Raw genomic sequence first — 115,343 nt, forward strand, 5'->3', positions numbered from 1 at the left:
GCAAGTTCAGCTGCGCGCGTCCCGTCCTGGGCAACGATGAGTTCAAGGATCTGGTGGTGCTGGTTCAGGTCAATCGTCCGGGGCTCATCGCCGGACGGCAGCTCGAGCCCGATACGCCGGTAGCGGTCGGACTTGTCCCACAGGTCATCAAGGAGCTTGATCATCGTGGTGTTGTGGGACGCGCTGTAAACGGCGCGGTGGAAGTCGCGGTGGGCGGTGATGGCGTCCTCGCCCCAGACCCGAGTGACCGGCAGCAGCTTTTCCGCAGCTATCCGGATGGCCTCAATGTCAGCGTCGGTCCGGCGGTATGCGGCCAGTTCGGTCGCTGATGGTTCCAGCGACAGACGGACCTCCAGCAGTTCGCGAGCCTCGGCGGCGCTCATGTCAGCCACGCGGGAGTCGCGGTGGGTGTCCATGATGATAAGGCCCTCACTGGAGAGCCGGCGGATCGCTTCGCGCAGGGGGGTGATGCTCATCTGCATGTTGTCAGCGAGTTCGTACTGGGAGATGCGCGACCCCGGGGCCAGGCTCCCGGAAAGGATCAGTTGGCGAAGTTCGCTGTACGCCAGACTGCCTTTACTCGAAAAGACGTTGGTGGTGTCCATCGCTGCTCCGCTTCTCTCATGGGGAAGTGGCGTCCCACTTCCTCGCGTGCAACATCTTATAAGAAATCCGGGCTGATAGCTTGTGCTGCCCGTCACTGATCCTCTACGCTTGAGCCAAGGTCTTATAAGATATTCGCTCAGCGCCACTCCCTCCCTTTAAGAGGAACAACGTTTAGCCCTCAGTCTTATAAGAAATAAGATCCCAGTGAAGAGAGATTCAAAGATGAAAATCGTTTCCGCCCATGTAGGCACCATTCCCATCAGTTCGTCGATCCGCAATGCCTTCATCGACTTCACCAAGATGGACTGCACCATCATTGCGCTGGTCAGCGATGTTTTCGTCGACGGAAAGCCCCTGGTCGGCTATGGATTCAACTCCAACGGCCGCTACAACGCGACTGCCATCCTGGAAGAGCGCATTCTCCCCCGCCTGCTCGACGCACCGTCGGAGGACCTTCTTGATGACGACGGCGGCCTCTCGCCGGAGAAGGCGTGGGACCTGATGATGTCCAACGAAAAGCCCGGCGGCCACGGTGAACGCTCGGTAGCCGTCGGCGTTGCAGACATGGCCCTGCACGATCTCGCCGCCAAAATCGCCGGCGTGCCGCTCTACCGCTGGATTTCGGACCACTACGGCGACGGCAACCCGGACAAGGACGTCTTTGTCTACGCCGCCGGCGGTTACTACGCGCCCGGCAAGAGCCTCGAGGACCTGCAGAACGAAATGCGGGGCTTCCTGGCCAAGGGCTATGACGTTGTCAAGATGAAGATTGGCGGCGCCGACCTCGCCGAAGACCTCCGCCGCATCGAAGCTGTCCTCGAGGTCCTCGACGGCGACGGCTCCCGCCTCATGGTCGACGTCAACGGCAAGTTCGACCTGGAAACAGCCCTTGAATACGGCAAGGCGATCGACCAGTACGGGCTGTTCTGGTACGAGGAAGTCGGTGACCCGCTGGACTACGCCCTGAACGCCACCCTCTCCGAGCACTACCGGAACCCGATCGCCACCGGAGAGAACCTGTTCTCCCTCCAGGACGCCCGAAACCTGATCCGCTACGGCGGCATGCGCCCGGACCGCGACTTCATTCAGGTCGACCCAGCCCTCAGTTACGGCCTTACCGAATACCGCCGGATCCAGGACATGCTCGCCCAGCACGGCTGGTCCTCGCGCCGCTGCATCCCGCACGGCGGACACCAGTTCTCCCTGCACATTGCCGCCGCCCTCAAACTCGGCGGCAACGAGTCCTACCCCGGTGAGTTCCAGCCCACCGGCGGCTTCACCGACGACGCTGTCATCGTCAACAGCCGCGTAGCCCCCGGCGACCTTCCCGGTATCGGCCTGGAAGGCAAGGCCGAGTTCTACAAGGTCCTGCGCGGGCTGCACGAGTAAGACCAGCTGTTCGTGCCCGGTCCCGGGCAGCACCACTGCCCGGGACCGCACCTTTCTTCCCACCCCAAGTCTGACGTGCAAAGGAGCACCCTAGATGTCGTCCCACACTGTTAAGAACCCGCAGCATTCCTCCCCGCCGCGGCAGCGCTCCAGGTTCGGGCGCCTGCTGCGCGAACTCTGGTTCCAAGTCGTCCTGGGCGCCGTCCTGGGCATCGCCGTCGGCTTCCTCCTGCCCTCGGTCGGCAAGCAGCTCACACCGCTCAGCGACTGGTTCATAGCCCTCGTGAAAATGATCGTCATCCCCGTGGTGTTCTGCGTCGTTTCCCTGGGAATCGCATCCATGGACAGCCTGCGCAAGGCCGGCCGCATCGGAGTGAAGGCGCTCGGGTACTTCGTCGTCCTCTCCCTCGTATCCATGCTTATCGGCCTGGTGGTCGCCAACGTCTTCAAACCTGGCGCAGGTATGAACATCGACCCGGACAAGCTGGACGCCAGCAAGGTCCCCGCCGCCGCCGGCAAAGGCTTCAACGGCCTCGAATTCGTCAACAACATCATCCCCGAATCCCTGTTCGGCGCCCTGACCGGCCACACGATCATCGCCGCCCTCATGGTCTCCATCCTGTTCGGCGCCGCGATGAACGTCTCCGGAGAATCCGGGAAATTCCTCACCAAAGGCATCCAGGCCCTCTCCGTGGTGATCTTCAAGATCGTCGGCTGGGTCATGCGCCTTGCCCCGATCGGCACCTTCGGTGCCCTGGCCGCCGTCGTGGCAAACTACGGCACCCAAAGCCTGCAGCAACTGGGCATCCTCGTCCTGCTGTTCACCGCCACCTGCATCGTCTACGTCCTCGTCATCCTCGGCACGATCGCCCGCGCCTGCGGAATGAACATCTTCACCGTCATGCGCTACTTCAAGGCCGAGCTCCTGATCGCCCTGAGCACCTGCTCCAGCGAGGCTGTCCTGCCGCAGCTGATCAAGAAACTCGAAAACATGGGCGTGGGCAAGTCCACTGTCGGCATCGTTATCCCCTCCGGGTTCTCCTTCAACCTCGATGGATCCGCCGTCTACCTCACCATGGCCTCAGTGTTCCTGGCCCAGGCCGTCGGCATGGACCTCTCCTGGGAACAGCAACTGGTCATGGTCGGCGTCATGATGCTCACCAGCAAGGGCACCGCCGGTATCGCCGGTGGCGCGTTCATCGTCCTGGCCAGCACCCTTAGTTCCGTGGGCGGCATCCCGCTCGCTGCCCTCGCCCTCATCGTCGGCATCGACCGCCTCCTGAACGAGGGCCGGGTGTTCATCAACGTCCTCGGAAACGCGATGGCCGCCGTCGTCATCGGTAAATGGGAAAAGGACTTCGATCCCGAGCAGGCCCGGAAGGCCCTGCACGCCGCAGGAAATAAGAAGAACGAAAATCAGGTCCGCACTCCGGAACCCGTGGAAGCCGACAAAGTCGACGCCCACTAACACCCGGAAACAACCGTCAGGGCCGCTGCGCAATCCGCGGCGGCCCTGACCCGCGTGGACCACCGTCCGCAAAAACTACCCGCATCCCACCTGACGAGGAACAACACACCATGGCCCTCCGCATACTGATCACCACTGATTACCTCCACGAAGGAGATGCCGTGGACCAGTTACTGCGCGACCATGGTCTGGAACCGGTCTACTCACCCTCGCAGGGGCCACGGGCCCCGGAGGAACGACGCGCGCTGTTCGACGGCGTCTCCGGCGCCATCCTCGCCAGCGAACCGGTCACTGCCGACATGCTCGCACAGGCCGCGGCGCTCAAAGTCATCGCCCGCAGCGGGGTCGGGTACGACTCCATCGACATCCAGGCCGCGACCGCACAGGGAATCAGGGTCTGCAACGCTCCCGGGACCAACCACCACTCAGTCGCCGAACTCACCATCGGACTGATCATCATGGCGGCGCGCCGCCTCTCCGAGGTCACCACCGCCGTCCGCCAAGAGGACTGGCCCCGCGAAGCCGGCCACGAACTGCGGGGCTCCACCCTCGGCATCATCGGCTACGGCCCGAGCGGGCGCGCTACCGCAAACCTGGGTGTCGCACTGGGCATGAATGTCCTGGTCAGCACCCGCCACCCCGACCCCGACAACACCGCCATACAGTTCGCCGATCTCGACACCGTCATCCGCGGCGCTGACTACCTCTCCTTGCACACGCGGGCAGGCCAGCACACCGGCCCGCTCATCGACGCCACCCGGCTGGAAGCGATGAAGCCCACCGCCGTCCTCATCAACACGGCCCGGGGCTCACTCGTGGACGAGAGTGCCTTGGCCAAGGCACTTCGGGACGGCACCATCGCCGGGGCTGCGCTGGACGTGCTCCAAAGCGAACCCCTCCCCAGCGACAGCCCGCTTCGAGGCCTGGACAACATACTCATCACCTCCCACCTCGCCGGACAAACCATCCAGGCTCGGACCCGGGCCGGCCTGGCAGCCGCGCAGGCGGTCATAGATGTCCTCGAAAACCGCGCACCGGCACATCCGGCCGACCGCTGACCCGAAAACCGCGAACAAATAGAGAAGGATCCCTGATGTCGAAACCACACCGCATCGCAGTCATTCCGGGCGACGGAATCGGCACCGAAGTCGTGCCCGAAGGGCTGCGCGTCCTGGACGCCGCGGCCTCAGCCTTTGACCTCAACCTCGAATGCGAGCACTTCGATTACGCCTCCGCGGACTACTACACCCGGTACGGCAAAATGCTCCCCGACGGATGGTTCGACCAGCTGAACCAGTTCGACTCCATCTTTTTCGGCGCAGTCGGGTGGCCTGACGTCGTCCCCGACCACATCTCGTTGTGGGGCAGTCTCCTGCAGTTCCGCCGTCACTTTGACCAGTACGTCAGCCTCCGCCCGGTCAAACTCCTCCGCGGCGTGCCCAGCCCCCTGGCCGGCCGCGTACCGGGCGACGTCGACTTCTACGTCGTGCGCGAAAACACCGAAAGCGAATACTCCAGCATCGGCGGGAAAATCTTCGAAGGCATCGACCGCGAAACCGTGGTCCAGGAAACCGTCATGACCCGCACCGGCGTGGACCGCATCCTCAAATACGCCTTCGACCTGGCGCAAAGCCGCCCCAAGAAACACCTGACCTCAGCCACCAAGAGCAACGGCATCTCCATCACCATGCCCTACTGGGACGAACGCGTGCAGGCCATGTCCGCTGCCTACCCCGAGGTCGATGTGGACAAGTACCACATCGATATCCTCGCGGCGAACTTCGTTATGCACCCGGACTGGTTCGACGTCGTCGTGGCCAGCAACCTCTTTGGTGACATCCTCTCCGACCTCGGACCGGCTTGCACCGGAACCATCGGCATCGCGCCCAGCGGCAATATCAACCCCGAACGAAAGTTCCCCAGCCTTTTCGAACCGGTCCACGGCTCCGCCCCCGATATCGCCGGCAAAGGAATCGCCAACCCCATCGGGCAAATCTGGTGTGCCGCGATGATGCTGGATCACGTGGGAGAAGCCGAAGCAGCCGCCGCCATTACCACCGCTATGGAGCCAGTGCTCGCCCGCGGACCCGAAACCCTCACACCCGACATGGGAGGCAACGCCACCACCGAAGAACTGGGCAAAGCGGTGGCCTCGGCGCTTACCGCACCGTGATTTCGCCTGTCATCGTGGCGTATTTCGTGGCCTGGTCACGAACTTGTTGAATGTAGGCGTCGGATTGGTTGTAGGCATAGATCGCCGCGGTCCACCCTTCCGCGGTTGTGAGGTCACGGCCGCGGGCACACAGATAGGTCGCCGCGCTGAGGGCCGCATCATCAATATTAAACGGATCCGCCGTTCCATCCCCGTTCCCGTCCTGGGCTACGAGCTGCCAGGTGGAAGGAATGAACTGCATTGGCCCCACCGCACGGTCCCAGCGGGCATCCCCGTCCAGGGCACCCTCGTCCGTGTCGGCGATCGCGGCGAATCCGGCACCGTCAAGAGCCGGTCCCACCACCGGACGGCTCACCTGCCCCGCAGCGGTCAGGCTGCCTCCGCCGTATGTTCCATGTGCTGTCTCGACGAAACCGAGGGCCGCCACGGTGTTCCAACCGATCCCGCACCCCGGGGCAGCAGCATCTACTGTCTCGGCCGCGGCAACGTACGCCCGCAGCGCGCGTTCGGGGATCCCGGTTTGCCCTGCAGCGCGGACAACCCAACCGGCATCCGGATTTCTGGTGACGTTCACGGCCGTGGTCATGCCGGAGGAAAGCATTTCGAGCTCAGCGCCGGCTCGCGGTGGTGGAGACATGACATGGCGTGTGTCCGCTCCGCGCTGCCCAAGCAACCAGAACAAGGCGGCGCTAGTGACACAAACCGCAAACAGGACAAGGACCACGAGGCGTCTGAGACCGAGCACCGACTAATCAAACCATTCAAACGACCCCCACCGTTGACACCAGGTTTAGCGGGCCCCTCGCGGTTACTACCTGCGTTTTCGGATCGTGGGGCAAAGCGGGCCTTCCGTCCACGATCACTGCAGCCCGCTCCCATGGCCGGTCTTCAAGTAGGAAGGGAATTTCTTCTTCTTCCCACTCCCTGTGCAGCTCTTCCTCTTCCTGCCCGTCCCGAGCCCGGAGTCGACGTCGGGCTTCAACGTTGTCGCACTGCACCCAAATCGAAGCGTCGATAAGGTTGGAGAGCGCTCGGCGTGATGATCCGCTCCCCTCCACCCACACCACCGAACGGCCGGCTGGTACAGCTATGGCACCTGGACGTTCTCGGGCCACCCAGCCCGGCGGACGATAATGGACTGCCTCACCTCTAAGCAGGGGCTCGAGGACGCCGTCGCGGAGTTCATCGCCCCAGTCAAAAAACGAGAGATGCCACGCTACATCATCCGTGTGGACGGCAGCTGAGTCCGGAACTTGAGCCAGTAGTTGCTCAACCAGGGTGGTCTTGCCTGACCCGCTCCGTCCATCTACCGCTACAATCCAGGGCCGGTTCGGAGGGTGCCGTACTGCTGGCAGCAGCCTCCGCACCAAGCCCTCCAGCGCCTCGGCTTGCCAAGGTCCCGCATCGGGTTCGCCGGCTTCCGGTTCAATATCCATTGACTCCTCAACTCCCCCAATATCGGATCCGTCCAAGCTGCCTAGTCTCGAGTTTCGAGAATCGCCCTGCTTAGCGCAACATCTTTTCGGGACCGCGGCTCCTTTGTCAGCCGCGGCGGTATGCCTGCAGAAATAGGCCTCTTGTGGGGGTGTCTGATGGACACTGCCACCGGCCGGTCAAGCTGCGTAGCGTGATGGGCGTGGACAGAAAAGAAGACATCCGGCAGTTCCTGATCTCCCGCCGCGCAAAGATCAGCCCGGACCAGGCCGGGCTCCCCAACTACGGGGAACTGCGACGGGTTCCGGGCCTGCGCCGTGAGGAAGTGGCACAACTGGCCGGGGTGAGCACCGACTACTACACCCGGCTGGAACGCGGCAGCCTCCGCGGCGTCTCGGACTCGGTGCTCGAAGCTGTCTCTTCGGCCCTTCAGCTGGACGAGGCCGAGCGCGCACACCTGATGGACCTGGCCCGGACCGCCAACACCCCCACGCGCCGGGTGCCCCGGCGGCCGGCCCAGCAGCGGGTCCGCTCCGGAGTGCTGCGCCTGCTGGACGGCATGACCGGGGTGGCAGCCCTGGTGCAGAACGGCCGCTCGGACGTGCTCGCCGCCAACCTGCTCGGCCGGGCCCTGTACGCAGACGTTTTCAACTCCACCGTGTCCTTCGGGCCGGACCTGCCGGGCAGGCTGCCGAACCAGGCGCGCTACCTCTTCCTCGACCCGGGCGCTGGCGACCTGTACCCCGACTGGAACGCGGTGGCCGCCACCACGGTGGCCATGCTCCGCTCGGAATCAGGCCGGAACCCGCACGACCGGGCACTGAACGAACTGATCGGGGAGCTCACCACCGGCAGTGGACAGTTCGCCGCCCTCTGGGCGGGTCATGACGTCCGGATCCACACCACCGGAACCAAGCGCTTCCACCACAAGGTGGCAGGGGACCTGTCCCTGCAGTTCGAGACGCTCCACCTGCCCGGCGATGAAGGCCAGACCTTCTTCACCTTCACCGCCGAGCCCGGCTCCGCCTGCGCCTCCGCGCTGGCATTCCTCGCCAGCTGGGCGGCACCGTCCACCACTACGGACGCAGAAGACGAAGCCGCCAAAGCGCCCGCTCCCAGGCACAGCCCCTCCATCCAGGCCTTGAAAAAGGCCGAACAGGACCCTGACTAAAAAGGCCAGCGCCTTCACCGTAAGAGCTCTACAAACCCCACAAGCCAGGCAACCCGCGTTCAGCGGGCTCTGCTGACGCCTGCCCAAATCCAGCCAGAACCCCATGAAAAGAGAACAACCAATGACAGCAAAACTGACCGGAACTGTTGCCCTGGTCACCGGTGCGAGCAGCGGCATCGGTGATGCCACCGCCCGTGCCCTCGCCGAGCAGGGGGCGTCGGTCGCCGTCGTCGCCCGCCGGAAGGACCGACTGGACACGCTGGTGGCCGAGATCGAGGGTGCCGGCGGCACCGCCTACGCTGTTCCAGCTGATATCACGGACCGAAGCCAGGCCGAACAGGCCGTTGCAGAGGTGGTCAACCAGTTCGGCCGGCTGGACATCCTGATCAACAACGCCGGGCTGATGCTGCTCGGAACCGTCGTTGATCAGGAGGTCGACGAGTGGGAGCGGATGATCGCCGTCAACCAGAACGGTCTGCTCTACATGACGAAGGCGGCACTGCCGCACCTGCTGGCTGCAGCGGACGACGAACTGCGCGGCGTCGCGGACATCATCAACATCTCCTCGATCGCCGGCCGGCAGGCATGGGCGAACTTCGCCGCGTACAACATGACGAAGTTCGGCGTGAACGGATTCACCGAAGCGCTCCGCCAGGAGATCACGAAGAAGCACATCCGGGTCGGCCTACTCGAGCCCGGCGCCGTCGAAACAGAACTGATCTCACACAACAACGACACCATCAAAAGCGACCTCGCCGTCTCAGACGCGAAGAACATCCCCGAGAAGCTGCAGCCGGAGGATATCGCCGAGAGCATCGCCTACATGGTCACCCGTCACCGCCGCTCCTCCATCGCCGAACTGTGGGCCATGCCCACCTCCCAAGCCTGAGAAACTCACCGAAGGAATACCCAGTATGAAGAACGCACGCCTCCGGGACCTGGAAGTCTCCCGCATCGGCCTCGGCGCCATGACCATGGCCGGAACCTACACCAGCGAAGGCGCCCTGGATAACACCGAATCGATCCGCACCATCCACCGTGCACTCGAACTCGGTGTCACCCACATCGACACAGCGGAGATCTATGGGCCATTCCTGAGCGAGGAAATCGTGGGCCAGGCCATCAAGGGACGCCGTAACCACGTGAAGATCGCCACGAAGTTCGGCCTCGTCTCCCACTCAGGCGGAGGACCCGGCGTGATCGACAGCAGCGCGGCGAACATCCGCACCGCCGTCGAGGGGTCCCTGAAACGACTTGGCACCGACCATATCGACCTCTACTACCAGCACCGGGTCGAACGGAACACCCCCATCGAAGAGACCGCCGGGGCCGTCGCGGACCTGATCACCGAAGGCAAGGTACTGCACTTCGGCCTGTCCGAAGCGTCCCCGGACACCATCCGCCGGGCCCACGCGGTGCAACCCGTCACGGCGCTGCAAACCGAGTACTCGCTGTGGACCCGCGACGTCGAAGACGAGATCCTGCCGCTGCTGCGCGAACTGGGCATCGGCTTCGTCCCCTACTCACCCCTCGGACACGGCCTGCTCACCGGGCAGATCCGCACCGTGGAGGACTTCGCCGACGACGACTGGCGCAAAACCAACCCCCGCTTCACCGGTGACAACTTCGTCCGCAACCTGCGCATCGTCGATGAAGTCCAGAGCATCGGCGCGGAAATCGGTGCCACCCCAGCCCAGACAGCCCTGGCCTGGTTACTGACCCGCGGCGCGGACATCGCCCCGATCCCCGGCACCCGCCGCGTCTCCCGTGTGGAGGAAAATACAGCAGCCGACGGCGTCGAACTCACCGCAGACCAACTCGAACGCCTCAACGCACTCCAACCCGCAGCCGGAGCCCGACACGACGACGCCAACATGGCCTCGATTGACGCCTGACCCTTCAGACAGGACACGGTAGCCACCCGGCGGCCCCTGAACCTCGTCGACGCACACCGCCATCCCAATCTCACTCCAACACAAAAGCGTAGGCAGCCGTCACTGTTGCCTCCTACCGTCCAAAGGCCTGCAGGCGTAGCGTCTTTTGCAATGGAGTAAGGCAGCGGTCGACGGCGGGCCCCGAGTCGGAGGGCACCGCCCCTGCCTTGAACCGTCAAAAAGGAGACCGGGATGGCTGGATGGAATGCCGATACGGCTGCTGGGCCGGTGGGGGCCGGCACGGTCACTTTGGTGGAGGGGCCTTCCTTCTGCATTTCGTCCGCGAATGGAGACATCCACCCGGAGCATCCGCACGGCGTTTTCCATGAGGACACCCGCATCCTGTCGCGCTGGAACCTGGCAGTCAACGGGCAGGTCCTGGAGCCGTTGACAGCATCAACGCAGGAACCCTACCGGGCCTTGTTCATTGGCCGCGTTCCCCGTTCGGACGGTTACGCGGACAGTCCCATGATTGTGGAAAGACTGAGGGAGGTTGGTGCCGGCATCCGTGAGGAAATCACCATCCGGAACTACTCTTCGGAGGCCGCTGACTGCAGAGTCTCGCTCACTGTCGAATCGGACTTTGCGGATCTTTTTGAAGTGAAAGAGGCGCGCGTCGAACGGCACTGGGCACAATCCCGCCGCCTGGAGGGCGACTCCCTGACCATCAGGGGCGCGTGGCAGGACGTCCGGAAGGCCGTCGTCGTCAACGCTGGCGGCGCCGAGGTGACCACCGAGGGCGTGACGTACCGGGCGGTCATCCCAGCGCACGGTCAGTGGAGCACCCTTCTGACGGTGGTGCCGACCACGAACGGCGCGCGACCGGCGTCGTTCGTCCGTCCGCTGAGCGGTGAGCTATCCCCCAGCGACCGCCGCCGCCAGGAATGGGTGGCAAAGATTCCCAAACTGCATATCGGAAACCGCTCCATCGAGCGGACCCTCCGGCGCAGCTACGATGACCTGGGCGCGCTCCGCATCGAGGATCCAGCCCATCCGGAGCGGATTGTCGTGGCCGCCGGAGCGCCGTGGTTCATGACCCTTTTCGGCCGGGACGCGCTGTGGGCATCCGAAATGGCGCTGCCCGTGGACCCTTCCCTGGCACTTGGCACGCTGCAGACGCTGGCCGACCGCCAAGGCACCGTGGTGGATCCCATGAGCGAGGAGGAACCCGGGAAAATCCTGCACGAGGTGAGGCTCGGCGTGTCCGGCGGGCTGGCATTGGGTGGAAAATCCGCCTACTACGGCAGCGTCGACGCCACTCCACAATTCGTGATGGCCGTGGCCTCAGTGAGCCGTTGGGGCTTTGCCAAGGACACCATCGCCGCGCTGCTGCCCCACGCAGACCGCGCACTGGACTGGATCAGGTCATATGGCGACAAAGACGGCGACGGGTTCGTCGAATACAAGCGCCTCAACGATTCCGGCCTTATCAACCAGGGCTGGAAGGACTCCTGGGACGGCATCAACTTCGCGGACGGCCGGCTTGCCGAACCCCCCATCGCCCTCTGCGAAGCCCAGGCACTGGCCTACAGCGCTTTTTTGTCGCGGGCATGGATGGCGTTCGACGCCGGGGACGAGGCCTTGGCTGCCCAGCTCACGGGTGAAGCAGCCCAGTTGAAGAAGAGGTTCAACGAAGAGTTCTGGATGCCTGAGCGCGGCTACTTCGCCATCGCGCTCGACGGCGAAAAACGGCAGGTCGACGCGTGCGCATCGAACATGGGACAGTGCCTGTGGCACGGCATCGTGGATGAGGACAAGGTACCTCAGGTAGCGGAACGGCTGATGTCCCCCGAGATGTTCAGTGGCTGGGGCGTTCGAACCCTCGCCAGCGACATGGGGGCTTACAATCCCGCCAGCTACCACAACGGCTCGGTCTGGCCGCATGACAACGCAATCATTGCCGCCGGGCTCATGCGCTACGGCTTCGTGGAGGAGGCGCAGCGGATCGCCACGGCCCTGTTCGAGGCGGCCGACTACACCGATGGCCGCCTCCCCGAACTTTTCTGCGGGTTCAGCCGTGACCAGGTTGCCGAGCCCGTCCCCTATCCCACTGCCTGCTCGCCACAGGCCTGGGCAGCGACTACCCCGATCATGCTCGTGACGAGCCTGATGAGGTACGACGCCCATATTTCCCGCGGCGGCCTCTGGATGGATCCGGCACTTCCCGTATCATACGGCGACCTCCACATCACCAATGCGCCCATGGCCGGAGGCCGGATCACCATCGACATCAAAGGGTCCGAACCCTCCGTGCAAGGGCTGCCCGAAGGTATAGCATTCCATCGCGACCACCGCCCCTGGCTGACGGAGCTGATCAAACAGGCCGGGCTGTAAACCTCCACAAGTCGCTTTTGTATGCTGCAGACGTGCGGGTATCGAACGACGACGGCGGTCCAGTCGTCCGCGCTGACGTCACCATAGATTCACTCGCGGGGGAAGCTGGGTTATCGTGCCGCTGCTCCCTGTCCGACGGCGGGACGCCCGGTTCCGACTCCACGTAGACTCGCCTTTAAACTGGGACTTGGGGGATCAATGATTGAGAACAAGCACACGTGTGCCATGTGCGGGCGGGCTACAACTGCGCACGACAGGGACGTCCGCTTCCGGCTCCCGGACCCGGTCCTGAATAGCCCCGAACAACACCGCGCCGAGGACAGCTGGCTGAGCGACCCGGACCCCAACCAGGCGACACTTATGCAGATCCCCTACATCAGCCCGTTCGTCCGGGCTCTGCTCCCCGTCAAGCTTGAGGGCGGGCACGAACTACGCTTCGGAGTCTGGATCGCGATTCACCCCGAAGACCTCCAGAATGCTTGCAGGGTTTGGAATGCGCCCGAGTACAGCGACCTGAAGCTGACCGGCTACCTTGCGAACAAAATTGAGCCCTGGGGCCTCTACAAGGTCCCCGTGAACCTCGCCGTGCTAAACCCGGACCACACCCCCTACTGCGTCTCCAGCTCGGATCAGGAGCTGAACGACGTGCTCACCCTGGAGTGGCCGCACGACATCCTCGCTTCCCTGCCGTGAGACATCAGTTGACTTCTAAATCTATATAGCTAGATTTAAAACATGGAGAACTTAGGGCGTGTCACGCCCGCCACCGCGCTGGTCCTGGATGCCCTGCTGTCAGCCGACACTGTGTGGGGGCTGCAGATCGTGAAGGACGTCGGCAAGAAACCCGGTACTGTCTATCCGATTTTGGATCGACTCGAAGTTGCCGGGTGGATCCAGGGTGAATGGGACTCCACCCAGGATCGCAAGGGGCCGCGCCGGCGCTACTACCGGCTGCTCGCTGAAGCCCGCCCACTGGCACAGGTCTATGTGAACACGCATCGGGCCAAGGTCCGGACGACTGCGGCCAAGCCCTCGCCCGCAACGTTCGAGGGCAAGTGGCAAGGGGCATGAGGTTCACTGAGGCGGTCCTCGCTGTGCCCGTGGCCTTGACCCCGGTCCGATTCAGGGAAGTTCGCGAGGAACAGTGGCGGGCCGACCTGCGTGACGGGCCGGTCATCGGCATCTCCGCGGGTTCGCTGCTTTTCGGAGCTCTGTGCTCATCGGCAACGGCAAGGACCTCCGAGTTGCTTCATCGCGGCGGCATGCTGCTGTCGCACATCAAAAAGGGGGAAAACATGAAACGAGTACTGGGCATAGCCGGTGCGGCTGCGATCCTGGCCGGCGGCGCCGTCGTCGGCCTTCAAACTGGCTACTCCAATGAGACGCCGGTGGCTCGAACGCCTGTGGCAGATCGTCCAATAGAGGGCTACGAAGGCTGGTGGAACTCCACCCCTGTTCACGGAAGCGCAGCAGGCCTTCCGAAAGAAACGGTGACCGTGAACACCCGTACCGGCCAAATTGTTGATGCTTTCAACAGGGCGAAGAACAGCACGCTCATTTCAGATGTTGACTACAACCTCGTCCCCGACCCGGGTTGGCCAGCCAACTCCATAGTAATCATCGACACCACGACTGGCATGGTCATCGAGGACTTCCTGGTCGACGAGCGGGGCGTACCCCTTGATGAAGGCGTGCGGCCTCTCGACGCCGCAGGGTAGGGGTCTCCCGATGTGCCAGGACTGCTCTCCGTGGACGTTCGCCGATCTCCCCGGCTGACTCTCGGCCACGGGACGGACGCCTACGTCCCCTGGCATGCTTTTACCCGGGTACTCGGGGGCTTGCCAATTCAATCCTAAGCATGCTTATTATGGATGCAGTCGGATGGGGATTTGGCTGCGAGGGGAATCGAAAAGGGTGCGCTCAGCGAACGGGGCGCACCTTTTTCGTGCCCTCACGTCTTTCCACCAGCATTGGTCCCTGCTTGTGCAAATTCCGGCCCTGATGATGCGAGTTGCGTCCGGGAATCAAAGCGGCACGGTCCTAGACTTTCGGCATGCACCCCTTAGTAGCAATCGGCCTGGTGTTCCTCGCCGCGATTGCCTGGACGGTTACTATCCTGACAATGCTGATTGTTCTGGTCAAAGCCCGAAGCCGGCCGCCAGCCGAAGTCAGACGCGCAGTCCAGAGTGTGGAGGTCCAAAGCTCGGATGAAAGGGCGGCTTAGACATAACTGGATGCCATCTGGTCCAGGCCTGGTCATCATCGGCATGCCGCTTCTCGAGCAGGACCTATAGAAGATTCCGGGCGAGATCCATGAGATTTATGGAGCCCCGCGCCTCCACCGTAGGAGCCGTCATCCCTCCATGGCGTTCCCGGGCGCTGACAGGATCGCGGCGAGGGAGTGCATGCCCTGGCCTAGGGCCAAGAGGTAGTTGATACTGGTGAGGCCAACCCCACCCCGGGCTGGGAATCGAGTACTACAGTGGAGGCATGGCTCCCAGCCGTCATCCGCTCGATGATCTGCGCGAAACAATCGGACACCTGGCCGATCAGCTCAAGCTGCCCACATCGGAGCGCGTCGACGACCTGGTCGGCGATCTCATCGGCGCGCGGCCCGGGCCGGCCCGGCCGCTGTCCGAAGTGCAGGCCGAGCTCGATGCGCTGGTCGGACTGGAGACCGTGAAGGAACAGGTGCGGGCCCTCGTTGCCCTGCTCCAGGTCCAGGCCCGCCGCAAAGCGCACGGCCTGCCTGAGGTGGCCACATCACAGCATCTGGTGTTCCTCGGAAACCCGGGCACGGGCAAGACCACCGTGGCGCGGCTGCTGGCCGAGATGTACCGTGCGGTTGGTCTGCTGCAGAAAGGCCATCTGGTCGAAGTCGACCGTTCGGGCCTGGTGGGGCAGTACGTCGGAGCGACCGCCATCAAGACGGACCGGGTGATCCGGCGAGCGCTGGACGGCGTCCTGTTCATCGACGAGGCCTACGCGCTGTCCCCGGAGGACGGCCGGATGGACTTCGGCCCCGAGGCGATCGAGGTCCTGCTCAAGCGGATGGAGGACCACCGTCACCGCCTGGTCGTGATCGTGGCCGGGTACCCGCGGCTGATGGAGTCCTTCTTGCTTTCGAACCCCGGGCTGCGCTCCCGGTTCGCCCGCGAGATTACATTCCCCGACTACTCCGTCGACGCACTCCAGACGATCTTCCAGCAGATGCTGGCCCAGCACGAGTACATACTGGAGCCGGGTGCCGACCAGGTGCTGCGCCGCATCTTCACCGGTCTCCACGCAGGCGAGGACTCCGGCAACGCACGGTTCGCGCGCACGCTGTTCGAGCAGGCGCTCAACCGCCAGGCGCTGCGGCTGTCCCTCGACAAGGAACAAAGTCTCGATGCGCTCGATCGTGAGGCCGTCATGACGCTCACCGCCGACGACATTGTCGAGGCGGCGCTGGCCTTGGGCGAGGAGCCGGAACCAGAACCGACGCCGGAACCGGAACCGGAGCAGCCACGCTGGTGGCGCTGGCTGGTCTGACGGATCCGCGGAGGCTGTCAGGCGAATGGTGGCGGAGTATCTCGCCCCGCGCCTATGTCAGCGCCCGGCGTCCGGACCTCCGATCCCCTTAGTCATCAATGAAGACCTGGACCGCTACGACATGCGCCTCCACCAGCCCCTGGTCCGGGGTCGGTTTCTCCAAGAGGACTGGCTTGGCATAGTTGTGGGCCCATTCGTGCACGTCCGGCCCGAGGACGTCGTCGATCCACACCACCGCGTCCCAGTCGGCCTCCCCCGCGGCGTCCATCCGGTCCAGCCACCGTGCGACGGACCGGAGCTTCGGAGTCGGCTCATCAACGTCACTCTCCTTCATCGCCAGGGGCACGCGCAGCGGCTCCACTTCGAGCTGCAGCTGCTCCTCCAGCCCGGCCACGACATCAGTGGGTGAGGTCGACACCCACGCGATCCGGCCCTTGGTAGCGAGCCGCCGCACGAGCGCCACTTTCCCGTCCGACAGTTGCGGGCCCCGGCTGTCGCTGTCACTGGGGCGGACCTTCGGGTTCAGCACTCCGTCGATGTCGAGAAGGATGATCGGCTTCATACGAGCAAGCTACATGGTCGGCATACTGCTGACTACACACACCCGTGCCCGCCCCGCCGCTACAGTGTCAGCGTGACCAAAGCTGCACTTCTCCTGGCCGGCACCGCCGCGGCAGTCATCGTTTCTGCTGCAGCGGGCGCTTCCCTCCATATCGCACGCACTCTCATCACCCCTGCCGGTGAACGGCCCGAGCGGATCCGCATTCTGGCAGCAGACCACGCCACAGTGACCTTGCACGCAGACGAGGACACCCTCTCCCCCGGCGTTTTCAGCCTCTACTGGGGGAACCGGGCCGGCCATGCCAGGATCGGCCGCATCCTCTCCCGTCAACCGGCGGCAGGCACGGTCACCCGTGCTCTGGAGAAGGTCTACTCCGGTGTTCTGGAGCCAGGCACCTCAGGTTACTGGTCCGGGTACACGTACCCGACACCTGAGGAGGCAGGATTGCCCAGCAGTGAAGTTTGGCTACCGGGGCCGGCGCCGGCATGGCTTGTCCCTGGCGATGACTCGCGGCGATGGGTCATCCACATCCATGGTCTGGGCGGCCGACGCGCCACTGGCGTTCGGACCGCCCCGCTCTTCCACCGACTCGGATACACCCAACTGCTGATCTCCTTTGCCGGTGACGGTGATGCTCCGGCCACTACCGACGGCAAACACCACCTCGGCCACACTGAGGTCGACGACGTCCATGCAGCCATCGACTACGCCGCCAGTCACGGAGCGGACTCCATCATCCTTTCCGGCTGGTCAATGGGGGCCGCCATGGCCCTGGCCGCGGCGCACACGTCACCGCAGAAGGATCGCATCGACGGACTTGTCCTCACCGCTCCCGTCCTGGACTGGAACAGCACTCTGTCCTTCAACACGGCGGCGGCACGACTTCCCGTATTTCTGTCCGGAACGGCATTGTGGATCCTCCGCGGCCCCCTGTACTGGCTGGCCGGGCTGAACCAAGCCCTGAAACTCAATGACCTGGACTTCACCTCCATGAAGCCCGAAGTCCCGGTTCTCGTCCTGCACAGCAATGCCGACACGAGCACACCGATCAGCGTCAGCGCCAAGTACGCCGCACTCCACCCGGACAACGTGACACTCGTCCGGTTCCCTGCGGGCCGGCACACCCAGGAATGGAACACCGACCCCGGTCTGTGGGAGAGGTCAGTGGAGCACTGGCTGCAACGGTTAGACCGGCCCCGTTCAGTTGAACCGGGTTAGGTTGCCGGGAGTGCCGGCAGCAATCAATCGCAGCCCTGAAGTGTAGTCGCGATCGCGTCGTGCTCGGCTTGAGTGACCCAGAGGCTGTATTTTGCTTTGACGGCAGTTTGGCGGGCTACGTATTCGCATCGGAATGCTTTGTTCGGCGGTAGCCACGTTGCTGCATCTTTGTCACCTTTGGCCCCGTTGGTGGGGCCGTCGGCGGCCATGAGATTCAGTGGGTCGTTTGCGAGTTCCTTGCGCTGGTCAGCGTTGAGCTGTTGTGCTCCCTTTTGCCAGGCGTCGCTGAGGGGAACAATGTGGTCGATCTGGACATCGGAGCTGGTGTCCTGGCCGCGCGTGAAGGTAATCGTGGTGCCGGTGTACTTATCGGCCAGGACTCCTGTCATGACCACGCAGTTGTTGGTGCCTTGCTTGAACGTCTCGTCGGTCAGGTCTCGGGCGAGGATGTCGTTGCGGGTGTCGCAGCCGTTGCGGTCCGTGTCTGCCCAGGCTGGTCCAAACTCATCGCGGGTATAGCCGGTCTTGGGCGCGCGACCCTTAACCGGAATGCTCTCCAGCTGGACGAGGGTGTCGGCAGCAGTTGCCGGATCTACAGTGCTCGAAGCACCGATGGCTGGAGTAGGGTCGATGATCTCAAGGGCGTTGGCGGCAGCATCACAACCGACTAATGACCCAGCCAGCATCATCGCGGTAACTGCGGTCAGGATTTTGGCGGGAGAACAGATGGTCTTCATGGTCCTTCTGGTGATAGGGCGTTGTTCCACGCTAGCTTCGACCACCACCTGCCGCGGGTAACTCAGTGCGTGGTGCCTGCCACACGTCCGCGCTCCTTTAGTACTCTGCGGAAGGCTGCTTCCGGTCCCACTGGTTGCCTCAACTGTTCAAAGCTTGGCCCTCACGGGAAACGTCACGCCTACTCAACACGTCACATCGCTTCGTCCTCGGCCCTATCAACTCCGGAAAGGTGCACGCCGCCGCAGGGGTTCCGCGAAACACCCGACCGCCCGAGACTCTTGACCTGCGGAAACAGTGTGCCCGAGGTGGGACTCGAACTACCTTCCAGGCCTTGCAAACACTGGGAACCCGCGAAAAAATGCAGAATCCGAAGCAGTCCAACCGATCTGCACCCTGCTCCGACGGCGAAAGTGTGGACATTGTCCATACCCTCTGTTGCCCCTGAAATGGATCCCACAAGCCAGGCTGGCATGCCCGCCCCGGTATGCCTGGGCGGGGTTAACCGGCTGCTGCCACAACGTCCTCCAGCACTGACCTGTCGAAAAACGGATCTCGCCCGTTGCCTCGAAGAACACAGGAACTACTGATGTGCTCAGGTCTTTTGGACGTTTCGTACATTTCAGCCGCACTCCCGTGCTTCCTGGCAATTGATCCAGATTGAAGGTCTGCTCCGCAGATAGCGGTTGTAGCTACTCGGAAAGCACAGGCGCCGGCCACATGTCAGCTAAAGTACACGCCAACCTGACAATCAAGGCCCGTATCGCCCTCTACTCTGTGGGCGTTTCAAAGACTTCAGAACGGGTCCGCGAACACATCTGGGAGATTTATCCTGCCGTAATGCGCACCGGAAGGGACTCGAACCCGCGCAGCACGTTGTGCAGGATGGGCGCCGGTGCGCCGTCCGGTTCGATGGTGGATACGCGCTTGAGCAGTTGCTGGAGCACAATTTCCATTTCGAGCCGGGCGATGGGCTGGCCCACGCACTGGTGCAGGCCCATGCCGAAGGCCACGTGGCCGGAGGCGTTGCGGTCCAAGTCGAACTCGTCGGCGTTGTCTCCCCACTTGCGCGGATCCCGGTTGGCAGCGCCGAGGAACACCAGCACCTTTGCACCGGCTGGCAGATGCACGCCGCCCAGGACGGTATCCACGGAAACGGTCCGGTGGAACTTCTGGAACGGGGACTCCAGCCGGAGCGCCTCGTCTACGGCAAACTTTGCCATTTTGGGATTCTCCCGCAGCCGGGCCCAGGCTTCCGGGTACCGCGCTAACACCGAAATGGTGTTGCCGATGCCGAAAATTGTGGTGTCCACGCCGGCGGACAGCAGTGCCCGGACCAGCAGCGTCGCCTGTTGTTCTGTGATGAGGCCGTCTTCCACACGCTTCCAGATCTGGGCGCCGAAACCGGTGGCGTCCAGGTTTTCGCGCTGGCAGTTGCGCATCACTGCGGCGGCGTGCTCGTCGCCCTGCGCGAAGGCCTGCTTAAAGATGTAGTTTTCCGGGCCAAAGGCATTGAACACCATATTGCCGTAAGGCAGCAAGTGTTCACGGCCTACGTCGGGAATCCCCACCGCGTCCGGGAAGACACGCAATGGGTACTTTTCGGCGAGGTCAGTGATGGCGTCGAACCGCTTGCGTTCCGCAAGCTGCTCGGTCAACTCCTCGGCAGGCGGTGTAAACGGTTCGCGGAGGGCCCGGACGGTGCCGGGGTTGATGACGCCTGTCAGGGCCCGGCGCATCACGGTGTGGATGGGCGGGTCCGATTCGAGGATGCTGGGCGGCCGCCAGCCCGAGTCCTTCCGGATGTCACGCGGCCCAAGGCCCCCGGAGGAGACGTACGTTTCGAAGTCCGTGAGGACCTCGTAGACCTCCTGGTAGCCGGCTACCGCGTAGCTTCCCGTGCTCTCGAGGTAGGAGACGGCGCCTGCATCGCGGAGCCGGCCGAGGAAGGGGTAGGGGTCGAGGAGGTTTGCGGTTTCAAAGGGGTCCTCGCCCAGGACATTTGCTTCGTGGGTTGAAACGGTCATCTGGGACACTCCTGGTGGCGAACTTGATGGGGGCGGGCCGACGAGCGGCCGGATTAAGGCGGGCTGGAAGCGGGCGTAACGGACTGCGGTTCAGAGATCCAGGACCAGCCGGGGACAACCGGCAGCGGCACGGGAAACACAAACCAGCATGATCTCACCGGCTTCACGGTCCTCCTCAGACAGGACTGCGTCGCGGTGCTCGGGCTCGCCGGAGATGATCTGGGTTTCGCAGGTGCCGCACAGCCCGTGGCGGCAGGAGGACAGGACGCGCACTCCCACCTCTTCCACCGCTTCGAGGATGGTTTTGTCGTTCGTTACCGTCACGGTGGTTCCGGTCCTCGCCAGCTCCACCTCGAAGGGTGCGTTGGCGGCAGCGGCACCCAGGGTGGAGGCGACGAACCGTTCGGTGTGCAGGGCGCCGGGCGGCCAGCCCATGCATCGTTCTTCAATGGCACCGAGCAGTCCGCCGGGGCCGCAGGCATACACCAGCATGTGGGCCCGGGGCATGCCCAGGACCTGGTCCAGGTCCAGCCGGCCCACCTCGTCCTCGGCGACGATGCGGATACGGTCAAGACCGTAGCGGTCCTCCAATTGCTGGGCGAAGGCCATGGTTTTGCGGCTTCGGCCGCCGTAGACCAGCGTCCATTCCTTGCCGGCAGCGTCGGCTGCTTCGAGCATGGGAATGATCGGGGTGATGCCAATTCCGCCGGCAAGGAAAAGGTAGCGGCGGGACTCGCGCAGGGGAAAGTTATTGCGGGGCGCCGAGATGGCCAGCGGTGTTCCCGGCAGCAGCGCGTGCACGGCCTTTGACCCGCCACGGGAATCGGGCACATGCAGCACCCCGATCCGAAGGTGGTCCAGCTCTTCAGGTGAGGAACACAGCGAATACTGTCGCACCAGGCCGTCGCCAACGTGGACGTCAATATGCGCGCCGGGCTGCCAGGAATCGAACGGCAGGCCGTCGGCCCGCCGCAGCACCAGGGAGACCACCTGGTCCGCCACAATGTCCGCCCGGTCGACGACGACGTCGATGGTGGCTCCTGCAGATGCAGTCATTAGGTCTTCACTTTCTTTGGAAAGGCCCGACTGGACGACGGTCCCTTGGCCGGCATCCGGCCTTAATTACGGCTTACTTGAGGTTAGGTGTTCCACAACACAACCGCGGCGCCGCTTTCCATCCAACGGAAAGACTGGGCAGAAAAGAACGGGAACTCGAGCGCCCCTATTGCGGCAGATGCTCCACGCCCAGCCTCCGGGCAATGCCGCGGGCCGCAATGTTGAGCACAGGAACCACGCTGCCGACCGAGGCGGGACGGCTCCGGGTGACAATGCCCAGCGCCGCCACCAGCTGTTTGTTGGGCAGGAACACCGGGACGGCCAGGCCGTAGTTGTCCGGGCCCGCCTCCTCCTCTGTGGTGGCATAGCCGAGGGCCTGGACCCGCTCGATTTCGGTAGCGAGCGTGGCGGGGCTGGTGATGGTGCGAGGGGTGTGTGGCTCCAGCCGCTGCGAAACGGCGGTAAACAATTCCTTGGCCCCATAGGCCAGCATGATTTTTCCCGCGGCACTTGCGTGGAGCGGCAGGCGTGCGCCGACACGCCGGAACGGCTGGCCCGCTCCCGTACCGGACATGCGTTCCACCAGCAGGACCTCCTGCCCGTCCAGGATGAACAGGTTCACCACATTGTGCGTCACGAAGAGGACGTCCTGCATGAAGGGGGCGGCCACCTCGGCGATGTTTTGCTGCGCAGGGGCCAGCAGGCCGAGGCGCCAGATCCGCTGCCCCACACGGTACCCGTCATTGGCCTTCTCCAGTCCTCCCCACGCCACCAGTTCGCCGGCCAGCCGGTGCGCGGTGGTCACGGGAAGGCCCGCACGGCGGGCCATGGCACTGAGGCTTTGCACGCAGTGCTCAGCGTCAAAGGTGCCCAAAAGGGCCAGTGCCCTTGAGGTTACGCTTGCTGCCTGTTGGGCGGAAGCACTGCCGCCCGCGGCTTTGGAGATCTTAGGCCGAGCTGTTGAAGCGGAACGAGCGGTCCGGCCTGCTGGCGCAGCGTTAGCCATGGATCACCCTTCTGAGCGCTGGAAGCAGCGGCGCATCATTGACGCAACGCTGTACCGCCATTTTAAGCCCGCCGCCAGTCCCTTGCTGCATGGGCAAGGAGGGTCTGGCGTCGTTGGTCCTCAGTTGGCGGCGGTGGCGAGGGTTGAACCGCGGTAAGCGCCGAGGCCGCCGTCAACGCGGATGTCGGAGCCGTTTACCCACCCCGATTCGGGGCGGAGCAGGAAGTCGATAACGGAGGCGACGTCTTCGGGCTCGCCGAAGCGGCCCAGCAGGGCACCTGCACCCTCCACCTTGTCCCGCCCGTGGTCCTTTTTAAAGTCCTCGAGGATGGGCGTGGCTACTGGCCCGGGGCTCACGCTGTTGACCCGGATGCGCTGCGGCAGCAGTTCGGCGGCCAAGTGCTCGGTAAGGAAGCGAACGCACTGCTTGGAGAAAAGGTAGGACTCCTCTGTGATGTCCCCGTCACCGGCAACCGAATCCAGCGCGCCGGCCTGATCCGTGGCCAATGCGAACGCGGCACACTTGGCTTTCACCTCGCGCCACTGGACGGCAACGCTGGAAGCGAGGTTCACGACGGCGGTTCCCTCACTGAGGAGCGGGGCAAGTGCCCGGACCAGCCCGCGGACGCCGAAGACGTTGACGGACAGCACTGTGCGCCAGGGCGCCGTGCCGGGGACTCCTGCGATGTTGGCGAGACCGGCGATGCCATGCGGTGCGGCGGCGGAGACTGCGGCGGCGGCGGCGTCGACGCCCGCCTGGCTGGAAAGGTCAGCCTGCACGAAGGTGCCGCTGAAGCCGGTGGGCGCGTTGCGGTCGATGCCGATCAGCGGCACCCCGCGGGCGGACAGAATCTGCGCCGTCCTGGCGCCGATGCCGGAGGAAACCCCCGTAAGGACGATGGGCAGCTGTTCTTGGGACATGGGGACTCCTTATTAGTGCGTGACGTGCTTCACTCCATACTGGCAAGCCGGATCGATCCCTCGCCCCGGCCTTTCCGTTGGACGGAAAGGTCGCGGCGGATTGTGGCGGGTGCCGTGAAACTTGGATAAGAATCCATCCCCGCCGAAAGGACAGGCCATGACGGCAGACCACTACCAGGTCCTGGACCCGGCCACGCTTGAGCTCGTAGGACACGCCCCGGAAAACACCGGGGACGACGTTGAGCAGGCCGTTGCGGCCGCCCGCCTGGCCGCACCGCGCTGGGGAGCCGACCGCGAGGCCCGCCGCGCCGCCCTACGTGCCGGAGCCGCCCTAATCCGCCGTGACCTGGATTCCCTGGCCACCCTGCTTTCCCGCGAGCAGGGCAAGCCCAAGGCGGAGGCTGCGGGTGAGTTCACCGTGGCGGCAGGACTTTTTGAGTACTATGCGGAGCTGGGATGGGACGAAACCGAGCCTCTCGCCCCACGGGCCGACAGGACCCTTGAGGTCCAGTACCGGCCGGTGGGCATCGTTGGCACCATCACGCCGTGGAACTTTCCCATCTCCCTGCTCTGCGTGAAACTTGCCCCTGCACTGGTTGCCGGCTGCACCGTGATCGCGAAGCCCTCCCCGTCCACGCCCCTGTCCACCATCGCACTGGTCAACCTGCTCAATGACGTCCTGCCCACGGGAGTGCTACAGGTGCGGACCAGTTCACGGCGGACGGTCAATGTTGCCTTGAGCACCTCTCCCGGCATCCGCAAGATCTCTTTCACCGGCTCCACCGAAGTGGGCATTTCCATGGCCCAACAGGCAGCCCCTACCGTCAAGCGCGTCACCATGGAGCTCGGCGGAAACGATCCTGCCATCGTGCTCGATGACGCCGACCTAGCCGTTACCGCCCGCGGAATTGTGGGCAGTGCCTTCCGCAACGCCGGCCAGGTGTGCATGGCGGTCAAACGCGTGTATGTTCCCCGCAGCCGCAGCAGGGAACTGGCTGAGGCCATCGCCGCTGAGGCTTCCCGCCACGTGCTGGGCCACGGCATCGCGGACGGAACCACCATGGGGCCCATGCACAACGAGTCCCAGCTCAAACTCGTCCGCGGCCTCGTTGACTCCGCCGTGGGCGCAGGAGCCCGCATCATCACCGGCGGCAGCCCCGGCTGCGACCTGCCCGGCTACTTCCTCTCCCCCACAGTAGTGATCGACGCCGAGCCGGGCATGGACCTGGTGGAACAGGAACAGTTCGGGGCAGCCCTGCCGATCGTCGCCTATGACAATCTCGAAGAGACCATCACCGCGCTCAACGCCGGACAGTTCGGCCTCGGCGCCTCCGTCTGGAGCCCGGACCAGGAACGTGCGTACGCCACCGCATCACAGATCGAAGCAGGAACAGTCTGGATCAACCAACACACCCTGGTTGAACCCGACGCCCCCTTCGGAGGGTGGAAGGCGTCCGGCATCGGCCGCGAACGCGGCCGATGGGGCCTGGAGGAATACCTGGAAACCCGCGTCATCAATGCCCGCCCCCACTCCTGAGCCCGCACCAACCCTCCAGAAGGACTTCTTGTGAGCGTCGAACTGATTACCCTTGGCACCGCCGCCGGCCCAGCAATCCGCGGACCGGAAAACGGTATCTCCAGCGCACTGGTAGTGGGAGACGCCTTCTACATGGTGGATTTTGGCCTGGGTTGCTCGCGGGCAGCCCATGAGGCCGGGCTGCGCGGCAAGGATTTGGTGGCGGGTTTTGTCACCCACCTGCACTCGGACCATGTGGTGGAGCTTCCTGGCTTTCTGCTGTGGAACTGGGGCAACCCGGTAGAGGGTTTCACCGGCCCTGTTTCGATTGTGGGCCCCGGCAAGGACGCCACCCGCACAGGTGGCGCCGGGCTTTCCGGCACCGGCGAACTGGTATCCCATTCCCTGCAGGCCTTCTCCTACGACATCGACATTCGCGTCCACGATGAAGCCCGCCCGAACCTGGCATCCCTTGTGCGCACCGTGGACCTTAACACCCCCGCACATGGAAGCCCGGACGCGGCCCGCCCCTTTGACGTCTACGAGGATGACAGGGTCAAGGTCACCGGCATCCTCGTCCAACACCCACCGGTGCGCCCCGCACTGGCATTCCGCTTCGACACCGACGCAGGCTCAGTGGTGTTCTCCGGTGACACCGCCGAATGTGAGACGATGGCTGTACTCGCCAGCGGCGCAGAGGTCCTGGTGCACGAGGCAGTAAACCTGGACTTCTACGCCGGCAAGGGTTTCGCACCGGAATTCCTCAACCACCAGCGGCTCGCACACACCCCGCCCGAGGGAGCAGGCCGCGTGGCTGCCGCAGCCGGAGTGGGCCGCCTGGTCCTCTCCCACCTGGCCGGCCGCGCCGAGCCAGAATGGTGGCGCGGCAGGGCCGCGTCAACTTTCGACGGCCCTGTGGACGTCGCCGTCAGCGGCCAGCGTTTCCGCATCGACACACCGGTGCTGGCACCCGCCTAAGGAACCTGAGAAGAAGGATTTCCGCCCCCACCCTGCAGCAAGGACAACTCTTGGAACTGCCGTCGCCCGCAACAGCAATGGATGAGAAAAGGACGACGGCGGACGGAGCCTGGCTTGCCGTCCTCGCCGCGGGCATCGCGGCAGCCATGCATATCTGGAAGCTGCCTGCCGCCTTGGCAGGGATCCAGACGGATCTGGGCACCACCTTGGTTCAGGCCGGGCTGCTGCTCGGCATCATCCAGTTGGCCAGCGTGGTGGGTGGCCTGGCCACGGCCGTTGGCGGCGAACTGGCAGGCCTCCGCCGGCTCCTGATCACCGGACTTGTCCTGCTGAGCGCAGCATCCCTGCTCGGCGCCGCCGCGCCCACCACTGAGTTGCTGATGGCATCACGGACGCTGGAGGGCGTCGGATTCCTGCTGGCCGTCGTCGTTGCCCCTGCACTTATTCGCAAGGTGACCCCGGCTCAGCGGTTGAATGTGGCTCTGGCAAGCTGGGGCGCGTTTCAGGGCATGGCGACGATGATCGGCCTTGCCGTGGGCGCCCTGTTCCTGCAGGCCGCCGGCTGGCGCGAGTGGTGGCTGGTGATGGCTGTCCTCACGCTGTTGCCGGTGCCGCTGCTGCTGCGCCGGGTACCTCGGGACGTGCCTCCGGCCGACGCCGGGCTCAGGTCCGCGCTCCGGCGCGTCGGCCGCACCCTGGCCATCCGCCAACCCTGGATCACCGGCATGGTCTTCGCCTGTTACACCGCTCAGTGGATGGCAGTGCTCGGATTCCTGCCGTCCATTTACCGCTCGGCCGGCCTGGAAGGGCCGCTTCCCGGCATCCTCAGCGCTGCGGTGGGCGGGGTCAACGCGATCGGGGCACTGAGCGCCGGGCCGCTCATCCAGCGCGGCCTCTCCGAACGGAAAATCATCTTTTGGACCTTCCTTGCCATGTCCGCGGCGTCCCTGGCGACTTTCGCCGTCAGCTGGGAAAACATCGGTAACGGCACCCTCTTACAATTCATCCTGATCGCCGTATTCTCCGCCGTCGGCGGCCTCATTCCTGCCGCGGTGACGAGGTACTCCGTTCGTATTGCCCCCGAGGACGGCTCTGTCACTGCCGTGCTGGGGCTGACGCAGCAGATCTTCAACGTCGGGAACTTCCTGGGGCCCATGCTGTTCGCCCTGCTCGCCACCACCACCGGCGGCTGGGGTACGACCTGGTGGCTGACATGCGGATTGAGCATTCTGGGGATCGCCCTGCTGGCGCTCCTGGGTGGCACCGGCGGCGGGACCGCCAAGAGCGCGCGGCGCCCCGGAAAGTCGCTTTCCACCCAACGGAAAGCTCAAATGTAAGGCCCATCACACCAGCCTAGAGTCAAGAAAAAGCCGCTCCAAACCGGCAAAGACTTCCCCCTTCAACGATTGGGCATACCGTGTCTGAAACTCCCCTTAAGGGCCTCACGCCGGGCGCCGCGGCCTCCCGCGATCCCCGAACCTGGTCCCAGGCCAAGCGCAACCGCTATGGCTGGTTTATGACGTTCAGCCTCCTCTTCCTGATGATGCTCAGCTGGGCCGACAAAGCAGTCCTCGGCATCGCCGCCGTGCCTATCATGAAAGAACTGGGCATCACACCGGAGCAGTTCGGCCTGGTGGGCAGCGCCATGTTCCTCACCTTCGGTGTGGCCCAGATCGTCGCCGCACCCATCGCCAACAAGGTATCGAGCAAGTGGATCCTGCTGGTCCTGTGCCTGCTGTGGTCCGTGGCCCAAGTTCCAATCCTGCTGTTCGCCTCCCTGCCCGCCCTCTGGGCCAGCCGCCTGCTCCTGGGGGCCGGCGAGGGTCCCCTGGCACCGGTGCTGATGCACGGCATTTACAAGTGGTTCCCGGAGAAGAAGGGCGCCACCCCGGCCGCTCTTGCCTCATCCGGCGTGACCTTGGGCATTGTGGCCTTCGCGCCGGTCCTTGCCTGGGTCATCGGTCAGTTCGGCTGGCAGACGGCCTTTGCAGTGCTGGCCATCGTGGGACTGTTGTGGTCCGTTTTCTGGGTCATCGTGGGCAAGGAAGGCCCCTACACCAGCCGGAAGGCCGAACAGGAAATCGATGGCATTCCAGCCGAAGAAACTCCCGTCGCAGCAGAGACCAAAATCCGCTACTGGCGCACCATCCTCTCCCCCAGCTGGATCTTCGCGGTCCTGGCGTCCTTCTTCGGCTACTGGACCTTCACGCTGGCCATGTCCTGGGGGCCGGCATACTTCCAGAACGTCCTGGGCTTCAGCGGACAGCAATCCGGTGCCATGATCGCCCTGCCCGCTGCCTGGGGAGCTATCGCCACAGTGGGCCTCAGCGCCCTGACCCAGCGCCTGCACCTAAAAGGAGTTCCCACCCGGAAGGCCCGCGGTTGGGTACTCAGCATCTCCGCGGTCTTCGCAGGAGCCTGCCTTGTGGCCGCAACCCTGACCACGTCACCCGTCCTGTCTGTCATCCTCATGGTTTTTGGCTTCGGAACGGCACCTGCACTCTTCGCGATCACCTACCTGGTCGTCGCTGAGCTGACCACCATCGCCCAGCGCGGCGCAAACCTCTCCATCGCAAACGCGGTGCTAACCACCGGCGGCGTATTCGCACCGGCGGTGTCGGGATTCTTGATCGGCGGTGCGGCCACCCCGGCTGAAGGTTACCGGGCGGCCTTTGCCCTGGCCGGCGGCCTCCTGCTGGCCTTCGGAGTCCTGGCGCTGCTTTTCATCAATCAGCAGCGTGACCGACGCAGACTCGGCCTGGAGGTAGCCGGTGAGGCAGTTCCGGCAGCGGCCACTCTTGCTGCTTCCACTACGGCCACTGGCCTGGAAGTCACCCCTGCGCAAGCAAGCACCAAGGCGTAGACCCGAATCGCCTCGGAGGGTAGGCCGGGACCGGAACAGTTGATCGTCCGGTCCCGGCCTCAATCTGAAGCTCGCGTTCCAGCCGCTAACCCTCAATGAATCCGGTTCTAGCCCGGCGAATTCCGGACCGTCCTCGGTCGCACCGTTCAGCCAACAACCATTCAACGGAATAGCTGTAACTCCTGTAAACCCATCCGGAGCAGAGTTGATGACAGCGTAACAACTCAGGCGCCGCGACTGCGGAGCCCCGCAACGAAGCGAGACCCTCCATGACAGCACGCAAGATCATCACCACGCAGGTGGCCATCATGGGCGCCGGCCCTGCCGGGCTGATGCTGTCCCACCTCCTGGCCAAGGCCGGCATCGAGTCCACGGTCATTGAAATCCGCAGCCACAAGGAAATTTCCGAAACCGTCCGCGCCGGCATCCTGGAGCACGGGACCGTCAACCTGCTGGTGGACAGCGGGGTATCGGACCGCGTGCTGCGCCACGGCGACCGGCACGACGGCATCGAGCTGCGCTTTAACGGCGAGAGCCACCGCGTCGATTTCAAGGACCTGGTGGGGGAGTCCGTGTGGCTGTATCCGCAGACGGACGTCTTCCTGGACCTCGCCGCACGCAGGAAGGACGACGGCGGCGGCGACGTCCGCTACAGCGTCACTGACACTTCCGTCCATGATCTTGAGGGTAAGCCGAAGGTCTGGTTCACCGACGCCGACGGTGTGGAGCATGAGATCCAGGCGGACTTCCTGGTGGGTGCTGACGGCTCCCGCAGCCACTGCCGGTTCCAGATCCCCGAGGCGCACCGCAAGTGGTACTTCCACGAGTACCCCTTCGCCTGGTTCGGCATCCTGGCCGAAGCCCCCCGGAGTTCGGATGAGCTGATCTACGCCAACTCGGACAACGGCTTCGCACTGATCAGCCAGCGCACCGAGATGGTGCAGCGGATGTACTTCCAGTGTGATCCGAAGGAAAACGTTGCGGAGTGGGACGATGACCGGATTTGGGCCGAGTTCCGCAGCCGGGTCAACGGCAACGGCTTCGAGCTGAAGGAAGGCCCGGTCCTCGAGAAGATGGTGCTGCCGTTCCGCAGCTTTGTCCACACCCCCATGCGGTACGGCAACCTGTTCCTTGCCGGCGACGCCGCGCACACTGTGCCGCCCACGGGAGCCAAGGGCCTGAACCTGGCCATCAATGACGTCAAGGTGCTCTTCGAAGGGCTGGACAGCCACTACAACTCCGGTTCGGACCGCCTGCTGGAGAGTTACAGCGACCGCGCCCTGGAGCGGGTGTGGAAGGCGCAGCAGTTCTCCTACTGGATGACCACAATGCTGCATACTCCCGCCGACGCCGATGACTTCTCCCGCGCCCGCCAGCTCGGCGAACTCAACTCTGTGGTCTCTTCCCGGCACGGCATGGCCTACCTCGCCGAGGCCTACACCGGCTGGCCGGGCGCCTTGTAAAGCTGCCTGTACTACAAAACCCAAGGACCGAAATGGAACCTGCTGCCCACGTAAGCGCTCCACCGCAGCACATGCAAGCGGTCAAGAGAGGACGACCCGCATGAAGCCCGTCGCCTCCCGCCCGACTACCACGCCGAGCCTCGAGGCAGCAGCGGCAAGAACTTCATTGCAATTGGCTGCCGACATCGACGACGTTGTTGCCTCGCCTTGGATTGGACTGCACTACAAGCACGAGTTGCTGCTGCATTACAAGCACGAATCGCTAGAACTGACAATCAGTACGGCAGACAGGCGGAGGCAAGCTCCGACACACCTAACTCCTCCAGCAGCAATTGTGGATCCCGATCGGCGGTGGACTGACCGTGTCCAGTGACCTCACGAAGGGGGCCTCTCCCGTTCCGCCCTCTCGCGGAAGGATCGCCGAGCGGCTGCTCCCCGACGGAACCGAGCCGGACCCCCGCTTCACGCTCGCTAACGAGCGCACTTTTCTCGCCTGGATCCGCACCTCGCTTGCCCTCCTAGCCGGCGGTATTGCTATTGAGGCGTTCACGGCGGACCTGTTCCTTGAGCCTGTCCGCAAGGGACTGGCGGTCCTTCTGCTTCTGCTGGGCATGATGTTGAGCGCGGGGTCGGCTGCGCGGTGGCTGCGGGTGGAGCGCAGCATGCGCAGTAAGGCGCCGCTTCCGCTTCCTCTGATTGTTCCGCTGCTGGCCGCAGCCGGCGCTCTGGCCGCTGCCGTCGTACTGGTCGTCATCCTTTGGCGCTGAACGCATGACGCTCAACCGGCCGCTCGAACGCCTGCATGCGGATGCTGGTCTGCAACCGGAACGTACATCTCTGGCCTGGGGCAGGACAATGATGGCCCTGGTGACTGTCAGCGCCATCTTCCTCCGCTGGCTTCCTCATCACGGATTGCCCATTCTGGCATTGTTCACAGTGGCTGTAACTGCAGCAGCTACCATTTACCTCACACAGCGCCGCCGTTACAGCACCAGCTCCTGTGGCATCTTGCAGGAGAAGGTCAACGCCGAAATAGTCGCAGTATTGTGGACAGCCTTCGCCGGAGTTGTGCTCGGAATACTTGGAATCGCAGTCGTCCTCGCCAGCTAGGTCTGGAGTGCCGGATCCTTCTACGACAGCGTCAACGGTAGGGGTGGTACTCGAACTATTTGCACCTTTTAATAACGCTGGAAGGCCGGGCCTGCTCAGAGTCGGCGAGGTCGAACACGGCCACTTCTGTAGCTGGCATCGATAAGTTCGAAGACCTGGCTCACAGCCCGGACTTCGTCCAGTTCGGCTACACCCCAGCCTGACGTTAACGACCCACCCCTATCCCGTGACAATAGAGTCCATTTCCTTCTTTCCTGACAAGGTCACGAGCGTGATTGGGCCCCCGTTAGCAGTCCAGCGTCTATGCGATTGCTAATTGGTTTTCTTGCGTCCAGTTTTCCCAGTAGCGGTGCGGTGTCATGCCGTTCAGGGATCCGTGGGGGCGAAGACCTTTCTTCCCTTGGGGGCCCGGTCGTCCTAAAGGCTTTCGAGGTCGATGCAGGCGTGTGGAAGAACTGGCCGAGGCCCAGGGCTGATGGAGTTCAGGACCATCTGAAGACTGGAGACCGGCGGTGAGATGGCTTGGCCCGCTAACCTGGATCGCCGCATCGAGGTCCCGCGCTCGGTGCTCGAACGCCGCCTACGGCTAGCCCGAGCAGCAGCTCGGTGGGACCGGGCTGGCGCTGCTTCCGCGCGCATGTTTGGCGGTAGGCCGGCCACCGCTCGAAGTCCTTCACGCATACATATTTAAAGACATAGACCCGGGGGTTTATGTGAGGGGTATGTTTTTCGCTTTTAAACGAGGAGACAAGATTCCTGCTAAATCAGCCCTATCTCACTGCGATCACCACATGTTCACTAACTGTCGAGTTCCGACAGCACACGCCGGCAAAACTCGCCGTCGAGGGTGGAGGAAAGAGTTAGTGGTGCATCCGCGCAAGTTCCCGGAACTGGAGGCTCGTCCCCGGTTCGCCGCCGCTCGGATTCGGTGGTGGTCACAAGAGGCTCACGGGCGGAGCGCTCCGATGCCGATGCCGATGCCGATGCCTGCGGTTTTCCACATAGACCAAGACGCTTCTACCGGCGGCCGTTCGCCGTTGCTGCACTGGAGGCATGCTCAGCTATGTAGACATCATCCTGCTCGGAGAGGAACGGGTTCTCGTCATTCAGGAGCACGAGGATGGCCGCTGCTGCTGCGGCCGGACCTGGCGTTAACCGCCCGGTAGAGGCTGCGGCAAAGCGGTGCGACGCCGGCCGATTTTGCCCACGTGCAAGAATGAAACCATGTGGACTGAAACGAGCGGCGTCATCGGTGTTGGTTACGAAGGGAAGGACATTGCGTCGTTCCTTGAGGAACTGACGGCCTGGAAAATCGGGACGGTCGTGGACGTTCGGTTGAACCCGATCTCAAGGAAAAAAGGCTTCTCAAAGAGGGCGCTGAGCGAAGCACTAGCCGAGGCCGGTGTTGGCTACAGGCACATGCCGGCGTTAGGGAATCCCAAAGACAACCGTGAAGGTTTCTGGGCTCCGGGCACTGCGGCTGCAAAGGTTGCGGGCGAGCGTTTCGAGTCTCTGCTTGACAGCGAAGTAGCTGCTGAAATGATTATTGAGCTCACCGACCTTGCCGCGGGGCAGCGTGTGGCCGTGCTGTGCTTTGAGGCCAGCGAGCTGTGCTGCCATCGCAAATACGTTCTCGCTCGCGTAAAAGAACGCCTGGCGGCTCTGGTCGGCAGCTAACGGGCCCCTGCTGCGTAAACGCCCAAGACACCGAACGCCTGAGGTCTTTTCAGCTGGTTGCCCAAGAAGAACGCCGGACCGCGGGCCGGAGCGCACAGCTGATCAAGGAATCTCTTTTGGATTGCCGCTTTGGCGGCTGCGTCGGTGTCACCCGTGTGCCGCCGCTGAAGTTCAGTGAACTCCCAATCCAGCAGACCTTGCCGGTGTCCTTTGCAAGTCCTGCCAGTGCAGCGGTAGCAATAATGACCTTCAAATCGCGGCGGGGACAGGATCGATTTGTCCGTCTTGGGTCCAAAGAGTGTGTCTTGGTGCAGATGCGCTTCCATCTTGGCTTGTTGTTCCGAGGTCCACCCGTCGAAAAGTCGTAATTCCAGCTTGTCGATGTCCGCGGGCACTACTGCCGCCAGGGATGGGCCGGCCGATCCATTCAAGGCGCGGGCGTTGAGTTCGCAGGTGTTGAACGCACCGATGAGCGGATCAACGTGTGGGTGCCGTGGCTTCCACGGCTCAAGGTGGGAGTCGATGGTCAAAGAGTCAAGGATCGGGGTGTAGCTCTCGGATCGTCGATCTTTGGACGCTGGTGTGACCTTTAGTTTCACGATGTCGTACTTCTTGAATTTCGCATCGGCCTCGAGATAGCGGAAGGGGATCGGGTAAAGACGAATCCATTCCGGGCCACCTTCCGCAAGTCTGAGACCTGCCACGCAAACAGTGTCACCGTGGTTAGCCGAGGGCTGTGGAGCGGCCTTGACCGTGATCAGCACTTTCGCCTCAGAGATACCCGCTCCGAGTTCCTTTTCGTACTCAGGCCGACCGTTGGCGAACAGCCCTTCCCCGAACATCATTTCAACTGCCCCCAAAAAATAACCCTCAGTCATGCGACTATCGGGACTATACCCCCGCTCCCCGCGGTCCGTGCTACTGTGCCTTGGCGTTGCATGGGCCAAGGGTTCACTCGTAGTGATCATATACAGGATCCGACGGCCGACCTTGAAGATGGCTCCTGATGATCTGTGCCAGAATGTGGTCTCTGCCATCGAACCCCGGCTCCACAGCCATCGATTCAGCTGAATTTTCCCAAGGGAAGCCCGCCAGCACCTTTCTCGGTGAACCGGCGCCCTAGACCACGACGCTTACCGCCCCGATGCTGCAAGTGTTATGGCTGCATCGGCATCGGCAGGCAGCCTTTTACAGACGAATTTCCCTGCATGGTTCTGAATTGATCGCTCTTCCCCCGGCAGATTCGCGTATATCTCGAGCGCGGCGTTGTCGTGGGCCCTGAACCGGGAGCGATCGGAGTCAGTCTGAATCAGATACGTAACCCCACATTCGCATTCCCTTAGGAATGCGTAGAAACTTCCCCTCATCGCTTCCCTGAGCAAGGCTGCCGGATAGGAGATGACGTGTTTCTTACACATCGCGGGGACCTTAACCTGGTCCTCCACGAGAATGCTCTGCGCCACATCAACCGCTGGACGCCATGGATGTAACTCCAAAGGTTCGACCGTAGATCTGATCATCTTCCCGTCGGCGAAACTGAGGAACGATTCTTCAGTGCAGGGTTGTCCGCCCGGCCATTGCAGCGCCGCGCTGCTTGGCCAAAGTTGCGGCATCTGCAGCTCGGTCGTCACATCCACTTCCAAAGCCGGCGACGTGAACCGAAGCCCCTGAATGACAAGCTGACCGAGCACGATTGTGAGAGCATACCCTTGCGGTACATCTGGTTCCGGGCTCCACGGCACACGCATGACCAGCGGTGTCACCCGCACGCCGGAAAAACCATCTGTCCCTGCGTACTTGCCGACCCAAATCCGGCTGGCATCAAGGGGCTGCATCCGTTCCCGCTGTTTGTACAAAGCGGTGTACTCGGATGGCGCCAGGCCATATCCCTCATCGCGCCGCTTCTCACTGGATAGGAGCATCGCCGTGAGGGCGGTCTTCTGCGCCCACATGGCTATCACTGCCTGGTCTTCGACCGCAATCGTTCCAGGCTTACCGAGGATAAATGGAGTGAGGACACGCTGGGCGGCCTTTTCTAGCTGGCTCATCCACCCGTTGTTGCAGGGTGCACAGAAGTTCTTCACCTGCAGCCGATAAGGAGGCTGCACCCCCATGTCCCGGGGCAAGCCATTCAACGCACCCGCGTGGTGCCTGGCGGGGCTGAGGTCTAGACCGATCTTGCTCACCCACTGGCCAAAAACATGCTCACGGGTCAGCGGCTGCGTGGAGCCGCAGAAGGCACAGGAAATCGACATGGGACGATTATGCAGGTGCCAGGGCCAGAGGACGGAATCGGCTCAAGACTTCAGTCCGGGAGGTCACCGGCTGTCACGCTGAATCTGGCCGACCTGGAATGGATCCTCGCACCGCCTCCCCCGGCCTGGCCGAGCCCTGCCGGGCCCGGCGACGTCGTCATGTCGGTCTCCAGGACCGCCTGGACGTCCTGCAAGTGCGGCTCCCGGAAGGTCCGCAGCATCGTCAGGGCCTGGGGCGGAGGCTGCTTTTTGCATATTAGTCTCGCTGTGAGCGCGGGCTACTCGACATCGGAGGGGTGCTTGGCCAGCGGAGTAACCTTGATGTCCATGTACGGGAACAGGGGCAGGCCGGAGAGCAAGGCGTGGAGTTCATCGTTGTCAGCCACATCAAAGACGGAGTAGTTGGAGTACTCCCCCACCACACGCCAGATGTGTGTCCAGCGGCCGTCACGCTGGAGCGTTTGCGAGTATTCACGTTCTTCCGCCTTGATGGCGTCCGACTGCTCCAAAGGCATGTCCAGAGGGATGTTGACGTCCATGCGAACCAGGTACAGCATCGGTATTTCCAATCTTTCAGGGCAGGCGACGGCCTTGGCCGGTCAGTCCTGCCGGTATTTTTTCAATTTGTCCGCATCAATTTTTGCCCCGACGCCAGGCATTTCCCGGACGCGGATGGCGCCCTCCTTGATCTCCAGAGGCTCGGCGAGCAGGTCGTCCGTCATGTCCAAGAAATTCGATAGTTCCCCCGCGCGCCTGGAGCTGGCTTCAAAGGCCGCTCCGAATGTCACCGTGGCGAGGCTGCCCACTTGGGTGTCGATCTGGTTGCCCATCGTGACGTCCACGCCGAGGCCTTCGCAGAGACCGAGGATCTGTTGGGCTTCGGTGAAACCGCTGCGCGCGGTCTTGATGCAGATCGCGTTGCTGCCGCCGGAGAGCAATTCCCGGGAGACGTCGCCGAGGGTGGGGACGCTTTCGTCGCCCACGATTGGGATGCTGCAGTTCTGCACCAGCCGGCGCCGGCCCAACGCTTCGCCTGCATCGCACGGCTCCTCCAGCATGGACAGGCCAAGGCCTTCGGTCCGGCGGAGAACCTCTATGGCCTCGTTCGCCGTCCATCCGCGGTTGGCGTCGAGATAGATCTCCGTGTCCTCACCGAGGCCCTCACGCAGCACATGGCAGGCCTCGACGTCGAGGGAAAGCGGACGCCGCCCGGTCTTGAGCTTGAAGGTGTCGATGCCGTACGTTTCGCGGAACCGCAAGGCTTCTTCCAGGAGCTCGGCGGCGGGTTTGAAGCCCAGCATGTGCGAGACCCGCATGCTGTCGGTGAACCCGCCCAGCAGTTTGTGCACCGGGGTGCCCAGCGAGATCCCTAGGACATCCCAGAGCGCGATGTCCAAGGCCCCCTTGGCCGTGGGGTTGTTGACCGTGCGGTGGAGCAGCTGCTGGACCTTTGAGCGGTCCAGCGGGTCCAGCCCGATGAGCTGCGGAGCAAAGACCTTGGTCACCACCGACACGATCGAATCCTGCGTTTCGCCGTAGGTGTAGGGCCGCGGAGGGGTGTCCGCGATACCGCAGATGCCGGTGTCCGTGTAGATCCGGACCAGCACGTGGTCCGCCGAGGCCACCTCGCCGCTGGCGAACTTCAGCGGCCGCGCGTAGGGGATCGAATAGGGGATGGCCTCAATGCGTTCGATTTTCACGGGGTGGTTCCTTCATGGCGGCTGTGGGCTGGAAAGTGGGCAGTGAACAGGGTCAGGAAGCTGCGCATCGGCGGCGACTCGTCATTCCCCTTCTACGCGACGGCGTGTTCAACAGGCGGAGGATTCCGAGGCCGGCGAAACGATAGCTTGGACAGAAGACACTCCGGATCATGGGCAAAAAGGGCGACGCCCATCCCTCCGGCCACCGGCGAGAGCAGGGTAGATGTCTTTGGCCTCCTGCAGCTTGCGGTCCGGAAACTCGAAGACCAGAACCGCGGACTACCGAAGGAGACCCTGACCCTGCGGTTCATGTACTGGCACCAACTGCTAATTTCACTCTTCGCACGGGGACCAAGGACGACCGATCCACCTTCGGGTTCAGGCCGAGACCGGGGTCGAAATGGCTCGACGTCAGCCGGCAGGGACCCGGAAGTCCTGGTGCGGCGATATTTCTGGGCGGACCCCGGCGGTCCGGCGGGGTCCGCTCAGAGACGGTAGCCTCCCGTGGTGGTAGCTCCCGCTGAGTGAATCGCAGAACCAGGGCTGCCCTTCAGGAGGACCGGCGTGATCCCGGGTGCAGCTGCAGACTAACTTGCGTGGCTACGGGGGGACTTAGTGCGTTGCGACTTCTTCGTTCTGATCTTCGAAGTCCGCCGTGTCTTCAATTTCCTTCAGAGCTGCTGTGCCCTCGATGAAGTCGGTTCCCGATCCCTCCGGGAGGATCGTCCGTCGAAAGATCACGTACAGCAACGGGGTGAGCACGAGGGTGACGAGGAAACCCAAGGGGAAGATGCCTGTGGCGGTCAAGAGATAAGAGGTTCCCGATCCGACAACCAGGGCGATGAGTCCCGACCAGTTAAATCGCTCGACGAGCGCAGTCTGGACGGGCTGGCGCTTTCGTACGATGTAGAAGTCTGCGATTACGAGTGCGGCCAGCGAGAACGTCAGGATTCCAAGGAGGCCGAGGAACTGTAGAAGCACGCCGAGGATGTTGGCCCAGACCGAAATAAGCGCAATCACGTTGGCCAGGACAACCATAAGAATGCGGTTGGGCTTCCTCCGCAGAACGGCATCAAAGAGGTTGGACAGCGCGAGGGATCCGGAATAGGTGTTAATGACCTGGGCCTTGATCTGTGCGGTGTACATGACTAGGAACCCTACGATCCCACCGAGGATGATGAAGTAAGCGCCCGGATTTGAGTGGGCCAGGTATTGGACCTTTTCAACGATTGAACCGCCCAGCTGGGCTGCGGCAACGTCGGAATTCGCCGGGTCCGTCAGGAACCGGGCAACCACCGTGTCGCCAGCCTGGTAGAGCAGTGCGCCCAGTGAAACCACACCGAAGTTGACAATGATGTTGCCGCCGATGGACATAATCCGGACGTCCTTCGGCGATTTGGCGTAGCGGGCAAAGTCGGCACCCACAAGGGCCAGCGCACCGGCCATACCAATCATGCTGCTCAGGACTCCCATAATCTGGACAGGGCCGATTGCGGACGGCTCGGCGCTAAGCACGCTCGTCACGGAAAGGTCCGACTGCTGAAAAGCGAGGAATCCAACCCACAGCATGAGGGCACCGGCGATAATCGTCAGGAAGAGCGACGTCTTCTGCACGACTTTCATGCCAAACATCGTCAGTAGGATCCAGAGCAGAGTCAGGGCGCCGTAAATCAGGACTGCATTGCCAGGGTTTGGTGACCAGCCCAGCATGAAGAGCGTGCCGTAGTAGAGAAGTACATTCTCCAAGGCAAGGAACCCAAGAATCATGAAGGCAAAAATCAGCGATGCGAGGGCGGACCCAGTAGCCCCCAATCCGTGAAAGCGCATCGTTACGGTCGATGACATACCGGTGCTTTGGCTGACCCGCGCGGTGAACGTACCGACGAGGGCACCAAAGATGGCCGATACAGCAGCCATCGCGATAGTCCACTGCACGCCAACGATATAGCTGGCGGTCCCACCGATAATCAGCATGGCGAGGGTCGTTCCGACCCCGGCAGTGTTGGAAAGAAGAGACCATCCACCTACGCGAAGGTTCTCTGCGACAGGGTTCAGGACATTGTCCTCCATCTTCTGCCTGAGGCTCGGTGAAGGGGCCTTCGGGGATAATTCAGAAGTCATTGTTTTTCTCCTTTGAATACAATTTCTTGACTGATTAGTGCTGGTGTCCGGGCACTGGCCGGTCGTCCGAATCCCCCAGGGAAGCCAGCAGATCGGACCTGGATCCCTGCTGGATGACACGGGTTGCTGGAGGGGGCGCGGGCAGGCAGGCGCGATCGCCTGCCCGCGCTTTGTCGACAGCCGGGTTGTGGAGCTGGTTCGGCCTACGTCGGGTGTGGCCCCGTAGCTGGGGGTGGGGCGCCAGACATGTCGGGTCGGGGCTGGTTTTTGACTATATGGTGATCCCCCGAAGTAGGCTCAGGCGAGACTCAAACGTGCCTTGAGGGTTTCCTTCTGGTCCGTGAGGTACATGACGAAGGAGCCGTTGCGGTCTACCACCGCGTTGTACTCATCCAGAACGACAATGGTTGTGGTCCCCAGCTCGATGATGGCCGGACCTTCCACTTCCTCTCCCGGTCCCATGGCTGCGCCTTGATGCACGTCCGCTTCGACCATGCGGCGCTGCAGGGGGGACCAGATATCGCGGCGCGTCTTCTTCGGACGGTCGTCGCCAGCAGCCATGGTGCCGGTTAGTGTGACCCGGTCGTTGGGAGTACGGCCGATGGCTGAGAGCCGGATGTTCAGGAGATCAATCGGCATTTCCAGATTGTTGTAGCCGAACAGCACCTCGTGTTCGCGGTGGAAGGCTTCGGCGAAGTCATCGAGGTTCGGTGCTTCGAGGTTGACGGCGTCCACCTCAATGTTCAGTTCGTACCACTGACCTTTGTACCTCAGATCCAGAGCCGGGATGAAGGAGATATCGGCTTCAGCCACCCCTTCCGTCAGCAGCGTGTTACGGCCCTGGTCTGCCATCTCTTTCCAAATGCTGACCAAGCTATCGGCGCTGAGGCTGTGCAGCCTCTGGTTGGCGCTTTGGACATAGTCGTGTTTGAAGTCGCAGACCAGCATCCCTGCTGCGCAGAAGATGGATGAGTCCCGTGGGGTGATGAGTACTGGGATGTCAAGTTCACGGGCAATTGCAGCCGCGTGGACCGGACCGGCGCCGCCGGCAACGACGATCGGGAAGTCACGGGGGTCCAGACCGCGGCGGACGGTGATGTCCCGTACCCCCGTCGCCATGGTGACGTTGACGATTTCGTAAATTCCTGCGGCTGCTTCCACGACGCTGATGCCCAGGGGATCCGCCACGTCAGTCTTAATCGCCTGGTAGGAGGCTTCGCGATCCAGGCCGATCTGACCGTGCAGAAAGGTGTCCGGGTCGATGTACCCCAGCACGACGTCAGCGTCGGTCGTGGTGGCGTGCACCCCTCCCCGGCGATAACAGGCCGGGCCAGGTACGGCTCCGGCGCTCTGCGGGCCAACCCGCAGCAGTCCGCCTTCATCGACGGATGCGATAGACCCGCCGCCGGCGCCAATTGTGTGGATGTCCACGGCCGGCAACGCGAGGGACCAGCGGTCGATCTCACCATCGGTCATGACCAGGGGCTTGTTGTTTTTCACCACGGCGGCATCAAAGCTGGTGCCGCCCATGTCCACGGTGATGCATGAATCCCAGCCGTGCGTCGCGGTCACCAGCAAACCCGCGGTGGGCCCCGAAGCGGGGCCCGAAAGCAGCGACAGCGCTGCCCGCTTGGCCAGTTGTTCGGGAGTGGCGACGCCGCCGTTGGACTGCATCATCAGCAGAACGCCGTCGAATTCGACTTCGGAGAGCAGCTGCAGAAGCTTGGTTAGATAACCGCTGATGATGGGCCCCGCGTAAGAATTCAACACTGCCGTGCTGGTCCGCTCGTAGTAGCGAGCCTGACCCAGCAGCTCCGAAGACTTGGTGATGTAAGCCGCAGGCATGAGCTCGGCCACGATCTCTGCGGCCCGGTTCTCATGTTCTGCCGAGGCGTGTGAGTGCATGAACGAAATGGCGACGGACTTCACGTCCTGTTCCTGCATGATGCCCACAGCATCCCTCACGTCCTGCTCGGACAGTGGCGTGACTTCGTCCCCTTTGTAGTCGAAACGGCCACGTACAGGCAGTCGCAGATGACGGGGTACCAGGGATTCCGGCTGTTCCAGGCGGTTGTCGTACGGTTCTTCACGGGTTCCGTTACGCATAGGCAATACATCCCGGAAACCTTCCGTTCCCAGCAGGGCCATCTTCGGGCCCCGGCGGGTGAGCAAGGCGTTCGTGGTCACGGTAGTGCCGTGGACGATGAGTTCTACGCCGGTCAGGAAATCCTTAAGGGACTTGTCGTCCAGCGCGGCGATCTCTTGCAGCCCGTTGTACACCGCCAGCGGCGGATCGGAGGGAACGGAGCTTGTCTTGTGTATGCGCCGCTGGCCGTCCGGGTATATGACGAGGAAGTCGGTGAATGTGCCGCCGACGTCGATACCGATTCTGATGCTCATGGTAGTTGTCCTTTTGACTAAAAAAGCTTAGGCGCGGAGCGCTGCGGTCTGGGCGGTGTCGACGGCGCTCGCGTCGGCAGTGAGGACTACTCCGTAGTCCGAGCGTGCTTTCTCAACGGACAGGATGCCGTCACGGACTTCGGCCAGGACCTTTTCGGCGGGCCGGTTGAAGGGATCGCCGTATCCGGCGCCCCCGCCCAGCAGGGACTCGATTCGCGAACCGGGCGGCAAGGCGATGATCTCCTTGGAGCCCCACAGGTGGGTTGTCCCGTCCGGGAAGGTCACGGTCATGTCATTCAGGCCCGAATCCTTGCCCCCGAAAAGTCCCCTTGCCGGTACTGCACCCTCGGAGCGGACGTTGTCACCCAGTGTGACGCCGTGCTGGTTCTCCCCGTAGCTGACCCATGCAGAGCGGGTGCCCATGCCGCCGCGGAATTCGCCGGCTCCGGCGGAATCGGGCAGGTACTCGTGGTACTCCAGGAAATGCGGGGACGTCAGTTCGAACATTTCCGGATCAGGTGCCCGCATCTGCCCGGCGGTGCCGGTGAAACCCAAGGCGTCCCAACCGTCGGTGCCCAGCATTCCGCCCGGCCCGGTGCGCTGGAACACCGTCAGAGTGCCAAATTCTTCATGAGTGCGCGGATCCACCCCGTTGGTGGACGTACACATGTACTTGTTCCAACCCGCCGATACACGGTCAGGCAAGATTCCAGACAACGCTGTCATGATGCACTCGACCACTTCATCGGACATTTGGTTACCGAAGACCGTAGCCGCCGGGAATCGGGGGTTAAGCACTGATCCTTCCCGGAACACCGTCGTGATGGGTTCAAAGAGTCCTTGGTTGGTGGGGATATTGATATCGCCGCTGGCCAGAATCATCAGGAACGCGATTCGCACCGCACCCTTGGCGGAGGCCGGAGGCATATTGGTGATGCCAGGGGCCTGGTCATCGCTGGACGAAAAATCGAAGGTGATCTCATCGCCCTTGATCTCGATCTCGCAAGCGATTTTGTATCGCTTGGTGGTATCGAAGCCATCGGAGACCATCCAGCTTTCGCCGTAATAGGTGCCGTCTGCCCAGCGGTTGACTTCGGCCCGCACCTGCCGCGCGGAGCTCTCCAGAATGTAGTTCATGTGCCGTTCGTAGACGGGCAAGGTGTAGCGGGCGATCATCTCAACCAGCCGGCGACCACCAATGGTGCAGCACCCGATCATGGACTTTACGTCCTCCATGACGAAGTCAAAACGGATATTCGCTGAAATGAAATCCCACACGTCCTTGCGGAAAACGCCCTTCTCCACGACCTTTACCGGCGGAATGCGGAGCGCTTCCTGCCAGATATCACGTGCGTTCGGATCATAGCCGCCGGCGGTCATCCCCCCGATGTCTGCCATATGGCCCTTGGCCGCGGTCCAGCCGACCAGCTTCCCGTCAGAGAACACCGGCATAAAGATTCCCGTATCGGCGTTCTGGTTGCCGCCGTGGTACACATCGTTGTGGATGATGACATCGCCTTCGTGAATGTCATCCCCGTAGTACTTGATGATGTACTCGAGAGCAGGGTGGGCTCCAAAGGCGATAATGGCCGCGAACTCTGCCTGGGCCAGGGTGTTGCCGTCCTTGTCAAAAACTACGGTCACCAGGTCGCCGATTTCGTTGAAGATCGGTGAACGGGAAGACCGCATCAACATGGTCGCCATTTCCTTGGCAATCGCGTCGACCCGGCGCTGGAGAACGGACGCAGTGATCGCGTCGATGGTGTTCTCAGTATTCGTTGACATTTGCTTCACCTTTCGAAATTCGGTACAGACCTGTCGGGTGCTCGGATAATTTGCGGCTGCCTGACTCCTCAATGACAAAGGAATCGGCCATGTAGCCGGTAACCTGCGCAGAAACGTCCCGCACCATCGGGTGCACTGCCAACAGATAGCCCGCCTGCAGCATTGTGTCCTCGGACTGCCTGCCGTCCTCGACGACATCCAGTCCGATCCAAGGATGTTCCAGTACATCCAGCCCCAGTGCATGCCCGGACCAATAAGAGGAGGTCGCCCCTTCGGATTCGATAGCCTCCAATACTGCCCGCTGGACTTTCGAGGGCGAGACGCCCGGACACATTTCCCTGGCCGCGGCGGCCAGGCCCTTGGTAACAGCACGGGCCATACGCTCCGTATCTTCCGTAGGCGGGGCAAATGTGACCATCCGGGACAGTTCGGTCCAGTAACCCTTCGGGCCGACGATTTCGAATGAAAAGGTGTGAACGTCGTGGGCGGTCAGAACGCGGTCCCGTGGCGGACCAAACGTTGCATTGGTCTGGTCGCTGTCTGTCTCGGTGTACATGGTCAGGAACAGCGGGTCTTCACCACCAAGCCGGTGCCCCACTTTGTACATCTCAGCGCCTATCTCCCGTTCAGTTGTTCCGGGCCGGGCGATTTCCAACAAACGGCTGAAACACTGGTCCAGGATGTACGCGGATTCCTGAGCCCCCTGGATTTCAGCAGCGCTCTTGACGGCGCGGATCAATTCGAACTGTGCGGAGTAGTCGATAAACTCCACCTGCGGGTACGCGGCGGTCAGAGCCAGATACTCATCGACCTTCATGATCTGGCCCAGTCCGACGATGCCAACCCTGGAAAACTTCTTCCTACGCTTGAGGGTATCCACGAGCCCCGCGGCAATAGTTCCCGGGCATCTGTAGTCACTGATCCACCCTGAGTCAGGTTTGCGCGCTCCGGACAGGTTCCCGGACAGGACCACGACCGGCTCCTCATCCTTGAACATAACGGCGTTGCCGGATCGGTGCAGCAGGTTGTAGTCGGCAACGTACCGCAGCGCCCCTTTATGGCCGCGGTAGTCATTGGCCGCAAAAATGAGGGCGTCAACTTCATTCTCCTGCATGGATTTGTTGAGAAGATCCCATCGGCGGTTTCGCTCTGATAGAGAGTTGGGCACTTGTCCACCTTCCGCATTCGACGATGAATGCCTTTTGATCACGTGCTGAGGACAGCAGAACAGAGCTGTTGTATGGACGTGAAAGCGACTGGCCGGGCTTCCAGGCCGACTGTGCCGGCCCTGGGCGAGACCCGGGAGGCCGAAGCCTGAGTTGTGATGCCAATCACTGACATCCGATGGAAAAACTTTACAAGCGCGTTTCCCATGCGACAACATTTTCTGCCATTATTTCTCTATGCGAAATGACGAACAGGCTCCCCCGCTCGATACAGTCCACCGGGCCTTGCAGTTGATCAAGGCCTTATCTGCAGGAAAGTCTTTGGCGGTGAAGGATGCCGCCGAATTGCTGGACGTGGTCCCCTCAACTGCGTACCGCCTCTTGGCGGCGCTGTGCTACGACGGCTTCGCCAGCCAGGACGGGGACCGTCGCTATCGCGCGGGTCCGGAAATCGCGGGCCGCCACCAAGGCACACTTTCGCCGGGTCAGCTTCGAATCGTTCTCCGGCCCGCCATTGAAGAGCTCAACAAGGCACTCAACGAGACAATCCAGGTGTGGGTTCTGAACGGTCCACGCGTCAGCTACGTCGACGGGCTGGAAAGCACACAGCCGCTAAGTGTTCGCACCGGCGTCTGGGACCTGGTCCCGGCCTACTCGTCAGCAGGCGGCAAGGCACTGCTTGCCGAGCTGGGACGCACGGAACTCGACGCCATCCATGCCGATGGCCTCATCCCGTGGCGCTCAGCCAGAATCACAACTCTCCAGGCCCTCAAGCGGCACCTCGTCACCGTCCGCCAGGAGGGCTACGCATTGAACCAGGAGGAGGCTGCCCAAGGCATTGCCGGGATCGCCGCCTGCGTCAAGGACCCCGCGGGCTACCCGGTTGCCGCTATCTCGGTGGCTATTCCAAGCATCCGCTTCAACCGGAAAAGAATCCCGGAATACGCAGAGGCGCTGCGCGCGGCCGTGGTTCTCGCCGAAGCGGAGATAGCCAAACCCCATGAGATGTTCACCGGGGCTCAGTAGCCCACAACGCCGCATGGGAAACGTTTTGCATCAAATATTTCCCTGAGAGAAATAACGAACCAGATTGTAGACGGACGCAAATCGCGAGCCCTACGCTCGGTGGAACCCATCTGCAACCAGACATCTGGTTCACATTGAGGAGATATTCTGATGGTTGTTTCCCCCGAGATTTCCGCCTACAAAAGTGAGGCAACACGCGACGGAGCGTGGGACGCCTACGTCCAAGTAGACCGTGTCCACCGCACCCTATATACCGATGAGCAGGTTTTCAACGAAGAAATGGTCAAGGTTTTTGGCCATACCTGGGTGTACCTGGCCCACGAGTCGCAGCTACCAGAGCCCAACTCTTTTGTCTCAACCAAACTGGGGCTGCGGCCGATCGTCGTAACCCGCGACCGCCGCGGTGACTTACACGCGGTCTTCAACCGCTGCGCACACCGCGCTGCAACGATATGCCGCGAGGAATCCGGCGTAGCCAAGAGTTTTCAGTGCCCCTATCATGGCTGGACCTTCAAGAACACCGGGGAGCTTGTCGGTGCGCCCTGGCCCCAGGGCTACGGCGCCGAATTTGATAAGTCCAAACTCGGGCTCGGCAAGGTCACGCGGGTTCAGTCCTACCGCGGGTTTATCTTCGGCACCCTGAGCGAGTCGGCGCCCTCGCTGCCTGACTACCTTGGAGAAGCAAAGCCGTGGCTTGACTACTGGATTGACCGCGCACCGGACGGCGAGGTGATCGTCCGAAGTGCCGCTCATCGCATGGGCTACCGCGGCAATTGGAAGCTTGCCTTCGACAATGCAGGGGACGGCTACCATCCCTCGTTTTCCCACCGTTCGTTACTGGAGATGGCGTCGCGGATGGGCGATAGCAAGGACATGTCCTACTTCGGCAAGACGCCCGACGACGGCCCCATGAAGGTCTACTCGCTTGGCAACGGCCACAGCGTCATCGACCAGCGGCCAAACTTTGACGGTCCGGGTAGTATCTGGGCAAATCAGCGTCCCCAGCCCGGCCGGGAAAAGTTCGAGGAACTGATCCGCAGCAAGTATCCGGAGGACGCCGACCGGCTTTTGGATGTCAGCGCAGGTGCCCAGATCAATCTGAGCATCTTCCCGAACCTTCTTCTCATAGGCAACCAGATCCAGGTGATCGAGCCGCTGGGTGTGGAACGGACGCAGTTGACATGGAATGCAACATCGATCGGCGGCGTCCCCGAAGAAGTCAACACGATGCGCATGCGCACCCAGGAAGATTTCCCGGCCTTCGGCGAACCCGATGACCAGGCCAATTTCGAAGAGGTCCAGCGGGGACTTGCGGTTTCTGAAGAGGAATGGATCCTTATGAACCGCGGTCTGAACGTGGACGGCTGGCAGACCATGGACGAGAACGGTGTCATCGTCACCGCCGTGACCGACGAAATCCATATGCGGGGTTACTACGAAGAATGGTTGCGTCTGATGAACGGAGATGCCAAATGAGCCAGAAAATCCAGGACTACTCCGACACGTCGAGCTGGTCCTATCACGTCGACGAATCGTTCTATGCGGATCTGGACGACTTCAGGGACGTTCTCAACTCCGACTGGCCCGTCGCCGCCGGCGAAATTGCCCGCCGGGGCGAAGGGTTCCTGGCCCAAGAGGCACGCCTCATCGACGAGGGCCGCTTTAACGACTGGCTCGAACTTTTCAGCGCCGATTGCCTCTACTGGGTGCCTATCACTCCCGGCGGAGGGAACCCCCGTTTGGAAGTCTCCCACGCCTTTGATGACTGCCGCCGACTCACCGACCGGGTTTATTGGCTTCGAACCGGGCTGGCCTTTAGCCAGATACCGCAGTCACGGACCCGCAGGGTCATCAGCAACGTAGAAGTTCTGGACGAACCCTCAAAGGGGCTGCGTTACATCAGGTCCAACTTTATCGTCAACGAGTTCCGCGCCGGGGTCCACAAGACCTACAGCGGATGGTATGGGCACGTGCTCACCGCCGGGGACGAGGGCTGGCGCATCCGGCTCAAGCAGGCCAACCTGCTGGACTCAGAACACATCCACGAGAACCTCACGCTGGTTTTCTAGGGCAGGCGAAGAAATGACTGAGCAAAGCCAACAATCCACTGAATTGGAGTCACTCCGACGGGAAATCGGCATCTTGCAGGAGAAGGTACGGCGGCTGGAGCGCGAGGCCGCAAGCATGCAGCCCGTTGTAGCCGAGGTCAAAAGGTTGAAAATCTGGGATTTCACTCCATATGGAGTAACACCGGACGATTCCTGGCTGGCCCTTGACCGGGCTAGCGCCACAGAACTCATGCGCGCCCTGGCCGGAACTGACCACTGGCGGCCTTGGCAATCCCGGATAGAACCACGGCCCCAGCCATGAGCGCGATCGGCCGGGAAGTACTGGTGATCACTCACTTCGACGGCGCAGACCTGTCCTGGTTAGATGTCCTCATCCGGGAGCAGGGGATGGAACCGGTGCTGGTCCGGCCCTTCGCCGGCGAACTGCTTCCGGAACCGGAAAACGCGGCAGCAGTGATCTGCCTCGGCGGCCCGCAGAACGCCTATGAGGACCCCAAGCACCCGTTCCTCATCGACGAACAGAAATTTCTGCGGCGGGCAGTTCACGAGCACGTTCCTGTGTTGGGAATCTGTCTGGGATCCCAAATCCTGGCCACCGCCCTGGGGGGCCAAGCGATCCGAGGCAGCCGCGGACTGGAATGCGGATTCATCGATGTCCTGCCCGAACCGAACGGCCCTGGGAGTGAAGCGGCCGCGCTTCACGGCCGGTTCTTTTCCTTCCACACCGACAGCTTCATTCCACCTCCGGAAGCCGAACTGCTCGCCACGTCAAACCAGTACCCCCAAGCGTGGCGCCTCGGATCCGCGCTGGCCATCCAGTTCCATCCGGAAATCTCCCCGGCGGGAGTACGGCAACTACTCTCCATCGAAGAAACAAAACTGCGGGACCACGGCGTCGACGTTGACGGTCTCCTGACAGAGGCAGAGTCAGCACACAACACCTCCTGGGCTGAAGCCCAACGGGTCGTCGGCGGCTGGCTCGCCAACCCCTCGAAGTTCTAGAAACACCCTCCACTCCTGCAGCGCAACAGCGCTTAAATCGCTGTGCCTACTTTTAAGGAAGCGTCATGACCAGTAGCAGTAAGTTCATCCAGAAACACGGCCTCTACAGCGGGGAGCAGAAGGAAGCGGCAGAACTCAGCCGACAGGAACTGGATGCCCAAGGCATCGAGATCGTCCGGCTCGTCTTTCCAGATCAGCACGGGCTGCTCCGTGGCAAGTCCTTGACCAAGAACGCCTATCTGGCCGCGCTGGAATCCGGAATCGATATCACCATGGCACCGTTCTTCTTTGATACCGCCAACGCGATCGTCATGAATCCGTTCTCAGCTGACGGCGGATTCGCGATTGAAGGTCTGGGTGGAAGCCCAAATGTAAAAATGGTCCCTGACCCCGCCACCTTTAAAGTCCTGCCATGGGTCGAAGAAACCGCCGTCGTCATCTGCGACCTGTACATGTCTAACGGCGAACTCTTCCCCTTCGCCCCTCGCTCAATCCTGAAAAAGACGCTTCAAAAGATGGCTGACAACGGTTACGGCCTCATCGCAGGCATCGAAATGGAATGGTACCTGACCAGGGTTGTCGACGACATGCTCCAAAACGGATCCCTTGGCGCACCGGGGTCACCGGCGGACCCGCCCAAGGTGGCACCCGTCGCCCGCGGGTATAGCTACCTGCTCACCGATCATCTGGACGAGATCGATGACGTCCTACGGCCCATCCGGAAGGCGCTCGTATCCATGGGGCTGCCACTCCGTACGCTTGACGACGAGTGGGCACCCAGCCAGGTGGAGACGACATTCGACATCCTAGACGCCCTTGCAGCAGCCGACGCCGCGGTGCTGTTCCGGATGACCGTCAAACAGGTTGCCAAGCGCCAGGGACACCTCGCATCATTCATGTGCACTCCAGCCATCGACGGGTTCTATGCCAGCGGGTGGCACCTCCACACGTCCGTCGTCGACGCGGAGACGGGGGAAAACCTGATGGTGCCGCTTCTGGACGAGCCGTTGTCCGGCCTCGGCCAAAACTATGTCGGCGGCACCCTGGAACACGGCATTGCCGCTTCCGTCTTCACCACGCCCTCCATCAACGGCTACCGTCGCCGTCGGCCGTATTCACTTGCACCCGATCGGCTGACCTGGGGCCAGGACAACCGCGCGGCCATGATGCGCGTGATCTCTGCCCCCGGTGACCCCTCATCGCATGTTGAGAACCGCGTGGGCGATTCCGCCGCCAACCCGTACCTGTACATGGCCGCCCAGGCGGCCGCCGGATTGGACGGAATCCTGAACAAAACCGAACCGGGCCCGCTCAGCGAAGACCCCTACAGCCAGGACGTCGCGCAACTGCCGACAACACTGGCGGACGCAATCGACGCCCTGGAAGCCGACACCTTCTACCGGGAAGCGTTCGGCGACGCGTTCATTGACTACCTCGTCACCATCAAACGAAGCGAAGTGTCCCGTCACGCCAGCTGGGTCGCCGAGAACCCCGACGCCGAAACATACATCAATGGTGTGACGGACTGGGAGCACCGCGAATACTTCGAGTTGTTCTGATCCGTTCCCACCCGTGCTGGAGCGTGCTGGCGCCCCGCGTTGCCGGGAGGTGCCGGAACGCTCCAGACAGACAAGTAGGACTAAGCCCATGCCAAAAATCATTCTCCGCTCCCCAGACGGAAGCGAACACACCCTCGATGCCCGTCTCGGAGCATCCGTGATGGAAACTGCCGTAAAACATGGAGTGCCGGGCATCGTCGCCGAGTGCGGCGGGGCTCTCTCCTGTGCCACCTGCCACGTCTACATCGCCGAATCATGCATCGGCATGACCGGCCAGGCCGACGATTTTGAAGACGAAATGCTGGACGATGCAGCCGCCGAACGTAAACCCAACAGCCGGCTTTCCTGCCAGATCCGCATGACCGACGAACTCGACGGCCTCGAAATCGACATCGCTCCAGAACAGTGAGAAATCCATGACCAACGAGCACCCCGGCGGCACTGCCGGCACCCTCATCATCGGTGCCGGCGAAGCCGGACTGCAGCTTGCAGTCTCCCTCCGCCAAAAGGGATACACCGATCCAGTGACCCTTATCGGCGCCGAGGACCAGTCGCCGTACCAGCGCCCCCCACTCTCCAAAGCCTTCCTAGGCGGTGATATGGACGAGGAAAACCTTGCCCTCCGCACCGAGGAGTTCTACTCGAAACACGAGATCGATGTCCTGCCCGGCACCCGCGTCACCGATATCGTCCTTGACGAGGAGGGGCACGGCGGCCTGGCGACAACCTCCCGCGACGGGGCCATATCGTTCTCGAAGCTTGCCCTCACCACCGGATCCCGGCCCCGCAAACTGAACTTGCCGGGCAAGGATCTCGACGGTATCTGCTACCTCCGTGGCATCCCTGATGCCCGGAGCCTGCGCACCAGACTGGCCAAAGCCAGCCGCGTCGTGGTCATCGGTGGCGGATTCATCGGGCTCGAAGCCGCCGCGGCTGCCCGCCAACGAGGACTGGCCGTCACTGTCGTTGAGACATTTGACCGGCTCCTTCAGCGGGTGGCTGCCCCTCCCATCTCTGACTTCTACAAGAAGGCCCACGAGAAGCGCGGCATCGACATCATCCTCGGATCAGGTGTCACTTCGCTGCATGGGAGCGATAAGAAGGTCTCCGGCGTGGAGCTGTCCGACGGGACAGTCATCCCGGCAGACCTCGTCATCGTCGGTATCGGCGTCGAACCCCGCACCGAACTGGCTGAAAAACTCGGACTGGCATGCGACCGCGGAATCATCGTGGACAGCGGCGCACGCACCAGCAACCCGGACATCGTCGCTGCCGGTGACTGCACCATCCAGCCCCACCCCCGCTACCCCGCTGAAAGCATCCGCGTGGAATCGGTCCAAAATGCCGTGGACCAGGCCAAGATAGCAGCCTCGTCACTTCTAGGTCACCCGAGTCCGGCACCCGCAGTTCCCTGGTTCTGGTCCGACCAGGGAGACCTGAAACTGCAGATCGCAGGGCTGTCCAACGGATACGACGATTTCCTTATCCGGGGAGAGCCTGACACCGAACATTTCACCGTCCTTTATTACCGAGACGGACACTTCATCGCCGCAGACGCGGTGAACAGTCCCCACGACTTCATGGCCGCTAAACGTGCTCTGACTCTGGGGTCGACCATCGACCGCTCCAGGGCCACAGAGACAGGCCTTCCGCTCAAAGCCCTCATCGGGGAACCATCAACAGAAAGCTTGAGGAATTAGCAATGTCACACGCAGTCACCGAATTTGATGCCACCGCCGCCGGGTCCGGGGAGAAGGCAACTGAACGCTTTCTTGAGGCCCAAGGCAGCACACTGGAGACACCCAAGGAAAGGGTCAGTCAGCTGGCGACGGAGGTGCTGACTGCTGTCCACGACGTGATCCGCCGGAACAGGCTCACCTACGACGAATATCAGGCCGTGAAGGGATGGCTGATCCAGGTGGGCGAGGACGGCGAATGGCCGTTGTTCATGGACGTCTGGGTCGAACACGTCGTGGAAGAGGTGGCGACTGACCACCGTGAAGGATCCAAGGGATCCATCGAGGGGCCCTACTACGTACCCGGCTCCCCGAAACTGGCGGCAGCATGCACCCTGCCGATGCGCGAAGATGAGCCCGGAACTCCGCTGCTCTTCCGCGGACAAGTCACCGATGTCGGCGGCCATGCCCTGCCCGGCGCGACGATTGAACTCTGGCATGCAGATGACTTCGGATACTACTCGCAATTTGCACCCGGGCTGCCGGAATGGAACCTGCGGGGAACGATCATCACCGATGGCAACGGCCATTTCGCGATCAACACCGTTCAGCCCGCACCCTACCAAATCCCGACTGACGGTTCCTGCGGCAGACTGATCGAGGCCGCCGGCTGGCACGCCTGGCGTCCAGCCCACATCCACCTCAAAGTCTCTGCACCCGGGCACGAACTGCTCACCGCCCAACTCTATTTCCAGGGTGACGAACACCTCGAGGATGACATCGCCACGGCCGTGAAGGCTGAGCTGATCATCGACCCCAGGCCTAACGCGGACGGGACAGGAAACGAAGTGTCCTACAACTTCACATTGGATCCTCTGGGCATCTGACGCAGGGTGCACCAACCGGCCGAAACCCAACTGCGTGGCGGCGACCAATGGAAATCCGGCACCTAAGGTACTTTCTTGTCCTGGCGGAAGAACTGCACTTCAACCGCGCTGCCGAGCGCCTCCATATTGCGCAGCCGGCACTCAGCCAGCAAGTCCGCCAGCTCGAAAAAGAACTCGATGTAGAACTCTTCATCAGAACCACCAGGAAGGTGGAACTGACGCTCGCCGGGGCTTCACTCAAAAAGCATGCCCTGGAGATTCTGTCGAACGTGGAGTCCGTGAAGGATCTCGTGGCACGAGTGGCCACGGGCGAGACGGGAAGACTCACGCTGGGGTTCACGGGTTCGGCGACGTACGATCTTCTTCCACGGATCGCGCGCGCCGTCACGGAAAAAATGAGCGGGGTTTCGTTGGTGCTGCGCGGCGAGATGGCCACAGCCAGTCAGATCGAAGCGCTACGGTCAAATGCCATAGACATTGGATTCCTGCGGCCCCCTATTTCCGGAGAGTTTCATCAAAGGGTTGTGCGGACCGATTACCTTTCGCTCCTCATGCCTGCCTCCCACCCGCTGGCAGGCGAGGAGTCGATCGACCTGGCACAGATGGCCGATGAGTCGTTCATCCAATACAGCGCCAGCGCCGACCCTGCCACTTTCACCATCGTTTCGAGCGCCTACCAGCAGGCTGGCTTTGAGGCGATTGTTCACCAGGAAGTCGATGCGACCTCAGTTATGGTCAGTCTGGTCGCAGCAGGTCTGGGAATGGCTCTGGTGCCAAATTCCGTGAGCCACGTACGGGTCGACGGCGCCGTGATCCGGCCCCTGTCGAGTCCGATTATCCCGATGAACCTGGTCGCCGCCTGGAAGGTCGAAAACGACCTGCCGGCCATTTCACGCTTTATTCAAATATTGGATTTAGAATTTCCCCGTTAATCGATTGGATTTCACAGATTGATAAGTTACATCTATCAATCATCGGCTAACCGATACCTATAAGCCCTTGATGAGGCATCGATTCTACTGATCTAATTTCATCATCCAATGCGGTGCAATTGCAGCATAGACCGCATCCGAAGCACTCACATTGTCTTCGACGAATTCAGTGTCGAATCGCTGCGGAAATGCCGTTCTCCATTAGTCCTCGTGTGGATCATAAAGGCTAAAGGCGTTTCCGAAATCAAGATAATACTCATTAAGGACGGACAATATGTTCCGCAAAAAAAATTACCTAGCCGTAGCCGCTCTCGCCGCGGCACTGTCCCTGAACTTGTCGGGCTGCGGTGGAACCTCGAACGCCGGCACCACATCCGGAGAGCATGTCTTCACAGTGGGGATGACTCTGCCGACGGCGCAGAACTCGACCATCCAAGGCATTGCCGATGGCCTGAGGGCCGAAATCGAACAGCACGGCGGCAAACTCATCACAGCTGACAGCCAGTTGAGCATCGACAAGCAGATCGGTGATATTGACCAGTTCGTGACGCAGAAGGTGGACGCCATTATGGTGTTTCCTTTGGATCTTCCCACACTGAAGAGTGTGCTTGGCCGGGCTGACAAGGCTGGGATTCCGTTGTTCGCCCATGACGCGCAGATGGAGGACGAGGGCGCCGCGGCGCTTGCCCCAATTCGAGCGGAGGTAGTCACCGGGCGGAAGCAGCAGGCTCAGGAGGCAGCCAAGTTCATCGCGGAAAAGGCGCTTGGCGCCGGTGAAGTCGGCGCGATCGGCATTGCGGCTCCAGTGACCACAAACATCTACCTTCTGGACCAGTTCAAGGAGCAACTGAAAGCGCAGAACGGGCTGACTTTCGCCGATCAAAAGGGCAACCCGACTGACGACGCCGCTGGAGCGCGGCCGTTGGCCGAAGCCTTCCTGACTCAGTACTCTGACCTGTCCGCGATCTATACGTACAACGACCCGAGCGCCATCGGCGCTGCAGCCGCGGTCAAAGCTGCAGCCAAGTCCAAGAAGATCATCGTGACCGGCTTCAACGCCAGTCAGGACGGACTCGATGCCGTGAAGAACGGAACCATCGACGCCACCTGGGACTACAAGCCGGTAGAGGTGGGCCAAACCTTGGGCCGCCTGATCCACACCTCGGTGGTGGAAAAGAAACCCATCGGGCACTTCTACCAGATGGACGTAAAAGCGGTCACACCGGAGAATGTTGCTTCTTTCGTACCGTGGTCTGAACGTGTGAAACAGATCACCGAAGGAAAATACCTTGGCCTTCCCATCGATTAATGTCCGCCCTTTCAGCGAACCGGAAGGACAAAGATGCTCGAGATCAATAGCTTGGTAAAGAAATACCCGGGAACGACGGCATTGAACGGCGTAAGCCTTTCGATTTCCTCCGGCGAAGTAGTCGCCATTGCGGGCGAAAACGGTTCCGGAAAATCCACGCTCATGAAGATTATCGCAGGGCATTTGACGAGCGATTCAGGCCAAATCCAGGTTGACGGGAAAGCGGTGAAGTTCACCAGTCCCAGCGACGCGGTCGCGGCGGGAATCGGACTTGTCGAACAGGAGCTGGCCGTGGCTCATCACTTGACTGTTGCCGAAAACATCCTGTTGGGGGCCCTTCCCCGGCGGCGCGGAATCGGGTTGGGAGTCGACTGGGCACAAGTCCGGAAAAGTGCCTTGGAGATTATGGATGTCCTGGGGATCGATGTCGATCCAAAAGCCATCGTCGGGCAACTGCCGATCAATCTCCAGCAACTGGTGGCGATCGGCAGTGTCCTTTCGCGCCGTCCCCGCCTGATGCTGTTGGACGAGGCAACCAGCTCCCTGTCCGAAGATGAGACCGATCGGCTGATGGGCACCTTGAGGCGGCTCAAGGACAACGGAATGGGAATTGTCTTCATCTCCCACCGTATGCGTGAAATGCGTGAAATCGCCGATCGAATCGTCGTCCTTCGTGATGGATCAGTCAGTGGTGCGGCCCCCATGCAGGATGTCTCAGATGGGGACGTCGTCAAGATGCTGGTCGGACGCGTTTTGGATAACGTCTTCACGTCCGAACGGACAGTCAGTGAACGAATCGTCCTCCAGACTGGGGCTTTGTGCGCTGCCGACTTTATCGAAGACATCACCATGACGGTGCACGCAGGCGAAGTGGTTGGCTTGGCCGGGCTGATGGGTTCCGGCCGCTCCACTCTGTCCCAGACCATTTTCGGCGCCGTCCCGCCGACCTCCGGGACCGTAAGGATTGACGGGCGGGAGGTCAGATTTACGCACCCTGCCCAGGCCCTGGATGCCGGCGTCGGGTTCGTCGGAGAAAACCGGAAAGCTCAGGGAATCTTTCCCGGACGATCGGTAAGGGAAAACTTGTGTGCCGCCAATTTGGCCAAGAACTCTCAGGCCGGAGTTATGTCAGCGACACGCGAGAAAAGCTTGACCCGACAAGCGATTTCTAAATTTGGCGTCAAGTGTACGGACATTGAGGGCCGCATTGAGGCGCTTTCCGGCGGCAATCAGCAAAAGGTGCTGCTGGCTCGTTCCATCGTTCGTGAACCAAAGCTCCTGATCCTCGATGAACCAACGCGCGGCGTTGATGTCGGAGCTAAGGGGGAAATTTACGAACAGATCGCCCAGGCCGCTGCCAAGGGTATGGGTTTTTTGGTGGCCTCATCCGAGCTCACAGAACTGATTGGCCTTTGTGACACCATCTACGTCCTCTCACAGGGACGAATCGTGGGACAGCTCGACCGGGAATCAGCAACGGAAGAGCGCATTGCGTCTTTGGCGTTTCATTCAGAACAAGCTAAGGAAGTGGCCTGATCATGGCAATCTCAACACCGCAGACCACGAATCCTGCCGAGAAAACTGCAGCAACTCAGAAGCCGGCAGCAAGGGTCGTTTCCTTCAGCCCTAAAGTTACGCTCTCCGTTGTCCTTGTTCTGCTGATCATCTTCTTTGCCTCATCCCAGCCCAATTTCCTGACTGTGGAAAACTTTGTGAACATCCTGCGTTTGCAAACGGTTCCCCTGATATTGGCCGTGGGAATGACGATGGTCGTTCTGACTGGTGGCGCTGATTTGTCAATCGGATCCTCCTTGGCACTCTCGGGAATCCTCGCGGGAACGATGTATCTCGCCGGCGTCCCCGCGGTGGCCGTCATCGCCATCACCTTAGTCGCTGGCATGGTCTTAGGCCTTCTTAACGGCGTGCTGGTAGGCGTCCTGGGCATGTCCTTCTTTGTAGTGACCTTGGGAACACTGTCCGGATATCGGAGCCTTGCCCTGGTTGCCTCGGAGGGCAAATCCATCCAGCTTGGGGAGGCGCCCTTGTTCCTCGAAATTGGTGACGGAAGCCTCGGGCCTGTGCCCATTCCGGTGCTGATCGCCGCCATCGTGGTGGCCCTTGGCTACTTTGTTCTCGCTCATACGAGCTGGGGCCGCAAGATCTATGCAGTCGGCTCCAGCAGGGAGGCGGCACGGTTGGCCGGCATCCGGGTCCAACGTGTTCTGCTCTCCGTTTATGTGACTTCTGGCGTGCTGGCTGCGCTGGCCTCGATTATTCAGATGGGCAGACTCACATCAGCCTCTCCCGTCGTGGGCACTGGAATCGAACTGCAGGTTATTGCCGCAGTACTGCTCGGCGGGACCATCATGTCCGGCGGTTCCGGCGGGCTGGGAGGTACGGTCATGGCCGTCCTCATGATGGGTGTGCTCCAGAACGGGCTGACACTCTCCGGGGTCCCGGATTTCTGGCAGGGGGCCATCACCGGGACCATCCTCATCGTGGCCGTCTATATGGACCACGTACAGCGACGCCGTCGTGGCCTGGGCGCCGTGTAACTACTTTCCGGAGTTAGCCGCCGCCCTAACAAGAATTACTGAAAATCCTGACGTTTACCTATGAGGAGCTCGAAAAATGGTTACATCAAGTTTACTGACTTCGGCCTTTAGCCCGCTGAAGGAAAAGATTCGGGACGGTCGGATCGAGGCCCTGTGGGCCGAGATGAAGTCTGAAGGCCTGAGTGCACTGATCGTGGCAGGGCGGGGACTCATCACCCAGTACGGGTATCTCGAATATGTGACCGGCTACTGCCCGCAGGTTCGTCTCGCGTACGCAGTGGTCATCCCCGGCGAGGAACCGATCATGGTCCTGCCCACAACCTCCGATGCCTGGTTCGCCAAACAGGCCACACAACTGACAGACGTCAGGGCAGCCGGCCAAGGTGATGTCATCTCTGACCAGGACAGCCTCCCCCAGGTGATCGCTGCCGTCGTCACTGAACACCACGCTGATGGCGGGAAGATCGGGATCGTCGGCCTGCGGCACATCGTTCCCGTTGGAGACTACGAGATGCTGCGGGCCGCCATGCCAAATGCGCAACTGACTGACGCAACCGCACTGGTGGGCCGGATCAAGGCCGTGAAGGTCCAGGAGGAGATCGATGAAGTCCTGCGGTCCGCAGCCATTGCCGATGCAGGCCTGCAAGTCTTCCACGAACGCGCGGCCGTCGGAGTTTCCGGCTGGGAGTTGTGGGGGGACATGCAGCGCGAGGTCCGCCGGCGGGGAGCGCGGGAGGTCCTGATCATGGTGGGGACCAAACCGTACTTCAACGACGTTCCAACGGCTGATCCGCTCATTGAAGGCGATCTCGCCAGCGTCTATGTGGAAATCAAGGGGCCCAACGGATTCTGGGTAGAGAAGGCAAGCCTGTTCGCCTTCGGCCAGATCAGCAGCGAGAAGCGCCGTATGGCCGAGACCACACTGGCCGCCCACGAGGCCGCGCAAACCCAAATGCGGGTAGGCAAGACTGCAGCTGACGTAGCAACCGCAATTGAAAAGATCGCGGCACCCGAAGGCGTCGATTTCGGGATCTGGCACGGTCACGGCGTTGGTATCGACCATGACACGCCCGTCCTGACCGAGAGCGACAACACGATGCTGCTCGAGGGCATGGTCCTGGCCTTGCACCCGAACTTCGTGAATTCACAACTCACTGAAGGGGCGAGCGTTGCAGACACCCTCATCATCCGGCAGGGAGCTCCCCTGCGGGCCTCCAGCATCGCTCAAGAAATATTCCAGATCGGAAAGGGAAACTAATGTCCTATCAAGTTGGTGTCGACGTCGGCGGAACGTTTACAGATTTCCTTCTGGTGAACCAGGCCACAGGCGCTAAGCGCCAGCACAAGACCTCGACGACTCCCGCAGACCCCTCCAATGGGATCCTGAACGGGCTCTCGGAATTGGCGGTTCTCGAGGAGCTCTCCGAACAGGATTTCTTTTCGCAGATCGAGCTCATCGTGCATGGCACTACCGTAGCCACAAATGCGGTTTTGACCGGGCGAGGCGCCAAGACCGGGTTGATCACGACAGAGGGGTTCCGGGACATCCTGGAGATGCGTCGCGGCATCCGGAGCCGAAAGCACCTTTACGACAACAAGTACGTGGCGCCGGCACCTCTTGTTCCCAGGGACCTGCGTAAGACTGTTTCCGAGCGCGTTGATGTAGAAGGCACAGTAATAACACCCCTGGAGGTGGAATCACTTCGTCAAGCAACAGCGGAACTGGTCGCCGAGGGCGTTGAGGCAATCGCCGTCTGTTTCGTCCACTCCTATCAGAACGCCGCACATGAGCAGGAAGCCCGGAAGGTCATCGAAGAGTGTGCACCGGGAGTCTTCCTGTCCATCTCCTCGGAAGTGCTGCCGCAGATCCGGCTCTACCCACGGATCAGTACCACGGCGATGAATGCCTACCTTGGCCCTGTGGTTCAGCGGTACATGAAGAAGATTGTTGGGCGGTTGGCCGAACGTGGCGCCCACGGGACGCTGATGGTGATGCAGTCCAACGGCGGAATCACATTGCCCGCAACAGTTGCTCACCTGCCAGCCTCAATAACGATGTCCGGGCCCGCGGCCGGTCCGGTGGCCGCACTGGCCTATGTGGCACAGCGGGGCTGGGCCGACTGCACGGTGGTCGATATGGGAGGCACAAGCTTTGACGCCTCCTTGGTCAAAGACGGCCAAGTCCAGATCACCCGAGAAGGCGAGATCAACCGGCACGTGATCTCCCTGCCGACTACGCACGTAAACACCATCGGCGCTGGCGGCGGATCCATCGCCTGGATCGACGACGGCGGTATGTTGCGTGTGGGCCCGCAGAGCGCCGGCGCAGATCCCGGGCCCGTCGCCTATGGCAAGGGCGGTGAGGAACCAACAGTTACGGACGCCGGCGTCGTTCTCGGTTATATAGACCCCGACTATTTCCTGGGCGGCCGGGTAAAGCTGCGGAGCGACCTGGCGGCCGCGGCCATTGCGAGCAAGGTCGCAGGTCCGCTGGGCCTCTCAGTCGAAGAGGCCGCTGCCGGTATCTACGAGATGGTCAACCTGGAGATGGCGGCGGGAACCAAAAACATCTCGGTAGAACGAGGCTATGACCCCCGGGAATTCCCGATGGTAGTGGCCGGTGGCGCCGGACCCGTCCACGCCGGCATGATTGCCCACGAGCTGGAGATACCTGTCGTGGTCATACCGCGACTGTCCTCGGTGCTGTGCGCCGCGGGGATGTTGATGGCGGACCTGCGACACGATTTTGTCCGTGCTTTCAGTACCAGGTTCTCGCATATCGACCTGAACCGTGCCCATGCGCTGATCACCGAAATGTCCCACGAGGGCGACGCACTGCTGGACCTCGAAGGGGTTGCCGCTGATGATCGCGCCGTCATCGTGTCTGCGGACATGCGATACATCGGACAGCACCACGAGGTTATAGTCAGCTTCGACGCCGAGGATTTGGATCCAGCGGATCCGGCCGGGCCGGGCAGGGTCGCCGAGCTTTTCCACTCGCGGCATGAACAGCTGTACGGCTTTTCAGCCGCCGGTGCCGATCTGGAGATGCTTAGCCTCCGGGTGGCTGTGGTCGGCCGCAGGCCGGCGCTAGACCTCACTGAGACTGCTGCCGGATGCGAGTCTGAAGCTCCTCCAAAGGGGCGCCGCGACGTCTACCTCAAGTCGCTGGGCCGGAAGGAGTCGGTGCCGGTTTACGACGGGCAGTCACTTCCTGTCGGACAGCAGATTATGGGCCCGGCCATCGTGGAGGAACCAACCACGACGGTGTTTGTCCCGGAATTCTTTGACCTTGAGCTCGACGGCTCGGGTAGCTACGTCATGACCCGCAAAAACTTTGACGCCTCGTCTCTGCTCACGGAAGGACAAAATTAGACATGTCACAGGTACAAGCACAGGCAAGGAAGGCTCTTAGCCCGATTCTTACCTCAGTCATAGCAAGCCGGATCAAGGCCATTGGCGAACGTATGGGCGTGGTGGTTGAACGCAGCACGAGATCCCCCCTGCTGGTGGAGGGCCGCGACTTCTCTCTGGGCATCTATGACCAGGATGGGCGGCTCATCGAGCAGACGGAATACATTCCGATCCTTGGCTATGCCGCTGCGCCGGCGATGCGCCATATCGCCGAAAAATTCAAAGGCAGAGTCAAGCAGGGAGACGTGATTCTCCACAATGATCCGTACACCGGCGGCAATCAGGCCTCCGACTGGAAGGTCACCAAGCCGGTCTTCCATGAGGGGGAACACATTGCCTGGGTTGTCATTACAGCCCACCAGGCAGACGTCGGCGGCGCGGTTCCGGGGTCATACAACCCCAACGCCACGGATCTCTGGCAGGAAGCGCTCAGGTTGACTGCAGTCAAGGTCTACGACGGCGGTGTCCTGCGCGATGACGTATGGGACCTGATCTTCGGCAATGTCCGCCTTGGCGTCGTTGAAGAGGACATTCGCGCAATGATCGGCGCCTGCACAGTTGGCGAACGCGAACTACAGGTACTGGTGGGTCGCTACTCAATTGAGACCTTTAAAGCCGTGGTCGACAGCATGCTCGACTCTGCCGAGGCTATGGCCCGTCAAATCATCAGCAGGATGCCGGATGGTGTCTACAAGTCACAGTGGCAGGTCAATTATGACGGCATCACCCCTGACAGCACCATGCAGATCAGGGTTGAGATTACCGTCAAGGGCGACAAGCTAGTGTTCGATTTTGCCGGAACGGATCCTCAGACACCCGGATACGTCAACGCCCCCTTGGCTGTGACCCTCTCCTCCGTCATGATTTCCTTCTTTATGTTGGCGGATACGGAAATTCCGCACAACGACGGAATTATGCGGTGCATCGAGGTCAAAGTACCCGAGGGCAGCATCCTGAATTGCCAATATCCGGCGGCGTCAGGATTCGGTAACCACCTTTCAGACCAGATATGCTCGGCCATCATGCTGGCCTTCTCCGAGGCTCTCCCGGAACGAGTAACCGCTGGCTGGAACCCGCTGCTGTGCTCCATTCTGAACGGCCAGGAGGATCGGAACGATTCACCCTTCGTGGACATACTCATCAACGCCTGCAAGGGCGGCGGAGGCGGGACCAAGGGTGCAGACGGTTACGACCATGTGGGGCTCATCGCTTCCGGCGGCGCGCTCGGGGCGCAGGACCCAGAGATGTTCGAACTAATGATGCCGATCTTCATCCGGAAATTTGAATACCTGCAGGACTCCGGCGGGGCAGGAGAATGGCGCGGAGGGCTGGGTGTTGAGTCGATCTTCGAGTTCAAAGCCCCCAGTATCCAGGCCAGTATCTTCGGGGACGGCGATACCGAAGAGTCGGCCGCGCCGGGTCTCAATGATGGGATGCCTGGATCGGTTAACCTGATTGAATTCACCTATCCGGACGGTGACGTGGTCATCCCGAAGTCCAAGGACCTGATCACAGGGCTGCCGGCCGGGACGCTGTATCGTCAGCTCGCCGGCGGTGGCGGCGGATTCGGAAATCCCCGGATGCGCCCGGCCGAACGGGTAGCTGAAGAAGTCCGATTTGGATATGTGTCCGTTGCCTCTGCCCGAGAACATTATGGGGTTGCGGTCGATGCCGCAGGGGTCATCGACCAAGAATCCACTGACGTACTTCGCAGCGTCGCATAGCTGAATCACCCTAGACCTAAGCGCTGGCCCGGGCCTCACAAGGAGGTCCGGGCCAACATGTTCTGGAACTTAAAGGTTGATGACGTTGACGTCGTCCTGCTCAAGTACCCGTTGCGCTTCCTTAAGCACGCTGCCCTTGCCACTGCCGTAGTGACCTGTGAGAGCAATGTTGCGTGGCCCTTCGGAACCCGACTTAGCGAGTTCCGACTCCAGGATATTGACGAGTTGGACTCCGCTATCAGGAGGAGTCAGAAAAGGGTCAAAATATTCAACCCCGGGCCTCGTCAGCAGCACAGTGCCGCATCCGGGAGCGTGGGAAATCGCCCCCTGCTCATCTGCTGGAGCTGCATTTTTGGCAGGACTTGCGGACGAGGCCACGGCGGGCCGGCAACACCGCGATGCCAAAATGTCAAGGTTTGTCAACAGCATAAAAACAAAAAGCCTTTGACCTGCGGAAACACTGTGCCCGAGGTGGGACTCGAACTGAATTCCCGGCCTTGCAAAAACTCGGGACTCCTGAAAACATGCGGATCCAGAGCAGTCCGACGGATCTAAAGCCCGATCCAACGCTGAGAGCGTGGACATTGTCCACAGGCCTATTCAGTTCAGTTCAGGGCACTTCGAACGGTGGTGGCCACGTGTCCGGCAGTGTCCACATTTGGGAGGCTTCGCGGACTGTGTTGATGAATCTGTTTCCCGTCCTGCGGAAACGTTTGTTTGCGCCACGGTCGCCACCGCTACTGCTGCCGGGGATCTACCCCCAACCGCTCTCAATTTCCCGCCGTGGATACCCTGAACTGACCCCAGCCATGGACGGATCAGAGTCGCCACCAGCCCAGGGCCACGTGATGAGTTGTGTGGTGTGCTTCTCAAGTTTGCGCAAGGCCGCACGATTCCGGGTAAGAGATACGCTTTAGTGCAGGACTAGGCTGTGGCTTTCACTCCTTCTGAGGACGGCCGGCCGTCGCCGAACCAGCGTGGGAAGGTTACGTCGAAGAGTTGCTCGCGGGCCAGTTCAGCTCCGCCCCGCAAAGGTTCTCGTTCGTCATTGGACGACTGGAGAACGATGAGGTCGCGCGTGGCCAGCGGAAGAGATAGTTCGTAGATCCTCTGGCGGACTTCAGAAAGGAAGACCTCCCCAGCTGACGCCATCACGCCGCCTATGACGATGACACCCGGGTTGAACATATTAACCAAGCCCGATAAGGCTTCTCCTGCCACCCGTGCCGATTGTCGAATGAGGGTAATTGCCAGCGGGTCCCCTTCTGCCGCGGCCAAAGTAATGTCCTCAGGGATCAACGGAGCTTTTCCGGCCCTGCTGGCCAGTGGCCCCTTTGCTCCCTGCCCGATCGCCAACTCTGCGTCGCGAACCACCGCCCATCCACCAGCTACTGCTTCCAGGCAGCCGATCTTCCCGCAACGGCATTGGGCCTGAGATCCTGTAACTCTGACATGCCCGATGTCGCCCGCGGCACCGTTTGCCCCGCGATGTATTCGTCCCTGGGACAACAGTCCGACGCCCATACCCAACCCGATTTTGCAATAGATCAGGTCCGTGGGCACGTCTCGGCGGCGGGCGCGTTCTCCGAGCGCCAGGAGATTCACGTCATTGTCCACCCAAACGGGCGCACCGTATCGCTCCTCGAAGGGTGTGCGGACGTCGAAATCGTTCCATCCTGGCATGATGGCCGGTGCCGCAGGCCGTCCGGTGAAGAAGTCCACGGGTCCGGGAAGCCCCACCACCACGCTCCAGACGGGTTGTTTGTTCCCCTTCTCCAATAGCTCTTCCACCATCGAGACCACCATGTCAATGGTTTCCCCGGGCCCGCGGGAAATGTCCCAGTTACGGTGCATGTGCTCCAAGATGTCGCCGTCCAGTTCGGCAATGCCCACTCTGATGTGCAGGGCCCCCAGAGCACAAACAACGATCAATCCCTGTTCAGCGCAAAATCGAAGCTTCCGAGGTTGGCGGCCCCCGGACGAGGCTCCGAATTCACCGTCAGCCAAAAGGCCCATCTCGACTGCCTGATCCACACGCTGCGAAACCACGCCGCGGCCAAGGCCCGTCAGTTTACCGAGTTCCGGGCGGGTAATCGCCTCACCGGTTCGGACCAGGTTGACGATCCGCAGCAGGCTCGTTCCTTCATCCGTATGGGCTCCAAAGCGGAGGGTGGACTCTGTGGTCATGCTTGATCACTCCTCCACAGCTAGAAGGCACGGTAAGTGAAGTTCGTGAACCGCACTTCCCCTGTCCCGACTGCGAACAGGGCCGGGCGCAGGCTGAGGAGTTCGTCGGCCGTATTTGTGTTGTAACCCTCCACGTTGAAACGCAATCCATGCCTGGTCCAGTCCTCCCCGTTCATGCTGTAGTACTGGGTGACGATGTGGTTGTCGTTCACTATTCGCAGGTGCATGGTCCGGGCCGCTGGTGCAGGTTCACGCCAGTACGGAATTGCCTTGCCGGCGCGGTAGCTGGTCATGCTGCTGCCGTCGTGGCCCATGCCGCAGAACAGGCGGTCGCTGTAGTACAGCAGCAGCCCGCCTTGGGCGCCGTCGCGGAGTTCCACCTGGACCGTGATCTCGTATCGCCGGTCGCCGACGATACATGTCAACGCCGAGCTGTTTGACGGGCCTGATCCGCGGGCTTGCAGAACCAGGCCGGCATCAAGAGATGTCCGAAGATACTCGTCCTTGGATGGGGCGTGGAACGACCATTGGGTTCCAAAGCGCCCGGTGGAAAAATCATCGGACAAGGGCAAGCCGTGCGTCTGATCGGCTGTTAGAGACAGGGCGGGCAGCGGTGCCGGCAGTGCCGCCGAAAGATCTCCCCCACCGGCTCGGGGCCATCCGTCCTCGTCCCATTCGATGGGTTCCAGCAGCGTTTGCCGGCCGAGGGTGGCGAACCCGTTCTCGTAGCCGTGGTAAATGCTCCACCATTGGCCGTTGGGGCCCTCGAACAAGGTGGCATGGCCCTTGCTCCACCAGGGCTCGTTCGCATCCCATGTCCTGATGATGGGATTGCGGGGACAGTCCTCCCACGGGCCATTGATGGAGCGGGAGCGGGCAACAGTGACCATATGGCCCGTGGGCGGACCTGACGTGCCGCCCACCGCCGTCGTCAGGTAGAACCATTCGCCGCGGCGGGTCAGCTTGGGCCCTTCCAGTGCGTACGCTTCAACAACCCAGTCGTCGGGATAGCGCCAGCCGTCGTAGACGTGCTCCACTGGTCCGTTCGTGGCCAGTCCGTCGTCGGTGAGCCGGACACGGCTGACTCCGCTGAGGAACAGATAGCGGCTGCCATCCTCTCCCACCACGTGCCCCGGATCGATATGCCCTTCGATGCCCAGGTTGATCGGCTCGCTCCAAGGTCCTGCCATGCTCTCGGCATGGATGACATACGTCAGCACAGGCGCGTTTGGGTCCGGGGAAACGGCCGTGGGAATGATCGGTATATAGATGAAGTACCGGTCGTCCACTTTGCACATGTCCACGGCAAACACGCAACCGATGGGTGTCGGTAGAGCCGGCCCGAGCGGCTGCCAGTTCAGCAGGTCCCGTGAGTGCCAGATGATGAGTCCGGGCGTGGACTCGAAGGAGGAGAAGGTCACGTAGTAGTCATCGCCGTCGCGGAGGATGGCCGGGTCCGGGTGGTCCCCGGCGAACACCGGGTTCAGGTAAGTTCCATCACCGAGGTCGGCCCGGCGTTGGCCTTCCACGCTCACGGCGGGCGGCGTTGTTTGGTATGTCATTCATCGAGTCTTTTCAGTAGTGGAAATTACGGGTGGTGCTTGTAGACCAAGCTCAACGGGCCCAGTAGGCCTGCCGGCAGGATTTCGGCTTCATGGTTGAACACGGTCGTCATTGGTGGGTAGAGCGTCCCGGTGTTGCTGCGGGCTTCAGCAATCAGCCGGTTGCGCCACGGATTTGTGATGCTGATTTCGATCCGGTTCGTCCCGGGCGTCAGCGCGTTGGTGGGCACCCTGTAGGGAGCAGTCCAGAGAATCCCTGCCTCTTCTGCATTGATTTTGATGTGGGCTACATCAGCAACATCGGCGAACTGGACTGCGTGCGGGAGGTGGGGGCCGTCGAGCTGGAACTCCACCACGTAAGTGGCCGTGCCGGAGAAGTGCTTCGCCCCGAGTCCGGGGTCGGTCCAATAGGTGGCGTGCGTTAGCTGTATCGGGTCGGAGCCGGGGATGGTGAGGGTCCATTCTCCCGCGGCCTCGGTAACCCACTCCTTTTCGGGGCGTGGATCCGCTTCGCCTCTGAGAATAAACAGGGAACCGTAAGGGGGCAGCCGTACATCGTAGCCGTTTCCTCCATCGGTGCCCTTGAGGGCCCATTGACCTAGTGTTACCGGGTCCCAGGCGACCAACCTGCCATCCATGTTTGGCATCGTCACGGTGGTGCACAGCTCTTCGTTGACAGGGTTGGCGATGAAAAGCAGAGGTTGATCGCCGTCCACCCAGCGAGCGATCCGCCGCACCCTGGAGTCACCCACCATCATGCGTGGTGGGAAATGTTCCCTAAGCACGGAAGCCAGATCTGTGGTGGCGAAAACCTTGCCGCTGTTCGAGCTGTCCCAAATGAGGTTGCACAAACGCTCGTGCTCCGAGTCCTCGTCCGACAGGGAGCGCTTAGCCCCCGGGCGTTCGCCAACGACTGTCGCGCCCTGCTCCACCAATCGCAGGATCGCTTCGAGGGCTGTTGTGCTCATCCTGTTGCTGGCACCGCCGAGGTAAAGAAGCCTGTAGCGGGATGTACCTGCCTGCAGCTCGCCCGCCTGGACATTCAAGACGGTACGGAGTGCATCCGGTCCGATGTAGTCGTAGTCGTAGTCAGCCGGAACGTCGTGGTTGCAAGTATTCCCGAAAAGGGCGGTGACGGGCGCTTCCTCGCCGATGAAGTAGGCGATATCCACGGCTGGCCGGCCAAGAGAAAGTAGGTGTGAGCACCGGGCCAAATAGTCCACCCAGGGCTTGGCAGTGGACGCCCACGTTTCATTGCGGGTAAAGGATTGCCCGAGCGAGGGCGCCAGGGCAATGCCGGGTGGTGGTACCTGGGTGGGTTGGTGCGGGGACGTATGGATGCAGAAGCGGGTCACACCGAGTGCCAGTTGGAGGTCAGCCACATGCTTCAAAGACTTCGGCGAATCACTCCACGGGTTCCGTCCTGAGGTGAAAGCTTCAGCGCCGGTGTGGCTGCGTCCGTAGACGTGTGCCACCGATGAGGCGCCTTTGAGATCCGCGACGTAGGTAGGCGCGGGGCCCGCTTCAGAGCTGAAGGTCCACATGGCCCCCATGGGGACATCTGCGTGCGAGCGCATGGCCAGATCGTCGCCGAGCTGTGGCCTGCGGTCTTCCAGGGCTTCCGCGTAGTAGATCGCGCCGCGCTTATGTGCTTCTTCGGACAGTGTGCCGTAGTAGGACTCTGCGAAGACTTCAGCGATCGTCCGCCGGAAGTCGGCGAGGAAGAGGTCGCTGGAATAAGCGTCCTCCACCAGGAACCCGGCTGTGGTGAGCATCCAGGGGATCATGTCGTAGCCGCGAAGACGGCGGAAGCCGGCATCGAGGTGATCCGTGATGTTCTGCAGTCCGGCCTCAATGCTGTCGCTGAGCAGGCCGTCGATCGGTGCGTCGCCGAACTGCGCCAGGTGGGTTGAGATGTAGCGCCGGACTCTTTCGCTATCAAGTTTGTCCACTTCGAGTCCTGTGGCTTCCGGCAGTGCCGGGCCGTTGGTTTGCCCGGTAAGGGAGGCTCCGAAGCGAACGATTCTCCAGGTCCCGTCAGGAAGCGGGCTCGTGAGCCTTCCCTGTGAGAGGTGTCCGCTGACGTTCAAGATTTCGGCCAGCGGAACCACCGCGAATGCCGCCTTCGGGTCTGTATCAAGGCGGTCGTAGTCGGGTGCGGTGGCGAAACCACTCTTCGCCTCCCGGTGGGCGGGCATGCCGGACTCGTAAAGGGCGAATCTTTTGACGGTGAACTCGCTGAGCGGCCGAAAAACCGGCGGGGGCACCACCCCTTTCTCGAACGCCGCCAGAACCGTCGATATCCCGTCGGCCTGCAGCCGCAACCGGAAATGCGTCCCGGTAACGGCGGGGAAAGACATGGTCCTCGAGGGGCATTGCGTCGCCGGCAACGCGCAGACGGTGACGTAACCGCCGTCGTCATTCTGGACCTGCAGAGTGGCGGCGGCGGGCGGAGCCGCACCGAAGCCGTGCGGGCCGGGGAGCTCGATGACACAGGAACGCACGGTCACGGGGGTCGCAAAGGACTGTTCGATCCAGGCCACCGAGTGGTCGTCCGGGTCGCGGGCAAGCCGGAAACCTTCGACGGCGGTGGCCAGGTTAGCGGCGACCGCTTCAGCAAGCGAGTCGGAAGTCCGGACGAACGCAGGCGCCAAGGCATCGTGGGTGTTGTGGAACGGGATGGCCAAGGCAAAGAGGTCTTTGGCATCTCCCGAGCCTTCATGTGGCTCAACTCCCCACCTGGGGATGTCCTGGTACGGCCCTGCGACATCCGGGAGTCTGTTGAGTTGAATCAGCTCGCCGCCTTCCACCACGGTCTGCGACCACACCAGCTTGCGCATGGCATCGGCCTTATCAACCCACGGGGCTCCAGCGGCGCTCCACCCGGCAGAAGTGGCAACGGTGAAGTCCAGGCCGAGGCCGTGGGCCGTCGACGCGGCAACGGCGATAGCTTCGCGCCACTGCTCGCTGCCGGGAATCACAGCCTTTTCCACCACAAGTGGGTTACCCAGCGCCCCATCGAAGGATTGAACGCCGCGGACACCCACGGAATGGAGCCAGCGAAGGTCCGCGCGAATGCCTTCGAGGTCCACATTGCCGTCCATCCAGTGCCACCACGCGCGAGGTCGCGCCGAATCCGGGGGGTCAACGAACTCACTCCAGAGAACTTCGCTCGATAGTTGTTTTCCGGTCATCCCGTTCACGTAAGCATCCCGGACTCGCTCCGGGAAGTTGACGGCACGCTGAGGCCGGCGCCGTACGGGTAGAGCGGATTCAGGGTGTCGTTGGGGACGTCAGGATGTGAAGCTTCGACGGCGGCCATGGAGCGAGGCAGCTCGATCGGCAACCGGCCCTTGGGTGGAATCGCAGCAGTCAAAGCATCCAGCAGTGCAGCATCGGATGCGCCAAAGTTTGCGGTGATGGCAGTGGCAATGGTGTCGAAGGGGGTCAGGATTGCTGCCCGTTCGAGGTAGACGTCCAGGATCACGGGGAGTTCTTCTGCAAGTGCCCGTACCCGTGCGATCTCTTCGTCAGGGAAGTCGAGGCTGCCCTGATGCGTCATGGCGTCCAGGAAGTACTCGTTGCGTGGTTCGTAGGGCGCTGCCAGGCGTACCAGCGCTACATCAGCCTCCACCACATCCGAAACGAGGATCACCTGATCGGTAACAACGGCCGGGTCCACACCTTCGACATATATACGGGTACCGGGTGCAAGGGGCAGCAACCCATCGTTCTTGAGGACGGTGACAGCTTCTGCCTGGGCGCGGTGTCCGGCGTTGCGGAACGGCTCGGATCCCACCACCTCGTTGACAGCCTCCGCGTCAACGTAAGGATTGTCGAAGAGCCCCAGCTCGAATTTAACCCGGAGGATTCTCAGCACCGATGCCTCCACCCTCTCCGGGGACAACTTGCCGTTGGCCAGCAGCTCAAGCACCAACTCCGTGCAGGATTCGCCACCCAACTGGTCCACGCCGGCGTCGAAAAGCTTCTCCACCCGGTCAAGTGGACTCAGGTGCTCAACACCCCACGCCTTGGCGGGGAAGGGCAAACCAAAGACCTCAAGGTCAGTGACAAGCTGCCAGTCGGTCAGGACAACACCTTCGAAGCCGAGCTGTTCGCGAAGAAGTGACGTGATGAGGTACTTGTTGTAGGAAAAGCCCACCTCCTCCACGTCGACACCATCAATAACGAGGTCTTTCGCCAGTGAGTAGTAGGGCATGATCGCGCTTGTGCCGGCGTCAATCGCTGCGCGGAACGGCGCCAGGTGCCCATCGAAATTCCCGCCGGGGTAGATCTGGGCTTTGCCCTGCGGGAAGTGTGGATCCTCTCCGTCTTCCTGGGCGCCTCCGCCCGGGAAGTGCTTGGCGGTACAGGCGACACTCGAGGATGACAGCTTTCCACCCTGCAGACCTGCGATGAGCAACGCAACGTACTCTGACGTCACCGCTGAGTTTGAACTGAAGCTCTGCAGTTGACGCGCCCAGCGCGGTTCAGATGCCAGGTCAATCTGTGGGTGAAGGGCTGCACGAAGCCCGACGGCGACATATTCTCTTCTTGCCGTCTCCGCGAACTCGCTGATTACAGCAGGATCACCGAGGGCGGCCAAGCCCATCGGTTCGGGCCACTGTGAAAACGAACCGGCGGCGAAAGCCATTCCGTCATTTTGTGCAAAGCCATGGCGGGGATCGGTGGCAAAGGTGATGGGGATCCCGTGCGGTGTAAGCTCTGCGAGTTCCTGCATGGCGTTCTGCCAGCGGGCCATGTGCTGGGCTGATGGGAAGCGGCCAATATTGAAATGGTTGATGGACTTGCCAACCACAAAGTCACGCGGAGACTCCGGCCCGAAGGGACTGGCCGTATCATGATCAGCCACCTCACCCACAACCATCACCGTGTTGAACAGCAGCCCGACTTTCTCTTCCACCGACAAACGCGTCAGGAGATCCGTGGCGCGGGTGGCTGCATCCAGCCGTGGATCTTCGTACGGATCCAGCACTCCGTTTCCGTTCAGGTCGCGGTACTGGACACCGTCTTCAGTGGTCTTAACAGATCGCCGCATGCGGCCTCCTTGTGTGATGGGTTTCAAAAAGTTTATCCGCTTACCGGAAAAAGTTATAGACTTGGACTCGGTCAGCGCAAGCTAAAGTTGCGGATGGTGGCCCAAAAATGCGGATCGTCGGGCAAAGACGAAAGTGTCATGGGGTTGTCTTTAGGGGCCACGTCAAAGGTGCTGAAGGCGCTTGGAGGGAAAAACAATGGCCATAGAGCGGTACACCGGACTGGCGTCGGTGCTGGAGACAGTCCGTTGGCAGGACGGCATCACGCAGGCAACCCTGACCGACCAGGTAGGCCTGGGCCGCAGTGTTGTTGCCGAGCGGGTTGCGGAACTCGAACAGATCGGGCTCATCCACTCCCCCGGCCGCGCCCCCTCTACAGGAGGGCGAACAGCCAAGCTGTTATCCCTCAACGCCCAGGCCGGCTACGTCGTAGGCGTGGACATCGCCTCGAATGAAATGGTCGTCAGCGCTTCCGATCTTGCCGGCGCCCTGCTGGGCACCCGCCACAGGGAACTATGCGACGTCGGCGAAGGGCCCGCGCAGATCCTGGACCAGGTCAATGCCATCATCGAGGAAGTTATCCGGGAGCAAAGCAGCAACAATCTGCTCGGGATCGGCGTGGGCCTCTCCGGTCCGGTCAATTTCGACACCGGCACTCCCGTCGGCGTACCAGTCCTGCCCGGCTGGGGTGACTACCCGGTGCGGGAACAGTTTGCGGCGCGGTGGCCGGTTCCGGTCTGGGTAGACAACCGCGTAAATCTCCTGGCTTTGGCTGAAATCGAAAGCAATCCGCGGGCCGCCAAAGCAAAGCACCTGCTCTACTTCGGAGCCGGTGCCGGGGTTGGGGCCGCCCTCATCACCCACGGCCGTCTCTACCGGGGCTCCCACGGCCTGGCCGGCTCCATTGGCCACGCGGCCGTTCCCGAGGCGGGAGTGGTCGCCTGCAGGTGCGGACGCACGGGCTGCCTGGAGGCAGTGACCAGCGGGTGGGCGATCGAGCGGGACGGCCTGATGCTCGCCGAAACCGGACGCAGCGCTTATCTCGCGCAAGTCCTTAAAGAGACCGGGCGTGTTCGCGCCTATGACGTCACGCTTGCCGCTGAACACGGGGATGCCGCGGCAACTGAGCTACTGAGCCGCACAGCGGCGCTCCTGGGAAGCAGCCTCGCAACCCTGGTCAGTTTCTTCGCTCCACACATGTTGGTTGTTGGCGGCGGCATCGCACGTGCCAAAGACATCGTACTGAAGCCCATACAGCAGGCAGTCCTGGAGCGGCTGCCTTCAACAGGTGCGCCGGACCTGCTCGTAGAGCTATCGGCCATTGACGAACAAGTGGGCGGCGTTGTGGGTGCAGCCCAACTTGTCCTGGGGGAACTCTTCTCCAAGGAAAACCTTCCCCGGCTACTCGAGCGGTTGACCCAAACCCTCAAACAGGACACCGAAGGGCTCTCGGCCTAATCTTCCGGGCTCCGGAAGAAGTGGTTGACTTATTCCGGTCACCGGATTATCTTTGTAACAGGCGCCACAAAGCGTTCGACAGCAACACTGACCTCGACGGCGAGGGAGACCAAATGGAGCACACCCTCTGCACCCTTGGCCCTGCGCCGGAACGCTTACAAGGAATCCGCGGGATTCCCTGTAAAACAAGGCGCCTTTCCACGGCATTTCAGCCACCATTCACCGCAATACCTATCGATCTCCGTAGCGTTGTCGCCGGAGAACAGTCGGATCACTCGAAGCTGAGCTTTCGACGCCATGTCTAGGAGAAACATGCGCAAACTAGTCGGCATTGCCGCCGTCACAGCCGTCATGGCGCTTACCGCCTGTACCGGCTCCTCCCCTGGTGGTTCCCCCGCCCCAACTGAGTTGGACATCGCAGCCATTGCGCCGCCCGAGTCCTTCTCTCCGGGCAACTTCGGCACTGGCCCCACCACCCAGTTCCTTCAACCGGTCTACGACTCCCTCTTCCGGAACACCAATGAGGGAGAACCTGCCGAGAACATCGTGACCAAGTGGTCTTACGATGACGCCCGGACCAAGCTCTCCCTCACTATCAGGGAGGGCGTCAAATTCACCGATGGGACGGCATTGGATGCCGCCGCAGTGAAGGCCAACCTTGATTCCGCCCGCAAGGGTACCGGTGAAGCAGGTGGGCAACTGCGCTTCATCCAGGATGTCACCGTCACCGACGCCACCAACCTCATGGTCACGCTTTCCGCTCCGGACCCGTCGCTCGTGCCGAACCTGGGCGGAACCGCCGGTGTCCTTGCCAGCCCGAAGGCCTTGGGAACACCGGAGCTGGACACCACTCCCATAGGTTCCGGCCCTTACATCCTGGACGCAGCAAAGTCCCAGACCGGCATCAAGTACGTCTACACGCGAAACGCTGACTACTGGAACGCCAAAGACTTCCCGTTCGACACCGTCGAAGTCACGGTCTTCAACGACAACAATGCAATCCTCAACGCACTGCGGGCCGGTGAAGCAGACTTCGCAGTAGTGACCGACAAGGATTCGAACAGCCTCAAGTCCGCCGGCCTGAATATCCAGACCAGCCCCGCCTACACCACCAGCGGCCTTTACTTGTTCGACCGCAAGGGCTCCCTGGTTCCTGCGCTCGCCGAGCCGAAGGTCCGCCAGGCAATCAACATGGCCTTGGACCGCGACGCCATCCACGCGAAAGTCTTTGGCGGTAAGGGCAAGGCCACCAGCCAGGTCTTCAGTTCCACCAGCGACGCTTTCATCCCGGACCTGGACAAGAAGTACCCCTTTGATGTGGACGCCGCGAAGAAGCTTCTCGCCGACGCCGGTTATGCAAACGGCTTCACCCTGCCCATGCCGGATGTGTCACCCGTATATCCCGACCAGCAAGCGGCTGTGACTGAAGCGCTGACGGCTATCGGCGTCACACCGCAGTACCAGCCTGTGAACGGCCAGACGTTCATCTCGGATCTGTTGGCAGGAAAGTACCCCGCAGCGATTTTCGGGCTCAACAGCCCGCGCCCGTGGGATTTCGCCCAGATTGCGCTCACTCCCGAATCACTCTGGAACCCGTTCCACGTCTCCGATCCCACTGTGGTTGAGCTGATCAACAAGGCTCAGAGCGAAACCGGTGATGCCCAGACCGAAACGTTCCGTCAACTGAGCACCTACCTGGTGGACCAGGCCTGGTTTGCGCCCTACATCCAGTCTGACAACGTCTTTGCAAGCACTACTGAAATCACTGTCACGCCGCAGCGCTATTCCACTCTGCCGCCGCTCTGGGGCTTCACAGCCTCGAAGAAGTAGGTGGGTGGCCGGCCCGTCCCAAGGCCGGCCTCCCCCCGCCAATCCCCTCATCTTCCGAAGCCCAAGGAGCTGCCGTGCTGATGTTTATCCTTCGCCGCCTGGCCTCAGGACTGGTGCTCATGTTCGTCATATCCACAGCGACGTTCTTCCTCTTGAACCTCACGGGGCAAGACCCTGTCCGTCAGGTTCTGGGACCTGTGGCTTCGGCCGAGCAAGTGGAGGCCAAGCGCCAACAGCTGGGCCTCGATGAACCTTTGATCACCCAGTACTTCCAATGGCTCGGATCGGCCGTGCGCGGAGATTTGGGCCGGTCATGGTTCACCAACCAGCCTGTAGGAGAATTGCTCTCCCAGACGCTCCCGCCCACCTTGTCCATGGTGATCGGATCACTGATCCTCGCCGCCTGCTTCGGAACGTTGATCGGGGTCACTGCGGCGTTGCGCCGGGGCCGCCTGGATCGCGGTCTCCAGGTGGCGTCCACCCTGGTCCAGGCAATTCCAGGCTTCCTGGTAGCCCTGGTCCTGGCATTGGTTTTCGCTGTTCAACTTCGCCTGCTGCCGGCCACGGGGTTCACAGCCTTCAGCGATTCCCCCGGCAAGTGGCTTGCCTCCATCACGCTGCCGGTCATTGCGCTGGCGTTGGGTTCCCTGGCTTCCATTGCCCTGCAGGTCCGGGGGTCAATGATCGATGTCATGCAGCAGGACTTTGTCCGGACACTGCGCAGCCGTGGCCTCCCCGAGCGAAGTGTCGTGGTGAAGCACGCCTTGCGCAGCGCCGCCGGTCCGAGCCTCACCACGGTGTCCCTGATGTTCATCGTGGCCATCTCCAGTTCGGTGATCATTGAGAAAGTCTTCAATATCCCCGGAATCGGCACCCAGGCCAACAACTCTGCCGGCCGCGGCGACCTTCCCGTTGTACTCGGGATCGTCTTGGTCACCGTGGTGCTGGTGGTCGTCGTCAACCTCCTCGTCGATCTGGCGCAAGGCTGGATCAATCCGAAAGTTCGTGTCTCATGACCGATAACCTAGTCACCGGCACCCGCAAGTCGCTTGAAGTAGTCGGCTCCGCGCCACAAGGCGACAAACTGATCAAGAAGTTTCTTCGTGAACCTGCAGCGGTCATTTCCCTGGTGTTCCTGGCCTTGCTCGGGGTGGTGGCGATCCTCGCACCGTTGATCTCCTCCTACGACCCCACCGCCACACGCCTCGCTGATGTCCTCGCGCCCCCTTTCACTCCCGAGCACCCACTGGGCGCTGACGGCGTGGGCCGCGACGTCCTGGCGAACCTTGTCCACGGCGCCCAAACCAGCCTTTCCAGTGCCGCGATCGTCATCGCCGTGAGCCTGCTGATCGGCGTACCCACCGGGCTCCTGGCGGGTTACCGCCAAGGGTGGATCGACGGCGTAAGCATGTGGATCAGTGGCGCGCTCCTCTCCCTGCCGGCCATCGTGGTGCTCCTTGTAGTACTGGCCCGTGTGGGACGCAGTACCTCACTTGCTCTGGTGGTGTTCGGCATACTGATCGCCCCATCGGTGTTCCTTCTGATCCGCGGCTCGGTCCGGGCCGTACGGGAAGAGCTGTACGTGGACGCAGCCCGGGTCTCCGGTTTGAGCGACATGCGCATCATGGTCCGCCACATCCTTCCGGTGGTTATCACGCCCACCATCATCCAGGCGGCCCTGTTGGCAGGTGCCGGCATCGGAATCGAAGCAGGCATTGCCTTCCTTGGCCTTGGCTCCTCTGACAAAGCCAGCTGGGGCCTGATGCTCAATGACGCATCGCAAAATATCTTCAACGCTCCCTGGTTGCTGCTCTGGCCAAGTGTTGCACTGGTGTTGACCGTCATGGCCTGCACCCTGGTGGGCAACGGCTTCCGCGACGCCCTGGCGAACTACGGATTCTCGGCCGGCCGCACCAAGACGGTAAAGGCAGCCAAAGGCACCGGTTCCACTCCGGAACCGGCACGGCCGCTGGAAAAGGCGCTTGTGGATCCGGGAGACACGCTCCTGGTCATCAACGACCTCCGGGTTTCCTATCCTCGCCCCAACGGTGAGAAGTCCGACGTCGTCAAGGGCGTTTCCTTGAGGGTGGAGCGCGGCCAGATCCTTGGCCTGGTGGGAGAGTCCGGTTCGGGCAAATCGCAAACTGCCTTCTCGGTCCTGGGACTGTTGCCCGGGCAAGCCGAAATGACTGCCGGAACCTTGAGTTTCGCCGGAGCGGACCTGTTGCGGATGACTCCGAAGGAGCGCAACCGCCTGCGCGGCGCCCGGATCGGCTACATTCCCCAGGAACCGATGAGCAACCTCGACCCCGCCTTCCGCATAGGGTCCCAACTGACCGAGCCAATGCAGCACCACCTGGGCATATCGGCGAAGGATGCCAAAGACGAAGCCCTCAAACTCCTCGCCCGCGTAGGCATTCCCGATCCTGAGCGCGTCTTCAAGTCCTACCCGCATCAAGTCTCAGGCGGAATGGCGCAGCGCGTGCTCATCGCAGGAGCCGTTTCATGCAACCCGGAGCTCCTCATCGCTGACGAACCCACCACCGCACTGGATGTCACTGTCCAGGCGGACGTGCTGGACCTCATCCGCAGCCTTCAGGCAGAACGCGGCATGGGCGTGGTCCTGGTGACGCACAACTTCGGAGTGGTTGCCGATCTCTGCGACCAAGTGGCCGTGATGCGCAACGGAGAAATCGTGGAGGTAGCCGCGGTCAATGACCTGTTCGCGAACCCCCGGGAAGAGTACACGCGCCTCCTCCTGGACTCTGCGCTCGATTCAACGTCGAACACTGCAGGCGACCACCCCATCGACCCAGACTTGACCACCGAGACAGAAGGTGCACGATGACTTCCGTCAATCAGACCCCCTCGCTTGAGGCAGAGCCCCTCCTGCGGATCACTGACCTGACCGTGGACTACAAGGTGGGTGGGTTCGGCCGTAAGCGGACTTTCCGTGCCTTGCACGGGGTAAGCCTGGACATCAAGCCCGGGGAAACCCTGGGGCTGGTGGGCGAGTCGGGCTCGGGCAAATCAACAATCGGGCGTGCCGTGCTGGGCCTGGCTCCCGTGACCGGTGGCGATATCCGTTTCGATGGCAGGTCGATCACCAAGCTCGGCAAGAAGGAACGCCGGGCTCTGAGCAGCGATATCCAGGTGGTGTTCCAGGATCCCTACACCTCCCTGAATCCTTCAATGACCATCAGCGACATCTTGTCGGAGCCCATGCAGGTATCGGGCACCTCCCGCGCTGATGCCCAACAAAGGGTTCGCGAACTCCTCGATGTAGTGAATTTGCCCTCCAACGCGAGTACCCGCTATCCGCGCGAGTTCTCCGGTGGCCAGAGGCAACGCATTGCAATCGCCCGCTCCTTGTGCCGAAAGCCCAAGCTCATCGTGTGCGATGAGCCCGTCAGCGCACTGGACCTGTCCACCCAGGCACGGGTTCTCCAACTTTTCGCCGAGATACAAGAGCAGACCGGGGTTTCGCTCCTGTTTGTCACCCACGATCTGGACGTGGTGCGGCATATCAGCGAGCGCGTGGCAGTGATGCGACACGGAGAAATTGTGGAAACCGGCATCACGGAACAGGTTATTGCCAATCCGCACCATGCCTACACGAAGGCGCTCCTCCTGGCCTCCCCTATCGCCAACCCGGCCCGGCAGGCCGTGCGGCGCCGGGAACGACGACTTTTTCTTGACGCTCAACCCGCACTGTCCACAGCGGCCCGCTGAGCAAACCACCAGGGCGTGAAGCCCTCCTTCTACAGACTCCTGGAGAACAGCATGACCACCACAGCAGTACCTTCAGCGCGCCCTTATCCGGCCGGCGTCGACGTCGCAATCATCGGCAGTGGCCCTGCCGGCGCCACTTATGCACGGATTCTTTCCGAGCTCAGCCCCCAAGCGAGCATTGCCATCTTTGAGGCCGGACCCACCATCAGTGATCCGCCCGGATCCCACGTGAAAAACATCGCAAGTGTTCAGGACCGCGAAGTTGCCCAGCGCCGCTCGGAGGGAAAAGTGGGCGCCCTGCCAACCGGCGGGAACCTCGCAGAGTATGCACGCGACGTCGCACGCCCGGTGCGGCCCGGCACCTTCCTGCTTGATGGCGGTTGGCAGCAGCCCGGCGAGGCTGGACTGCCGGGTCTTGCATTCTCCAGCAATGTTGGCGGGATGGCGGCCCACTGGACCGGGGCATGCCCGCGTCCAGGTGGAAGCGAGCGCATCGCGTTCCTTCCGAACATGGATGAGCTTCTGAGCGAGGCCGAACGCCTCCTCTCGGTCAGCTCGGAGGCACTGGCCGATGCTCCCCTTGCTGATCTTGTCCGCTCACGTCTGGCAAAGGCGCTCGACGGCGGCCGCGCACCTGACCGTCGCGTGCAGCCCATGCCGCTGGCAGTCCGCCGCACGGACGACGGCCGCTTCATTTGGTCTGGAGCTGACGTGGTGTTCGGTGACGAGACGCGGAACAACCCCCGGGCCCGGCTGTTCGACGAAAGCGTGGTTGTGCGGGTGCTGACCGACGGAGATCAGGTCAGCGGTGTGCGGGTTCGCGACGACAAGACGGGAGACGAGCATGAGATTGCTGCCCGGTACGTCGTAGTTGCCGCCGATGCCCTCCGCGGTCCGCAGCTGCTCTTCGCGTCTGGTATCCGCCCCGAAGCACTCGGCCGGTACCTGAACGACCAGCCTCAGATTGTCCACGCCGTCCGGTTGACCGGCGTCGTGGATGAAGTTCCCGCTGCCTCGTTACACGACACCACCATCACCGCCCAAAGCGGTGTGAGCTGGGTGCCCTTCACTGATGAGCAGCCCTTTCATGGGCAGGTCATGCAACTCGACGCGTCGCCGGTGCCCATTTCAGGGGACGTCATCCCTGGTTCGATCGTGGGGCTGGGGTGGTTCTGCGCCAAGGACCTTCAAGCGTCGGACCGCGTTGTCTTCTCCGAAGACACCACGGATGCCTATGGGCTGCCGGCAATGAACATCCACTACACCTTCACCGAACGTGACGAGCAGACACTGTCCGCAGCACGCCAATCGGTGGTTGCCGCTGCCCGGTCCTTGGGAGAACCGCTGGGCGATGAACCGCTCACCTTTCCTGCCGGAGCCTCCCTCCACTACCAAGGCACCCTGCGGATGGGGACATCCAACGACGGCACCGCTGTGTGCGATCCCACCGGACAGGTGTGGGACGTCAGAGGGTTGTTCGTTGCCGGCAACGGTGTCATCCCCACCCCCACAGCCTGCAACCCCACCTTGACCGGGGTGGCCCTGGCCGTCGCCGGTGCACGCCACATCGCCGAATCAATCAACTCCACGTCCACAGAGAAGTGAGGAAAACATGGTCCTCGAACGAGAACTGATCCAAAGCCGGGGCTTTCGCAACGTCCAGGAGGGTACTGACACGGTCGGCTTCGAAATAGCCCTTCGCATGCCCAACTACCGGGGCCTGTGGGGAAGCCTCATTGATGGGGCTGCTGTCACTGTTGATGGCCGGGAGTGGAGCCGGGAAGAACCGCGCTGGACACTCCAGGGACGCACTTTCAGCATCGAGGAGCTGCGCCGGTCCACCGACGTGCGTTGGCAGCTCGACGAACTGGCCACCATCACGGTGCCCCTCGAAGGCGGCCTGGCCGTAGGTGTCCATGATGTGCGGGTCGATATCGCCTTGTACGCGCCCTACATCCCCGCACAATTCCAACCGTCAATTTTCACGTCCCAGCGAAAGGTCACGGTCCTCGCATGAGCAACCTCAAGTACGGTGTCTCCCTTTACAGCTACACCGGTGACATCAACACCGTCCTCACCCTCGAAGATGCCATGGCACAGATCGCCGACATCGGGGCGACAGGGATCGAGATCCTCGGCGAAGGCCACATACCCAACTACCCGGAGCCGTCCACGGCATGGATCGACCAATGGTACGGGCTGCTCGAAAAGTACCAGCTTGAACCCACCAACTACGGGTCTTGGATCGATTCCAGCTTGTGGCGTCACCGCGACCTCACGGCCGATGAGGGTGCTGTGATGCTTGCCCGCGATCTCCGGCTGGCCCATCGCCTCGGCTTCACCTCAGTCCGGCCGAAGATCGGGGTAGTGTCCATGGATTTGCGCCCCCACCCGATCTGGGAGGAAGTGATTGAGCGCAACCTCGATCTCGCGGCGGAGCTGAACCTCATTATTTGCCCTGAAATTCATGCGCCCACTCCCATCAAGCACCCCGTGGTGGACGAGTACATCGAGTTCATCGAACGGACCGGATCGAAGAACTTCCGCCTGCTGATCGACACCGGAATCTTCCAAAGGGCAATCACCACCGCAAAGCATGACGGCCTCAGCGAAGAAGCCCAGGAAGAAGGCTGGCGTAAACCCCTGGCCGTTCCCATGTCGGACTTGGTGGATGTTCTCCCCTACGTGTCCTTCATTCAGGCCAAGTTCTTCGACATCGGCGATGACCTTGTTGACGGCCAAATACCTTGGCGCGAGATCCTTCAGACCCTGAAGGAGAACGAATGGTCGGGTTACCTGTCCAGCGAATACGAAGGCGATCGGTTGCCTTACCGATCCATTGAACAGGTCCGGCGGCAGCACGCGCTTCTGCACAGCCTGGAGGCCGAGATCGACGGGACGCCGTGACCGAAGTCCACAACAGCAACCAAAGCACCCACCAGATCTCTGCCACACGCCTGCGGCTCCTCATGGCAGCGCTCCTGGCGGTGTCATTCCTTGGGGCCCTGGATCACACCATCGTTTCAACGTCATTGGCCACAGTGGCCGGCGAGCTTGGCGCCCTCCAGCACATGAGCTGGGTGGTGGTCGGCTACACGCTGGCCAGTACCGTCCTGCTCCCGGTCCTCGGTGGGCTGGGTGACCGGGTCGGCCCACGGATGGTCTTCCTGGTTGCGCTGGCCGGCTTTGTTGTGGCGTCGTTCGCTTGTGGCTTCGCGCATGACATGACGCAGCTGGTCGTCGCCCGGGTCTTCCAAGGCATGAGCGCCGCGGGACTCCAGCTGATGTCGCAGACAATCGTCGCCGAGGTGGCAACACCAAGGCAACGCCCGCAATACCTGTCACTGATCGGGGCCGCCTTTCCGGTGGCAATTTTGATCGGGCCGCTCCTCGGAGGCCTGATCACGGACCACTGGGGGTGGCCTTGGGTTTTTTGGATCAATGTCCCGGTGGGGCTGGCCGCGCTTCTCCTGGCGGTCATCGCCGTTCCGCACATTGAGCCGGCAGGCAGCAAAAAACGGTTCGACGGCGTTGGTGCACTTTTGCTCACAGCTGTCCTTGTGGCGGTGGTGCTGGCCGTTGCATGGTTCAGTTCAGCAAACTCCTCGGCGTGGATCGCCGTGGGTGCCGGCGCAGCGGCGCTGGCGGGCCTGATCGCCGTCGAGCGTGGCCAACGCAACCCGATCATCCCGGTCCGCCTGTTCCGCAACCGTACGTTCAGTGCCGGCGTGGGTTTGTCCGCAGTCATGGGTGCCGGGCTCATCTCGGCTACGGCGTACCTGCCAACGTATTTCCAGATGGCCTACGGCGTCAGTGCCACCGTCTCAGGGCTGGTTCCCATCGCCACGGTACTCGGGATGTTGGTGGGCAACCTCGTGACGGGTTGGGCCGCTTCGCGGACGGGCCGCTACCGCGTCTTTCCGCTGGTCGGGACAATAATGGGAGCCCTCGGGCTCGGGGCCATGTCCTTGCTCCCGGCGGGCGTCCCGCTGTGGGTCCCGGCGTCGATCATGGCGTTCGTAGGCCTCGGCACCGGAGCGTTCATGAGCCTTGCCATTGCAATCGTGCAGAATGCTGCACCACGCAGTGAACTCGGTACCGCCACGGCGACTGCCGGGCTGAGCGGCCAGATCGGGTCCACCATCGGATCAGCAGTCGTGGGTGGAGTGGTGGGGTTCGGGGTCGCAGCGCTCCTGCCAACCGGGCTCGATTCCGGTACCCTCACCCCGGCCCTGGTCCACGCCGCAGACCCCGCCCTGCAGGCCGAGATCGCGTCGATTTACCACGACGTGTTTTCTCCCGTTTTCCTTGCACTGGCCGGCATCTACATCCTGGGTTTCATTGCAGCGTTACTGCTGCCTGACGGACACCTTTCGGACGAAGCCACCGCACCCGCAGACAACCCTGCCAACCTGGACGACTCAGCCGATCTGGACGACCCTGCAAACCTGGACGGCCCTGCCGATCTGGCAATGCAAGCAAAGGAATGACGTGCCCAACAACAACACCGTGAGATGGGGCCTCGCCGGCACGGGAACCATTGCCGGTGAATTCGCGCAGGCCCTTGCTGAAGTTCCCTCTGCCTTCCTGGCTGCTGCAGCGTCCCGGACCGCCGCGGCCTCAGGGAAGTTCTGTTCCGAATTCGGCATCCCGAAACAGCACCTGTCCTTCCAGGACCTTGCCCAGGACCCCACCATTGACGCGGTGTACGTTTCCACGCCTGCAGGATTGCATCACGAGCATGCCAGGCAATTCCTGGAGGCGGGCAAACACGTCCTGGTGGAAAAACCCTTTACCTCCACCCACGACGAAGCCCTCGATCTGTCCGAAACCGCCAAGCGAACCGGGACAGTGCTGATGGAGGCCATGTGGTCCCGGTTCCTGCCTGCCTGCCTTGAGCTGAAGCGGCTGGTGGACGACGGTGCAATCGGAAAGGTCCGGAAGGTTGAAGCGTCCTTCGGTTTCCCGATTCCGGAGGCTGGGCCGCGGGCGCGGCCACAGTTGTACGATCCCGCCCTGGGCGGCGGAAGCCTGCTGGAGATGGGCGTTTATCCTGTTCAGCTCTCGCACTGGCTCCTGGGCGATGAACCGGCCGTCGCCGCGTTCGGCCGCAGCAGCACCAGCGGGGTGGACCTGGACGCGACAGCGCTTTTGTCCTTCAGTGACGGTGCAACCGGATACATCAGCTCATCAATGTCCACAGTGCTGCCGAATAACGCACGGATACTGGGGACCGAAGGCATCATCGAACTGCCGGCCCCGCACCATTGTCCCAACGAGCTGACGGTTTCACACTACAACCCCTCAGGGCCGGGACTTCAGCAGTCCCACACCGTTCACGCGCCCATTGTTGGCGGCGGACTCAGGTACGAAATTCTCGAGTTCCATGGACTAATCGAAGCGGGGAAACCCGAGAGCTCCGTGATGCCCCTAAGCGACTCCTTGGCCATCATGCGCACACTGGACCTCATAAGGCACCAGATCCACCAACCGTCCCAGGAGGATCCTCACCGTGAAAGTTAGAGTTCAGCCGGAACAAATCCTGGCATCAATGACCTATGCAGAGAAGCTCGCGCAGCTCCAGATCGTCTGGAGGCCTGGCTCTGCAGAAGCCGGGGACCTTGCACGAAGCGGTGCCGGTGCGCTTTTCTGGCCCCCCTCGGCGAAGGCCACCAACGACCTCCAGCGGATCGCCGTTGAGGAGAGCCGGCACGGCATCCCGCTGCTGATCGGCCTGGACGTTGTCCACGGACAGTTCACCATCTTCCCAACCCCTCTGGCGCAGGCGGCCAGCTTCGATCCCGAAGTTGCCGCGGCAGATGCCAGGCTCTCTGCCAAAGAAGCCCGGTCCAGCGGGGTCAACTGGACCTTTTCACCCATGATTGATGTGTCCCGGGACCCGCGGTGGGGACGCGTGGTGGAAGGGTTTGGCGAAGACCCCTTCCTCAATGCCGTCTTCGGGGAGGCCAAGATCCGGGGGTACCAAGGTGACGACCTTTCGGCGAATACCTCCATAGCCGCCTGCGCCAAACACTTTGTTGGCTACAGCGCGGCAGAAGGAGGCCGCGACTACAACACCACGGACATCTCTGTTCAACGGCTCCGCAACGTGTATCTTGAGCCATTCAGGATCGCGGCCAAGGCGGGAGTGGCCAGTGTCATGGCGAGCTTCAATGCAGTTTCAGGGGTGCCGATGCACGCCAACCGGGAGATGCTCACCACTGTCTTGAAGGACGAGTGGGGACACGCCGGCATCGTCGTTGCTGACGCCGGTGGCGTCGGCGAACTGGTTGAGCATGGCGTCGCCGCCAACGCGTCCGACGCCGGGCGGCTGGCACTTTCCGCCGGGCTCGATGTGGAGATGGGCGGCTCTTTGCTGAGCGGGGGTAAGCCGCTGATCCATGAGGGCATGGTGGATCCCGCGCGCCTGGATGACGCCGTACTCCGTGTGCTGCGGCTCAAGGAAGCGCTGGGGCTGTTCGATAACCCTTATGTGGACGAGTGCTCGGCCGCAACCGGTCCTGATGAAGCCTCGCTGGCGGCCGCCAGGGCCACTGCCGCGCGTTGCACCGTCCTGCTGAAGAACGACTCCGACGTCCTGCCGTTGAAGCCCCGGGGACAACGCGTCCTAGTTGTGGGTCCTTACGCTGAAAGCAAGGACCACCTCGGCGCGTGGGTGCAGTACTTCGCCTCGCCCACCACCACCTCAATTGCCGAATCGCTCGGCGCGGCCTTGCCGGAGTCCGTAGTGACCACCTTGCCCGGTGCCACCTTCTTTGACTCCGATCCCGGCCTTCAGGTTGAAGCAGCTGCTGCCGCCGCTGAGGCGGACCTGGTGATCGTCGCCGTCGGGGAACCCAGTGACCTTTCCGGGGAGGCGAGCTCGCGGAGTTCATTGGACCTGCCCGGAGACCAGGAGAAATTGATCCAGGCCATTGCCGGCTCAGGCACCCCCTTTGCCGTGGTCCTGATGACGGGCCGTCCGTTGGTGGTCAGCGGATGGATTGACCAATGTCCTGCCCTTCTCCTGGCATGGCACCTGGGCACAGAGGCCGGAAAAGCGATCTCGGATGTCCTCACCGGCACGGTCAATCCCGGCGGCAAACTTCCCATGTCTTTCCCGCGATCAGTGGGTCAAGTGCCCGTCTATTACAACCACGAACCAACCGGCAGGCCCGCTCTCACAGGAGGCTCCCTTGCCCACCAACGGCCGGACGTGGGACTGACCGGTCCCAACAACACCGATGACTACTTCAAGTCCAAATACCTGGACTTGGAGTTGGGCCCGCAATTCGGCTTCGGATACGGCCTTGGCTACACCACTTTTGAGCTGGAGTCATCCCCGGACCAGGCACTATCACTGACCCTGGACGAGCTCAAAGCCGGAGCACGGCTCTCCTTCACAACGATCCTACGCAACACCGGAACAAGGGACGGCGAAGAGGTGGTCCAGCTGTATGTCTCCGACCTCCTGGCAAGTGTGACCCAGCCGGTCAGGCGTTTGCGCGGCTTCAAACGCGTGTTCGTACCGGCTGGAGAAGAACGGCGGGTGTCACTGTCCGTGGGCTTCGATGACCTGGGGTTCTGGACCAACGATCCCGGGACCGGATACATCGTGGAGCCAGGTTCCTTCCGGATAGGAATTGGAGACGGTATTGCCACCCAGCAGTTCAACCTTATGGTCACTTCGCCTTCCCTGACAGACACCACTACCCGGCCCTCAAGCATCAAGGACTGATCACCATGCCACACCAGAACCTCCCGCGCCTCGAGCGCACAGGCAGCCACACACGCCTCATTGTGGACGGGAAGCCGTTCCTCTGCATCGGAGGCGAACTGCACAATTCCAGTGCATCAAACCGGGATTACATGTCGCCCATCTGGGACAAACTGGCAAAGGCCGGAATCAATACCGTGATCGCTCCTGTGTCCTGGGAACAGGTGGAACCAGTGGAGGGAGAACTCGACTTTTCGATCGTGGACAGCCTGGTGGAGGACGCACGGTCCACCGGCGTCCGCCTGGTCATGATCTGGTTTGGGGCCTTCAAGAACGCTTTCTCCACCTATGCCCCCGGCTGGGTTCGGGCAGATCGTGAACGTTTTCCCCGCGCGGACAGGGGCGCCAAACCCCTGAAGACACCCTTCTCCTACCCCGGTTCCATGCCGCGGCCCAGCTTGTCCGTCTTCTCCCGGGACCTTTTCGAAGCGGACCGGGCTGCCTACGTTGCCCTGTTGAAGCATGTGGCCACGATCGATCCGGACCATACAGTCATCATGGTCCAGGTTGAGAACGAAGTTGGCCTGCTGGGTGCGGGAAGGGACCACAGTCCGCTGGCCGAGGCCGCGTGGAACGCACCGCTGCCCGAGCAACTGATCACTGCGGTTTCCCATGCTTCGGAGTCCTTTGACCCTGACCTGGTGCAGTCCCTCCGCGCAAATCCGGACGGCGACAGGAGCTGGGCGGACTGCTTCGGCGATGACAACCCAGTTGCTGAGGAAACCTTCATGGCGTGGGGATTCGCTTCCTTCGTAGGAGGTTTGGCGGCTGCTGGAAAGGAAGTGCTGCCCCTTCCCGCGTACGCAAACGCCTGGATCGGCCCGCAACGTGGCCAGGACCTGCCCGGCCAGTACCCAAGCGGCGGACCGACGGCCCGCATGGTCCCGGTGTGGCGGGCCGCGGCGCCGGCCATCGACTTCCTGGCACCGGATATCTACGTTCCCAACGCAGAGGAGGTCATGCGTCAATATGCCTCCGCTTCCAATCCCTTGTTCATCCCGGAAGCACGTTTCCGCGCCGGAGATGCGTTTCTGGCCATTGGCGGCTTCGGAGGCCTGGGCTACAACGTCTTCGGCGTGGAAGAAGGCAGGGAAGGCAACCAGTTCAGCACAGCCTGCTCCATCATCACTTCCCTGACTCCAGAGATTGTGGACGCCCAGCGCGACGGCCGGATTTTTGGTTTCGCCCTTGGCCCGGACGAGGAATCCCTCAGCACCAGCGTGGCGGGTACCGACATTACTGTCCGCAATTCAAGGAAGCTCCTCGAAGGCATGCTCCTGGACGCGGGTGTGCGGGTCCCCCCGGCGCCGGAGCTCCTGGAAGAAACCGTGGCCGCCACCCACGGCCCCACCCCGGGGGACGCCCGTCCCTTCGGGATGGTCCTTGCCATTAATCCCACTGAATTCATCGTGGTGGGCCAGGGGGCACAGGTGGACTTCCACAAAGCCGGTTGCGACGTTGAGCTTGACTCAGTGAGGGAGTTGATGGTTACCGGCTCCGGGCTGAAGGAAGGACGCTTCCTCAACGGGGACGAACGCCTTGAGATCCTCTCCGACAAGCACATCACCGCCGTGAGGGTCCGTATCCTCGTCAACGCCGAGAGCCAGCAGTAAACACCAGGAAAGGAACTCCATGCCGTTTCACCCTGACATCGCCAATCGGCTTCCCTTGCTGGACGGGATCCCGTCATTGGAAGCCGGGCTCAGCGATCCGTCCATGAGGGCGCAGATGGAGGCCTTTGATGCCTACCCCGATGCGCCTCCCCCACCGACCGCCACCACCCGGATGGTTTCCGTGCCCGGCCCCCATGGGCCGGTTCCCGCCGCATTTACACCCCTGTAGAACAGTCCCCGGACACCCATTCAGGACACGCACTGGTGTGGATGCATGGCGGTGCCTTCCAGTTCGGGGACCTGGACACCAAGGAGGCCGACTGGACTGCCCGGCAATTGGTCCAGCGGGCATCGGCAACGATCGTCAGCGTGGACTATCGGCTGGCCGGTATCGGCGTAAAGTACCCGATCCCCCTTGACGACGTCATCGCCGCCATTCGGTGGGTACAGGCAAACATGACGGAGCTGGGCGTTACGTCACTTCGGTGGGTGGAGCCAGTGCAGGTGCCAATCTGGCCGCTGCCGCTGCTCTGCGACTCCGGGACGAGGACATGTGGGTGCCGGACCAGCTTGTGTTGGTGTATCCCATGATGCACTTGACCTCCCCCAACCTTCTGAGTCGCTTCGGCACGCCTTGATGGACCTGCCAAGTGCCATGAAACTTACCCCAGATATGGCGCGTTCCGTGAAGGAAAACTACTTGGGAACCGCAGAAGACGTGGCAGTCCCGGGCTATGCAATGCCAGCCGGCGCAGAACTCGATGGGCTCGGACCAACCCTGGTCCTGAACGCCGAATATGACGAACTGAGAGCCTCAGGAGAATTTTTCAGCGCCCTACTTGCAGGCAACGGTGTCGACGTTGAACAAGTAAAAGTCCAAGGAATGCTCCACGGCTTCCTGAACTTGCCCGCGACAATTGCTCCAGTAGGCGACGCACTGGAGCGAATCGCGGTCCGGCTGAGGCAAGGGTTTGCTATGTGAATCGTGAGCGGCAGTGCTTCCAGCATGTGGACGGCTGATCGGATCGGCCCACGAGTCTGACACTCGTGATCGCAAGATTCCCCTCGGCCATTCCCACCACGGGCACACCTATAAAACAGACATAAGTGTGGACAGTGTCCATACCCTCATTCGCAGGACAAAGGGGGTCGCGTCTTACTCCCCCACCGGACGAGGACGAACGTCCAAAAAGATTTTCCCACCAACATCGGCGAAGTCAGGTAGTTGCCGGGACCCTGGCCCATGAATAGGTGTAGGCCATCCCGGCCCACCCGACAGAACCGGAAAGAGGAAGCGCTCAACCCCACGACAGCAGGCGGAAGGCTCACCAGCCAGGACCCTGATCCCGTCTCCCCACACACCTGAATAGGCTCAGCGGCAGCCAGGCCACAGCCCGCAAACCTAGCGTCAGAGGGACGCCACCACAAGCCATGTCAACACGCTAAAGCAAAAACCCCTCTCACAAGGGAATATGCTGTGCCCGAGGTGGGACTCGACCTGACTTCCGGGCCTTGCCAACGCTGGGAACTTCCGGAAACATGCGGAATTGGAAGCATTCCGCGGGCAGTATTACCCGATCCGAAGCCAAGAATGTGGACAATGTCCGCACCCTCATTTGCCGCTGAAATGGGTCCCACAGGCCAAGCCGGTATGCCTAGGCGGGTTAAGTGGCTGGTGCTACAACGTCCTCCAGCACTGACCTGTCGAAAAAGCGGATCTCGCCCGTTGCCTCGAAGAACACGGGAACTACTGATGTGCTCAGGTCTTTGGACGTTTCATAGATTTCAGCCGCACCCCCGCGCTTCCTCGCAATCGTTCCAACCAGCTCGGTACCGCGAACTCGAACAGTTCGATATTTGTAGCTCATCCTGGCCCCTTCGTCGGCTACGGCACACGCTACCCCTTCGGAGTGCCTCTCCGGGGGGAGTTCGCTCCTATGGCGCCAAAACCAGAGGTAGCGGCCGGCTTCGGATCACTCTCCATCAACGCAGCGGAAGCATGGAACTGCACTCGAGTCGTTACCAACACTGGGAATCCGCAAAAACGTGATCCGGGCCGATACGAGACCAATAGGAGCCAAAGCAAGGCTAAAAGCCTCGACAGCGACCGCACTTTCCGACGCAGGGGCCCTGCCGTCGTGGCGCTGAGCCGTGAACGGTCATCACCGCAATCGAAACCGCCGCGCAAACACTGAATTCTGCCGCTGTCGCAGCAGAAATATCATTTTCAAGGAACGGCCCCAGTCACCGCGGGCACCGCCACCGCCCAGCCAATAGGGATGAAACAGCCCTCGGGCTGAAACACGTCCGAACTCTGTGGCCGGCCGGGGGCGACCTGGCATGGGGGGAACAACGAAAGAGGCGCCCTGCGAACGAAATCACTGCTGATGCCGAAGTCATGCCGCTTCGTTCCTTCGCTTCGATAGACAGGCAGAAGATCCATCACTGCTTGTCATTCTGATATCGCCCATGATCGCTGGGCGGGCCCTCCGCGCAACCAGGGCGCTACCGCGCCGACCCCGGAACCGAAAACTTCTCCGTAGACATCGTGGAAGCAGTCCCCGCGGATGAAGTTTTCGGTCCCGGCGCCCGTTCCCCAAGTTGCACTCCGGCCCCTGAACCCAGCGGATGGTCCCCTACCAGAACGACGCCCACAACCAACAACCGCAAAAAGAAACAGCAACACAAGGGTGAAGGGAAACACGGGATCATGGAAAAGCTCACGATCACAACACCATCAGATGTCCTCAGCTTCATCGGCCACACCCTCGGCTTCTGGCCACAGGAAAGCCTGGTCTGCATCACCCTAAATGAGAACAGCATCGGCGCGACCCTCCGCATCGACCTCCCCCGCCAACCCGGGCAGGAACTCCCCTACGCACGCACCGTCGCCCACTACCTCACCAGCGACACCACCGCCACATCCATCCTCTTCGCCGTCTACACCAGCGAAACAGCGCAGCACGGACAGGCACGGCCGTATGCCGGCACCATGGCCGCGCTCACCGGCGTCCTCGCCGAACAAGGCATCACCATAAGGGACGGACTCTTCGTCGGCGACCACACCTTCTCCCCCTACGACGGCGAACCCGGCACCAGCCTCGCCCTGCCCGTCAACTCCACCCAGACCAGCGCAATCAACGCCGAATTCATCTACCGCGGCAGCTACATCCAACCCACCGACCGCATCACCCTCCCCACCACCAGCCAGGAAGCAGCCAAAGCGACCGCCGTCGAACACCACATCGATACAATCGCATCCCAACCAACGGACACCGCGCTCCAGCAAGGCCGAAAACTCTGGGCAGACATGCTCGACTCCACAACCTTCCCCAGCGATGATGACTGCCACGCACTCGTTGCCCACCTGCAGTTCCCGGCAATCCGTGACCGGCTCATCGCCGACATCCCAGGGGTGGACGAACCCATGCAACAGATCCTGTTCGCCCAAACCGACCATGCCCCAAAATGGTCTCGCATCGAGTGGGCACAACAACTGCTCCTGCACGCCTACACCCGTACCAGCGCAGAGCACGCTGCCCCAGTCCTGACAGCCATCGGGTACATCAACTGGTGGGAAGGCAGAGGCAGCAAAGCCCATCAATTCCTCCAACTCGCCCTCGACACCGACCCCGCCTACCGACTCGCCCGACTCAGCGACCAGATGATCGGTTCAGGCCTCGTCGCCGGCTGGAACATGAATAAGGACACCGCCTACAAATCACTGCCCTACGACCTCCCGTAAGCCACTTCGGACTGGCCGCGTTGGCGCAGGTTGACAGAAGGTTTACTATCGGCTCTTTAAAATGCTTGGGGGAGTACTTCTAAGAGCGGCTTTTTCCGGGCTGGTTTTAGTCGTCGAAGCGCCGGCATTTTTCGGCGGTTACGCCAAGCTCACTGATATTGGCGGCGTCCCCGTCACGCCGACGGCGCCACCCTTCGCGAGGATGGCGCCGTTGTACTTTTTGGATTAACTCACGGTCCTGAGGCCATGCTTCTCCGTGCCGCGGGCCTCAGAGGAGGAAGACCGTAACCTAGCCCTTTACGCCGGACATGGCTACGCCCTTGATGACGTGCCGTTGGAAGAGGATGTAGACGAGCAGCGGCGGGATCATCGCGATGAGCATGGCGGCGAAACGTACTCGGGGGTCGACGTAGAAGTTCGGGTTGAACATATTGGCAATCGCGACGCTGAGCGCTTGCACTTCTTGGCCCGTGACCAACGAGGGCCACAGGAATGCACCCCAGACGCTGAGGGCAAGCAGTACCGTGGCTGTGATCAGGCCGTTTCGCAGCATGGGGACGACGATGAGGAAGAAGATGCGGAAGTGGCCGGCGCCGTCGACCTGTGCCGCTTCGATGAAGGATCGCGGCAGGTCTTCCATGAACTGCATGAGGATGAAGACCGACAGCGGGGACACCATGAGGGGCAGCGCTACACCGAGGTATGAGTCGGCCAGCCCCATGTTGAATACCTGCCGGTACAGGGGCACAACGTACAGGACGAGCGGAAGCATCATTGAGCCCATGAGGACGGCGAACAGGAACTTTTTGCCTGGGAACTCAAAGAAGGTGAACTCGTACGCTGCCAGGGAGCTGGTGAGGGCCATTCCGGCGATCGCGATCAGCGTGAAGATCAGTGTGTCCCGCAGAGTGGTGCCCAGATCGAGTGCGGTGAAGGCTTCGACGACCTTCGACCACCCGTTCGCGAGGTCATCGGGTACGAGCGCGGTGCTCATGTTCGTTGAGTCTGCGGAGAAAGTGGCGCTGATGATCATCCACAGCGGGTAGAGACTGGCCAGCAGCCAGATGAGTGCAAGTACTGCCATCAGGATGATGCCTGTACGCGATCTTTTCTTTCCAACGACGCGTGATCGCATCATCACACCTTCTTCCGGCGCAGCTTGAACATTATGAAGGTCACGGCGATGATGATCACCATCAGGATCACGCCTTCGGCGGCTGCCCGGCCCAGGGCGGCTTCGCCGCCTATCCGGACGTTGCGGACCATTTCCATGACGGGAAACAGCATGACCTGGTTGGGACCACCGACCGAATTGGGATCGGAACCGCTGGTGAGAATCTGGGGGATGTCGTACACCTGCAGGGCGCTGATGAGTGAGTAGGTGATAACGAAGAAAATGATGGGCTCCATCATCGGGATGGTGATGCGCATCATTTTTTGGAACACGTTCGCGCCGTCCAGGTCAGCAGCCTCGTAAAGGTCCTCAGAGATTTCCTGCATGCCGGTGCTGAAGATGACGAAGTTGAATCCGACTGAGTGCCAGATGTCGATAAAAATGATCAGGGCGATGGCCCAGCCGGCTGTGTTGACCCAGTTGACGTCCACGCCGATTCCGAGCTTGGCGAGGCTGGAGGCGACGAGTCCGTTGTCCGAGTCCATTAGCCACAGCCAGATGCCCACGCACAGGAACAGGGGAATCGCGGTGGGGACGAAGAAGCCGCTGCGCAGAAATGACTGGAACCGCCGGGGCAGGTTGTGCACGATGAGTGCCAGGCCCAGGGAGACGCCGAGGCCGATGGCGACGGTGATGGGCACGTAGATGGCCAGGTTGAGGAGGGATTTGAGGAATCGGGTTGATCCGAGTCCCTCACCGCTCAAAATGTAGAGGTAGTTTTCAAGTCCCACGAAATGAAGGGTGCTGCGGCTCGAGACGGACCAGTCGGTGAAGCTCATGGCCAGGCCGTAGACCATGGGCGCCCCGACGAAGACGATGAGCAGGATGAAGAACGGGGCGAGGCCGATGTAGATCGGGAGGCTCCGGGCAAGGCGGGTTTTCAAGGGAAGGCGACGAATAGGTGCCGGCGCGTTGCGACTCCTTCGCGATGCCCGATCTGTGATCGGTTTTAGGTCCGTACTCACGGGAGTACCTTTCTTTTCTTGCGGTCGTGGTACCTGTGCCCAGAGACAACTCTCTGGGCACAGGTCCTGGTGTGGTTACTCGCCGGCCTCGGCGTAGAGGCTGTTAATTCCCTTGATGAATTCCTCGGCGGTCTGCTTGGGCGCAAGTGCACCGGCGCCCAGCTGTGCCACCGGGTCGGTCATCGCGGTGGGCCAGAACACGCCTGACTTCATGAAGTCCATCTGCGGCATGCCGCCTTTGAGGCCCTCGGAGGACACTTTGGCCATGGCGGAGGAGCCGATGACGGCCGGATCGTCCATGACATCCTGACGGAGCGTGGGGCGACCGGTTTGGAGAGTCCATTCCTTCTGCACGTCGTACGATCCGAGCTTCTTCATCAGCTCGGCAACCAGTTGATTGCGGGCTTCGTCCTTGCTCTCGACGCCGTAGAAGAAGTCCCAGCCCTGGAGCCCACCGGTCCTGCCGCCCTTCTCGTAGGGCGGTGTGAGAACGAAGTCGTACTCGACACCGCTCTGCTTGATGGCCGGCTCAGACCATGGGCCACCGATCATGTACCCGAGCTTGTTGGACTTGAACGCTTCCATGGTGCTGTCGGCCTTGTAGATCATCGACTGGTTGCCGAATTTGTCGATTTCCTTGACGGTCTGGAAGGTGCGCTCCAGCTCTTCGGGCTTGATGGTCGTTTTTCCGTCCTTGACGCCCTCGGTGATCTTGTCGGCGTCGGCGGCCATGATTGCCCCCGGCCCGAAGTAGTCGTCCTTGGTCCAGGAGTGCGTAGGTGTGGCTCCTGATGCCTGCACCTTTGCAAGCTGATCGAGGAATGCCTGCTGGGTGGGGGTTCCCTCAGCAGGGTCGATGCCGGCGTTCTTGAGCACAGTGAGGTTGCGGTAGATGACGGGTGTGTAGCTGATGAAAGGGACTGCCCAGATGCCGTCGTCCTGGGAGACGGTCTCCAGTGCCTTCGGGTAGAAACCCTTTGCGTAGTCCTCATCGAAGACCGGCTTGAGATCGAGAAGTCCAACGGCGTCGCGGTACTTCTTACCATCGCGGGCGCTGGCGCTGAACGCATCGGGAAGTCCCACCCCGGACATCAGCCCCGAAAGGAGGTCCGCGTCGTTCTTCGGTACCAAGGTAACCGAACCGACGTTGGCGTGTTCCTGCTTGAAATCATCAACGACTTTGTTCATGACAGCTCCAGCTTCACCCTGCGTGAAGTCCGAGTACACCCAAAGAGTGAGATCTTGTTTCTTATTTGGATCGGATGACTCGCTAGAGCTGCATCCTGTGAGAAGTCCAGCTGCGACAGCTAACGCCGCCACCGCGCCGAGTGCTTTCTTCATCAAAGCTCCTTGCTAACTGAACTGCTGTTCCAGTTCATGGCTTTTGGATTGACCGGAAGACATCTATGTCGAAAGCGCTCAGAGTGAGGGCCGTCACTGCCTGTCGGTGTTAGTTAACCAGATAACCTTACTAATGCGATTCGGTCAACCCTCGATACAGGACCGAGAGGTATGTGCCATGCAATCGCACTGAGAATGGGGGCGGAATATCCTGCAGCGGACGACGCATTTGCCTGCGGCCGAGCACGAGAAGGTCCCGTTCCCTGACTGATCGATCTGAAGGGGTTCCTATTTGCGCGTGGTCCCATCAACCTGAAAGCCGTTCACCCCCAAGGGCTGGGGCGTAACGATGGACGGGTCAAAAAACAGCGCCCGCATGAGCATGCACGGCTCACTGATGCTCTCCAGCGCGGGCTAATTGCTGGTTGGGTGGCGTCGGTACGCTCTAAACTGACGTGAGTCCCCGCACGTTGCGTGATCGGTCCGCGTCAGGAACGGGGGCCGCAGGGGCCCGGTTGGCAAAAATGACGGTCGTCCGGTCGTCCAGGCGCCGCTTGTACCTCGATCCCAAGAGTCCCGAGAGGGCATGGTCCAGGGTGAGCGCGACTGCGCCTTCGACCGTCGCGTCCTCCCCCAATGAGCCGCCGGTCACCTGCACCTCAGGCTTGACGGTTTGGACCACTGCCCGGACACCTTCCAGGAGGTGCGGATTCTGCCCGACCCCGCCGCCAAGGAGGATCAGTGCTGGATCGAGCACGGCCGCAAGGGAGAGCGCTAATTGCCCGATATCACGCGAATGCTGGTCAAGCGCTTCTACTGCCTTGGGAATACCCGCGCCGGCGAAGTCAAAGAGCTCGGCGACTGTAGTGGGTACGGGACCTTGCCGGATGTCCCACGTCGAGGTCCAGCGTTCAAGGAACTGGTTTGCGCCGAGGTAGTCCTCAAGTGCGAATCGATCAGAGCTTTCGGCTTTCGCAGGCCAGCCGGTCGGAAGGGATGAAACTTCTCCCGCTCCCCCGCGCGCCCCGCGAACAACCCGCCGGTCCGCGACAATTCCCGAACCTATTCCAACGCCTACTTGAAGAAAGACGAAGTCATTGACATCCTGCGCGCCCCCCAGCTCCATTTCGGCAAGGGCTGCGCAGTTCACGTTGTTCTCAAGCAGCACCGGGACGCCCTCATCCAGATCGAGGGCGGCAAGGATCTCGGCCAGCGCAGGCCTTCCGATCGTCCGGCTGGACGATTCGTCGTTGAGATATTGAGAAATGACCCTTGGCACAGCGACGCCCACCGCGCGCAAGGGGCCGGCCACGGGAGCCAACTCGTCAATCATCCGGCCGACCAGGCTACTAACCAGCTCCAGGATTTGCTCATTACGGCTACCAGGACCGCTGAGACTCTCACTGACGCTCTTCAGCTCACGGCCATCCAAGGCTCGCGAAAGGACTTTGACACGGGTAGAGCCGATGTCAAGGCCGAGAAGCCATCCCGCGGTTGCGGCGATCGCATAGACAGTTGCCGAACGACCAAGTGACCCTTGCCGGGCGCGGACCGGCGCTATCAGGCCAGCATTCTCCAATGCACTTACCGCAAGGCTCACGGTGGGTTTGGAGACGTCCAGAGAAGCACTGATGTCAGGGCGCGTGCACTCCCCTTTGGCATAGACGACCGAAAGCACACTGCGTTCGGTCTCGGTGAGCTCAATCGTGATGGGAGAAGCCGCCATCAGACCTCCTAGGTTCCTTTATTAACTTACCTTCCAAATTACTCGCCCAGGGTTGACCGGCGTGCATTAGTAAGGTTATCTGGTTAACTAATGCTCGCACTGAAGAAGGAAGATCGCATGACAACCACCACCCGACCATGGCTCCAGTTCGACGAGGGCATCGCGGCGCAGTCTGCCGGGCTAACCGAGTCAGTGCAAAAAGTCCGCGACTGGCTGGCCACAGGCGCAGCCGAACCCGCCAAGGGAAAAAGCCTCCTGTTCGCCGGGATCGGGGCCAGCTACGCAGCCGCCGCAACCCCCGTTTACTTCCTGCGCCAAGCAGGTATCGCCGCCTTCCGCTCATCATGCGCTGACGTCCCCGACGAGGGCGCTGCCCTCGCTGACGTATACGTCGGAATTTCGCAGGGTGGCCGCAGCCGGGAAACCATCCAGGCCCTGCTGACGGTGCCGCGGGAACGCCGCATGGCTGTCGTCAACAACTCGGATTCACCCCTTGCTACTGAAGCAGGGGTTGTCCTCAGCGTTGGTGACCTGCTGGACAGCCGCATGTCCTCCATTGGATTTACGGCAACCGTCGCGGCCCTCGGCCTGCTGGCCGAGTGGATCACAACCGGAACAACGGACGCCGGATGGGACAACATCGGGCCACTGACCGAAAAGGTCATGGCCGAAAATGACGAAGCCCTCCGGCTCTTTGCCGCCGAAATTGCCGAACGCGGAACCGTCGATGTCGTCGCCGCAGCTCCGAACCTGACATCTGCAGAACAAGGAGCCCTGCTGTTCCGTGAGGGACCCTTCGTACCCTCGATGGCCATGGACACCAGGTCCTACCTGCACGGTCCTATGGACTGCGCCGGACCCTCCACCGCTCACGTGTTGTTCGGCCGCGAAAGAGAAGGACTGCTCGCCGACCAGCTCTCAGAAAAGAAGGTCCCGATCCTCCTCATCACCGATGAGGACGTAACAGCCTCCGCGACCATCATCCGCATTCCCCAGCTCACCGCCGTGCAACGCTCCGTCCTGGAAGTAGCCCTGATGCAGCGCCTCGTCCAGCACACCGCCGACGCCTTCGGCCGGAACATCGAAGACCGCGCCTTCACGCGATACGACACCAAGGTGGACAGCGTGCGGCAGGTTATCGACGGAACATTGTGACCGCAACAGTTGTAGGAATCGACGTCGGCGGCTCAAAAACCGCGGTTAGGGCCGCCGACGCCGCTTCCGGAACCCTCTCAACCGATATAACGGTCCCCACGCAGTCATGGAGAGGCGAAAGCTTCCCCACAAAAGCGCGCGTTCTACTGGACCTGGTGGACCGTCACGTCGGGAGTGATATCGCTGCCCTCGCTGTTGGCGCCCATGGATGCGACACCCAGGACCAATGCGATGCCCTCCAAAGGGCCCTCGCCGAGACGGCGTCCTTCCCGGTACGGGTTGTCAACGATGCACACCTGCTTTCCTACGCAGCCGGCCACCCGGAAGCCATCGGCGTCATCTCAGGAACGGGATCCATAGCCGTAGGTACCACCCCCGAGGGGCGAAGGATCTCGGTCGGCGGCTGGGGCTGGTTGGTAGGCGACGATGGCGGCGCGACCGGTCTCGTCCGGGAAGCAGTGCGAGCGGCTCTTATCGCCTCAGACTCCGGCCACCGCGACCACGTCCTGGAATCCAGCCTGACGGCAGCAGCAGGAGTTCGCCGGATCGGAGAAGTGAGCATGCAACTCATGCTCGAGCGACCCGAACAGTGGGCCCTTCTGGCACCAGCGGTATTCGCAGCCACTGCCGCAGGTTCCCCCGTAGCTAAATGGGTAATCAACGCAGCCGCGCGCTCCCTATGCGATCTTGTAGACTCCGTCGTCGAACAAGGCGCAGTCGGCGACACGATCGTCCTCGGAGGTTCCGTGATCGCTTCCCAAGCGGACTACGCCTCTACAGTCCGCTCGCTGCTTGCGGTCTCGCAGCCAAACGCAACAACAGTCGTGCTGAACCAACCTCCAGTAGCTGGGGCGCTGGTGCTCGCCACTACGCTTCACGTCGGCGCTGACGACCGAAAAGTCGCTTCAGCGAAACCAATTAGCAGGCAGGCATAACTCAAAAGCCCGTCCTGCCAGACTGGTGCTGGCGCGCCCGCCCTTGCAAACAAAGGCAGCTGGGTGGTCACTCGAACGTGGATCAGCGGCGCTGCGGGAACCATCGAGGTAAGTCTTTCTGCCTGCCCCGGCCTAGTGGGCCCTCTCTCGCCAATGCCGATAGAAGGGCCCACTAGCTCCGGCCGTTTAGTGACCAGGATGGTGCAGAGGGGCCCCGACTTACGTCTTCGATGGATGCGTAGCCTTACAGAATCTTTATTATCGGCCTTTGAGTGGGACGAGTAGAAGCTGACTTTGAAGCGTATTACCCACGACAGGGAACGGATGCGCATGATGGCCTGAAGCGACCGCCAGGCCTGCCGATCGCGTCACTGCGCGTCGTAACAGCGTAATCTCCCATTAAGTGAGAGATCCTCGCGTAGAGCTCCCCCATGTTTCGGATCTACGTTTATGGGCGGCTGAACCACAGGAAGCAGAATCAGCTGCGAGGAATCGGATCCGGTGTGGGAAGAGGGAGGACAGCAGTGTTTGCTACTGGCCTCCCTCCCATGAATGATTTGTGGTGGCTTAGCGGAGAAGGTTCTTGGGTTCACGCACCACTGGCATGATGCCGTGCTTGCGGAAGTCTTCAGGCCTGTATGAGCTCCACATGTTCCACCAATTTTCGTCCTGGCCCCAGATGATGGGATCGCGATTGTCGTCGTAGATCTGCTCCAGGTCCGTGTAGAGCTCCACGACGGCGCCGGACGTTTCCACATAGTAGGCGGCAACGTTGTGGCCTGCTCCGTGCCGTACCGGACCCCAGATGAGTTCGCGCCCTGCCTTATGTAGCCTGTCACCTAGTTTGCCGAGGTCCGCAATGGATTGAGTTTCCCAAGCATGGTGGTGAAGAGTTCCCTGGCCTTTGACCAGGGCGATCCCGTGATGGTCGGGGTTGCAGCGCATGAAGTACGCGAAGTCGTCTCCGATGACGTCGGAGAGTCGGAAATCTAGCACCCTGTGCAGGAACTTCATCATCCCAGTGACGTCCTTGGGATGGAAGTTCAGGTGCCCGTATCGATCAGGACCAAAGGATTTGAAAGATGCTTGGTTCTGCTGCATGCCAATATAGATTTCGAAGACGAAATTTTCCGGACCTACGAAAGTAAATCCGTCCTCGATGCCAAGTCCGCGTGGGCGTTCGCTGATGATTTGGAATCCCTCATCCTCGACGCGGCGGCGGATCGCACGAAGCGCGTAACCATCGCGGGCGACGAGCCCGAAGGTGTCGACGCCGTCAACGTCCGATTCGACGTAGACCAGTTCGTGGTGCACGTCGCTAGCCGACAGGTACACAGTCCCGTCTGCACGGTTGGTTTCGCGAAGGCCCAGCAGCTGAGTGGCGTCCCAAACCGAGGCCTCAATATTGGTCGTTTGAATCCCGATGTAACCCATCTCACTTATCAAGCCCCAGGACATGTGGTTCTCCTCTTGAGTCGTATTGGTCTGCGATTGCGCAGGCGGTGTTGTTGATGTTTGTTGTTAAAGTCGGCAGTCCAGCAGGACTTTGCCGATGTGTTCCTTGGAGCCGAAGTGGGCGTGAGCGTTGGCCACATCAGAGAGCGGGAACGTTCGGTCGACACGTGTCCGTATCGCCCCGGATTCAAGCAACGGCCAAACGCTTGATTGTGTTTGGCGCATGATTTCGGCCTTCTGCTGTGCGGGTCGGTCGCGTAGTAATGTGCCGCTGACAGTGGCTTTTTTCTTCATCAGGGATGCAAAGTCGAGGGTTCCCTCGGCCCCTCCTTGCCTGCCGATGGTGACTATCCGACCGAAGGTTGTGAGAGCCCGGATGTTGCTCGGCAGATAGGGTCCGGCTACGGTGTCCAGGATTATGTCGGCACCTCCGGCAGCTTCCATAACTGCGGCAAAGTCGTCTTTTCGGTAGTTGATCAGGATGTCGGCGCCGAGATCTTTAGCGTGCTGGAGTTTTTTCGATGTGGATGCAGTGACCGCGACACGCGCTCCCAAGGCCTTGAGGAACTGGATTCCGAATGTTCCGATGCCGCCGGAGGCTCCGTGGATCAAAACGGTTTCTCCGGATTTGTATCCGGCCAGCATGCATACGTTGGATACCAACGTGGCGGCGACTTCTGGTATGCCGGCGCCAGTCATGAGGTCCACGTTCTGTGGCAGGGGAAGGACTTGGCCCGCTGGCGCGGCCACTTTGGTGGCGTAGCCGCCGGAGTCTAGTAGGGCCACGACTTTGTCGCCTACGGCGATACCGCTTGTTGAGACACCTACCTCAATGACCGTGCCCGAGACCTCCATGCCGAAGATGTTGCTGGCTCCAAGTGGCAGGTTAGCCCTGCCGAGGCGTTGAAGAATGTCGGCGCTGTTTAGTCCGGCAGCGGTGACTTCGATGAGCACATCGCCAGGGCCTGGAACAGGGTCGGGAAGTTCTTCCACGACCAGTGTCTCCGGGCCGCCGGCCTCACGGAATGGCACAGCAAACATGTTCACGCTGCTTTCGAGTTGGCGGTCAAACGCGACCCGAGGTTTGGTAACAGAGTGGACAGCGCCGAAAGCGCCTCTTTCTCGTTTTGCCTATTTGTTGCTGCGGCTACGTATCGGTCGGGACGGACAATCAACGTGGTTCCTGCCGGAATGCCCTCGAACACACCGTCGATGTCTATGACGGTTTCCTGAGGTGCTTCGGACGCCTTTGGGGATCCGAACGGAGTGATCTGGATCTGATTGTTCCCGTTGAATCGCACGAGTGCCCATCCTTGTCCCAACAGGTCGTCCATGGGAAGTTCTTTCCCTTGGGTCCTGCGAAGTCGTGGTTGTGGCAGTGACCGTCCCACGAGGGTTGATGCTGCAGCGGCAAGCCCCGGAGATGGAGGCACGACACATCCTTTGGTGAAGTGCGGTTGCTTGAGGAATTTCATCCCTGCAAGCCAGTTTTTCGCGGCTGGAACTATTCCCAACGCGGTGATCGTCGAGTCACGCATCCGGGTTACGGTGGGGTTGCGACTCATCACTACCTTGCCGATCCGTTCGGAGAGTCGGACCATGTCTACTGCATGTGGGCGCCGCTCAGATGCATAGGTGTCAAGAAGCGCCTCGGTGGCGGCACCACGGACATTCGCTGCAATCTTCCATGCCACGTTCGCTACGTCCCGAATGCCGGCATTCAGTGCCTGGCCCGCAAATGGAGGCATCATATGCGCGGCGTCTCCAGCCAGAAGCACATGCCCGATGCGGTAGTTCAGGGCAACCCGCTGATGTGCTACGTAAACGGCGGCACGGCGGATGTGCGCGGGCGTGATCTCTTGAAAAGGCGCAATCATCGCTGCTACTGCTTCAGGCTGTACCACCGAGGTGGCGTCCTCCCCCGGCAAGAGCATGAATTCGTACCGACGGCGGCCTTTCACTCCAGGAACGACGACTGCAGGGCGGGTGCCGTTGCAGTGAAATTCCGCAAACTTGGCGGGATCACCGGGCGTATTGAGGATATCCACGACGATCCATTTTTCGGTTTGTGTGGAACCCTCCATGGGGATGCCCAACTGGGCGCGGACCGGGCTCCGGCCGCCGTCGCAGGCCACGATCCACTTGGAGCGGACCGTCTTCTTACCCTGGTCATCGATGATCACTGTGTCGACGTGCTCGGGGCTGTCTGTGATACGGAATGCCTCTGTATCAAAACGGATATCAATGAGTGCCCTGCTCCGAGCTGCCTCCAGCAGAAGAGTTTCCATCACTGGTTGGTCAAACTGGGACTTGCCGGGCTGGCCCAGACGAGGGCTGGCCGGTCGTACCTCGGCCAGCAGTTGGCCTTTACGGCCGTAATACCGGGCGCCCGTATCCATGAGCATCTCCGGGCCCAGTTGGTCCATGATCCCAATTTCAGCCATCACCCGAAGGGTCTCATCCGTCACGCTGATGGCGCGTGGTTCATCACTTGTGGTCTCACGGCGCTCCACAATCATCACGCGCATGCCTTGGTCGGCCAGTAAGTTCGCAGCGGTGAGACCAACTGGGCCGGCTCCAATGACCAGCACATCGGTTTCTTGGGTACTTTCCATCCTGATGTCCTTTCCTCGTCCCTGCCTCAGCTGGCGTTCTAGGAACCGAGTTGCACGGTATTGCGCAGCACTCCAAGCCCGGTGATTTCCACTTCCACGATGTCGCCATCGGAGAGCAAGCCGGAGGGAGTCATGAACCTGCCCACGCCGCCCGGGGTGCCAGTGACGATCACGTCGCCGGCGGAAAGCTTGGTGAAGCCTGTGACATAGCTGATCAGCTGCGGGACGTTGAAGTACAGATCGGCGACCATTGCCTTCTGGCGGATTTCGCCGTTGACCCTTGTTTCCAGCGATAGTTTGTCGATATCCCCCAGGTCCGCTGCTGGTACAAGGTACGGCCCGAATGCGCCCGTTCCGGGGAAGTTCTTCCCCGGCGTCCACTGAGTGGTGGCGAGCTGCCAGTCGCGTACGCTGAAGTCGTTGTACGCGCCGTAGCCTGCAACGTAATCGAAGGCTTCATCCTCAGAGACGTGGAAGGCATCACGACTGATGACCAGAGCCATTTCGCCCTCGTAGTCAAATTCCGACGAAGGTACCGGCATCTGCGCGGGCTGCAGGTGGCCCATCTGAGAATCTGCGAAGCGGATGAACACGGTTGGCGCCTTTTGCTCTGCTTGGTGCGCGGCGCGGCCAGTCTCTTGCTGGTGGCTGCGGTAGTTCACACCGATGCAGATGATTTTGCCTGGGTTTGTTACGGCGGGGAGAAACTTGATATCCGCCACCGGGCGGCCGGGAGCGGTCCGGAACTCCTTAGGGATGTTTCCGAAGATCCCCTGCTCAATTGCAGCCCGGAGCGTGGGGGCGAGGTTCGCTCCAGTGGGACCGAGGTCGTATGCCGTACCTTCCTCAACGATGCCCCAAGTGGGCGAGCCGTCGTGTGCGACAAAACTAGCGTAGTTCATGGTGTCCTTTCGAATGGCTGCAGCCATTGATGAGTGTTTCTGCGGCGTCGAGGTACGACGGCTAGAGGAGGTCTTTGCGGAAGGATTCCCGGGTGGCCAGGACGGCGAGGCCGCTTACGACGGCCAAGGCACCAACGAAGATTGCAACGAGCGTGGCGTTGGGTCCACCGACGGTGAGGAGATTTGCCGCAATAAGTGGCGCAAAGCCAGCGCCGAGCGTTGCCCCAAGCTGGTAGCCGAGGGAAGCCCCGGTGTACCGGGACGTGGTTGAGAACTGTTCGCTGATGAAGGAACTCAAGGTTCCCATGAGTGCGGCAACAACCAATCCGTAGCCGAGAAAATAGCCGGTGAAGACCATCGCGGTGTTGCCGCTGCCGATCATGCTGAAAATCGGGTAGGCCAGCACTGCAGCGGTGATAAGGCCGCCTGCCAGCACGGGGCGACGTCCCAGCCTGTCTGACAGTGCCCCGAACAGTGGCAGCGTGACCATGTTGACGACCGAGGCGATTGCCGCTGCGAACAATGCGACGGACCTGTCCGTACCGCCCAAGATGGCGAAGGTCAGGGCAAACGTGGCCATCAAGGACTGGATGGCAAGAGGGGCGATACCGGCGAGTCCGGACAGAAGAACACCTTTCGGGTGGCGCAGGACTTCGATGAGGGGAACGGGTTTCTTCGTTGGAGCCTCGAGCTTTGCCGCTTCCTGTGCTTGTTGGAAAATCGGCGACTCATGCACACCCAGCCGGACCCATAGTGCGACAGCGACGAGAACGGCACTGATCAGGAAGGGAATGCGCCATCCCCACGACAGGAACTGATCCTGGGGTAGCAGGGAGAAGACCCCCATGATGCCCGCGGCAAGTACGGCGCCAGTCGGTGCACCAGCGTTCACGATGGCGACGGAAAGCCCACGCCGGCGTGATGTCGAGTGCTCCAATGCCATGAGAGTCGCGCCGCCCCATTCCCCCCCGAGTGCGATGCCTTGGATTATGCGCAGCAGAATGAGGATCACGGGGGCGGCGCCGATTTGCTGCTGGCTCGGCAGGAGCCCGATGAGCGTGCTGGAGACGCCCATAAGCATCATCGTCAGGATGAGCATCTGCTTGCGTCCAAGCCGGTCGCCAAAGTGTCCAAAAATCACTCCGCCCAGCGGACGCGCAGCATATCCCGCTGCCAAAGTGCCGAAAGAAGCGATGGTGCCAACCAGAGGGTCTAGATCTGCGAAGAATATCTGTCCAAAGACGAGGCTGGCGGCCGTCCCATAGACAAGGAAGTCATAAAACTCGACGGTGCTGCCGATGTAGCTGGACCACAGCACACGTCGCATCTGGCGACGCTGGTCAGGCGTCTGCTGCAAGCCAGAAGAGTCGGCTGCGGATGTGACGGCCTTGGGGATCTGAGTCATGTCCATGCTCCATTGAATGGGTCCGGCAAGGGTAGGTAGCTGGGCAATCGCGGCCCAAGCCCTGTGGGGCTGGTCACAACAGTAATCTCCAAATAAACTATAAGTCAACGGAAAAACTACTATCTTCGCTTAGTAGACTGGAGCAGTACCATACATTAAGGAGGACCTATGGCCAAGGCGGGACCCAGAGTCGTTGATCAGATACGGGAACGGATCCTTTTGGGCGAATGGGGTCCCGGGGAAAAGATCCAACCGGTGACGTTGACTGAGCTTTTCGGCACAAGCAGCACGGTGGTCCGCGAGGCGTTGGCTCGTCTGGCGGGCGATGGTTTGCTGACCACCAAAGTAAACCGTGGCTTTTTCGTGCGTGAGCTTGATCTGCGGGAGCTCCGCGATCTTACCGAGTTGCGTTGCGTCACTGAGGAACTTGCCACAGGCCTGGCCTTGGCCCGCGGAGATGTTGCTTGGGAAGCAGAGCTGACCGCTGCCCACCACCGATTGGCTCGAACTCCCCGACGCAGTAAGGAAGACCCTGCGCACGTGGATGTGGAATGGCAAAAGGCTCACAAGGCGTTTCACCTGAAGCTCATTGAGGCGTGTGCCTGTCCTCCGATGGTAAAGCTTGCCTCTGATCTTGCTGACTCGACCGAAATATATCGATCATGGTCAGCTCCTTTCGTCAAACCTGACTTGCGGGACGTCGAAGGTGAACATCGGGAGATTCTCGAAGTCGCCTTGGCACGGGACCCTGCGCGGCTTGCCAGGTTGTTACGGTCGCACTACGAAGCGACCGTTAGGGTTGTGCTGCAGTCCGGAATGGTGGAGGCACTGACCGCGGCGGAAAAAGCTTCGTAGTATTGCTGGGCTACCGTGACCGTTCGCTAATGATCGGGCAGCGGCGAACAGGTCGTTCCTCCAGCAGTGGGCCTGGGTCTACTGGTTACCGGAATGCCGCTATTCCGGTGAGCTTTCGGCCGACAACAAGCGTATGGACTTCATCGGTGCCTTCGTACGTGCGTACAGATTCCAGGTTGTTGGAATGGCGGAGAGGCGAATAGTCAAGGGTGACGCCGTTGCCGCCGAGAATCGTGCGGGCCTCGCGAGCGATGTTGATGGCCTCGCGACAATTGTTTAGCTTTCCCAGCGAAATTTCGACGGCCTGTAGCGTGCCTGCGTCTTTCCTGCGGCCCAGGTGGAGCGCGAGCAGAAATCCTTTGTTGATCTCCAGCGCCATATCGACCAGCTTCTGTTGGGTCAACTGGTAGCCCGCCAGTGGTTTGTCGAACTGGAGGCGGTGCCTTGAATAGTCCAAGGCGGCCTCAAACGCGTCGCGTGCTGCGCCCATGGCTCCCCAGATGATCCCGTATCTGGCCTCATTAAGGCAGGAGAAAGGAGCATTGAGCCCGACGGCATTCGGCAACGCAGCCGAGTTCGGCAGCCGCACGTCAGACAGCTCCATGTCGCATTGAATGGAAGCGCGCATGGAGAGCTTCGGTTCGATGGGCGTTGCGGTGAACCCAGACGTCGAGGTCGGTGTAACGAACCCTCGGATGCCTTCTTCGGTTTGTGCCCAAATGACAGCCACTTTCGCAACTGATGCCAGGCCGATCCAGCGCTTTGAACCGTTTAGCACCCAGTCCTCGCCATCGCGGCGCGCGAAAGTCTTCATGCCGCTCGGATCAGAGCCGGCGGTGGGTTCAGTCAGAGCGAAGCATCCGATTGCCTTGCCGTTGGCCATCGCGGGAAGCCACTCCCGCTTCTGGTCCTCTGAACCGTGTTTGTAAATGGCAGTCATGGCCAACGAACCCTGGACCGATACAGACGTTCTCAGCCCAGAGTCGCCAGCCTCAAGTTCTGCCCCCGCAAGGCCGTATTCGACGGCGGACCTCCCGGCACAGCCGTAGCCCTTCAGGTGCATGCCCAGAAGACCAAGCTGAGCGAGTTCCGGGACGAGCTCCAGAGGGAAGGTCGCCGATTCGAACCACTTCGCGATATTGGGTTTGATCTCTGCGTCGACGAAGGACCGGACAGTGTCACGGAAAGTGCGCTCTTCCTGTGTGAGCAGGGAATCGAAGTCGATCAGATCGCTGACGGAAGCCAATGCGTGTGCCTTTCAGGGAGAACCGAGGTGCGGAACGTGAAGATTATGAGTGCTTGCTGGTTCTATTGGTTCTCTGCTTCGGGGAGAGCAGGAACCATCTGCCTGCCGGAGCCCACATCCGCGGTCGGGGGCGCCGGCGGCCTGGGCGGGTCTTCTCTTGCATTCCCGGCCAGGCAGTCGGTGTTTGCCGGACGCTTATCTGCCTAGGTCGACTCTTAGTCCGATTCCCCGGCTCATTGCGGCGTCGAAAAGGAGCCGCCCAATGGCAAGGTCTTGCATGCCGATACCCACCGAGTTGAAGAGCGTAATATCGGCTGCGTCCCGGCGTCCAGTGTGGGCGCCTGTGACGACGTCGCCCAATTCGGCCCGGACGTCCTGGATCGCGATGCTCCCGTCTGCTACAGCCATCAAAAGGTCCCCCGACTTCTTAAGGGCTGTGTCCATGGAATCAACAAAGATTCCTGCACGAGCCATGCCGGCCGAGTCGATTTCCCGATGTTCTGGCCGGGGTCGAGCGCCTATGGCATTGACGTGAAGGCCAGCCCTGAACCATTCCCCTTTAACGAGCGGTTCAACGGATGGGGTTACGGTGCAGAGGACGTCCGCCGCTTCTACGGCTTCCCTCGCACTCGTGGCCTTCACGACCTTGGGCCCCAAGTGCGAAATGCGGTGGCAAAAGGCATCAACCGTGGTGCTGCTTCTGGACCACACTACGACTGTGTCAATCGGGAGGACTTCAAGCATCGCCTGAACATGGGTTATTGCCAGCGCTCCAGCGCCTATCACCCCCAACGTTGAACTCTCAGGGCGGGCCAGGTGCTTGGACGCGACGGCACTGGCGGCGGCGGTTCTGACGCGTGTTGGTACGCGCCCGTCTAATAGCGCCTGCGGCTCGCCAGTCTCGCGGTTGGAAAGCAGTATGGCTGAGCGTTGGGTGGGGAGCCCGCGCTCGGAATTGGAAGGGATGTCCGCAAGGAGCTTCACTGCGGCGAGATTCTGGTGGTCTCCCAGTCCGCCCAGGAGCACGAAGTTGGAGTCGGAAGACTTTTCCAAAGACATGGAAACCGGTGGCGGCTGATTTGCCAGCCCTAGGGAAATATCCCGAAAGGCGTGTTCGACAGCGTCAATGGTGGCTGGCAGATCGGCTACTTGTTCCATTTCGGATGCTGTTAGCACAAGGACCATGCAATACCTCGATTCAGGTCGTCAACGTTGTTAAGGAGTGAGGACTTGGGTGGGCACCCAAGTCTTGAGAAAGCCGAGGGTTCTTTCCCATGCCAAATCCTTTGCCTGTGTATCGAAAGAGTTGCGCCCGTATGTTGCGAAGGCGTGGCCCGTGCCGCGATATAGGTGGAATTCGGCAGTTTGGTCCTCGGAGAACGCCGAGATGATCAAGTCCCGGGCGTCTGCGGGACAGTAGTGATCATTCTCAGCGAAATGGAAGAGGATCGGGCATCCGATACGCGGAACCACTGCGATGCGCTCCTGGACGCCAACGCCGTAATAGCTGACAGCGCAGTCGAGATCCAGTTCGGCTGATGCGAGAAAGGCCAGGCCGCCACCCAGGCAGTATCCCAACGAAGCGACGGCACCTGTCCCGAGGCTCGTTTGCCGACCCCAGGTCAGGGTTGCGGAAATGTCGGCAAGCACGGCGGCAAAGTCCAAGCCGTCGCGTAATTCAATGGCGTGGTCGAAGTCCTTACCGGTGTATGCGAGTTCGACGTCCTTCTCTTGTCGAGCGAAGAGATCGGGCACCACTGCGACATACCCGGCGGCGGCGAATTCGTGGGCCATGGTGCGCATGTAGTCATTGATGCCAAAGATTTCGTGAAGGAGTATCAGGACCGGAACTCGCTCCCCCGTCTCGGGAGAAGCGACGAAGGCCCGGAATTCGTGCCCATCTGCGGCTGTGATTGTCGAGTATTCTGCGGCGCTCATAGTGCCCTGCTTTCCCAGTAACCGTGGTGTACCTCGCGGGCGGCTGTGCCTATGTCCACGTGGCGGATTGTTGGCGGGTCGTCGCCTGACGCCAGCGCATCGGCCAACCTCAGTGGCACCATACGAACGGGGCACGCAGGGCCGCATATGGAGGCGAGTTCGTCGGACTCCAAGGCGTAAACCACGGTCCCTATTCCGGAGAGATAGATGGCGCCGGCGCACATGAGGCATGGTTCGGCACTTGAGTACATGGTGCAGGTGCGCAGGTACGCGGAACTGTAGTTTCCGGCCACGGCCCGCAGGGCATTTGTCTCAGAATGTCCGGTGACGTCGCCGGTGGTTACGGCGTTGTTTCGAGCGCCGACGATTATCTCGCCGGACGGTCCTGCTATCAGGGTTCCGAATGGACGGTTGCCGGATTCCCTGGCGTGCCAGGCGAGCTGGACTGCCTCCTGCAGGAGCATCTCATCCTGCAATTTGGATTTTTCGGTAGTCCAGGCGGTCGGATCGTTCATGATGGTCAGCCTGTCTGTTGAAGGTCGAGCTTTGGTCCCCCAGTCTCAGCGACCGTGGGACCGCCGCGCGACTGCTAGAGAGTGGTTACTGCCGTGGCGTAGTTAAGTCTTGGGAGACGCTCGTCACGCCACGCGTTCGGTGCAGGATGGCCCACGTTCACCACAAGGATGCTTCGTCGGCTTTGATCGGGGAAGAATTCGTCGTCCAGCCCGGTGGCGTCAAAACCACCCATCGGACCAGCCGCGAGCCCCAGCGATCGCACAGCCATGATGAAGTAGCCTGCCTGGAGAAACGCGTTATTGTTTCCGGCAGCCGACCGTGCTGCCTCATTGGCGGTGAATCGGTCTCGCACATGGGGTGCGTGCGGGAAGAGTTCCGGCAGCTTGTCGTGCCAGTTGGTGTCAAAGGCAAGGATCGCTGTCAGTGGGGCGTCCAAGGTCTTTTGTCGATTAGGTTCCGTCAGGAAAGGCACAACTCGCGACCGAGCTTCAGCTGAGCGGAGGTAGGTAATGCGCAGCGGCTGGTTGTTGAATGCCGTTGGGCCGAGCCTCGTGAGGTCGTAGATCGCGCGGGCTTCGGCCTCGGTAACGAGTTCGTCCGAAAATGCGTTCGGCGTCCGGGCATTTTCGAAGAGAGCCGCGACTACGCGTTGATGCTGTGCGACTTCGAAAGCATTATCAGTCTTAGTCATGGCCCGGCTCTGCCTCCTGACCGGCCGCAGGCCGACGGATCAGCTTGAGGATGTGAGCCCGAAGTTCGGCAAATTCACGTGTTGACTTGGTGCTGACTTGATCACGCGGATAGGCCAAATTGACGGGGACTATCTCCGTCACGCTGGTGGGTGTGCCGGAGAGGACGATCACGCGGTCGGCGAGATAGACGGACTCCTCAATGTCATGGGTGACCAGCAGGATCGTCATGCCGTACTTTGCCTTGATCGTGTGGGTGAGGTCTTCCAGATCCGAGCGCGTTTGGGCGTCGACCGAGGCGAATGGTTCATCCATTAGCAGGACATCGGGTTCGTAGGCCAAGGCCCTGGCAATGGCTACGCGCTGTTGCATGCCACCCGATAGTTGCCACGGGTACTGGGTGCCGGCGTTGGACAGGCCGACGCTCTCCAGGGCTGCTTGCACTTTTGTTGCCCGGTTCGTCTTTGAGAGGCCTGGGCGGCCCCGTAAAGGAAGGCTTACGTTCTCGGCCACGGTGAGCCATGGCATGAGTGATCGGCTGTAGTCCTGGAAGACGACTGCAAGACGTTGCGGCGGTGCCACTACCTCGTCTTTTCCAAGGTACACGGCTCCAGCGGTGGGAGGCATGAGCCCGGCCAGACAGCGCAGCAGGGTAGTTTTGCCGGCACCGGAGGGGCCGACGATGCAAACAGTTTCTTGGCTCTGCACCTCGAAAGTAACGTTTCCGAGGATTTCCCGAGCCGCGGCGCCGGTGCCGTAGGTCTTGGAGATCCCAACGGCAGACAGCGATGATGCGTGAACAGGGGTCGTTTTGACAGTGGTCACAGTTATGCTCCTTGGGAGGTGCCGCGTACGCCGCGATGCCAGCGCAGCAGGCCGTGTTCTACGAGTCGAAAAAGGGCGTTGGCAACGTAGCCGAGCACCCCGAGAAGCAGCAGTGCCGCCCACATCACATCCATCTGGAACAAACGGGCGGACTGCAGCTGGATATAGCCGATGCCCTCCGTGGAGGCGATGTATTCGCTAGCCACGATGAGGATGATCCCCAAAGAGACGCTGATCCGGACACCCGCGATGATCTGAGGGGATGCGGCCGGAAGCAGAATCCGGAATATGTAGTCGACCGGGCGGATCTTGTAACTGCGCGAGACTTCTTTGACGAGGCCGTCAACTCCGCGGATTCCGTCAATGGTATTCAAAAGGACTGGCCAAAACGCTCCAAAGACGATGATGGCCACTTTCATGTCCGAACCGATTCCAAAGATAAACAAAGCCACGGGAAGGATGGCTACACCCGGAATGGCCCGCATGAACTCCAGGACTGGCTTGAGGGCCTCATGAACAGGCGGAAGAGCGCCCAATGCCAGACCGAGTGTGATTCCGGCCAAAATGGCGATCCCCAGACCCAGACCGAAGTTTTGAAGGCTGGGCAAGATATCTGAAGCGAAGCGCGTGGAGAGAATCTCTCCGAGCTTTGCGACTATCCGGGGAAGTGGAGGGAAGTACAGCGACGTACTGCCGGCAGTGGCGAACCACCAAAGGACAAACAGCCCTATAGGCAGCCATATTTCGACGGCAATGGTTTTTGACTGTGTGAGGACTTTGTTCATGATGCTTCCTCCCTCACGGAGGGGTGCCAGAAGAGCACGGACCTGGAAATCTTGTTGAGCCCAAAATCAACACAGACACCGAGCAATCCGATGAAGACGACATAGGCATATGTCAGGGTCAACGCGCCACCGGTCTGTGCCAGGGCCAGATCGAGACCGATGCCGGGGGCCGATCCAAGAATTTCACTGGAAATAGCTAAGAGAAGACCGACGACTGCAGAAATTCTCATACCGGTGACGAGGTAGGGAAGTGCTGAAGGCGCAAGCACGAACCGAGCTGTCCGCAGCCCTGTTAACCCGTATGATCGGGCGGTGTCCATCAGCACCCGGTCTGTATCCCGAACTCCGTAAGCGGTCTGCAGCATGATCGGCCAAAATGCGCCGTAGACGACCAAGATCACCTTCATCTCCATGGTTGCCCCAAACAGCAGAGTGATGAGCGGGATCACGGCTACGGCCGGGATGGTCCGCAAGAAGTCAATCAACAACCTCGAAGAGTTATAGAGAAACGTCACCCGACCGAGAACCATGCCGACTGGAACTCCTCCGACGGCAGCGATCACAATTCCTATGAGCCAGCTGGCAATGGTCTGCGCGAAGGAGCTCCAGAACGCAGGATCTTGGAAAAGCTCGACCAAGGCTCCAAACGTGCTCGTCATTCTGGGGAAGATGGAGTCCGGAAGCAATCCTGACAGGGACGCCAACTCCCAGGCCACCAAAGACCCCGCCACCACCAGGGCGCCAATAATTCGGCGCCCTGCGATATTGCGAAGTGCTGCCATTACTTAGCCTCCCGGTACTACAAGTGCGTCGAGGCTGATTTCATTCTTGACGAACCCATACTTGAACATGAGGTCAGACCAAATGCGGATACGGTCCCTGTTCAGGTCCGCCTTGAATACGGGAAGCTGCATTTTGGCCGCCACGTCCTTCGGCGTCTTGCTGTAAGTCGGCAATGTGTCGCGCACTGCCTGGGGGTTTTCCGCTGCGTAGGTGGTGCCTTCGTTGAGACCTTCAATGAAAGCTTTGGCAGCCTTGGAATTGTTCTGCAGGTAGCTCTCCGTGGTGATCACGGTTGTTTGTGCGGCTCCGGCCGTGGCGATTGCACCCGGGGACATCAGATACTTCGCTCCCCCGGCTTCAGCTGCTCCCGTAAACGGTGAAATGGAACTGATGGCATCAACCTGCCCTGTCTTAACCGCGTTCAGCATGCTGTCGAGCGGGACTTCGAGGAACTTAACCTGCTTGTCATCCGCACCGGCTTTCTCCAAGGCGGCGCGAAGCGATAGCTCTCCTCCACCACCCAGGGAACCAACGCCCACGGTCTTCCCGTTTAAGTCCGAAGGTTTCGTGATGGAACTCCCGGGAGCCACGTAGACCTTACCGGTGTCCTGTACCGGGTCAGACGTCGTGATAGTAGTTGTGGTCACAGCCCTCAGTGGCACACCGGCAGAGACACCCTGGAGCATGTCGGCGGTTCCTATGAGGCCGAACTGGGAAGCCCCGGAAACAAGGGACGGGATTCGGGCGCCCGGCGTCGGAGCAACGGATACCTTGACCTCAAGGCCGCGCTTTGAGAAGAAACCCTTATCGATGCCGAGGTAGAGGGGAGCTGCGTCAACCAGTGGCGACACGACCACGGTAATGGTCGACGTACCGCCTTCGGCACTTGCCGCCGATGGGTTCTGGGCAGGGGAACAAGCTGACGCTGTCAAGGCAAGGGCCGCGATGCCCGCCGCCGCAACGAACTTTGTTGCTTTCATTCTGAATTTCCTATTCTGGTCCGCCTCAAACCGGACGGCGACCTGTAGCAATAGTGCGCCGTTTCGTGTTCACATGAGGGCCGATGGGTGTAACGATCTGACTTTTAGATAGCTGTTCCGGAATCACCGAGCGAGTAGCCCTAGGCCGGATACTGCCCTCCGATTTCATTGGTTAGGCGAGCCGCTGCTGCACACAGGGACTTGATCTGTTGGCGGATCGAATCAACTGGATGCTCCGCAAGTCCCCTCATTGTTATGGTGAGAACCACGGATCCGGTCCGGTCGAATACCGGCGCGGAGATGCTGTGCACCGGTCGTCCCGTCGCCAAGGGATCGGTTAGCGTTCCAGAGCCTGCGGCGACTTCGGACAGCACGTCCTGGAGCTGACGCTGATTTGATGGAAGTTGACCGTCCGAGGCCATATGGCCGACCAAGGACTCCACATCGCCGAACTTCGGGTGGGCTGCCGTGGACGCCCACCCGCGGACACGGATTTGTTCCAGGCCATCCAGGATGGCTTCTTTTACGCTTGGCTCGGCCGTGGCGACTGAGCGGCCAAGCCAAGCATCAATGGCAGCGGTACCAGCCCACGCCACGAAAAGGGAACCCATGGGCGGAAGGAACGGAAGCCGCAGCCCGACTTTGTTGTGTCCTCCGCCCGATCCTCCGGCATTTGCATAGACCAACTGGATAATGCTTTGTCCAACTGGAGCAGTCGCCAGGCACTCAACATCAAAACGTTGTGACAACTGCTCCAGGTAAGGCCTGGCCCTGTCCGCGAGACTTAATTGTGCGGAGATATCGTCCTCGGAGCCTGCGAGGAGAGAAAGCGTTGAGAACTTTCCGTACCCCCCCTGAAAGAAGAGCAACGGGGGCAGGGATTGTTCAGACGCACGGAGGTCCTGGACAGCTCCGACCACTATGTCGTGGTCACCAGCTTCGAAGATTGCCGACACCTCGCAGTCAATCCAGGCTATGGCACCTTTCAGGATGGGGGCACCTGAGCTGGAGGGAATCCACTCCACATCAGCGAACTTGTTCTCGCCTCGACGGGCGAAAAGCCGGCAAAGCTCGTCCTGGTCAGATCCCAGGACATTAACGCAGAATCTGCCGATATGCCGTATCCGCTCGTAGGTGCCGGACTCGCGAATGGGTAGGAATGCCACCAGTGCAGGATCCAAGGACACCGATGTGAACGACCCGACGGTCATTCCTATCGGCCCTATCTCGGGATCGATGGCAGTGATAACACAAACGCCTGTGGGGTAGTTCCCCAGAACCCCCCGAAACTGTTGGGGGTCAATGCGCGCCGCCGTGACTGACATGGAATTCTCCTAGCC

General features: G+C 61.4%; 95 protein-coding genes and 1 pseudogene (1 of these 96 running past the window's edge). 56 read left to right on the forward strand and 40 right to left on the reverse strand.

The features are described from left to right. Positions 1–605: the 5' portion of a GntR family transcriptional regulator gene (locus FNL14_RS14045; RefSeq protein WP_142060998.1), read on the reverse strand. 97 nt of this gene lie to the left of the window's left edge; the window shows 605 of its 702 coding nt (coding positions 1–605); its start codon is at positions 603–605; the stop codon falls past the left edge of the window. Between the two features lie 223 nt (positions 606–828). Between FNL14_RS14045 and FNL14_RS14050 the strand changes: the two genes are divergently transcribed. The 4 genes from FNL14_RS14050 (at position 829) to FNL14_RS14065 (ending at position 5,636) form a co-directional block, all read left to right on the forward strand. Further along, entirely contained in the window at positions 829–1,995 is a 1,167-nt protein-coding gene (locus FNL14_RS14050) for a mandelate racemase/muconate lactonizing enzyme family protein (protein WP_050055404.1), read from the forward strand. A gap of 94 nt (positions 1,996–2,089) precedes the next feature. Next, complete coding sequence (locus FNL14_RS14055; protein WP_220126176.1) at positions 2,090–3,463, forward strand: cation:dicarboxylate symporter family transporter; 1,374 nt, start codon at positions 2,090–2,092, stop codon at positions 3,461–3,463. Positions 3,464–3,573: 110 nt separating this feature from the next. Continuing rightward, on the forward strand, positions 3,574–4,521 hold the full coding sequence (locus tag FNL14_RS14060) for a phosphoglycerate dehydrogenase (protein WP_142061000.1): 948 nt from the start codon (positions 3,574–3,576) through the stop codon (positions 4,519–4,521). A 35-nt stretch (positions 4,522–4,556) separates the two neighbouring features. After that, positions 4,557–5,636 carry a tartrate dehydrogenase gene (locus tag FNL14_RS14065; protein WP_142061002.1) on the forward strand — a complete coding sequence of 360 codons (1,080 nt, stop codon included), beginning with the start codon at positions 4,557–4,559 and terminating at the stop codon, positions 5,634–5,636. Here the strand turns inward: FNL14_RS14065 and FNL14_RS14070 are convergent. Beyond that, positions 5,623–6,381, reverse strand: coding sequence for a lytic transglycosylase domain-containing protein (locus FNL14_RS14070; protein WP_181762635.1), 759 nt, complete (start codon positions 6,379–6,381; stop codon positions 5,623–5,625). The genes FNL14_RS14065 and FNL14_RS14070 overlap by 14 nt on opposite strands. 891 nt (positions 6,382–7,272) lie before the next feature. Here FNL14_RS14070 and FNL14_RS14080 point away from each other — a divergent pair. From FNL14_RS14080 to FNL14_RS14115, 8 genes are all read left to right on the forward strand, one after another. After that, positions 7,273–8,241 (forward strand): helix-turn-helix transcriptional regulator, encoded by a 969-nt coding sequence (locus FNL14_RS14080; protein ID WP_370455860.1) that lies wholly within the window; start codon positions 7,273–7,275, stop codon positions 8,239–8,241. A 121-nt stretch (positions 8,242–8,362) separates the two neighbouring features. After that, positions 8,363–9,130, forward strand: coding sequence for an SDR family NAD(P)-dependent oxidoreductase (locus tag FNL14_RS14085; RefSeq protein ID WP_142061004.1), 768 nt, complete (start codon positions 8,363–8,365; stop codon positions 9,128–9,130). A gap of 25 nt (positions 9,131–9,155) precedes the next feature. Beyond that, complete coding sequence (locus tag FNL14_RS14090) at positions 9,156–10,136, forward strand: aldo/keto reductase (protein WP_142061006.1); 981 nt, start codon at positions 9,156–9,158, stop codon at positions 10,134–10,136. Between the two features lie 231 nt (positions 10,137–10,367). Beyond that, positions 10,368–12,509 carry a glycogen debranching N-terminal domain-containing protein gene (locus FNL14_RS14095; protein ID WP_142061008.1) on the forward strand — a complete coding sequence of 714 codons (2,142 nt, stop codon included), beginning with the start codon at positions 10,368–10,370 and terminating at the stop codon, positions 12,507–12,509. A 198-nt stretch (positions 12,510–12,707) separates the two neighbouring features. After that, positions 12,708–13,202, forward strand: coding sequence for a DUF2199 domain-containing protein (locus tag FNL14_RS14100; protein ID WP_142061011.1), 495 nt, complete (start codon positions 12,708–12,710; stop codon positions 13,200–13,202). Positions 13,203–13,244: 42 nt separating this feature from the next. Continuing rightward, the gene (locus FNL14_RS14105) at positions 13,245–13,580 is read left to right on the forward strand and encodes a PadR family transcriptional regulator (RefSeq protein WP_142061013.1); all 336 of its coding nucleotides are present in this window, start codon (positions 13,245–13,247) and stop codon (positions 13,578–13,580) included. Beyond that, the gene (locus FNL14_RS14110; RefSeq protein WP_142061015.1) at positions 13,577–14,227 is read left to right on the forward strand and encodes a hypothetical protein; all 651 of its coding nucleotides are present in this window, start codon (positions 13,577–13,579) and stop codon (positions 14,225–14,227) included. The genes FNL14_RS14105 and FNL14_RS14110 overlap by 4 nt, the downstream gene beginning before the upstream one ends. 772 nt (positions 14,228–14,999) lie before the next feature. Next, positions 15,000–16,040 carry an AAA family ATPase gene (locus tag FNL14_RS14115; RefSeq protein WP_142061017.1) on the forward strand — a complete coding sequence of 347 codons (1,041 nt, stop codon included), beginning with the start codon at positions 15,000–15,002 and terminating at the stop codon, positions 16,038–16,040. Between the two features lie 88 nt (positions 16,041–16,128). Here FNL14_RS14115 and FNL14_RS14120 read toward each other — a convergent pair whose 3' ends face one another. Next, the gene (locus FNL14_RS14120; protein ID WP_181762636.1) at positions 16,129–16,602 is read right to left on the reverse strand and encodes an HAD domain-containing protein; all 474 of its coding nucleotides are present in this window, start codon (positions 16,600–16,602) and stop codon (positions 16,129–16,131) included. A 72-nt stretch (positions 16,603–16,674) separates the two neighbouring features. Here FNL14_RS14120 and FNL14_RS14125 point away from each other — a divergent pair, with 72 nt between their 5' ends. Then, the gene (locus FNL14_RS14125; RefSeq protein ID WP_181762637.1) at positions 16,675–17,820 is read left to right on the forward strand and encodes a S9 family peptidase; all 1,146 of its coding nucleotides are present in this window, start codon (positions 16,675–16,677) and stop codon (positions 17,818–17,820) included. A gap of 23 nt (positions 17,821–17,843) precedes the next feature. Here FNL14_RS14125 and FNL14_RS14130 read toward each other — a convergent pair whose 3' ends face one another. From FNL14_RS14130 to FNL14_RS14155, 5 genes are all read right to left on the reverse strand, one after another. Continuing rightward, positions 17,844–18,557 (reverse strand): HNH endonuclease family protein, encoded by a 714-nt coding sequence (locus FNL14_RS14130; RefSeq protein WP_255470843.1) that lies wholly within the window; start codon positions 18,555–18,557, stop codon positions 17,844–17,846. Between the two features lie 825 nt (positions 18,558–19,382). Continuing rightward, positions 19,383–20,582 carry a cytochrome P450 gene (locus FNL14_RS14140; protein ID WP_142061023.1) on the reverse strand — a complete coding sequence of 400 codons (1,200 nt, stop codon included), beginning with the start codon at positions 20,580–20,582 and terminating at the stop codon, positions 19,383–19,385. Between the two features lie 90 nt (positions 20,583–20,672). Continuing rightward, a complete protein-coding gene (locus FNL14_RS14145; RefSeq protein ID WP_142061025.1) occupies positions 20,673–21,638 on the reverse strand; it encodes a PDR/VanB family oxidoreductase in 966 nt (321 codons plus the stop codon). A gap of 166 nt (positions 21,639–21,804) precedes the next feature. Then, positions 21,805–22,644, reverse strand: coding sequence for an IclR family transcriptional regulator (locus FNL14_RS14150; protein ID WP_142061027.1), 840 nt, complete (start codon positions 22,642–22,644; stop codon positions 21,805–21,807). 120 nt (positions 22,645–22,764) lie between these two features. Continuing rightward, the gene (locus FNL14_RS14155; RefSeq protein WP_142061029.1) at positions 22,765–23,565 is read right to left on the reverse strand and encodes an SDR family oxidoreductase; all 801 of its coding nucleotides are present in this window, start codon (positions 23,563–23,565) and stop codon (positions 22,765–22,767) included. A gap of 157 nt (positions 23,566–23,722) precedes the next feature. Here FNL14_RS14155 and FNL14_RS14160 point away from each other — a divergent pair, with 157 nt between their 5' ends. The 8 genes from FNL14_RS14160 (at position 23,723) to FNL14_RS14195 (ending at position 33,172) form a co-directional block, all read left to right on the forward strand. Further along, entirely contained in the window at positions 23,723–25,102 is a 1,380-nt protein-coding gene (locus FNL14_RS14160) for an aldehyde dehydrogenase family protein (protein ID WP_142061031.1), read from the forward strand. Positions 25,103–25,132: 30 nt separating this feature from the next. After that, complete coding sequence (locus tag FNL14_RS14165; RefSeq protein WP_142061033.1) at positions 25,133–26,059, forward strand: MBL fold metallo-hydrolase; 927 nt, start codon at positions 25,133–25,135, stop codon at positions 26,057–26,059. A gap of 50 nt (positions 26,060–26,109) precedes the next feature. Further along, a complete protein-coding gene (locus FNL14_RS14170) occupies positions 26,110–27,396 on the forward strand; it encodes a CynX/NimT family MFS transporter (RefSeq protein WP_255470844.1) in 1,287 nt (428 codons plus the stop codon). Between the two features lie 80 nt (positions 27,397–27,476). Continuing rightward, the gene (locus FNL14_RS14175) at positions 27,477–28,922 is read left to right on the forward strand and encodes an MFS transporter (RefSeq protein WP_255470845.1); all 1,446 of its coding nucleotides are present in this window, start codon (positions 27,477–27,479) and stop codon (positions 28,920–28,922) included. A 269-nt stretch (positions 28,923–29,191) separates the two neighbouring features. Further along, the gene (locus tag FNL14_RS14180) at positions 29,192–30,385 is read left to right on the forward strand and encodes a 4-hydroxybenzoate 3-monooxygenase (RefSeq protein ID WP_142061035.1); all 1,194 of its coding nucleotides are present in this window, start codon (positions 29,192–29,194) and stop codon (positions 30,383–30,385) included. A gap of 362 nt (positions 30,386–30,747) precedes the next feature. Further along, positions 30,748–31,152 carry a YidH family protein gene (locus FNL14_RS14185; protein ID WP_142061037.1) on the forward strand — a complete coding sequence of 135 codons (405 nt, stop codon included), beginning with the start codon at positions 30,748–30,750 and terminating at the stop codon, positions 31,150–31,152. A gap of 4 nt (positions 31,153–31,156) precedes the next feature. After that, the gene (locus FNL14_RS14190; protein WP_142061039.1) at positions 31,157–31,495 is read left to right on the forward strand and encodes a DUF202 domain-containing protein; all 339 of its coding nucleotides are present in this window, start codon (positions 31,157–31,159) and stop codon (positions 31,493–31,495) included. A gap of 1,224 nt (positions 31,496–32,719) precedes the next feature. After that, positions 32,720–33,172, forward strand: coding sequence for a DUF488 family protein (locus FNL14_RS14195; protein ID WP_142061041.1), 453 nt, complete (start codon positions 32,720–32,722; stop codon positions 33,170–33,172). Here FNL14_RS14195 and FNL14_RS14200 read toward each other — a convergent pair. The 8 genes from FNL14_RS14200 to FNL14_RS14235 all read right to left on the reverse strand — a co-directional run bounded on the left by FNL14_RS14200 (position 33,169) and on the right by FNL14_RS14235 (position 44,601). Beyond that, positions 33,169–34,050, reverse strand: a complete 882-nt coding sequence (locus FNL14_RS14200; protein WP_142061043.1) for a hypothetical protein — start codon at positions 34,048–34,050, stop codon at positions 33,169–33,171. The genes FNL14_RS14195 and FNL14_RS14200 overlap by 4 nt on opposite strands. 255 nt (positions 34,051–34,305) lie before the next feature. Beyond that, positions 34,306–35,427, reverse strand: a complete 1,122-nt coding sequence (locus FNL14_RS14205) for a hypothetical protein (RefSeq protein WP_181762638.1) — start codon at positions 35,425–35,427, stop codon at positions 34,306–34,308. Positions 35,428–35,705: 278 nt separating this feature from the next. Beyond that, positions 35,706–35,984 carry a muconolactone Delta-isomerase gene (gene catC, locus FNL14_RS14210; RefSeq protein ID WP_142061045.1) on the reverse strand — a complete coding sequence of 93 codons (279 nt, stop codon included), beginning with the start codon at positions 35,982–35,984 and terminating at the stop codon, positions 35,706–35,708. Positions 35,985–36,026: 42 nt separating this feature from the next. After that, positions 36,027–37,127: a mandelate racemase/muconate lactonizing enzyme family protein gene (locus tag FNL14_RS14215; protein WP_142061047.1), complete on the reverse strand. Its 1,101-nt coding sequence runs from the start codon at positions 37,125–37,127 to the stop codon at positions 36,027–36,029. 612 nt (positions 37,128–37,739) lie between these two features. Then, positions 37,740–39,197 carry a cytosine permease gene (locus FNL14_RS14220; RefSeq protein ID WP_220126178.1) on the reverse strand — a complete coding sequence of 486 codons (1,458 nt, stop codon included), beginning with the start codon at positions 39,195–39,197 and terminating at the stop codon, positions 37,740–37,742. Between the two features lie 348 nt (positions 39,198–39,545). Then, the gene (locus FNL14_RS14225; RefSeq protein ID WP_142061051.1) at positions 39,546–41,648 is read right to left on the reverse strand and encodes a hydantoinase/oxoprolinase family protein; all 2,103 of its coding nucleotides are present in this window, start codon (positions 41,646–41,648) and stop codon (positions 39,546–39,548) included. A 27-nt stretch (positions 41,649–41,675) separates the two neighbouring features. Further along, positions 41,676–43,433 carry a hydantoinase B/oxoprolinase family protein gene (locus FNL14_RS14230; protein WP_181762639.1) on the reverse strand — a complete coding sequence of 586 codons (1,758 nt, stop codon included), beginning with the start codon at positions 43,431–43,433 and terminating at the stop codon, positions 41,676–41,678. Continuing rightward, positions 43,417–44,601 (reverse strand): M24 family metallopeptidase, encoded by a 1,185-nt coding sequence (locus FNL14_RS14235; RefSeq protein WP_181762640.1) that lies wholly within the window; start codon positions 44,599–44,601, stop codon positions 43,417–43,419. Before FNL14_RS14235 ends, FNL14_RS14230 begins: the two co-directional genes overlap by 17 nt. A gap of 235 nt (positions 44,602–44,836) precedes the next feature. On the opposite strand from FNL14_RS14235, the gene FNL14_RS14240 reads away from it, so the two are divergent. The 15 genes from FNL14_RS14240 to FNL14_RS14315 all read left to right on the forward strand — a co-directional run bounded on the left by FNL14_RS14240 (position 44,837) and on the right by FNL14_RS14315 (position 62,752). Further along, positions 44,837–45,625 carry an IclR family transcriptional regulator gene (locus tag FNL14_RS14240; RefSeq protein ID WP_142061057.1) on the forward strand — a complete coding sequence of 263 codons (789 nt, stop codon included), beginning with the start codon at positions 44,837–44,839 and terminating at the stop codon, positions 45,623–45,625. 150 nt (positions 45,626–45,775) lie between these two features. Then, positions 45,776–47,101 (forward strand): Rieske 2Fe-2S domain-containing protein, encoded by a 1,326-nt coding sequence (locus tag FNL14_RS14245; protein ID WP_142061060.1) that lies wholly within the window; start codon positions 45,776–45,778, stop codon positions 47,099–47,101. Next, complete coding sequence (locus FNL14_RS14250) at positions 47,098–47,694, forward strand: aromatic-ring-hydroxylating dioxygenase subunit beta (RefSeq protein WP_142061062.1); 597 nt, start codon at positions 47,098–47,100, stop codon at positions 47,692–47,694. Before FNL14_RS14245 ends, FNL14_RS14250 begins: the two co-directional genes overlap by 4 nt. Positions 47,695–47,991: 297 nt before the next feature. Then, positions 47,992–48,696, forward strand: coding sequence for a type 1 glutamine amidotransferase (locus FNL14_RS14260; protein ID WP_142061066.1), 705 nt, complete (start codon positions 47,992–47,994; stop codon positions 48,694–48,696). 65 nt (positions 48,697–48,761) lie between these two features. Beyond that, positions 48,762–50,255, forward strand: a complete 1,494-nt coding sequence (locus FNL14_RS14265; protein ID WP_142061068.1) for a glutamine synthetase family protein — start codon at positions 48,762–48,764, stop codon at positions 50,253–50,255. Between the two features lie 88 nt (positions 50,256–50,343). Continuing rightward, complete coding sequence (locus tag FNL14_RS14270) at positions 50,344–50,664, forward strand: 2Fe-2S iron-sulfur cluster-binding protein (protein WP_142061070.1); 321 nt, start codon at positions 50,344–50,346, stop codon at positions 50,662–50,664. Between the two features lie 7 nt (positions 50,665–50,671). Next, the gene (locus FNL14_RS14275; RefSeq protein WP_142061072.1) at positions 50,672–51,955 is read left to right on the forward strand and encodes an NAD(P)/FAD-dependent oxidoreductase; all 1,284 of its coding nucleotides are present in this window, start codon (positions 50,672–50,674) and stop codon (positions 51,953–51,955) included. 2 nt (positions 51,956–51,957) lie between these two features. Beyond that, the gene (gene catA / locus FNL14_RS14280; RefSeq protein WP_142061074.1) at positions 51,958–52,818 is read left to right on the forward strand and encodes a catechol 1,2-dioxygenase; all 861 of its coding nucleotides are present in this window, start codon (positions 51,958–51,960) and stop codon (positions 52,816–52,818) included. Positions 52,819–52,865: 47 nt separating this feature from the next. Continuing rightward, positions 52,866–53,750 (forward strand): LysR substrate-binding domain-containing protein, encoded by an 885-nt coding sequence (locus tag FNL14_RS14285; protein ID WP_142061076.1) that lies wholly within the window; start codon positions 52,866–52,868, stop codon positions 53,748–53,750. A gap of 400 nt (positions 53,751–54,150) precedes the next feature. After that, positions 54,151–55,059 (forward strand): sugar ABC transporter substrate-binding protein, encoded by a 909-nt coding sequence (locus FNL14_RS14290; protein ID WP_255470858.1) that lies wholly within the window; start codon positions 54,151–54,153, stop codon positions 55,057–55,059. A 33-nt stretch (positions 55,060–55,092) separates the two neighbouring features. Beyond that, positions 55,093–56,595: a sugar ABC transporter ATP-binding protein gene (locus FNL14_RS14295; RefSeq protein WP_142061079.1), complete on the forward strand. Its 1,503-nt coding sequence runs from the start codon at positions 55,093–55,095 to the stop codon at positions 56,593–56,595. 2 nt (positions 56,596–56,597) lie between these two features. Further along, on the forward strand, positions 56,598–57,614 hold the full coding sequence (locus FNL14_RS14300) for an ABC transporter permease (RefSeq protein WP_142061082.1): 1,017 nt from the start codon (positions 56,598–56,600) through the stop codon (positions 57,612–57,614). Between the two features lie 76 nt (positions 57,615–57,690). Further along, positions 57,691–58,872: a M24 family metallopeptidase gene (locus FNL14_RS14305; RefSeq protein ID WP_142061084.1), complete on the forward strand. Its 1,182-nt coding sequence runs from the start codon at positions 57,691–57,693 to the stop codon at positions 58,870–58,872. Then, complete coding sequence (locus FNL14_RS14310) at positions 58,872–60,989, forward strand: hydantoinase/oxoprolinase family protein (RefSeq protein ID WP_142061086.1); 2,118 nt, start codon at positions 58,872–58,874, stop codon at positions 60,987–60,989. The genes FNL14_RS14305 and FNL14_RS14310 overlap by 1 nt, the downstream gene beginning before the upstream one ends. 2 nt (positions 60,990–60,991) lie before the next feature. Then, on the forward strand, positions 60,992–62,752 hold the full coding sequence (locus FNL14_RS14315) for a hydantoinase B/oxoprolinase family protein (protein WP_142061088.1): 1,761 nt from the start codon (positions 60,992–60,994) through the stop codon (positions 62,750–62,752). A gap of 69 nt (positions 62,753–62,821) precedes the next feature. Here the strand turns inward: FNL14_RS14315 and FNL14_RS23330 are convergent, their stop codons facing one another. The 5 genes from FNL14_RS23330 to FNL14_RS14335 form a co-directional block, all read right to left on the reverse strand. Then, positions 62,822–63,181, reverse strand: coding sequence for a hypothetical protein (locus FNL14_RS23330; protein WP_181762641.1), 360 nt, complete (start codon positions 63,179–63,181; stop codon positions 62,822–62,824). A gap of 495 nt (positions 63,182–63,676) precedes the next feature. Continuing rightward, positions 63,677–64,939, reverse strand: a complete 1,263-nt coding sequence (locus FNL14_RS14320; RefSeq protein WP_142061090.1) for an ROK family protein — start codon at positions 64,937–64,939, stop codon at positions 63,677–63,679. Between the two features lie 20 nt (positions 64,940–64,959). Next, positions 64,960–66,501, reverse strand: coding sequence for a family 43 glycosylhydrolase (locus FNL14_RS14325; RefSeq protein WP_142061092.1), 1,542 nt, complete (start codon positions 66,499–66,501; stop codon positions 64,960–64,962). A 26-nt stretch (positions 66,502–66,527) separates the two neighbouring features. Then, on the reverse strand, positions 66,528–69,695 hold the full coding sequence (locus tag FNL14_RS14330; RefSeq protein ID WP_142061328.1) for a glycosyl hydrolase: 3,168 nt from the start codon (positions 69,693–69,695) through the stop codon (positions 66,528–66,530). 5 nt (positions 69,696–69,700) lie between these two features. Next, complete coding sequence (locus FNL14_RS14335) at positions 69,701–71,560, reverse strand: glycoside hydrolase family 3 protein (protein ID WP_142061094.1); 1,860 nt, start codon at positions 71,558–71,560, stop codon at positions 69,701–69,703. 196 nt (positions 71,561–71,756) lie between these two features. On the opposite strand from FNL14_RS14335, the gene FNL14_RS14340 reads away from it, so the two are divergent. From FNL14_RS14340 to FNL14_RS14415, 17 genes and pseudogenes are all read left to right on the forward strand, one after another. Continuing rightward, on the forward strand, positions 71,757–73,016 hold the full coding sequence (locus FNL14_RS14340; protein WP_142061096.1) for an ROK family transcriptional regulator: 1,260 nt from the start codon (positions 71,757–71,759) through the stop codon (positions 73,014–73,016). A 312-nt stretch (positions 73,017–73,328) separates the two neighbouring features. Beyond that, positions 73,329–74,846, forward strand: coding sequence for an ABC transporter substrate-binding protein (locus FNL14_RS14345; protein WP_181762642.1), 1,518 nt, complete (start codon positions 73,329–73,331; stop codon positions 74,844–74,846). A gap of 80 nt (positions 74,847–74,926) precedes the next feature. Then, entirely contained in the window at positions 74,927–75,862 is a 936-nt protein-coding gene (locus FNL14_RS14350; RefSeq protein ID WP_255470859.1) for an ABC transporter permease, read from the forward strand. Next, on the forward strand, positions 75,859–77,694 hold the full coding sequence (locus FNL14_RS14355) for a dipeptide/oligopeptide/nickel ABC transporter permease/ATP-binding protein (protein ID WP_142061102.1): 1,836 nt from the start codon (positions 75,859–75,861) through the stop codon (positions 77,692–77,694). The genes FNL14_RS14350 and FNL14_RS14355 overlap by 4 nt, the downstream gene beginning before the upstream one ends. After that, positions 77,691–78,578: an ATP-binding cassette domain-containing protein gene (locus FNL14_RS14360; RefSeq protein WP_142061104.1), complete on the forward strand. Its 888-nt coding sequence runs from the start codon at positions 77,691–77,693 to the stop codon at positions 78,576–78,578. The genes FNL14_RS14355 and FNL14_RS14360 overlap by 4 nt, the downstream gene beginning before the upstream one ends. Before the next feature lie 51 nt (positions 78,579–78,629). Continuing rightward, positions 78,630–80,183 (forward strand): GMC oxidoreductase, encoded by a 1,554-nt coding sequence (locus FNL14_RS14365; protein WP_142061106.1) that lies wholly within the window; start codon positions 78,630–78,632, stop codon positions 80,181–80,183. Positions 80,184–80,190: 7 nt separating this feature from the next. Beyond that, positions 80,191–80,595 (forward strand): DUF6379 domain-containing protein, encoded by a 405-nt coding sequence (locus FNL14_RS23655; RefSeq protein ID WP_255470846.1) that lies wholly within the window; start codon positions 80,191–80,193, stop codon positions 80,593–80,595. Beyond that, the gene (locus FNL14_RS14370) at positions 80,592–81,485 is read left to right on the forward strand and encodes a sugar phosphate isomerase/epimerase (protein WP_255470847.1); all 894 of its coding nucleotides are present in this window, start codon (positions 80,592–80,594) and stop codon (positions 81,483–81,485) included. The genes FNL14_RS23655 and FNL14_RS14370 overlap by 4 nt, the downstream gene beginning before the upstream one ends. After that, the gene (locus tag FNL14_RS14375) at positions 81,482–83,068 is read left to right on the forward strand and encodes an MDR family MFS transporter (RefSeq protein ID WP_370455862.1); all 1,587 of its coding nucleotides are present in this window, start codon (positions 81,482–81,484) and stop codon (positions 83,066–83,068) included. Before FNL14_RS14370 ends, FNL14_RS14375 begins: the two co-directional genes overlap by 4 nt. A 1-nt stretch (position 83,069) precedes the next feature. After that, positions 83,070–84,101 carry a Gfo/Idh/MocA family protein gene (locus FNL14_RS14380; protein ID WP_181762643.1) on the forward strand — a complete coding sequence of 344 codons (1,032 nt, stop codon included), beginning with the start codon at positions 83,070–83,072 and terminating at the stop codon, positions 84,099–84,101. Then, positions 84,091–86,316 carry a glycoside hydrolase family 3 N-terminal domain-containing protein gene (locus tag FNL14_RS14385; protein WP_255470848.1) on the forward strand — a complete coding sequence of 742 codons (2,226 nt, stop codon included), beginning with the start codon at positions 84,091–84,093 and terminating at the stop codon, positions 86,314–86,316. Before FNL14_RS14380 ends, FNL14_RS14385 begins: the two co-directional genes overlap by 11 nt. A gap of 5 nt (positions 86,317–86,321) precedes the next feature. Next, the gene (locus tag FNL14_RS14390) at positions 86,322–87,968 is read left to right on the forward strand and encodes a DUF5597 domain-containing protein (RefSeq protein ID WP_142061112.1); all 1,647 of its coding nucleotides are present in this window, start codon (positions 86,322–86,324) and stop codon (positions 87,966–87,968) included. A 19-nt stretch (positions 87,969–87,987) separates the two neighbouring features. Beyond that, a complete protein-coding gene (locus tag FNL14_RS14395) occupies positions 87,988–88,197 on the forward strand; it encodes a hypothetical protein (protein ID WP_142061113.1) in 210 nt (69 codons plus the stop codon). Then, positions 88,182–88,433, forward strand: a pseudogene (locus FNL14_RS23830) (alpha/beta hydrolase); the annotation flags it as partial. The gene FNL14_RS14395 and the pseudogene FNL14_RS23830, both read left to right, overlap by 16 nt. 20 nt (positions 88,434–88,453) lie before the next feature. Further along, complete coding sequence (locus tag FNL14_RS23835; RefSeq protein ID WP_370455863.1) at positions 88,454–88,606, forward strand: alpha/beta hydrolase fold domain-containing protein; 153 nt, start codon at positions 88,454–88,456, stop codon at positions 88,604–88,606. A gap of 17 nt (positions 88,607–88,623) precedes the next feature. Next, positions 88,624–88,950 carry an alpha/beta hydrolase fold domain-containing protein gene (locus FNL14_RS14405; RefSeq protein ID WP_255470849.1) on the forward strand — a complete coding sequence of 109 codons (327 nt, stop codon included), beginning with the start codon at positions 88,624–88,626 and terminating at the stop codon, positions 88,948–88,950. 1,728 nt (positions 88,951–90,678) lie between these two features. Beyond that, a complete protein-coding gene (locus FNL14_RS14415) occupies positions 90,679–91,713 on the forward strand; it encodes a DUF4192 domain-containing protein (RefSeq protein ID WP_142061119.1) in 1,035 nt (344 codons plus the stop codon). Between the two features lie 289 nt (positions 91,714–92,002). Here the strand turns inward: FNL14_RS14415 and FNL14_RS14420 are convergent, their stop codons facing one another. From FNL14_RS14420 to FNL14_RS14435, 4 genes are all read right to left on the reverse strand, one after another. After that, positions 92,003–92,797, reverse strand: coding sequence for a carbohydrate ABC transporter permease (locus FNL14_RS14420; protein WP_220126180.1), 795 nt, complete (start codon positions 92,795–92,797; stop codon positions 92,003–92,005). Between the two features lie 53 nt (positions 92,798–92,850). Beyond that, on the reverse strand, positions 92,851–93,771 hold the full coding sequence (locus FNL14_RS14425; protein WP_220126181.1) for a carbohydrate ABC transporter permease: 921 nt from the start codon (positions 93,769–93,771) through the stop codon (positions 92,851–92,853). Positions 93,772–93,927: 156 nt separating this feature from the next. After that, positions 93,928–95,040: an ABC transporter substrate-binding protein gene (locus FNL14_RS14430; protein WP_181762645.1), complete on the reverse strand. Its 1,113-nt coding sequence runs from the start codon at positions 95,038–95,040 to the stop codon at positions 93,928–93,930. A gap of 598 nt (positions 95,041–95,638) precedes the next feature. After that, positions 95,639–96,919, reverse strand: coding sequence for an ROK family protein (locus FNL14_RS14435; protein WP_142061122.1), 1,281 nt, complete (start codon positions 96,917–96,919; stop codon positions 95,639–95,641). 117 nt (positions 96,920–97,036) lie between these two features. Between FNL14_RS14435 and FNL14_RS14440 the strand changes: the two genes are divergently transcribed. Then, a complete protein-coding gene (locus FNL14_RS14440; protein ID WP_142061124.1) occupies positions 97,037–98,074 on the forward strand; it encodes an SIS domain-containing protein in 1,038 nt (345 codons plus the stop codon). Further along, positions 98,071–99,009: an N-acetylglucosamine kinase gene (locus tag FNL14_RS14445; RefSeq protein WP_181762646.1), complete on the forward strand. Its 939-nt coding sequence runs from the start codon at positions 98,071–98,073 to the stop codon at positions 99,007–99,009. The genes FNL14_RS14440 and FNL14_RS14445 overlap by 4 nt, the downstream gene beginning before the upstream one ends. Positions 99,010–99,576: 567 nt before the next feature. On the opposite strand, the gene FNL14_RS14450 is transcribed toward FNL14_RS14445, so the two are convergent. The 5 genes from FNL14_RS14450 to FNL14_RS14470 all read right to left on the reverse strand — a co-directional run bounded on the left by FNL14_RS14450 (position 99,577) and on the right by FNL14_RS14470 (position 105,386). Then, complete coding sequence (locus FNL14_RS14450) at positions 99,577–100,467, reverse strand: VOC family protein (RefSeq protein ID WP_142061128.1); 891 nt, start codon at positions 100,465–100,467, stop codon at positions 99,577–99,579. A gap of 63 nt (positions 100,468–100,530) precedes the next feature. Then, complete coding sequence (locus FNL14_RS14455) at positions 100,531–101,505, reverse strand: NAD(P)H-quinone oxidoreductase (protein ID WP_142061130.1); 975 nt, start codon at positions 101,503–101,505, stop codon at positions 100,531–100,533. Positions 101,506–101,507: 2 nt separating this feature from the next. Continuing rightward, positions 101,508–103,079, reverse strand: coding sequence for a bifunctional 3-(3-hydroxy-phenyl)propionate/3-hydroxycinnamic acid hydroxylase (locus tag FNL14_RS14460; RefSeq protein ID WP_142061132.1), 1,572 nt, complete (start codon positions 103,077–103,079; stop codon positions 101,508–101,510). Positions 103,080–103,117: 38 nt separating this feature from the next. Continuing rightward, positions 103,118–104,008 carry a fumarylacetoacetate hydrolase family protein gene (locus tag FNL14_RS14465; protein WP_255470850.1) on the reverse strand — a complete coding sequence of 297 codons (891 nt, stop codon included), beginning with the start codon at positions 104,006–104,008 and terminating at the stop codon, positions 103,118–103,120. A gap of 34 nt (positions 104,009–104,042) precedes the next feature. Then, positions 104,043–105,386: an MFS transporter gene (locus tag FNL14_RS14470; protein ID WP_142061133.1), complete on the reverse strand. Its 1,344-nt coding sequence runs from the start codon at positions 105,384–105,386 to the stop codon at positions 104,043–104,045. 168 nt (positions 105,387–105,554) lie between these two features. On the opposite strand from FNL14_RS14470, the gene FNL14_RS14475 reads away from it, so the two are divergent. After that, on the forward strand, positions 105,555–106,241 hold the full coding sequence (locus FNL14_RS14475) for a GntR family transcriptional regulator (RefSeq protein WP_142061135.1): 687 nt from the start codon (positions 105,555–105,557) through the stop codon (positions 106,239–106,241). 85 nt (positions 106,242–106,326) lie between these two features. On the opposite strand, the gene FNL14_RS14480 is transcribed toward FNL14_RS14475, so the two are convergent. From FNL14_RS14480 to FNL14_RS14525, 10 genes are all read right to left on the reverse strand, one after another. Continuing rightward, entirely contained in the window at positions 106,327–107,487 is a 1,161-nt protein-coding gene (locus FNL14_RS14480) for an acyl-CoA dehydrogenase family protein (protein WP_142061138.1), read from the reverse strand. Between the two features lie 195 nt (positions 107,488–107,682). Then, a complete protein-coding gene (locus FNL14_RS14485; RefSeq protein WP_142061140.1) occupies positions 107,683–108,672 on the reverse strand; it encodes an ornithine cyclodeaminase family protein in 990 nt (329 codons plus the stop codon). A gap of 30 nt (positions 108,673–108,702) precedes the next feature. Continuing rightward, the gene (locus FNL14_RS14490) at positions 108,703–109,425 is read right to left on the reverse strand and encodes a dienelactone hydrolase family protein (RefSeq protein WP_181762647.1); all 723 of its coding nucleotides are present in this window, start codon (positions 109,423–109,425) and stop codon (positions 108,703–108,705) included. After that, positions 109,422–109,940: a nucleoside deaminase gene (locus tag FNL14_RS14495; protein ID WP_142061144.1), complete on the reverse strand. Its 519-nt coding sequence runs from the start codon at positions 109,938–109,940 to the stop codon at positions 109,422–109,424. Before FNL14_RS14495 ends, FNL14_RS14490 begins: the two co-directional genes overlap by 4 nt. A gap of 74 nt (positions 109,941–110,014) precedes the next feature. Further along, positions 110,015–110,632, reverse strand: a complete 618-nt coding sequence (locus tag FNL14_RS14500; RefSeq protein WP_142061146.1) for a malonic semialdehyde reductase — start codon at positions 110,630–110,632, stop codon at positions 110,015–110,017. After that, positions 110,625–111,455, reverse strand: coding sequence for an ABC transporter ATP-binding protein (locus tag FNL14_RS14505; RefSeq protein WP_142061148.1), 831 nt, complete (start codon positions 111,453–111,455; stop codon positions 110,625–110,627). The genes FNL14_RS14500 and FNL14_RS14505 overlap by 8 nt, the downstream gene beginning before the upstream one ends. 2 nt (positions 111,456–111,457) lie before the next feature. Continuing rightward, on the reverse strand, positions 111,458–112,240 hold the full coding sequence (locus FNL14_RS14510) for an ABC transporter permease (RefSeq protein WP_142061149.1): 783 nt from the start codon (positions 112,238–112,240) through the stop codon (positions 111,458–111,460). Then, positions 112,237–113,022 carry an ABC transporter permease gene (locus FNL14_RS14515; RefSeq protein ID WP_142061151.1) on the reverse strand — a complete coding sequence of 262 codons (786 nt, stop codon included), beginning with the start codon at positions 113,020–113,022 and terminating at the stop codon, positions 112,237–112,239. The genes FNL14_RS14510 and FNL14_RS14515 overlap by 4 nt, the downstream gene beginning before the upstream one ends. 3 nt (positions 113,023–113,025) lie before the next feature. Beyond that, positions 113,026–114,054 (reverse strand): ABC transporter substrate-binding protein, encoded by a 1,029-nt coding sequence (locus FNL14_RS14520; protein WP_142061153.1) that lies wholly within the window; start codon positions 114,052–114,054, stop codon positions 113,026–113,028. An 89-nt stretch (positions 114,055–114,143) separates the two neighbouring features. Then, positions 114,144–115,328, reverse strand: a complete 1,185-nt coding sequence (locus FNL14_RS14525) for a flavin reductase (protein WP_142061155.1) — start codon at positions 115,326–115,328, stop codon at positions 114,144–114,146. Positions 115,329–115,343: the final 15 nt, after the last annotated feature.

This window comes from Pseudarthrobacter sp. B4EP4b (genome assembly GCF_006680095.1).
In the GTDB taxonomy this organism is placed as follows: domain Bacteria; phylum Actinomycetota; class Actinomycetes; order Actinomycetales; family Micrococcaceae; genus Arthrobacter.

What these genes read in the sequence shown, in the direction of transcription:
- FNL14_RS14500 (WP_142061146.1), bottom strand. Translation starts at nt 110,632, where the DNA reads ATGACTAAGACTGATAATGCTTTCGAAGTCGCACAGCATCAACGCGTA.
- FNL14_RS14465 (WP_255470850.1), bottom strand. Translation starts at nt 104,008, where the DNA reads ATGGCTGCAGCCATTCGAAAGGACACCATGAACTACGCTAGTTTTGTC.
- FNL14_RS14405 (WP_255470849.1), top strand. Translation starts at nt 88,624, where the DNA reads ATGAAACTTACCCCAGATATGGCGCGTTCCGTGAAGGAAAACTACTTG.
- FNL14_RS14320 (WP_142061090.1), bottom strand. Translation starts at nt 64,939, where the DNA reads ATGACCACAGAGTCCACCCTCCGCTTTGGAGCCCATACGGATGAAGGA.
- FNL14_RS14295 (WP_142061079.1), top strand. Translation starts at nt 55,093, where the DNA reads ATGCTCGAGATCAATAGCTTGGTAAAGAAATACCCGGGAACGACGGCA.
- FNL14_RS14455 (WP_142061130.1), bottom strand. Translation starts at nt 101,505, where the DNA reads ATGTTTGCTGTGCCATTCCGTGAGGCCGGCGGCCCGGAGACACTGGTC.
- FNL14_RS14145 (WP_142061025.1), bottom strand. Translation starts at nt 21,638, where the DNA reads ATGACTGCATCTGCAGGAGCCACCATCGACGTCGTCGTCGACCGGGCG.
- FNL14_RS14180 (WP_142061035.1), top strand. Translation starts at nt 29,192, where the DNA reads ATGACAGCACGCAAGATCATCACCACGCAGGTGGCCATCATGGGCGCC.
- FNL14_RS14330 (WP_142061328.1), bottom strand. Translation starts at nt 69,695, where the DNA reads ATGACCGGAAAACAACTATCGAGCGAAGTTCTCTGGAGTGAGTTCGTT.
- FNL14_RS14285 (WP_142061076.1), top strand. Translation starts at nt 52,866, where the DNA reads ATGGAAATCCGGCACCTAAGGTACTTTCTTGTCCTGGCGGAAGAACTG.
- FNL14_RS14525 (WP_142061155.1), bottom strand. Translation starts at nt 115,328, where the DNA reads ATGTCAGTCACGGCGGCGCGCATTGACCCCCAACAGTTTCGGGGGGTT.
- FNL14_RS14095 (WP_142061008.1), top strand. Translation starts at nt 10,368, where the DNA reads ATGGCTGGATGGAATGCCGATACGGCTGCTGGGCCGGTGGGGGCCGGC.
- FNL14_RS14340 (WP_142061096.1), top strand. Translation starts at nt 71,757, where the DNA reads ATGGCCATAGAGCGGTACACCGGACTGGCGTCGGTGCTGGAGACAGTC.
- FNL14_RS14355 (WP_142061102.1), top strand. Translation starts at nt 75,859, where the DNA reads ATGACCGATAACCTAGTCACCGGCACCCGCAAGTCGCTTGAAGTAGTC.
- FNL14_RS14085 (WP_142061004.1), top strand. Translation starts at nt 8,363, where the DNA reads ATGACAGCAAAACTGACCGGAACTGTTGCCCTGGTCACCGGTGCGAGC.
- FNL14_RS14060 (WP_142061000.1), top strand. Translation starts at nt 3,574, where the DNA reads ATGGCCCTCCGCATACTGATCACCACTGATTACCTCCACGAAGGAGAT.
- FNL14_RS14485 (WP_142061140.1), bottom strand. Translation starts at nt 108,672, where the DNA reads ATGGTCCTTGTGCTAACAGCATCCGAAATGGAACAAGTAGCCGATCTG.
- FNL14_RS14475 (WP_142061135.1), top strand. Translation starts at nt 105,555, where the DNA reads ATGGCCAAGGCGGGACCCAGAGTCGTTGATCAGATACGGGAACGGATC.
- catC (WP_142061045.1), bottom strand. Translation starts at nt 35,984, where the DNA reads ATGCTGTACCTGGTTCGCATGGACGTCAACATCCCTCTGGACATGCCT.
- FNL14_RS14415 (WP_142061119.1), top strand. Translation starts at nt 90,679, where the DNA reads ATGGAAAAGCTCACGATCACAACACCATCAGATGTCCTCAGCTTCATC.
- FNL14_RS14130 (WP_255470843.1), bottom strand. Translation starts at nt 18,557, where the DNA reads ATGAAGACCATCTGTTCTCCCGCCAAAATCCTGACCGCAGTTACCGCG.
- FNL14_RS14420 (WP_220126180.1), bottom strand. Translation starts at nt 92,797, where the DNA reads ATGGCAGTACTTGCACTCATCTGGCTGCTGGCCAGTCTCTACCCGCTG.
- FNL14_RS14350 (WP_255470859.1), top strand. Translation starts at nt 74,927, where the DNA reads ATGTTTATCCTTCGCCGCCTGGCCTCAGGACTGGTGCTCATGTTCGTC.
- FNL14_RS14100 (WP_142061011.1), top strand. Translation starts at nt 12,708, where the DNA reads ATGATTGAGAACAAGCACACGTGTGCCATGTGCGGGCGGGCTACAACT.
- FNL14_RS14230 (WP_181762639.1), bottom strand. Translation starts at nt 43,433, where the DNA reads ATGTCAACGAATACTGAGAACACCATCGACGCGATCACTGCGTCCGTT.
- FNL14_RS14440 (WP_142061124.1), top strand. Translation starts at nt 97,037, where the DNA reads ATGACAACCACCACCCGACCATGGCTCCAGTTCGACGAGGGCATCGCG.
- FNL14_RS14190 (WP_142061039.1), top strand. Translation starts at nt 31,157, where the DNA reads ATGACGCTCAACCGGCCGCTCGAACGCCTGCATGCGGATGCTGGTCTG.
- FNL14_RS14430 (WP_181762645.1), bottom strand. Translation starts at nt 95,040, where the DNA reads ATGAACAAAGTCGTTGATGATTTCAAGCAGGAACACGCCAACGTCGGT.
- FNL14_RS14155 (WP_142061029.1), bottom strand. Translation starts at nt 23,565, where the DNA reads ATGTCCCAAGAACAGCTGCCCATCGTCCTTACGGGGGTTTCCTCCGGC.
- FNL14_RS14510 (WP_142061149.1), bottom strand. Translation starts at nt 112,240, where the DNA reads ATGAACAAAGTCCTCACACAGTCAAAAACCATTGCCGTCGAAATATGG.
- FNL14_RS14360 (WP_142061104.1), top strand. Translation starts at nt 77,691, where the DNA reads ATGACTTCCGTCAATCAGACCCCCTCGCTTGAGGCAGAGCCCCTCCTG.
- FNL14_RS14140 (WP_142061023.1), bottom strand. Translation starts at nt 20,582, where the DNA reads ATGACCGTTTCAACCCACGAAGCAAATGTCCTGGGCGAGGACCCCTTT.
- FNL14_RS14490 (WP_181762647.1), bottom strand. Translation starts at nt 109,425, where the DNA reads ATGAGCGCCGCAGAATACTCGACAATCACAGCCGCAGATGGGCACGAA.
- FNL14_RS14395 (WP_142061113.1), top strand. Translation starts at nt 87,988, where the DNA reads ATGCCGTTTCACCCTGACATCGCCAATCGGCTTCCCTTGCTGGACGGG.
- FNL14_RS14160 (WP_142061031.1), top strand. Translation starts at nt 23,723, where the DNA reads ATGACGGCAGACCACTACCAGGTCCTGGACCCGGCCACGCTTGAGCTC.
- FNL14_RS14105 (WP_142061013.1), top strand. Translation starts at nt 13,245, where the DNA reads ATGGAGAACTTAGGGCGTGTCACGCCCGCCACCGCGCTGGTCCTGGAT.
- FNL14_RS14120 (WP_181762636.1), bottom strand. Translation starts at nt 16,602, where the DNA reads ATGAAGCCGATCATCCTTCTCGACATCGACGGAGTGCTGAACCCGAAG.
- FNL14_RS14065 (WP_142061002.1), top strand. Translation starts at nt 4,557, where the DNA reads ATGTCGAAACCACACCGCATCGCAGTCATTCCGGGCGACGGAATCGGC.
- FNL14_RS14470 (WP_142061133.1), bottom strand. Translation starts at nt 105,386, where the DNA reads ATGACTCAGATCCCCAAGGCCGTCACATCCGCAGCCGACTCTTCTGGC.
- FNL14_RS14275 (WP_142061072.1), top strand. Translation starts at nt 50,672, where the DNA reads ATGACCAACGAGCACCCCGGCGGCACTGCCGGCACCCTCATCATCGGT.
- FNL14_RS14450 (WP_142061128.1), bottom strand. Translation starts at nt 100,467, where the DNA reads ATGTCCTGGGGCTTGATAAGTGAGATGGGTTACATCGGGATTCAAACG.
- FNL14_RS14195 (WP_142061041.1), top strand. Translation starts at nt 32,720, where the DNA reads ATGTGGACTGAAACGAGCGGCGTCATCGGTGTTGGTTACGAAGGGAAG.
- FNL14_RS14220 (WP_220126178.1), bottom strand. Translation starts at nt 39,197, where the DNA reads ATGGAGGACAATGTCCTGAACCCTGTCGCAGAGAACCTTCGCGTAGGT.
- FNL14_RS14390 (WP_142061112.1), top strand. Translation starts at nt 86,322, where the DNA reads ATGCCACACCAGAACCTCCCGCGCCTCGAGCGCACAGGCAGCCACACA.
- FNL14_RS14240 (WP_142061057.1), top strand. Translation starts at nt 44,837, where the DNA reads ATGCGAAATGACGAACAGGCTCCCCCGCTCGATACAGTCCACCGGGCC.
- FNL14_RS14300 (WP_142061082.1), top strand. Translation starts at nt 56,598, where the DNA reads ATGGCAATCTCAACACCGCAGACCACGAATCCTGCCGAGAAAACTGCA.
- FNL14_RS14435 (WP_142061122.1), bottom strand. Translation starts at nt 96,919, where the DNA reads ATGGCGGCTTCTCCCATCACGATTGAGCTCACCGAGACCGAACGCAGT.
- catA (WP_142061074.1), top strand. Translation starts at nt 51,958, where the DNA reads ATGTCACACGCAGTCACCGAATTTGATGCCACCGCCGCCGGGTCCGGG.
- FNL14_RS23330 (WP_181762641.1), bottom strand. Translation starts at nt 63,181, where the DNA reads ATGCTGTTGACAAACCTTGACATTTTGGCATCGCGGTGTTGCCGGCCC.
- FNL14_RS14310 (WP_142061086.1), top strand. Translation starts at nt 58,872, where the DNA reads ATGTCCTATCAAGTTGGTGTCGACGTCGGCGGAACGTTTACAGATTTC.
- FNL14_RS14150 (WP_142061027.1), bottom strand. Translation starts at nt 22,644, where the DNA reads ATGGCTAACGCTGCGCCAGCAGGCCGGACCGCTCGTTCCGCTTCAACA.
- FNL14_RS14050 (WP_050055404.1), top strand. Translation starts at nt 829, where the DNA reads ATGAAAATCGTTTCCGCCCATGTAGGCACCATTCCCATCAGTTCGTCG.
- FNL14_RS14290 (WP_255470858.1), top strand. Translation starts at nt 54,151, where the DNA reads ATGACTCTGCCGACGGCGCAGAACTCGACCATCCAAGGCATTGCCGAT.
- FNL14_RS14495 (WP_142061144.1), bottom strand. Translation starts at nt 109,940, where the DNA reads ATGAACGATCCGACCGCCTGGACTACCGAAAAATCCAAATTGCAGGAT.
- FNL14_RS14090 (WP_142061006.1), top strand. Translation starts at nt 9,156, where the DNA reads ATGAAGAACGCACGCCTCCGGGACCTGGAAGTCTCCCGCATCGGCCTC.
- FNL14_RS14270 (WP_142061070.1), top strand. Translation starts at nt 50,344, where the DNA reads ATGCCAAAAATCATTCTCCGCTCCCCAGACGGAAGCGAACACACCCTC.
- FNL14_RS14110 (WP_142061015.1), top strand. Translation starts at nt 13,577, where the DNA reads ATGAGGTTCACTGAGGCGGTCCTCGCTGTGCCCGTGGCCTTGACCCCG.
- FNL14_RS14225 (WP_142061051.1), bottom strand. Translation starts at nt 41,648, where the DNA reads ATGAGCATCAGAATCGGTATCGACGTCGGCGGCACATTCACCGACTTC.
- FNL14_RS14205 (WP_181762638.1), bottom strand. Translation starts at nt 35,427, where the DNA reads ATGTCGATTTCCTGTGCCTTCTGCGGCTCCACGCAGCCGCTGACCCGT.
- FNL14_RS14055 (WP_220126176.1), top strand. Translation starts at nt 2,090, where the DNA reads ATGTCGTCCCACACTGTTAAGAACCCGCAGCATTCCTCCCCGCCGCGG.
- FNL14_RS14460 (WP_142061132.1), bottom strand. Translation starts at nt 103,079, where the DNA reads ATGGAAAGTACCCAAGAAACCGATGTGCTGGTCATTGGAGCCGGCCCA.
- FNL14_RS23655 (WP_255470846.1), top strand. Translation starts at nt 80,191, where the DNA reads ATGGTCCTCGAACGAGAACTGATCCAAAGCCGGGGCTTTCGCAACGTC.
- FNL14_RS14315 (WP_142061088.1), top strand. Translation starts at nt 60,992, where the DNA reads ATGTCACAGGTACAAGCACAGGCAAGGAAGGCTCTTAGCCCGATTCTT.
- FNL14_RS14260 (WP_142061066.1), top strand. Translation starts at nt 47,992, where the DNA reads ATGAGCGCGATCGGCCGGGAAGTACTGGTGATCACTCACTTCGACGGC.
- FNL14_RS14265 (WP_142061068.1), top strand. Translation starts at nt 48,762, where the DNA reads ATGACCAGTAGCAGTAAGTTCATCCAGAAACACGGCCTCTACAGCGGG.
- FNL14_RS14305 (WP_142061084.1), top strand. Translation starts at nt 57,691, where the DNA reads ATGGTTACATCAAGTTTACTGACTTCGGCCTTTAGCCCGCTGAAGGAA.
- FNL14_RS14325 (WP_142061092.1), bottom strand. Translation starts at nt 66,501, where the DNA reads ATGACATACCAAACAACGCCGCCCGCCGTGAGCGTGGAAGGCCAACGC.
- FNL14_RS14245 (WP_142061060.1), top strand. Translation starts at nt 45,776, where the DNA reads ATGGTTGTTTCCCCCGAGATTTCCGCCTACAAAAGTGAGGCAACACGC.
- FNL14_RS14115 (WP_142061017.1), top strand. Translation starts at nt 15,000, where the DNA reads ATGGCTCCCAGCCGTCATCCGCTCGATGATCTGCGCGAAACAATCGGA.
- FNL14_RS14345 (WP_181762642.1), top strand. Translation starts at nt 73,329, where the DNA reads ATGCGCAAACTAGTCGGCATTGCCGCCGTCACAGCCGTCATGGCGCTT.
- FNL14_RS14515 (WP_142061151.1), bottom strand. Translation starts at nt 113,022, where the DNA reads ATGGCAGCACTTCGCAATATCGCAGGGCGCCGAATTATTGGCGCCCTG.
- FNL14_RS14200 (WP_142061043.1), bottom strand. Translation starts at nt 34,050, where the DNA reads ATGACTGAGGGTTATTTTTTGGGGGCAGTTGAAATGATGTTCGGGGAA.
- FNL14_RS14335 (WP_142061094.1), bottom strand. Translation starts at nt 71,560, where the DNA reads ATGCGGCGATCTGTTAAGACCACTGAAGACGGTGTCCAGTACCGCGAC.
- FNL14_RS14250 (WP_142061062.1), top strand. Translation starts at nt 47,098, where the DNA reads ATGAGCCAGAAAATCCAGGACTACTCCGACACGTCGAGCTGGTCCTAT.
- FNL14_RS14370 (WP_255470847.1), top strand. Translation starts at nt 80,592, where the DNA reads ATGAGCAACCTCAAGTACGGTGTCTCCCTTTACAGCTACACCGGTGAC.
- FNL14_RS14365 (WP_142061106.1), top strand. Translation starts at nt 78,630, where the DNA reads ATGACCACCACAGCAGTACCTTCAGCGCGCCCTTATCCGGCCGGCGTC.